We start from the raw sequence: 113,322 nt of genomic DNA on the forward strand, positions 1-113,322 counted from the left end.
AAGCGGGCGAGATGCTTCGCTGCGCTCTGCATGACCGTTCTTTTCCCATTGATTAATTTTTCGCTCCGCTCTGCATGACGTTCAGGGATGACTTCGAACTAATTCCCACTCCGCTCACGCCAGCAGTAAAAACGCCAGCAGCACCAGCGCCGCGCCGGTGATGAGCAGCCACGCCGCCACGCCCACTTTGGGCCACGGCGGGCGCGGCGCGGCCCCGGGCGGCGCGGGCAAACCCACCGGGCCCTGCTGGGCCACGGCCGCGTCGGTGATGGTGCCTTGCTCGCGCATCTTGAAGAAGCAGCGCGCCGTGGCGTAGGCGTCGGCCAGGGCGTCGTGGGCGTCGCGCAGGGGCTCGTGAAACAGCCGCTGGTGCAGCTCACCCAGCCGCAACGCGCGCTGGTGCGGGTGGCGCACCAGCCCGCCGGTGGCCCGCATGGTGCAAAAAGTGGGCAGCTGCTCCAGCGGGTTGGTCAGCCCGGCGCGGTGAAAGCCCACGCCCACCATGTGAAAATCGAGCTGCAGGAAATGGGCCACCACCAGCGGCTGGTAGTGCAGCAGGTCGCGGTGCAGGCGGCGCATCACGGCGTGCCGGGGCTGGCCGTTTTCGCGCAAAAAGCCCACCGTGAGGCCGTGCACGCTGCCCGCGGCCGGGCTCATGTCGTAGTCGCTGGGCTGGATGTAGTAGTTTTCGGCCTTCACCTGCCGGCCGTCGCGGGTGTACACCACCCAGGCCAGCTGCGCGATGTGCGGCCAGTTGGCGCGGCTCGAATACGGCTCACTCCAGTCACGCGGAATGCCCGAGGTTTCGGTGTCAACGAAAAGAAGGTACTCTCTCAATTTTTAGTGCGCAACGAGCAATGCTTTCGAATTAAAACAAACCATAATTTCTGGCTATTCATTGCTTTTTTTCCTGCTAACTGCTCACTGAAAAATCCCCCTGCCGCCCTTGCGACGACTCCCGCGCGAGCAATTCGGGCTGGAGCACGATTTTGCGGGGCGACGGCTGGCGGGTGCGCTCCTGCACCATTTCCAGGAGCAGGCGCATGGCGGCGCGGCCCATTTCCTCGCAGCGCTGGTCCACGGTGGTGAGCCGGGGCTCGGTGAGCGCGGTGAAGGTTTCGTTGCTGAAGCCGGCCAGGGCCACGTCCTGCGGCACGCGCAGCTGGTGCTCCTTGAGCACCTGCAGGGCCCCCACGGCGGCAAAGTCACTGGCCGAGAACACGGCATCGGGCCGTTGCGGCAGCGCCAGCAGCTGTTTCATGGCCGCAATGCCGTCCTCCAGCGCCATGTCGCCGAACACCACCAGCGCGTCGTCAACCGGAACCTGGTGGTCGCGCAGGGCTTGCAGGTAGCCCAGGTAGCGGTTTTTGTAGATGTTGAGGTGCTGGGGGCCGCCGAAGTGGGCAATGCGGCGGCAGCCCTGGGCGAGCAGGTGCTTCACCGACTGGTAGCCGCCCTGGTAGTCGTCGAGCACCACGGCACTCACGTCCACGCCGTCGAGGATGCGGTCGAAAAACACCAGCGGGATGCCGCGCTTGTTCACCTTTTCGAAGTGCTTAAAATCGCGCGTGGTGCGGGCCAGCGACACCAGAATGCCGTCGACCTGCGCGTTTATCAGCGTTTCAATGTTCTTTTTCTCGTGCGCGTGGTCCTCGTTCGACTGGCACAGCATCACGTTGAAGCCCGCCTTGTTGGCCACCGCTTCCACGCCCTTCATTACCAGGGCGAAAAAATGGCCGTCGATGTGGGGCACGATGACGCCCAGCGTATTGCTGCGGCCCTTGCGCAGGGCGGCGGCCAGGTGGTTGGGCTGGTAGTTGAGCTGCTCGGCCAGCTGGCCCACCCGCTGGCGGGTGGCTTCGCTGATGCGGGAATGGCCGCTCAGCGCCCGCGAAACGGTGGAAACGGCGAGGTTCAGCTCCTTGGCAATGTCCGAGATGGAAGCGCGTTTTGGGGCCAAAGCGGTAGGAAAACGTGGGGTAGTCGGTCAAAAGTAAACCGCGAATACTTCAAGTACCTCGCGCCTGGCGCCGCTGCTGGCAACCGCACCAGCCGGCCGCCATGCTGGGCGCAGCGAAGCATCTCGCGGGCCTCGTCGAACGATTGGTTTACTGCTGCACGCGAGATGCTTCGCTGCGCTCTGCATGACCGTCTTCTCCTTCCTCACCCCCTCACCTCTTTGTAGTGCACTTCCGACTGCTCGCGCAGCCGCCCGGCACTGAACTCCGGCGTGATGTCGCGCTGCGGGTCGCCCAGCATTTCGTAGCCCACCATGAACTTGCGCACCGTGGCCGAGCGCAGCAGCGGCGGGTAGAAGTGCAGGTGCAAGTGCCACTCGGGGTGCGCCTGGCCGTCGGTGGGCCGCTGGTGCAGGCCCGACGAGTACGGGAAGGAAATGCTAAACAGGTTGTCGTAGCGAATGGTGAGGCGGCGCAGGGCGTCGGCCAGGCCGTCGCGCTCGGCGGCGGTGAGCTGGGTGAGGTCCTGCACCGGGCGGCGGGCCACCACCAGCGTCTCGAAGGGCCACACCGCCCAGAACGGCACCAGCACCACGAAATGCTCGTTTTCGAGCACCACCCGCTCCTTCTTTTCCAGCTCCAGTTTCAGGTAGTCGGTCAGCAAAGTGCGGCCGTGCTCCTGGAAGTAGGCCAGCTGCTGCGCGGTTTCCTTGGCGGGCTCGCCGGGCACGGTGCGCTGGGCCCAAATCTGGCCGTGCGGGTGCGGGTTCGAGCAGCCCATCACCGGGCCCTTGTTCTCGAAAATCTGCACGTAGTTGATGTCGGGCCGGGCGCCGAGGGCCTCGAACTCCGCCGCCCACAAGTCCACCACCTGCCGGATGGCGGGCACGCTCATCTGGGGCAGGGTCAGGTCGTGGCGCGGCGAGAAGCAGAGGACCCGGCAGATGCCCGACTCGGCCTCGGCCCGCAGCAGCCCGCCTTCGTTGATGCCGCCGGTGGGCACGTCGGGCTGCAAAGCGCCGAAGTCGTTGTCGAACACGAACGTGCTGGCGTAGGCCGGGTTCACCTCGCCGCCCACGCGCGGGTTGCCGGGGCAGAGGTAGCAGGTGGGGTCGTAGGCGGGGCGCTGGTCGGCCTCGGGGGCTTCCTGCTGGCCCTGCCAGGGGCGCTTGGAGCGGTGCGGCGACACCAGCACCCACTCGCCGGCCAGGGCGTTGAAGCGGCGGTGCGGGTGCTCAGTGGAATCAAAAGCAGGCATATTTTCAATTAACAATTAGCAATTAGCAATTAACAGTGAGCAAACAGCCCGTCATGCGGAGTTGGTCGAGGCATCTCACCCGCGTCGTTCACGCGGCAACCTCACCCCCGGCCCCTCTCCCAAAGAGAGGGGAGCCGGACGCCCGCGCCGAACCGGTGCCCCCTCTCCGCGGGAGAGGGGGTCAGGGGGTGAGGTGGACGCATGAACGAAGCGGGCGAAATGCTTCGGCCAGCTCCGCAGGACGCGCTATCGGATTACCGAGCGACTACGCCGCCGTTGTTGCAACCACCGCCTCCCCCACCCCGTCCACGATGGTCGTCTGGTAGGTTTCCGGCACCCGCCCGAACCGTTGCCGGTAGGCCGCGCCCACGCTGGCAATAAAGCTGTCGACCTGGTCCGGCGCCACCAGGTTGATGGTGCAGCCGCCGAACCCGCCGCCCATCATGCGGGCCCCGAACACGCCGGGCGCGGCCCGGGCCGCCTCCACCAGCACGTCCAATTCCACGCAGCTCACTTCGTAGTCGTCGCGCAGGCCGGCGTGGGAGGCGTACATCTCGCGGCCAAAGGCGGCCAAGTCGCCGGCCACCAGGTGCTGGCAGGCGGCTTCGACGCGGGCGTTTTCCCGCACCACGTAGGCGCAGCGGCGGTACACGGCAGGGTCCAGCTCGGCGCGGTGTTTGTCGAGCTGGGCCAGGGTGGCATCGCGCAGGCTTGTTACTTCGGGGTGGTGGCGCTGCAGCACGGCCACGCCGCGCTCGCACTCCTGGCGGCGGGTGTTGTAAGCGGTGCTGGCCAGGCTGTGCTTCACGCCTGAGTTGCAGAGCACGATGCGGCAGGCCCGGGTGTCGAACGGAAAGTAGGCGTAGTCGAGCGAGCGGCAATCGAGCCGCACCACTTGGCCGGCGCGCCCAAACAGGCTGGCAAACTGGTCCATGATGCCGCACAGCACGCCGGCGTAGGTGTGCTCGGCTTTTTGGGCCATGCGGGCCAGCTCCATGGGTGCGAGCCCGGCGCCCAGCAGGTGGTTGAGGGCGAAAGCCAGCCCGCACTCCACGGCGGCCGACGACGACATGCCCGCGCCAATCGGAATGTCGCCGCCAAACACGCAGTCGAACCCCGGCACGGCCAGGCCGCGCGCCTGGAACTGCGCGGCCACGCCCAGCAGGTAGTTGGCCCAGTGGGTGGCGCTGGGGCTGATGTCGGCCGCGCTGGCCAGGTTGAAAATTTCGCCCAGGTCGTGGGCCACCAGGCGAATTTCGGCGCGCCCGTTCAGTCCCACGGCAAACACCATTTCCTTGTCGATGGCCGCCGGCAGCACGAAGCCGCCGTTGTAATCCGTGTGCTCCCCAATCAGGTTGACGCGGCCCGGCGCGCGCACCAGCAGCGGTTCGTAGCCGAAACGCTGGAGAAATTCGGCGTGCAGGTCGGAGGCGAGCGAAGCAGGCATGGCAGGTGGTGGGGTTGAGGTGAGAAAGAAGGAAGAATGGTGAACCGGACGCTACCGTGGTACGCAGTTAGCAGCAGGCGCGGGCAACGGCGCGCGAATATTACCCGAAAACCGGCACCTACAGCCGTTTTCAGGTTCGTGTACATGGCGTGGCCGGGAAACCTCACCCCCGGCCCCTCTCCCGCGGAGAGGGGAGTCGGACGACCAACACACGAACCTGAGAATTGCTCCAGCTTCACCAAGTGCACAAACCTTTGCAGTTGGCCATTACCTCCTCGGCCTCGGCCCGCAACCGCACAGTTCGGCCCGAATGCCAGCAGCCGGGGCCGCTGATTTTTTGCGCAGTGCCGCAGGCAGCGTTTTCAGGTGCCAGCCGCGGCGAGCCCCGTTACCGGGAACATATTCTTTTTCATTCCCCGCGAGCGTGCTGGTACGCGCTACTTTTCCGCCTCTCATCCCCCCGACGGGCCATTCGATTGCGCCGCTAAGGGCCGCGGCGCCAGCCAAGGCCCCCGCGGCAACGTGTTTGTGGACGGCAAAGACGTGCTGCGCCGGGAGCAGGGCAGGCCCGCAACCCGCCGGCACCGACCTTACAAAGCTGCAAACCGGCGACCAGGTAACCAGCCGCCAAGTGGTGGTGAACCGGGTCTTCGCCCCTTTTGGTACGCAAAAGAAGGCGGCTTCCCTGCGGAGCCGCCTTCTTTTGCGTCCGGCCGGCGCGTTGGCTTACTGCGCCAAGGGTGCAATCTCAAACCCGGCCGCTTCCACGGCGCGCACCACCCAGGCCGGGTCGGCGGGGGTGGTAATGGTCAGGATTTTGTCGGCTGAAGCGGTGTCTACCTGCCAGTTGTTGGCGCCTACTTCCTCGTTGAGAACGGGGCTGACGGCCCTGATGCAGTTGCCGCAGTTGATGGTGGTTTTAAAGCGAAGGGTTGACATGGGGAAAAGGTTAGGAGCCCGGGCGGCCGATGCAACCCCCGGGCAGAATGCCCCGCCCGGGCCACGATGAAAGCAGGAGGCAGCACAAAATTAACGGTTCGCGGGAAGCCATTTGGTGCAGAATTGTCCGGTAAACCAGCATAATTCAGGCGCCTGCTCCGCCGCGTGCTGGGTTGCTGCACTCGTTTCGGGGCAAGCCTGCCACCAGCTGGGCCGGGCGCCGCGGGTGGCGGGAGGCCGGGCTTCGCGGGGCCAACCCCGGGCGGCCTACGCGGGCAGGTCGAAGCTGACGATGGTGCCCCGGCCCAGTTGCGAGTTAATCACCAGCTCCCCGCCGAGCAGGGCCACGCGGTTGCGCACGCCGGCTAGGCCGATGCCGGCCAGCGGCTGCACGGCCAGCGCGGCCGGCTCGAACCCGCGCCCGTCGTCCTCCACGCTCACCTCCACGCGGCCGCGCTCGTGGGCCACGTGCACCACCGCCTCCGTGGCCTGGGCGTGCTTCATCACGTTGTTCAACAGCTCCTGCACCATGCGGTACACCGCGATTTCGACCCGCGGGGGCAGGCGCCGCTCCAGGTCACCCAAGTGCAGGCGCACGGGCAGGCGCGCCGGCGCAATGCGCTTCACCAGCTCTTCCAAGGCCGTGCGCAGGCCAAAGTCTTCCAGGATGCCGGGCGTGAGCTCAAAGGAAATGGTGCGGGTGGCCTTGATGGCTTCCTCCAGCAGCCGGAGCGACTCGCGGGGCTGGGCGGGCACGCCGCCGCGGCCCTCCAGGCTGAGCTTGGTGGCGTACAGCAGCTGGCCCAGGCCGTTGTGCAGGGCTTCGGCAATGCGCTTGCGCTCCGTTTCCTGGGTGATGAGGATGGCGGCCAGCACCTCCTGCTGCTGGCGCAGGCGCAGCTGGGTGGCTTCCTCGGTCAACCGGTCGCGCTCGGTCACGTCGCGCACGATGATGAGCGCGCCGCTGGGCTGCTCGCCGCCGTTGGGCTGCAGGGGCACCAAAAACACGTCGCAGCGCCCGGGGCGGGGCGGAAACGACTGGCCAAAGCGCGTCCCCCGCTCGCCGGCCAGGACCCGGGCCAACGCCTGGTGGGCCTCGGCGTCGAGAAACGGCAGCACCTCGAACACCGACCGGCCCAGCACAGCGGCGGCATCCGGCCCGAAGTAGCGGGCGGCCTCGGCGTTCCAGGCCGTGATGCGCCCGCCGCGGTCGAGGGCGATGATGCCGTCCACGGTGTTTTCGAGCAAGCTTTCGGTAAATTCCTTTTCCTGGCGCAGCGCGTTCTCGGCCTCGCGGCGGGGCGTCACGTCGCGCACGATGCCGATGAGGCGCCGGGGCTGGCTCTGCTCGTCGGAAATGACCTTGCCCAGCGCCGCCACGTAGCGCACCCGGCCGTCGGGCCACCGGATGCGGTGCTCCAGGTCGAAGGCGGTGGGCTCCGCGAAGGCCCGGCGCAGGCCGGCGGCCAGAGCGGGCAGGTCGTCGGGGTGCACGGCGGCGCGCAGCACCTCCACCGACACCGGGCCCGGGCCGGAGTTCAGGCCGAAAACGGCCTGGGCGGCGGCGTCCCAGTAGAGCTGATTGGCGGCCATTTCCCACTCCCACACGCCGCTGGCCGAGGCTGCCAGGGCCATTTGCAGGCGCTCCTGGCTCAGGCGCAGCTCCTCTTGGGCGGCGCGGGCGGCCGTCACGTCGCGCCACACGATGTGCACCAGCGGCGTGGGGCCGCCCAGCTCAATGGGCGTGAGCACGGCTTCGACCACTATTGCTTCGCCCGATTCCCGGCGCATCCACGCGTCGTAGCGCCGCGAGCCGGTGCGGATGGCTTCGGCCACGTTCTCCCGGAAGTGGTCGAGGCTGCGGCGGCCGTCCGGCTGGTAGTCGGGCGCAAAGGCCCCGGCTTCCCGGCCCACCACCTGGTCCTTACGTTCGGCCCCGAGCAGGCGCAGGGCGGCCTCGTTGCAGTCCACGTACTGGTGGCCCTGCAGCAGCGCCACGGCGTCGTTGCTGTCGGCGAAGAGCCGGCGGAAGCGGGCCTCGCTGGCCGCCAGCGCCTCGGTGGCCTCCTGGCGCCGGGCCGTGACGTCGAGCACGGCCAGGCGGCAGTGCGGGCCACTGGGCGCGTCGGCCCGCAGGCCCTCCAGCTGGGCGTAGAACGACGGGCCGGCTTCGCGCTGCAGCAGCAACTCGCAGCTCTGGGTGGTGTCGGCGGCGAAAACCCGGGCCAGGAACTGCCCAAACTCCAGGCGGTGCGCCGGGGCCACCAGCAGGGCAAAGTGCCGCCCCACCAGCCGCTGCCGCACGGTGCCCAGCTGCTGGCTGGCGCAGAGGTTGAGCTGCACCACCGTGCCGGCGGGGGTGAGGGTGAAATAGCCCACCGGGGCAAAATCGTACAGGTCCACGTACTGGGCGCGGGCGGTTTGGGCCTCGGCCTGGGCCAGCAGCAGCTCCTCGTACTGCATTTCGAGCTCTATCTGGTGCACCTGCAGCTCCTGCACGAGGCGTTGCGCTTCGGCCGGCGAGTGGTGGTCAGCGGCCTGCGTCATGAGGTGGAGGCGCTCCTCGGCGCGCGCGCGCAGGGCAAGCAGGGCCTCGTGCGGACCGGAACGGGCCGCCGGGGCGAGGTCATCGGTTCCCATAGCAAGGAGAAAAGCTCAAGTAGTTCGGGAAGATACTCGTTCCGCACGACAGCCCAAACGGTTGCCCCCGGCAGGGAGTCCGCCCCGGGGCCGCGCCGCTGCCTCTCGTCACGAGCTCGGTTTTTTTACGGGGGATAAATACGGATGAGACGACCAAACAAACGCTTTACCCGGCAGTAAAATAGGTATTTCGCTCCTTGAATTTCCGCTTGCCGCCGCCGAAATTTGTACGGCAACTTCCCGGGTAAGCTTATTTACGAGTCCCATGGCTTACGATTCCCGATTCGGCCCCAACGCCCAAACTCCGCAGCAGCGGGCCTTCGTGCTGGCCCAGCTGCAAGCCACCGTGCCCCGCCTCAAAACCAAGGCGACGGCCTACGCCCGCCAGCTCTACGACCGCTACGTGGCCGGCGAACTGACCTGGGTCGACGTGCGCCAGGCCCTGGATTCGGCCGGCCGCCAACAACCGGCACTTTGAGGTAAAAATCCCGGCGGGCCGGCTCCGGCCGGGCCAGCCCGGCCGGGCGCCCCGCCCCGCTACGCTTCCTCCGGGCTCACTTCCTGCACGCCCAGCAGCAGGCGGCCGGTTTGGGCGCCCCGGCTGGTGATGCAGCGGCCGGAAAGCAGCAGTTGCCGGGGGCCCGCCCCGGGGAAATTCGCCGTGAGGGCAAAGTTTTCAAACGGCTCGCCGGGGTGGTGCAGGGCCTCGTCGAGGCGCGCGCGCAGGGCGGGCAGCTGCCAGGCCCCGCCATCGAGCTCGCGCAGGAGCTGGCCCTTGGCGCGGGCGGGGTCGAGGCCGAAGAGCGCGGCAAAGGCCCGGCTGATGGCCAGCACCCGCTGCTCGGCGTCGAGCACCAGCAGGGGTTCGCGCAGGGTTTCCACGATGCTCTCGGCGAAGCGGCTGCTTTCCTGCAGCTGGGCTTCGAGGCGCTTGAGCCCCGTGATGTCGGTGAAGGTGATGACGGCGCCGCTGATGTAGTTGTCGAGGGTGCGGTAGGGCAGGATGCGCATGGCGAACCACTCGCCCTGGGTGGTCTGGATGTTGGCTTCCACGGTCACGAGCCGGTCGAGCACCGAGCGCACGTCCGCGGCCAGGGTTTCGTGGCGCAGGGTGTGGGCGAAGTGCGTCACGGGCCGGCCCACGTCGGCCGGCAGCAGGCTGATGATGCGGCGCATGGCCGGCGTGAAGCGCTTTATCACCATCTCGTTGTCCAGGAAAACCGTGGCAATCTCGGTGGCGTCGAGCAGGTTCTTCATGTCGTTGGCGGCCTCGCTCAGCTCCTCGGTTTTGCTCAGGTACTGCACGTTGAGGGTCATGAGCTCCTCGTTCAGGCTCTGCATTTCCTCCTTGTTGGTCATGGCCTCCTCGTTGGTGCTTTGCAGCTCCTCGTTGGCGCTCTGCAGCTCCTCGTTGGCGCTCTTGAGCTCTTCCACGCTGCTTTCCATCTCTTCAATGGTGGTCTGGAGGCGGATTTTGGTGTGGCGCAGCTCTTTCTCCAGGGCCTGCAGCTGGGCGTCGGGGCCGGGGTCGGCGGCGAGCAGGGCCCGGCCCAGGCGCACTTTGCGGGGCGTGGGCTGGTCCTCGAACACCACCAGCAGCAGGCCGGCCAGGGCGGCGCCCTCGTCCAGCACCTTCACCGTGAGGCGCACCAACTGCACGCCGCTGTCGGTGCGCAGCTTCACGTCGTTGGCCACCACGTCCAGGCGCGTGCTGGCGGCCTGGTGCACGGCCGCGCTCAGCTCGTAGTTCAGCTCTTCGCGGGCCATGTCGAAGAGGTTGAGGCCGCTCAGGCCGGGCGCGGGCTCCAGGTAGCGGCCGGTGCGGCCGTTCACGTACAGGATTTCGCCCTTGGCCGTAATCACCACGGCGGGCGGGGAGTATTGGCTCAGCAGCACGCGCTGCACCAGCGCGGCGAAGGGGCCTTCTTTGCGGGAGAGTTGGGGCGTCATAGGACCAGCGTCGGAAGCGGGCGGCGGAACGGGCGCCCGGGCCTGAAAAAAAGGAAAAGCGGCGAACCGGGCAATGGAAGAAGCCACTTCGGTGCGCCGCGAAATCTTCCACTTCGGGTCCAGGGCCTGAAAAAGGTCCTGGAAGCCGCTAAGGTTTTCGCTGGGCCCCAAAAACAGCAGCCCCCCGGGGTTGAGGGCGTAGTGAAACACGGGAATGAGGGCTTTCTGCAGGTCCGCGCTCAGGTAGATGAGCAGGTTGCGGCACACCAACAGGTTGAGCTTGGTGAAGGGCGCGTCCTTGTTGAGGTCGTGCACGGCAAACATCACCAGGTCGCGCACCTCTTTCTTGATGCGGTAGCCGCCGTCGGTCTTGACAAAAAACCGGTTCAGGCGCTCCGGGCTCACGTCGGCCACCAGGTTGTCGGCGTAGTGGCCGGCCCGGCCCACCTCGATGCCGGCCGGGTTGAGGTCGGTGGCAAAAATCTGAACGGCCAGCCGCTGGGCGGGGTCCACGCCGTCGAGGGCTTCGCGCAGCAGCACGGCCAGGCTGTAGGCTTCCTCGCCAGTGGAGCAGCCCGGGGCCCACACCCGGAACGTGCTACCCGCCGGCTGCTGCCGCAGCACGGGCAGCAGCCGCAGCGCCAGCTGCGCAAACGCGTCGCGGTCCCGGAAAAACTTGGTCACCCCAATCAGCAACTCCTTGAACAGGGCCTCCACTTCCATTGGGTTTTCCTGCAGCAGCCGCACGTAGTGGGTGAATTCCCCAATCTGATGCGCGCTCATGCGCCGCTCGATGCGCCGGAACACGGTGTTGCGCTTATAGAAAGAAAAGTCGTGGCCGGTTTTGGCGCGAATGAGGCTGAATATTTTTTGCAGGGCGTGGGCCGGCTTGGTGCCGCCCTCGGGGGGGTCGTCGCGGCGCGGGCGGGGGCCGGGGTGGCGCACGTACTCCAGCAGCTTGGCCGGCAGCTGGGCGGCGGGCAGCACGTAGTCCACAAACTCGGTGGCCAGGGCCGAGCGCGGCATGGCGTCGAACTCGGCCGTTTCGGGGGCCTGCACCATCACCATGCCGAAGTTCTCGACCACCATTTTCAGCCCCAGCGTGCCGTCGGTTCCCAGCCCCGAGCAGATGACGCACACCGCGCGCTCGCGGGCGTCCTTGGCCAGGCTCTGAAAGAAGAAGTCGATGGGCAGGCGGCGGCCCTTGGGCTGGGTGGGCACGAACAGCAGCAGCATGCCGTGCAGGATGCTCATGTCGTGGTTGGGCGGGATGACGTAGACGTGGTTGGGCCGCACGCGCAGGCCGTCGGCGGCTTCCCGCACCGGCATTTTGGTGTAGTGTTGCAGCACCTGGGCCAGCTCCGAGGGCTGGTCGGGCGAGAGGTGCATCACCACCACGAAGGCCACCCCGCTGTCGGCGGGCATGGCCCGAAAAAACTGCTCAAACGCCGCCAGCGAGCCCGCCGAGCCGCCCAGCCCCACCAGCGGAAAGGCGGCCCCCCCGGCGTCGATGCGCGCCGCCTCGCGCAGCAGCAGGGGCGTGGCGGGTTCGTCGCCGTCCCGGGGCAAGTCGGTGGACGGGGTCAGGGCAATGCCGGGCTCGGGAACGGGCGGAAAGTCGTGGGGATTCATGGCTGCAAGGCTGGGGGCCACCCGCCGCCGGCAAGGGGGCGTCGGCTGGGGACCAGGTTTACGCAGACGGACCCGCGGGGGGCCCGCTCAAAACAAATTTACCGGAAAAGCCCCCGCCGCTCCACCCTCCCCGCACCACAGCCGTAGAAAACGGCCAGCCTTACCCTTCCCAATGCCCGCCCCTACTCACCTCATCGTTGTTGGCACTTCCGCCGGGGGGATGCCGGCGCTGGTGCAGCTGGTTGCCCAGCTGCCCGCCACGCTCCCCGCCGCGGTGTTGGTGGTGCAGCACTTTGCCTCCGATACCGACGGCCAGCAGCTCGTAAGCCGCCTGGCCCGCCACACTGCGCTGGACTGCCGCCTGCCCGTCGACGGCGAACCCCTGCGGCCCGGCGCGCTGTACCTAGCCCCGCCCGACCGCCACCTGCTGGCCAAGGACGGCTCCGTGGCCCACGTGCTGGTGACCAAGGGCCCGCGCGAAAACCGCTACCGCCCCTCCGCCGACGCCCTGTTCCGCTCGGCGGCGGTGGCTTACGGGCCGCGCACGGTGGGCATCGTCCTCACCGGCATGTTGCACGACGGCACCGCCGGGCTGGAGTTCATCAAGCGCTGCGGCGGCGTGGCCATCGTGCAGGACCCCGCAGAGGCCGAGTTTCCGAGCATGCCCGAAAGCGCCCTGCGCCACGTGGACGTGGACTACGTGGTGCCGCTGGCCCTGATGGGGGACTTACTGGACGAGATAACGCGGGGCGTAGTGCCCGAGCGCAAAGTGGAAGTGCCCGCGGACCTCAAGCAGGAGGCCGCCATCGCGGAAAGGGTCGTCGGAACCGTGGCGGCCGTCGCGGCCCTCGGCCACCACGTGCCCCTCACCTGCCCCGACTGCGGCGGCACTCTGTGGGAGATGAACCAGGGCAAAGTGCTGCGCTACCGCTGCCACACCGGCCACGCCTTCACCGCCGACGCGCTGCTGCGCAAATCCCAGCAGAGCCTGGAAGAAAGCCTCTGGGTGGCCCTGCGCATGATGGAGGAACGCAAGCACCTGCTCAGCAGCATGGCCCTGCGCGGCGACGTGCTTCACCCCGGGCACCAGGAAGAGCGGATTGGCGAAATCAAAAAGCACACCGAGCGCCTGCGCGAATTTCTGCTCAACGGCGCCGGCGGCAGCCCCGATTCCACCGCGGCCACACCGGCCGACTAGCGCAGCTGTTGCGGCGGGCGGGCCGCCCGCCGCACTTACCTAGGCTTCGATATGAGGGTCGTGCCAGTGCGACTGCCGGGCCGCGTCGAGCAGCGTGGGCACGATGCACGGCGCCGGTTCCAGCCCTCGTTTGAGCAGCTCCTGTTTCACCCGGTCGGGCACGTGCACCAGCACCAGCTGGGCGTGGTTCTGCTGCAGGTGGTAGTGCGAGGCCCAAATCAGGCCGATGGCTTCGTCCGATAAAGAGCTCAGCATCCCGCAATCGACCCACACCGCGGGTTTGCCGCTGTGCTCGGCGCAGCTCAGCCAATGGGCCAGCGCCACCTCCGGCTCGTCCGTCCGCCCGGGCGCCAGTATGAGCAGGTAGCTGTCCGGCAATAATTCGTGGTATACAACATTCATATATTTTGCCAACAATGAAGCCAGGCTCGTGAAATGCCAAAGAGACGCTTTGTTGGTAGATGAAACAGAGATGGGGCTGACGCAACCCGTTCAAATTTTAGCCCCGGCGGGGCGGCATACCGGTAGTAATTACCGGATTGATGACCACCAAGCCCCGGCGGGGCGGCCCTGGCCAGCACGACTGCCGGGGCTTGGTCGCGGTTGAACCGCCTATTGCCACCGGTGTGCCGCCCCACCGGGGCTCAGGGTTTGATAAAGTACGTAAGTTCCGAGATAATAACTAACTGCCACAAATTTCGAACCCATAACGGGGAAAAGCTACGCAATAAGTACGGGTTGTGTCGGTAACAAATACTGAAATAATAACTGCTATTAGTTCTATTAATTATTCGACTTCGTAGTCAAACTACCCCACCCCGTTCAACGTCAGCCGCGGTTTCCCCCTCCGAGTGCGGGGCGTGAAGGCGCGAAGAGCCGCGCCTTGGCGTCCGCGCCGTTGGCCCGCACCCGTTCAACAACCGTTCACCGCCGAGACGCGCAGGGTCGCGCCGCGACAACCCGAACTTTGCCCGGGAAGCCGTTCCAGAGCAGGCGTTTCGAATGAAAAAGCCTGGCTGCTTTAAGTTTTCACGTGTCCAGGACTTGCGTTGCGGGCAGCAACGCCGCTTTCGCGCCCAGTTCTGCGGCCAGCAGGCTGCGCTGGTGGTGCGTCGTATTTGCGGCGCTGGTCTGGTAGAATAGCGCGGACGCAAAAGCCCCCTCGGGAAATTCCCGAGGGGGCTTTTGCGTCCGCGTTGCAAGCCGAATTGCTTCCTTGCGTGGCTCCGTCAGCAGTTCTGCCTATTTGTTGAAACGATACACGCTGACCGGCCCACCGTTGCTGACCTGCACGAAGTAGAGCCCGGTGGCGGGCAGCTGCGCGATGGGCACCTGCAAGTCGAGTTGGGGCTCGGCCAGCACCCGGCGCTCCTGCCACAGGACCCGGCCGGTGGCGTCGAGCACCCGGAGGTTGACCGGCCCAACCAGCGCAGTGGCAAAGCGAATACTGACCGTGGTAGTGGCCGGGTTGGGAGACAGCGTGGCCGCGGCGCGGCCCGCGTTCACCACGGTTGCCACCGGGCTGAAATGCGGGGTGCCGTCGTTGTCCACCTGCCGGAGGCGGTAGTACGACACGCCGGGCAGCGGCGCGGCGTCCAGCGCGGCATACGTGCGCTTCTGGGTGCTGGTGCCGCTGCCCGGCACCTGGGTCACGGCTTCGAAAGCACGGCCATTGGCGCTACGCTCCACGGCAAAATAGTCGCAGTTTTTTTCCGAAGCCGTTTCCCAGCTCAGGCGCACGCCCTCGTTTTGCAGCACCGCCCCGAAACGGGTCAGCTCCACGGGCAGGGGCGGCGTCAGGATGATGGGGTTCAGCACCAAACAGCCGCTGCCGTCGTAGGCCACGTTGAAGGCCCGGCCCTGAGCCAGCAGGCCCACGGCGTAGGTGTTGACGGTTAGACCATCGCCTGAAACCGTGGCGCCCCATTTGTGGGCTCCCGACGCGCTGTTGTTGCCAATGGGGTTGCGAATGGGCGTGGAAAAGTTTGCGGCAAAGTTAGTGTCGTCGTAGAACAGGAAGTCAGTGAACCCGTTGTTGTTGCCCGGCCGCACCGACCGCACCGTGATGCCAGCGGCATCAGCAGCTTCACAGTCGAACATGGGGAAGTTTACCGGGCCCACGCCGCTGGAAAACACCAGGTTGATGGTAGCTGCTGGCATTTTAACTCCAGTGTCCGTTCTGCCGTCCCAAACGAAGGTATTGGCCGTATTCGACACTACCGTTTGGCGTTCGATTACCCGGTCATTGGCAGCTTCGTAGGTCTGGTTATTGTTGCCGTCGATGAAGACGATGCCGAATCCGGCCTGGTCGATGGCCAGCGAGAACGTCGTGCTCTGGTTCGGGGCCGTGCCCGAGCAGGTGGTCGTAATCGTCGGCGAGTTGGGGGGAGTCGTGGACGGGTAAACGGCGATGTCCGGGTTGTTCACAAACAGCTTGTATTGCGCGTAGCCTACGTTACCATTTTGGCTTTTACGCTTGGTAATGTAATCGCCGGCCACGCTGGTTCCTAACTCGTTGGCCGTAAGTAGGGTGCCAAAAGGCCGGATGCGCGAGTAGCTGACCTGCTTCACGAAGAAGTTGGCGTTGGCGAAGTTGGGGTTGGGAATGAGTGGGTACAGCGCGAACGTGGTGGCGAACTGGTTGGCGAAATCGGCCCCGGTAAACGACCAGGCCGAGGAATACAGCCGCCCCGGCTTTTCCCCGCGCCGGCTCAGGTTTGCGTTGGCGTCATCGCGCACCGTGAAGTCCCAGCAGTCGTACCAGGACTTGCTGGGGGCCACCACGAGGCCCAGGAGGGCAACCTGCTCAAACTCTATCCAAACTTCCTGCGCCGCTCCCGTAGTGTTTTCGAACACCAACGGATTGTAGCCAGTGGCAGGCAGCCCCGCGTTGAACCGCGGGCCCACCGCGGCTTCCTCGGGCGTGGCAATAACGCCCGGGGCAGGCGCAAGGGTGGCGTTGCGCGGGTTGGTGCCCGTAGCTATTTCCAGGATAGTGGAGCTGGCCGTCGTAGTACCGTACTTCACTTCCAGTCGCAACCGGGTGTTGTCATTGGTTTCGGTGGGCACGCGGCGCAAACCATAGTACAGCTTTTCGCCCGGCTCCATGTGAATGTAGAGGCGTTCGAGCGCGTTGGAATTCGGCTTGAGAAAACCAGGAGAACCAGAAAAAGCTCGGGAGTTAGCGCCATCATCGTGCTGCAGGTAGCCGATGAAGTTATTGACTGCCGTGGCCGTGCCGCGGGGGGCGGTGCCCGGCGTGATGTTTTTGGAGCCTTCAGCGCGCACCAGCGGCGAAAACACGCTGACCGCCAGCAGCACCGCGGGTAAGAGTTTAGTAAAAATTCGGTTTTTCATAAAGTTGAGAATAAATTAAAAAATGAACGAAAGATGCTGGCGGAGCCGGCGGTAGAGAATATAATTCGCTCGCTCCGCAACAAAAGTAGGTAGTCCACACTAAATTGCAAGACTGTCCTTATAGCCACTCATTTAAATCCGCGAACAGCTTATAATTTTAATACTGTAATCTGTAATTTTCTTGACATAGCTGAACGGTGGCAGACGCCCCGGGCTGGCAGCACAGCGGCGCGTTCTTGCCCCTGCCGCTGCGTAGTCCGAATCAGAACGACCACGGGGCGGTTGCCCCCGGCCTGCACCTGCGGTGCCCTGCCCGGCGGCCCGCTCTTGCCCGCAGCCCGATGGCCACAGGTGCAACCGCACGCGGCGGGCCGGGTAGCGGTGGCCGCGCTGACGAAATAATAACATAACCGTTACGCGTTGCGGGAAAGCACGAGGACGAGGCGCCACAACCGGGTTCCGGCGGGCCATTTGCCCGGCGGGGCGGTTGTGGAAAGCGTACCTTGCGCGCCGCCGCCGATTGGCCGCCAACGCTGCTCCTATACGCTGCGGCGGCCCGGCCCGGATTCGGCCTTTCCGTTACTTATGAAAATCCTTTATAGCTACCTGCGCAACTACTGGGGCCTGCTGGCCCTGGCCCTGGGGCTGGCCGCCATCAACCAGGTGTTCTCGCTGCTCGACCCCTACATCTTCCGGCAGATTATCGACCGCTACGTGGTGAAGCCCACCGGCGGGCTGCACCGCATGGAATTCTGGCCCTTCCTTGCTGGCGGGGCGGGCGTACTCATCCTCAAGGCCATGGGCGTGGCCATGGTCAGCCGCATTGCCAAGAACTTTCAGGACTACTACGTCAACGTCATCACCCAGCGGCTGGGCGCGCGCATGTACTCCGACGGCCTGCGCCACTCGCTGGAACTGCCCTATCAGGTGTTCGAGGACCAGCGCTCGGGCGAAACCCTGGGCAAGCTCCAGAAGGTGCGCGCCGACGTGGAGAAGCTCATCCAGATGTTCGTGAACGTGCTGTTCACCTCCGTGGTGGGCATCGTGTTCGTGATGTGGTACGCCAGCACCGTGTACTGGCCCATCGCGCCGGCCTACTTCCTCACCATTCCGCTGCTGGGCTTCATCAGCTCCTTGCTCAGCCGCAAAATCAAGGTGGTGCAGAAGACCATCGTGGCCGAAACCACCGCCCTGGCCGGCTCCACCACCGAGAGCCTGCGCAACATCGAGCTGGTGAAAAGCCTGGGCCTGGCCCAGCAGGAAACCGAGCGCCTGAACGCCACCACCGAGAAAATCCTCAAGCTGGAGCTCAAGAAAGTGCGCTACATCCGCTCGCTGAGCTTCGTGCAGGGCACCTTCGTGAACCTGCTGCGTAACGGCATCATGCTCATGATGCTGTTTCTGGTGGTGCAGGGCAAGATTACGGTGGGCGAGTTCTTCTCGCTGTTCATCTACTCGTTCGCCATCTTCGGGCCGCTGCAGGAGCTGGGCAACATCATCAACGTGTACCGCGAAACCGAGGCCTCGCTGGCCAACTTCCAGCAGATTCTCGACACGCCCAAGGACGTGAAGCCGGCCCACCCCCGGTCAGTCGAGCACATCGAAACCCTGGAGTTTGACAACGTGCGCTTCAAGCACCTCACGGCCGAGGTGCCAGCCCTGGCCGGCATCAGCTTCCGCACCGAGCTCGGCCAGACCATTGCCTTCGTGGGCCCCTCGGGCTCGGGCAAAACCACGCTGGTGAAGCTGCTGGTGGGCCTCTACCCGCCCCTGTCGGGCCAGATTCTCTACAACGGCATCCCCGGCGCCGAAATTGACCTCGACGAGCTGCGCGAGCAAATCGGCTTCGTGACCCAGGACACCCAGCTGTTCTCGGGCACCATCCGCGAAAACCTGCGCTTCGTGGCGCCCCAGGCCACCGACGCCGAGTGCCTGCACGCCCTGCGCCAGGCCGCGGCCGACCCCCTGCTCGCCCGCGCGCCCCAGGGCCTCGACACGGTGATTGGCGAGGGCGGGGTGAAAGTATCGGGCGGCGAGAAGCAGCGCCTCAGCATTGCCCGCGCCCTGCTCCGCAAGCCCACCCTCATGGTGTTCGACGAAGCCACCTCGGCCCTGGACTCGCTCACGGAAGAGGAAATCGGCAAGACGGTGCGGGAGCTGTCGGGCTCGCGCCAGCACATGACCATCCTCATTGCCCACCGCCTCAGCACCATTCTGCACGCCGACCGCATCTTCGTGCTCGAACGCGGCCACGTGGCCGAGCAGGGCCGCCACGAGGAGCTGTTGCAGCAAAAAGGCCTCTACTACGCCATGTGGCGCCAGCAGATTGGCGAGCGCAAGGAAGCGGCGGTGCTGGCGTAACCTTAGCCTCGGGGACGAGAAGCAGCCGCAGCATTCTGACCCTCAAGCAGGTGGGTTGATAACCAACTCAGTACGCACAATTTTGTCTATCTTCCTACTGAAGCGGGAGGCGGCAATGCTGCCGTTATGAGCAACCAAGTTGGCGCCATAGTTTGGCCCGGCATTGGGAGCAGACCAACCAACTCCTTTCGCCAAGCCACCAAGAATATGGAAACCGTAGATAAACAACTTCAAAAAAAGATTAGCGAGGAGTTCGCCAAGGGAAACCTTGACTTTACCGCAGAATATTTGGCCGACAACGTCAAGTGGAACATCTTGGGCGACAGCCCGATTATTGGTAGGGCGGAGGTGCTGGAAGTATCCAAAATGCTGCAGCTTCAAAGCTTTCCTATCATCACAATAAAAAACATTGTAGCAGAAGGAAATTACGTAGTGGTAGAAAGTACCGGCGAAGCCAAAACCACAAACGGCAAGCAGTACAACCAGACTTATTGCGATGTTTTCCGATTTGGTGATGATAAACTCCAGGAAATAACCACCTATCTGGACACTGCATTAAGCAAGGAGGCCTCGTAAAGATTGATGAGGCAAAAGCTGCTGTTCCATCATTGGTTGCTTCAGCGGTACGCGCTACATAATCACCATCTTTTTGGGGTCGAAGGTGGCCTCGGGCGGCTGCGGGTTCATTTCCTCCAGGGCGGCCACCACAATCTCGGCAATGGCCAGGTCGCGGGCCCACTTGTGGTTGGCGGGCACCACGTACCACGGCGCGGCGGCCGGCGAGCAGTGCCGCAGGGCGTCTTCGTAAGCTTGCTGGTAAATTCCCCACTTGCTGCGTTCCTTGAGGTCGTTGGGGTCGAATTTCCAGTTTTTAGCGGGGTCGTCGAGGCGGGCCTGCAGGCGCTCGGCTTGCTCTTCTTTCGAGATGTGGAGGAAAAATTTGAGGATGCGCGTGTCGTTGCGGGTCAGCAGGGCCTCGAAGTTGTTGATGTCGGCGTAGCGCTGCTGGCAGGTCTTGGCGTCAATCAGGCCGTGCACGCGGGTGATGAGCACGTCCTCGTAGTGCGAGCGGTTGAACACGCCAATGTGGCCGCACTTGGGCGCCTGGGCGTGGACGCGCCACAGGAAATCGTGGTTTAGTTCCTCATACGAAGGCGCTTTGAACGTGGCGACCTGAATGCCGGCCGGATTGACGCCCGTGAGCAGGTTCTCGATGGCGCCATCCTTGCCGCCCGTGTCCATGGCCTGAAACACGAGAAGCAGGCTGCGGGTGTGCTCAGCGTAGAGCAGCTCCTGCAGCTCGCACAGGCGCTGGCGCAGGGTCAGCAGACGCGGTCGGGCCGAGTCTTTGTCGTGGCACTTATGGGCGAAAGGCACGGTGGCGTCCGGGTCCACGGCCGCGAGGCGGAAGGTTTTGCCGGTGGCCCGCACGGCCGGAGTCCTGGGCAGCTTGAACTTCATGAACGCTAAGTTTGGCGCGGTTGAAGAATTAAGTCTCCTACTTTCTTAATTCCCAATTCTTAATTCCTAATTCTTAATTAATTTCAGCCGGTTACCAGCCGCGCCACGCCGAAGGCCGCGCCCTCCGCCAGCGCGCCCACCACGGCCATTTTGAGGGCGCCCGCCACGGGCGGCTGCCCGGTCATGCGGCTCTTGAAGTAGCCGAACACCAGCAGGCACAGCAGCGTGATGGCTGCCGACCACGCCAGCCCCTCGGTGGGCGTGCTGGTGAAGAAGTAGGCGCTGAGCGGAATGAGCCCGCCCACGGCGTAGGCCGAGCTGATGGTGGCGGCGCTTTTGGGCGCTTGCCGGGGGTCGGGCTCCTCCAGGCCCAGCTCGTACTTCATCATGAAGCGCACCCACTGCTCGGGGTCGGCGGTGAGCTCGGCCACGGCCTGGCGGCGGGTTTCGGCCGAGAGTCCCATTTCGGCCAACAGCTCGTCTACTTCGGCGCGCTCCACGTCGGGCACCTCGCGCACTTCGCGCCGCTCGCGGGCCTGCTCGGCATCGTAGTGCTCCACTTCGGTGCGGCCGGCCAGGTAGCCGCCCAACCCCATGGCGATGCTGCCGGCCACGATTTCGGCCAAGCCCGCCGTGATGACCAGACCCGACGAAGCCACGGCCCCGCTCAGGCCCGCCGCCAGCGCAAAGGGCACGGTAAGGCCGTCGGAGAGGCCAATGACCACGTCCTGCAGCGTGGCCGAGCTGCTGAGGTGGTGCTCGGGGTGCAGCACGAAGGCGGGTTCGGTGACGGCGGGGTCGTTCATGGCGTAAAATCAGGGAAGAAAAATTAACTCGGCGGGGCGCTTGTACGTACGCAAGAATAGACTTTGGGCGCCCGAATTGTTTCGGCCGTTTTTTTCACTTCACTCGTCGTTCACAATTATGGCCTCTCCCGCCAAAACCGCGGCCCCCCAAGCCCCGGCCTCGAAAAAAGCCGCGGCCCCCGCCGCCAAAAAAGCCCCCGCCGCCAGCCGCAACGGCGCCGGCAACACCGGCAACGGCGCGGGCAGCAACCCCACCGTGGATATTCAGCCGGTGCTCAACCAGCAGAACCACGCCCCCGCCCCCACCCAGCGCTTTGGCACCGTGAGCCAGCGCCTGCCCATCGGCCTCAACGAAAACACCCGCCAGGTGAGCGTAACCGACCTCAACCAGCTGCTGGCCGACTCCATCACGCTGCGCGACATGTACAAAAAGCACCACTGGCAGGTGGTGGGCCCCACCTTCTACCAACTGCACCTGCTCTACGACAAGCACTACGAAGAGCAAACCGAGCTGGTCGACGCCATTGCCGAGCGCATCCAGATTCTGGGGGGCGTGGCCGTGGCCATGGCCCACGACGTGGCCGAGCTGACCAGCATTCCGCGCGTGCCGCGCGACCGCGAAGAAGCCCCTGTGCAGGTATCGCGCCTGCTCGACGCCCACCAGCGCCTGCTCAAGAACTGCCACGACTACGCCGAAAAAGCCGCTGACGCCGGCGACGACGGCACCAACGACCTCATCGTGAGCCAGCTCATCCGCACCAACGAACTGCAGGTGTGGTTCGTATCGGAGCACGTGGTCGACTCGCCGCTCATCCAGGCCCGCTAGCGGGGTTTTCGTTGCCTGAATACCCGAGAAAAGAGCGGCTGCAACGTTTGCAGCCGCTCTTTTTTGTGGCCCGCAATGCCGCCGCACGTCGGCGCCAAGCCGCCGCGGCCGCGCTGCGGACCAGCACCTCCTACTTGGCCTGCGCGGCAAGCTTTTCGTTGTGGTTGCCTTCGGCTTCTTCCACCGAATGGGTTTGGCCCAGGTCGGAGTCTTTCTTAGCCAATTCGGTCAGGGCGCAGTAAAAATCGTGCAATACCCGGATTTCATCCTCCGTAAAGTCCTGGGCGTTGATGAGGCGGTTGCTGGCGCCTTTGGTGGCCGCAATCAGCTCGTTGAGTTTGAGGTGCAGCACCAGCGAATCTTTGTTTTGGGCCCGCTGAATGAGAAAAACCATCAGAAACGTGACGATGGTAGTGCCCGTGTTGATAACCAACTGCCAGGTTTCGGAGTAGTGAAACAGCGGCCCCGTGAGGGCCCACACCGCTACTACGCCCGCCGCGAGCATGAACGCCGCCGTGGAGCCGGAAAATTTGGTGATGCTTCCCGCCAAACGGCCGAAGAAGGAATCAGAAGCCGAGGTTGAGGAAGGATTCATGGCCAAGCGTTGAAGATGGACGTAAGACATCCCGGGTGTGCCCCCGGTCGCGCAAGGTAACCATTTGAATGGCGGGCGTTTGATAAAAAAGGCGCCGCCGAAGGTTGTGCGACCGATGCGCGGCGGCTATCTTTGCACCCGCTTCGCCGCCTCAGCGGAGCCGGTTTCGGCCGAACTGCCCGGTTCAGTTGCTCAATTTGCGCACGTGGTGAAACTGGTAGACACGCCATCTTGAGGGGGTGGTGCCTTCGGGTGTGGGAGTTCGAATCTCCCCGCGCGCACGCAAAAGCAAGAAGCCCGCTGCAAGTATTTGCAGCGGGCTTCTTTTTTGAAAAACCCGGGCGACCCGGAATGATTTTGATTCGATACTTGTCGAATTGTATTAGCTTTGCATCCCCGCTTTGTTTATGATTGCTCCCAATAAGCGCCTGACCCGCATCCTGAAAGCCCTGGCCAACGAGCATCGCCTGAGTTTGTACCTGCAAATCTGGCAGCAGCAGCGCATGGCCGTGCCCCGCAGCGAGTGCTTCGTGAGCGACTTGGCCGCTAAAATGAAAATCGGCGCCCCCACCATCTCCCACCACATCAAAGAGCTGGAATCGGCGGGCCTCATTACTACGCAGAAAGTAGGCAAGCAGATTACGGCCGCCGCCGACCCCGAAACCCACTCGTTCGTGCTAACCCAGCTGGGCGGCTGACCTTTTTTTACCCATACATTTCGAAGTTTTTCAAATCGTCAAATTAATAACCTAAAACCTCCCTTATGAACAGTGAAAAGAAAGTAGCGCTGGTGACGGGCGCCTCGTCGGGCATTGGCGAAGCGACGGCGCGGCTGCTGCTGCAAACCGGCTACGTGGTGTACGGCGGCGCCCGTCGCCTCGACCGCATGGCCGCGCTGGGCCAGGCCGGGGCCCAACTGCTGGCCCTCGACATGACCAAAGATGAGTCGTTGGTCGCGGCCATTGAGGCCATCAGGCAGGCCGAAGGACGCCTCGACGTGCTGGTAAACAACGCCGGCTATGGCTCGTACGGCGCGCTGGAGGACGTGCCGCTGGCCGAGGCGCGGTATCAGTTTGAGGTAAACGTGTTTGGGCTGGCGCGGCTGGTGCAGCTGGCGCTGCCCCTGCTGCGGACGCAGCGCAGCGGGCGCATCATCAACGTGTCGTCGATTGGGGGCCGCATTGGCGAACCGCACGGCGGCTGGTACCACGCCACCAAGTTTGCGGTGGAGGGCCTCAGCGACTCGCTGCGGATGGAGCTCCGGCAGTTTGGCATCGACGTGGTGGTGATTCAGCCGGGCGCCATCAAAACGGAGTGGAACCAGATAGCCCGCGAAAACCTGCTCCAGGTATCGGGCAGCACGGCTTACGCCGACCTGGCGCAGCGCCACGCCCGCATGCTGGCCAAGGCCGACGCGGGCGGTTCGGAGCCGGCAGTCGTGGCCCGGACCATTGTGCACGCGGCCACCACCGCCCGGCCCAACACCCGCTACGCAACCGGCGGCGGGGCCAAGGCCGTGCTCCTGCTGCGCCGGCTGCTCTCCGACCGCCTGTTCGACAAGCTGATGCTCAGCCAAATGAAATAGGCCCGGACGCGGCTACTCGGCCCGCTCAAACGGGTTGCCGGGCTTCACCAGCACCACCCGCTCGCGCTCGACCACCACCTGGCCGGGCAGGGCGCCCTTGGGCTTGCGCACGAATTTTTTGGGCGTCACCGTCACGGGGCACAGCGAGTCGTGTTGGCGGCGCGAGTACCAGCCGGCCAGCTGCGCGGCGTGCTCCACCACGGGCTCGGGCACGGGCTGCCCGGCCCGGTGCCGGATGACAACGTGCGAGCCGGTCACGTCCTTGGCGTGCAGCCACAGGTCGTCCTTGTGGGCGTATTTCTGGGTGAGCAGGTCGTTGTTCGCCGCGTTACGCCCCACCAGGATGGTGAATCCGCGGTCCTCAAATACCTTGAACGGCAGCTCCGTGGCGGCTTTGGCGGCGGCCGGCGTGGGGTCGAGGCCGTGCTGCTTGCGCCAGACGCGCAGGCCGCGCAGTTCGGCCAGGGCCGGTTGGGTATCCATTTCTTCGAGGCGCTCCAGGGCCGTGAGAGCTTCGGCTTCGCGGCGGGCAATGCGCTCGGTGAGCTGGCGCTCTTCGATTTGCTGGTTCTTGCCCTTGCGGTAGAGGTTTTCGGCGGTGCGCTGCGGTTTTTCGGTGGCTTTCAGCTTGATGAGCCGGGGCTGGTTGGTGTAGAAGTCCAGCACCTCAATTTGCGCCGCGCCGGCCGGAATGGCGTGCAGGTGGGCCATGATGAGGTCGGCGGTGTGGCGGTAGCCGGCCTCGTGGGCCAGGGCGTGCAGGCGCTGGCGGGCGTGGGCGGCGGCCGTGCTGGCTTCGTCGGCGCGGCGCTCCAGCAGCTGGCGCAGTTGCTTGGTTTCCAGCTCCAGGGCGCGGCGGCCCAGCGCCAGGGGCACGAAGCGGCGCAGCGCGCCCACGGGGTCGTCGCCGGAAAAGGTTTCCAGGGTTTCGCCCAGCGGCAGCAGGCTCAGGCGGGTGCGGCCGTCGAGCTGCACGAGGTAGTAATGGGCCGGCTTTTCCAGCTGGGCCAGCACTTGGTTCACCAGCCGGGCTTTGGTTTCGGGCGGGGCCGGGTCGTAGCCCTGGGCGCGCAGGTAGCGCAGGGGCAAGTCGGCCAGGGGCGGCGGCAGCTTTGTCTGAACCACGGATTCGGCGGATTTTTCGGATTCCACCGATTTTGTCGGCGAAACGGGCGCATTCAGCGTGGCCGGCGCGGGCTGGGGGCGCAGGTCGGCGTCGGCCAGCAGCTTTTGCTGGAAAAGCTGCGCGGGCGCGTCCGGCGCGGGGCGAAAAATGGCGTTGGGCCGCGGGCCGTAGAGCTTGAACACCAGCCGGGCCCCGCTGCGGAAATTCACTTGCAGCACCCGGTCCTGCGGCCAGGCGGCCACGGTTTCTGCCTGCTGGCCCAGCAAGTCGGGAAACAAGTCCACCGAATTGGCGCGGGCCCGCTGGAAGGTTTCGGGCAGCGCCAGGGCCGGAAACGTGGCGCCCAGCTGCGCCTTCAGCCAGAATTCTTTGCTGCCCTCGGTGAGGCCCACCACCAACTCATCTTTTTCCTGCGAGAAGCACACGGCCACGCGGTAGCCCCGCAGCTGCTCGGTGAGCGCGGGGGCCAGCTGGCGCAGGAAATAGTAGTTGGTGTGCATGCAAAAAAGTGGCCTTCTCGGATTGGGGTTTGGTTCCCATCCTGCTGTGCGGTTCGAACGTGGGCGTAACCGGTTTGCAGCAAAGTTGTGCACTTCCCGCGCAACTGTTCCCCTTGGCTCGCGGTCATGCCCCCAACACAGCACATTGCTGCGCACTACTTCTCAGCCTTAAGGTGTCGGCGTCATGACCAAATTTCTCTCCCTGTTCGCTTTGGTGCTGAGCCTGACAGCCTGCGAAAAAGCAAGCCCCGAACCCAACGCAGGCCCGGTCATCTCGGATTTCGACCAAGAGTTTAGCCTGAACTACCAGCAGCAGGCCCGGCTTCGGACCGCTAACGCCCCCGAGCTGGCCGTCACGCTCGCGGAGTTGGAGTACACCTACTGCCCCGAAAACGTCTTTTGCTTCGTCGGCACGTTCGTAGCTCCCTCGCTGAACATCACCGACGCCCAGGGCCAGACCCAGCAACTAACCCTGCCGCTGGCTGGCAACCTAACCAACAGTGCGGCCTTTATCGACTCGGCCAGCGTGCTCGCCAACAGCCGGCGTTACGTGGTCTATTACACTAAGTGGAATATCAGGAATGTGAAAAACTACCCCGAAAAGCAGGATATCAGTGTGCAGTTGCGCATCGTCAAGCCCTGACACTGACACTGACACTGACCAGAACAGCGTTTTCTACACTTCCACCACCAGCCCGTCGTACGCCAGCCGAATCCACTCGGGCAGCTCGGCTTCCACGTCGTGGTGGCGGCCCAGCTGGTGGCTGATGTGCGTAAGGTAAGCGCGCTTGGGGCCGGCTTCTTCCAGCACGGCCACGGCCTGGGCCAGCGTGAAGTGCGAAATGTGCTCCTCCCGGCGCAAAGCATTGAGCACGATGACGTCGGCGTCGCGCAGCTGGGCGCGGGTTTCGGGGCCGAGGTGGTTGGCGTCGGTGAGGTAGCAGAAGCCGCCGATGCGGAAGCCGAGCACGGGCAGCTTGTGGTGCAGGGCCCGCAGGGGCTGCACCGGCACGCCCTGCACGTCGAAGGGCGCGTCGTCGCGCTCGATGGGGTGCAGGCGCACGCGGGGCACGCCGGGGTACTTGTGCTCGGCAAAGATGTAGGAGAATTCCTGCTGCAATTGGCGCAGCACCCGCGGCTCGCCAAATACGGGCATGTCGGTCTGCTGCCGGAAGTTGAACGCGCGGATGTCGTCGAGGCCGGCGGTGTGGTCCTTATGCTCGTGGGTGAAGAGCAGCGCGTCGAGGTGCGTGACGCGCGCGCGCAGCATTTGCTGGCGGAAGTCGGGGCCCGAGTCAATCACGAAGCTGCGCCCGGCCACGGCCACGTGCACCGACACCCGCAGGCGGTGGTCGCGGTGGTCGAGCGAGCGGCACACGGCGCAGGTGCAGCCTATCATCGGCACCCCGGAAGAAGTACCCGTGCCTAAGAACGTTACTTGCACTGCGTTTGAATTAACAATTAAGAATTAACAATGAAGAATTGTCCGCAGCACAAGCGCACCTGTGCATTTTTAATTCTTAATTGTTAATTCTTAATTCCAGACTACCCCACGTACTGCTTCACCACGCGCACCAAGGCGTCGAAGTCGAGGGGCTTGGGCAGGTAGTCGGTCACGCCGGCTTCGCGGAACTGGTCCATGGAGTAGTTATTGGCGTTGCCGGTGATGGCGATGATGGGCAGCTTGTTGATGTGCGGGTCGGCGTGGGCGCGGATTTCGCGGGTGCACTGCATGCCGTCCTTCACGGGGATGTTGATGTCCATCAGCACGCAGTCGACGGCGTTGCTCTCCAACTGCTTCAGCACTTCCCCCCCGTTCTTGGCCAATACAATCTTGTACTTCTGCAGTTCCAAAATTTTGCGCGTAAGGTTGAGGATTACCGAGCTGTCCTCAGCAATGAGAATGGTTTTGGCGGGGGTATCGACGGACATGAGCGTGGGGTTTGGGGGTGAGTTCGTGGGGTAGAGAACCAGAAATGCGGCCGCAATCAAGCAGCCGGGGCGTCGGTAGCGCGCTCCACGGCGCGGGGGTATTCGGCTACGAACTGTGCAAAGTAATGTTCCAGCAGTTGAAAACCCGCCGCGCCCTCTTCCAGGCGGCCTTCCCGGAGCTGGTGCTCAAGGTGGCGGGCCTGGGCCGCCAGCGCCACGCCGCCCAGCGTGGCCGCCGTGCCCTTGAGCTGGTGCAGCATGGGCAGCAATTCGTGAAAATTGGCCCGGGCGGCCACCGGGGCGGCGTCGCGCAGCAGGTCGCCGGCTTCCTGCTCAAATTCCTGGTAGAGGTCGGCCGTGAACTCAGAGCCGCCCAGCTCCACCAGCTGGCGCAGCACGGCGTCGTCGAGCGTGGGCTCGCTGGCCGCGTGGTCGGCGGGCGCCCGCAGCGCGGCGGCGGCAGCTTCTCCGGGCGTGGTGGCCGCGGCCCAGTCCGCGCGCGGGCGCAGCCAGCGGTGCAGCACCTCGTAGAGGTGGCGGCTTTTCACGGGCTTGCCCACGTAGTCGTCGAGGCCCTGGCGCATGAAGCGGCCGGCGTCCTCCTGCATCGAGTAGGCGGTCATGGCCACCACGGGCGGGCAGTGCTCGCCCAGCAGCCGGCGAATTTCAGCCGTGGCTGCCACGCCGTCCATATCCGGCATCTGAATGTCCATGAAGATGATGTGGTAGCCGGCGCCGGGGGCGGCGGCCAGGGCAATGGCTTCGGGCCCGCCGCTGGCCACGGTCACCAGGCAGCCCAGCTTGGTGAGCAGGCGCAGGCCCACCTTCTGGTTGATGGCGTTGTCGTCGACGAGCAGCACCCGGGGCGGGGCCTCGAAGGGCCGGAAGGCCGCCTCGCGCACGGGCGCCGCCGGGGGCAGGTCTTCGGGCTGGGCCTCGCGGGCGCTGATGGTGAACCAGAACACGCTGCCCTCGCCCTCGTCGGAGAGCACCCCGATTTCGCCCCCCAGCAGCTCGGCCAGCTGCCGGCTGATGCTCAGGCCCAGGCCCGTACCGCCGTAGGCCTTGCTGGGCGTGGTGTCGAGCTGGGTGAAGTTGGTGAAGAGCAGGCTGGCGTTGTCGGTCGAGATTCCGATGCCCGAGTCCTGCACGGCGAAGCGCAGGGTGTGGTGCTCGCCGTCGGTGCTCACGCTGCTCACCACGATGCCCACCGTGCCCTCGTTGGTGAACTTGATGGCGTTGGCCACCAGGTTGGACAGGATTTGCAGCAGGCGAATCTCGTCCGTCATCACGTAGCGCGGGGTGTGCGGGGTGATGTGGTAGGTGAAGCGGATGTGCTTCTGCTCGGCCCGGTAAATGAACAGGGCCCGGATGCGCTCCATCACGGCCTGCAGCTCCAGCGGGGCCTCGCGCACCTGCAGCTTGCCGGCCTGGATTTTCGACAGGTCCAGGATGTCGTTGAGGATGGTGAGCAGCGCGTCGCTGCTCTTGCGCAGCGTGTCCACGTAGTCGAGCTGCTCGTCGGTGTCCACGGTCTGGTCGAGCAGGTCAATCATGCCGATGATGCCGTTCATGGGCGTGCGCAGCTCGTGGCTCATGTTGGCCAGAAACTGGGTTTTGGCCTCCAGGGCGGTTTCGGCCGCGTCCTTGGCCTGGCGCAGGTCGTCCTGCATCTGCTTGATTTCGGTCACGTCGCGGGCAATGCCCTCGGAGCCGTACCGGCCGCCGGGCGTGAAGCGGGCGTTCACGAGCACGTTCACCGGGTGGCCGTCCTTGTGCCACATCTGGGTTTCGAAGTTGCGCAGGCCGCTGCTGCGCCCCACTTCGGTCCGGGCCCGGAGGTGGTCCTCCGGGTCGACGTAGTAGCTCACCACCGGCTGGCCGACGACCTCCTCGGGTTCGTAGCCCAGCACGTCGCGCACCGAGGGGCTGACGATGGTGACGAGCCCCGCCTCGTCGGTGCGGTAGTAGATGTCCTGAAACGACTCGAAGATGGAGCGAAACTTCTCTTCCTGGGCCTCCAGGGCCAGCTGGGCCCGCTTCTGCTCGGTGATGTCGTGGGCAATGGCCGAGATTTCCTCAAACGAGCCGTCGCCGAGGTAAATCGGGTTCAGGTGCACGTCGGTCCACACGTCGTAGCCGCGGGCGTCGCGCAGGCGCGTCTCGAAGCGCTGGGCCTGGCCCTTGGCCGCCGCCTCGTAGTGGTGCACGAAGGTGTCGCGCTCGCCCTCGGGCATGTGGGCCAGGTCGGCTTCCCAGAGGTTGAGGCCCCGCACAGGGTAGGTGCCGTTGCGCCGCAGGAACAGGGCCGCGTAGTTGCGGTTGAAGTTCATGAGCTGGGCGCGGGTGTCCACGGTCCACATCACGTGCGAGCCGCTCTCGAAGATGGCGTTGAGGCGGGCGGTTTGCTTGCCGATTTGCTCCTCGTTGCGCTTGCGCTCAATGGCCAGGGCCACCTGGTTCGAAATGAAGTGCAGCACGTCGAGGTCGCCGGGCGTGTAGGCGTCGGCGCGGCCGTAGTCCTGCACGGCCAGCACGCCGATGATGCGGTCGCCGATGCTCAGCGGCGAGGCCAGCATCACCTCGGGCACCAGCCCGTAGGCCGTGATGGTGCCGCTGCGGATGAGCTGCTGGAAGTCGGTGTGGGTGAGGTAGCGGGGCTGCCCGCCGGCGATGATGTACTCCGACACACCCGACGAAAACGGCCGCGACGGCTGGGGTCGGTGCTGGGGGTGCTGGTCGACGTGGTAGGCAAACTGGAGCTCGGTGCGGGCGTCGTCGCAGAGGGCAATGAACAGGTTGCTGGTTTCGATAATCTTGCTCAGCTCGCGGTGAATGGCCCCGTAGAGGCTGGGCAAGTCCTTGGCGCTGATGGCCAGGTTGGCGATGCTGTAGTAGACCTTCTGGAGCCGCTCGGCCTTGATGCGGTCCGTGATGTCGTGCAGGATGGCGCGGCTGCTCACCGGCTGGCCCGCCTCGCGCACCACGCTCATGCTCCCGATGAGGTGCACGGGCTTGCCCATGCTGGTCAGGAACACGGTTTCGACCTTGTTCACCGGCTCGCCGTCGTAGAGGTTGCGCAGCTGGTAGAGCAGCTTGGCTTTGTAGTAAGGGTGCACCACGTCGGCCAGGGTGCGGGTGGCCAGCTCGGAATCGGTGTAGCCGAGCTTTTCCTTCCAGGCTTTGTTCACGAACAGAAAGCCGTTGTCGGCGCTCAGGTGCTGCACCAGGTCCTGGGCGTTGTCGAGAAAGTCCTGCAGGTGGGTGCTGTCGCCGGCCAGGGCCGGGCTGGCCACGCTGCGGTTGGGCTGCTCGTGGCCGGTCATCCACACCCCGGTCACGCCGCCGGCCGCGTCGCGCGTGAACCCCGCCCGCCACATCAGGGAGCGGAGCTGGCCGCTGCGCGTGAGCACAAAATGCTCGGAGCCGGACCCGGTGGTCTGGTGCTCGATGCAGTCCAGGTAGGCCTGCCGCCGCGAGTCGCGCTCGGCCGGGGCCGAAAACATTTGGTGGCACAGCTGGCCCAGCACCTGCTCGCGGGAGTAGCCGGTCAGGGCCAGAAACGCTTCGTTCACGTCCACGATGGCGCCTTTGCGGTCGGCCAGCACGTACAGTTGGCCCAGCTGGTCGAGCAAGGCGGCCAGCGGCGGCGCCACGGGGCGGGTGGAAAAAGCAGCCGGAAAGGAAGCCATAAAACGACGCGTACTGCTGGTGGGTATTTTTCCGCTAAGATAAACACCACCCTGTCTACCCCCGGTGTAAATTTGACCAAAATAAAATAACGCGGGCCCGCCCCGGGGCGGCCCAGTCTCTCGCCCCTTGCCGCCCCCAACCGCGCCGCTGCTGCTCTTTGCCGTCACCACCGACCTGTGCTTCGACCAGCGGATGCAGCGCATTTGCGGCAGCCTGGTCGCCGCCGGCTACCGGGTGCAGCTGGTGGGCTGGCAGCGGCCGGCCTCCCCCCCGCTCACGCCGCAGCCCTACGCCCAGCACCGCCTGCGCGGCTGGTTCCAGCGCGGCAAGCTGTTTTACGTGGAGTACCACCTGCGGCTGTTTTGCTACCTGCTGGGCCAGCACGCCGCCGCGTGGTGCGCCTGCGACCTCGACACCGCCCTGCCGGTGTGGCTGCGGGCCCGGCTCGGCGGCCAGCCCTTCGTGTACGACGCCCACGAGCTATTCACGGAGGTGCCCGAGGTGGTGGCCCGGCCGGCCGTGCAGCGGGTGTGGCGCCGGGTGGAAGGCTTCATCGTGCCGCGCGCCCGGCTGGCCTACACCGTGGGCCCGGCCCTGGCGCGGGTGTTCGAGCAGCGCTACGGCCGGCCCTTCGCGGTGGTGCGCAACGTGAGCCGCCTGCGAACCGACGAAGTGCCGCCCGCGCTGCCGGGCCCGGACGCCGCCGCGGCCCCGCCCAGCGGCTACATCCTCTACCAGGGCGCCCTGAACGTGGGCCGCGGCCTGGAAAACCTGCTCGACGCCATGCCGCAGGTGGCGGGCCGGCTGGTCATCTGCGGCGAAGGCGACCTGTCGGCGGCCCTGCGCGAACGGGCCGGGGGGCTGGGCCTGCTGGCCTCGGGCCGGGTAGAATTCCGGGGCTTCGTGCTGCCCGCGGCGCTGCGCGAAGTCACGCGCCACGCCGCGGTGGGCATCATGCTCCTGGAAAATACCGGCCTGAGCTACTACTACTCGCTGGCCAATAAATTCTTCGACTACCTGCACGCCGGCATCCCGCAGGTGCTCATCGATTTCCCCGAGTACCGCGCCCTCAACGAGCAGTTCGACGTGGCCGAGCTGGTGGCCGACCTGCGCCCCGCCACCCTGGCCACGGCCCTCAACCGCCTGCTGCGCGACGAGCCCGCCCGCTACCAGCACCTGGCCGCCAACTGCCGCGGTGCCGCCCCCCAGCTCAGCTGGCAGCACGAAGAAAGGGAGTTGCAGCGGCTGTGGGCGGGGCTGGTGCCGGCTGAGCTGCCACCCCGGTAAATCGAGATGAAGATTCCGTCAAATATTTCAAAGCAAAAACCGGTCAAACTTCCTTTTCCCGCTTTTTTAAATCACCCCAAAATCTCTTTACATAATTCGTCTTCTCGGGCACTTCCCGGAATGTAGGCGGTTTTAGTTACCATCGCCTCGCTGGTAAAACATAGTGTTTTTCTGGGATGAGCTTTGCATATTGGGCTTTGTTTTAATATGCCACGCAAACATGAGGGTCAAGCTCTGCATTTTATTCTTAGTCTTTGCCTCTTGTATTGCAGAACGTAAGCCCCCCTCACCTGCGGTGCGGAAATATTTGGAGGAGGTAGTCAGTATTATGCAAGCCAATTTCATTAATCGGGCGGCCATCAACTGGGTAGTTTTCAAGCAGAATCTGCTAGCGGAAGCAAGTGGCGCTAACACCATTGAGCAGGCCTATCCAGCGGTTGTATTTGCCATCGTTGCCCTAGGCGATAAGCACAGTCTTTTTGTGCCCGCCCGCCCGGTGAAGGGCCTCGAAATGCCCACTGCCAAGCAGCCCCCGATATACCCCGATGAGCCGGTTCCTGGGGACATCGGCTACATCAGAATTCCTTGGGTGGTCGGCAGTCAGGAAAAGCTGGACGCGTATATAACCAGCGTGCAAGCCCACATCAAGGAGCGAGATAAGCCAGCATTAAAAGGCTGGCTCGTGGATTTGAGAGGGAATATGGGAGGGAATATGTGGCCGATGCTCGTGGGGGCAGGGCCGGTTTTGGGAAAAGATACGCTCGGTTATTTTTTTGACTCGAATAATACCAAAACCGCGTGGCGATACGAAAAGGGCAAGGCCTTGCTGGACGGCGACATAGAGGCAGAAACAGCCAATTATTATACGCTTAAGTCTGCCAACCCGGTAGTGGCCGTGCTGACCGATACTCTAACGGCCAGTTCGGGCGAGGCCGTTGCGGTCGCCTTCAAAGCCAGAAAGCACACCAGAAGCTTTGGGGCGGGCACTTGCGGGGTATCTACCAGCAGAAGCCGCTTTTACTTGTCCGATGGGTCCGTTATCTTGCTGACAACCGCCGTGTTCGCGGACCGCCGCCTGGTACCATATGGCCACTCACTAGCCCCCGACGAGTCACTCAGGCCAGCAGAAGTAGTGCCGCGAGCCATTCGCTGGATTAGAGAAGAATACAAAGCGAAGAAATAAGTGGCCTGACCATAGAAACTGTAGCGTCTTTACTGACTTGATGCTAGACAAAATTCTTGACAAATAGTCTTTTATATGCTATAAACGTCGTTTACAAGATGTAAAAGAGGCTACCACACCTTGAAATAGCGACGGTTTTCGGCCTCAGTTTGGGGCCTCGTTTTCCGTACAGTTTCTGACCCTCCAACCAGCTGCGCGACTCGCGCTCGGCCTGGTGGTGACGGTCGGCCACTGCGCCCGGCGTGGTACTTTGGCGGGAGACCGGGTGCCGGTTTGGGCGTTTACGAAACTCATCCCCTCGGCGCGTTTCGTAAACTCTCATTCGTAGATGGGTTTCTTAAACTCGCCCGGCCCGGTAGCGGCCTGTTGGCACCCAGTGCCGGCCAGCTGCGAGAGGTTTACCGAAAGGAGGCTATTGTGGCTTTTAGTATTGAGTAAGAGGCAGTATTTTGTGGATGATGATGTTCTGCATCAAGCCCGGTTCCGTCTCCGGCAGACCGTGGGCCGATTGCTCAAACCAAAATAACTGCTTCCGGGGGGCGTGGACCCGGTGGAAGTACGCCTCCGTGAGCCGGGCATTGGTGACGATGTCTTTGCGGCCCACGAAAAAATACACCGGGCATTTGAACGCCGGAAACTGCCGAAAGAAATTCAATTCGAAGACTTCGTTGGACAACGCGGCCGCCGGGGTTCCCATCCACTCGCGCAGCGCCGGTTTCAACGCGGCCCGGGCCGTGTCGCTCAGGGGCTGGCCGTCGTAGGCCGTTTGCCACACGTATTTGGTGAACAGCGACTCAAAATCCCGGGCCGGTAATTTAACCGTGGCCAGTTCCGCGACGGCGCGTTGGTTGCCGAGCTGCTTGAAATGGTCTTGCAAGAGCGCCAAGCCCATTTTTTGACTGGCGATGCCGTCGACCGGGGGACTCATTTCAATCAACGCGTACAGCAGTTCCGGGTGGCGTTGCGCCACGTAACTACCCAGCACGCTGCCCAGGGAATGGCCCGCCAGGTAGAGTTTGGGTTGCCCAAACGCTTTGAGGCAATACGCCACCACTTCTTGGGTGTCCTCGGCGAGGAGCGGGAGGCTGCTCGGCTGGGGGGAGGCGTTGAGTGCCGCCGTTTGGCCGTACCCGCGCTGGTCCCACAACACGACCACGAAATACTCCTGCAACTGGGACGTGAGCTTTTCGCCGGCGGCACTCAACGAATAGGCACTGCCCGCGGCCCCGTGCACGTACAACAAGAGCGGATTGGCGCGGTCGTGGCCCTTGACGGTGAGCACCTGCCGCATCCCGCCGATGGTCGCGACGACGGTGGTGTCGACGCGAACGGGAGCGGTTTGCCCATAGGCCAGGTAGTGCAGGAGCAACAGCGCGATAAAGAGAAGAAGGGTCTTGTTCATTTCATTCGGGAATTGGGAAGGGGACGCTGGCCCCGCATGCGCGGTAACGCGCGGCAAGCGGGGCCGCCCAGCGCGGCGGCTACCACTCTCCGGGGCGTTTCGTTACACGGCCTGGACACGAGCACCCGCATCCATCCGAAAACGACCGTTTTTTAAGAGGTAGTTTGCCAGCTTGGCCCATTCGCGGCAGTTGCACAACCTGGAAGCGAAGCACCGGTGGGCCTCGAACGGCCCGCTTCGACGGCAGCTGCCGGGCCAGAGCCAGCAAGAGCCCGGGGCGTTATCCGCACGACGGTCAACTCTCATCTATGCCTAAATTTTAAAGGCTCATCTGTTCAAGCAAACGGTGATTTAAATAAGGCAAACCCCCTTTTACATGCTACAAACGACTGTTTCCAAGATGGGAACGCAGGAGTTATTTGCGGCGTGTTCAAATGCCGCAGGCGCGGCTCCATGAATTTCTTACCGGATGGCACTGCCGCTGTTGGTCGTTGGAGTGGGCTTTGGCAAGGGCTGGTCTGCCAATTCCCCGAAAGGGTCCGTTCTTGTGCTGCCTAGCTTGGCTTGCGAATTTCCGCCAACCCCAGCACCCCGGTCCCTTTTGCATGAAAAAACTCTTACCCGCGCTGCTCCTCGCCGCTGCCTGCTTCGCCGCCGGCGCCTTCGTGGCCCGGCCCGCGGCGCCCGACGAAATCACGGTGCCCGTGCTGCGCGCGGCCCAGCAACTACTGGGCCTCAGCTTCCCCGACGCCCAGCTCGACTCAACCCGCCGCAACCTCACCAACTACCGCGAGAGCTACGAGGCGCTGCGCAAAATTCCGCTGCCCAACAGCGTGGCGCCGGCCGTGGGCTTCGACCCGCGGCCGCTGCGCCTGCGGCAGCCCGCGGGTGCAGCGGCGGTGAATCCAGGCAAGCTGCCTGAGACGGCCAAAATCCGGCTGCCGGCCAACCGCCAGGACCTGGCCTTCTACACCGTGCGGCAACTGGGCGAATTGCTGCGCACCAAACAGGTTTCGTCCGAGGAGCTGACCTTATTTTTTCTGGCGCGGCTGAAGAAACACGACCCGCAGTTGCACTGCGTCATCACCCTCACCGAGGAGCTGGCTTTGCAGCAGGCCCGGCTGGCCGACCGGGAAATAAAGGCCGGCAAGTACCGCGGGCCGCTGCACGGCGTGCCATTTGGCGTGAAGGATTTGTTCAGCGCCAAGGGCTACAAAACCACCTGGGGCGCGGTGCCCTACCGGGACCAGACCCTGGACGAGGACGCCGCCGTGGTGGAGCGCCTGCGCGCCGCCGGGGCCGTGCTGCTGGCCAAGCTCACGCTGGGCGAGCTGGCCCAGGGCGACGTGTGGTTTGGCGCCAAAACCCGCACGCCCTGGGACGTGACCAAGGGCTCCAGCGGCTCGTCGGCGGGGTCGGCTTCGGCCGTGGCGGCCGGGCTGCTGCCGTTTGCCATCGGCACCGAAACGCTGGGCTCCATCGTGAGCCCGAGCACGGCCTGCGGCGTGACGGGCCTGCGCCCCACCTACGGCCGCGTGAGCCGCGCCGGCGCCATGGCCCTGAGCTGGAGCATGGACAAGGCCGGCCCGCTGGCCCGCACCGCCGAGGACTGCGCCCTGGTGCTGGCCGCCCTCACCGCCACCGGGCCCGACGCCCGCGACGCGGCCACGCTGCTGGCGCCCAATAGCTTCCGCTACGCCTTCGACACCAACCTCAAAAAGCTGCGGGTAGGCTACCTGAAAGCCGCTTTTGACCAGCCCTACCCCACCCAGGCCAACGACCAGGCCACGCTCGACGTGCTGCGCCGGCTGGGCGTGGAGCTGGTGCCGCTGGAGCTGCCGGCCATTGCGCCCGGCGCGCTGCGCTTCGTGCTCACGGCCGAAGGCGCGGCGGCGTTTGACGAGCTCACCCGCGCGGGCCGCGACGGGCAGATGGTGCTGCAAAACCGCTCGGCCTGGCCCAACACCTTCCGCTCCTCGCGCTTTATTCCGGCCGTGGAGTACCTGCAGGCCCAGCGCGTGCGCAGCCTGCTCATCGAGCAGATGGATGAAAAGCTCAGGGGCCTCGACGCCTACCTGGCCCCGTCGTTCAGCGCCAACCTGGTGCTCACCAACCTCACCGGGCACCCGGCCGTGGCCGTGCCCAACGGCTTCACCGCCGCCGGCCTGCCCACCACCATCACCTTCATGGGCCAGCTCTACGAAGAAGGCACTTTACTAGCCCTGGCCAAGGCCTACCAGGACGCCACCGATTTCGACGAAAAGCACCCGCCGCTGCCGTAGCGCGGGCCCCGCGCCGCGCGGCTTCCCGACCCTTCGACTGCGCAAAACGCCGCTGCTGAACGCCGCGCACGGTAATTTGCGTTGGAATGGTTGACCCTACTCCCCCGCCGTCACGGCTTATGAAGGTTTGTCTGACGCTGGTTTTCCTGTTGTGCCACGCGGCACTGTTCGCGCAGTCGGCTTCGGCCGTGTACACCGGTGCGCAGGGCCGCTACCAACTCCGCTACCCCCGCACCTGGCAGGTGCGCCAGCGCCCGGCGGGCGCGGAAGCCGCCTTCGCGCCCGCCGCCGCGCCCCTGGCCCAGGCCACGCTCACCGCGCAGCCGCTGCCCGACGAGCGCCTCGACCTGCGGCTGCTGGCCGACGGCCGGCCCGATTCGGTGCTGCGCCGCATCCGGGAGCTGCCCCAGGCCCAGGTGCTCAGCTTTGAGCAGCGCAACGCCGGCAGCTACGAAGAACTAAGCTACGACTACACCTACCGGCCCGTTGCTTCCGCCCCCGCGCGCCTGCACGTGGTGGGGCGGCAGGTGTGGCGCGGCGGCTACGAGCTGCGGCTGGAATACCGCGCCGACGCGGCCCTGGACGGCCGCTTGCTGGCCGAAGCCCGCGAGCTGGTTGCCTCCTTTGCTTTCACCAAAGCTCCCTGGCCCGGCCGGCGCTACGCCGACCAGCGGTGCGACAACAAAATGTACGGCATCGCCGCCCTGCGCAACGTCGACGGGCAGTGGGAAGACGACTGCCGCACGATTCACGAGTTTTCGGTCAGCGACCCCACGGGCCGGCCGGTGGTGCACCGCCAGGCCTTGCCTTTCCAGTCGTACGCGCTGGCCAAGGGCTTCGACAACTGCCTGTACACCGTCACCAAAGCCCCCACCGATGCCCCCGAGCGGGTGTACCGCTACGACCCCGCCACGCGCCGGGGCCGCTACACCAGTTGGCAGCTCCCGGCCCAGGGCCCCGAAAACGTCTGGATTTCGGCCGCCACCGACGACCACGGCGACCTGTACTTCCTGACTTCCGACGCCAACCAGCTGGTCAAAGTCAGCCCCTTCGACGGCACGGTAACCGTGCTCTGGACCACCGACCCGTTGCGCAAGGCGCCTTTTTATCCCTACATCGGCTTTGCAAACGCGGGCACCCACGGCAATTTCTGCCTCGACGACGCCAACACCATGTACCTCGTGTACAGCACCGACGGCTCCTTGTTCAAGGTGGACCTGAAGACCCGGCAGCCCTCCCCCACCCCCGTCCCCCTTACCGGCCTGCCCGCCCGCGGCGGCTACAGCGACTTGCTGATGCAGAACGACGCGGCCGGCCGCCGCCGCCTCTACCTGGCCGGCCCCCACGCGCTGTACCAGGTCGATTTGGCGCGGCAGCAGGCCACCCGAGTCCGCAGCGGCACCTACACCGATTTGGCCGGCTGCAACTTGTTCCGGGTGGTGCCCCCGCCGCGGCGCGGCCCGGCCCCGCCGGCCACGGCTGCCTGGCAGGGCCGGGTGCTGGACGCCCGCACCGGCCGCCCCCTGCCCGAGGCCCTGCTGCGGCTCGACCGGCCCGAGGGGGGGACGGCGGTGCTGCTCAGCACCCAGGGCACTTTTGCCTACTCCACCACGCCGGGCCGCACCTACGAGTACCACGCCCAGCACCCCGGCTATTTTTCCGTCGACAGCACCTGGCTGGCCACGCCCGGCGCGCTGGCGCGCGACATTTTATTGCAGCCCCTCGCCGTGGGCACCACCCTCAAGCTGGCCAACGTGCAGTTTGAGCAGAGCCGGGCCGCCCTGCTTCCGGCCTCGTACGCCGCCCTCAACAAGTTGGTGGCGCTGCTGATTGACAACCCGCGCGTCACCATCGAGCTGCGCGGCCACACCGACAACGTGGGCCCACCCGAGAAAAACGTGGTGCTCAGCCAGCAGCGCATTGCCGCCGTCAAGGCCTACCTCGCCGACCACGGCGTGGCGCCCGCCCGCATCACCGGCCTCGGCCTGGGCGGAGCCGAACCCGTGGCCAGCAACCTGCAGGAGGCCACCCGCCAGCTCAACCGGCGCGTCGAGTTTCGGATAGTTAGCGTGCAATAGCTTGGCCCCCGGGCACCGGAACCCGGCCGCGGCCACGCCTACTTTTGCCGTTTACACCCCTGGCTGCGCGCGTTTGGCCGCAGCCGTGCTTTCCCATTTATAGCCTTGCTTCCCCCGTCCATCCTCGCCCAACTGGCCCCCACCCCGGCCGACCCGCGCCCGGTACTGCTCACCATCGCCGGGCCCACGGCGGTGGGCAAAACGGCCCTCTGCGTGCGGCTGGCCCAGCAGTTCGGCACCGAAATCGTGTCGGCTGATTCCCGCCAGTTTTTCCGGGAGCTGAGCATTGGCACGGCCAAGCCCACGCCGGCCGAAATGCAGGGCGTGCCGCACCATTTCATCGACAGCCACTGCATCGCCGGGGATTACAGCGCCGGCCGCTTCGCCACCGATTGCCGGGCGGTGCTCACGGCCTTGTTTCGGCAACACCCGCTGGTCATCCTCACCGGCGGCTCGGGCCTCTACGTGCAGGCCGTGACCGACGGGCTGGACGAGCTGCCCGCGGTGCCGCCCGAGGTTCGGGCCCGGCTCCACGCCGAGCTGGCCGCCCGCGGCCTGCCCCATCTGGTGGCCGAGCTAGCCGAAACCGACCCCGTGGCCCACGCCCGCATCGACCAGCAAAACCCGCAACGCGTGGTGCGCGCCCTGGAAATCACCCGTGCCACCGGCCGGCCGTTTTCCAGCTTTCACACGGCCAGTGTGCCCGCCGAAAACCCGCTCTTTCGCAACGTGAAAGTGGCCCTCACCCGCGAGCGGGAAGCGCTGTACCAGCGTATTAACCTGCGGGTGGAGCACATGCTGGCCGCCGGCCTGCTCGATGAAGTGCGCGGCCTGCTGCCCTACCGCCACCACCACGCCCTGCAAACGGTGGGCTACCAGGAAATCTTCGGCTTCCTCGACGGGAATTACGACTGGGCCGAAGCCGTGCGCCTGCTCCAGCGCAACACGCGCCGCTACGCCAAGCGCCAGCTCACCTGGCTGCGCCGCGACGCGGCGTATCAGTGGGTGGAGTTGTAGGAGGTGCGCGCGTTAGAAGGTGGGCGGAAATACGAGAGCAAGCGGGTAGATGAGGACTGTCGTTCTACCCTCCGCACCTCTACCCCTCCAGCATTCTGGCCTTTTTCACACGCAGCCGCAGTGTTAAAACGCGCGGCTGAGCTGAAATTGGCCGCCGGGCAGGATGTTGGCGCGGGTATCGTTTTGCAGGGCCAGCCGCCCCCCACCCGCCAGGTGCGGGCCTCATTCAGGGCGCACTCCACGCTAAGGGAGGCGATGTAGCCCACGCCGAAGCCCCTTTCGTTAGCGGGGGTGTAGTTGAATACCAGGTTTCCATTCGGCTCGGGCATGTTAAAGCCGCCCTGAGACCAGCCTTTCTGCTCAGCATAGCCAACAAAAGCCCCGGCTCCCAGGCTGAACTCCACGGTTTTGTTGAGGCCAAACGGCAGCCAGTACACTTCCTGCTCCAGGTTCAGGGCCCGGTACGATTGCGGCACCACGTTGCCTTCGCCGAAATCATACGGCTGAGCGCCGCCGATGTACGCCAGCCGCGAGCCCAGCCGCCAGTGCCGGCCGAACTGCGGCGCGTACTCAACGGACGTCTTCAGCACCGGGTAGTCGCCCGCGCCGTTCAGGCTGGAGCCGGCCGCCAGCCGAAACAGCGCCGGCCGGCGCGGCGCGGGAGCGGCCGCAACCACGTGTTCGGGCCGGGGCTGGGCCGCGCGGGTGCACGAACTCGTCGACCGCGTGCACTTGCTTTGGACCGACCGCGGGCACTGCCCCTGGGCCGAACGCGAGCCGATAGCCGCCCAGACCGCAAAAACCAACAGAAAACGTAGCGAATGTTTCATAACGGAAAGAGAAAATAAAGTTGGAAATTCAAGCCGGCGCACCACTCGCCCGCAACGCCGGTCTGGCCCGGTAACGCCTGACTAATATCCGCATTAATTCTTTCTCTCCGCGCTCCCGTGGCAAATAATCACGAAATGGTAAAGCGCTACACGCTCAGGATTTCCACCATCCGCATGAAGCTTTGGTTAATCAGCTTCTTTTTGTTGATGGTGTCCGTGAATGGAGTGTAGACCAGCTTTTTATCCACGATGCCGGCCATGACGTTCTTCATGCCGTTCATGAGGCCCTCGACGGCAGCGATGCCGATTTGGGAGCCCAGCAGGCGGTCGGCGGCCGTGGGCGAGCCGCCGCGCTGGATGTGGCCGATGACCGTAACGCGGGTGTCGAGCTGCGGAATGGCTTCTTTCACGCGGGCGGCCACGTTGGTGGCGTTGCCCTCCTCGTCGCCCTCGGCTACGATAACGATAAACGAAGTTTTCGAGCGTTTCCACCCCGATTGCAGGGTTTCAATGACCACGTCCACGCTCATCTGGGTTTCGGGAATCATCACGATTTCGGCCCCGCCCCCGATGGCGCACGGGATGGCGATGTAGCCCGAGTCGCGGCCCATGACTTCCACAAAAAAGCACCGGTCGTGCGAGTCGGCCGTGTCCCGGATTTTGTCGATGCACTCCAGCGCCGTGTTCACGGCCGTGTCGTAGCCGATGGTGTAGTCCGTGCCGTAGAGGTCGTTGTCGATGGTGCCGGGCGCCCCCACCGTGGGAATGCCGAACTCCTCCTCAAAAATCATGGCCCCGGTGAAGGTGCCGTTGCCGCCGATGGCCACCAGGCCCTCGATGCCGTTGTTCACCAGCTGGTCGAAAGCCTGCTGGCGGCCTTCCTTGGTCATGAATTTCTGGCTGCGGGCCGACTTGAGGATGGTGCCGCCTTTCTGCACCGTGTTCGACACCGAGGCCGAGTCGAGCCGCACAAATTCGCCCTTTATCATGCCGCTGTAGCCCCGCATGATGCCGTAGACCTCAATGCCGTGGTAGGTAGCGGTGCGCACCACCGCCCGGATGGCCGCGTTCATGCCCGGCGAGTCGCCCCCACTGGTAAAAACTCCTATTCTCTTCATCTGGCCTTTCTTAAAACAAGCGGGCGTGCAAATGGCGCCCAAACCTCGCAAAGTTGGCGAAACGATTGCAAACGCCCGCTTTTGTCGCCCGCATACCCGTGAAGCGGGGGTTATCTTTTTTTTGCTTTTTGCGTAGGCAACAGCTAGCAAGTAGGAATTTTTCCGTGTACCTTACTTCACGTATCGGCTCGCCGGCCCTTAACCCAGTCTTCACCATTTAATTCCCACGTTTTATGTTCGGTTTCTTTGAGAATGAGCAGGCCAAAAAAATCAAGAGTCACTTGCTAAACCTCGCGGCCCTGGCCAAAGCCGATGGCCACATCGACGCCCGGGAAATGGCGTTTATCACCGCCGTGGGCAAGAAGAACGGCATGAGTGCCTCCGACGTGCAGGCGCTGGTGTCGGGCGCCAAGGGCGCCAGCAACGACCTGCCCACCAACGACTCCGAACGGTTTGACCAGATTTTTGATTTGGTGGACATGATGCTGGCCGACGGCGTGGTGGACGACACGGAAATGGATTTTTGCATCATGATGGCCGAAAAGCTGGGGTTCCGCAAGGCCATTGTGGGCGTGCTGGTCCGCAAAATATCGCAGGGCGTGAAGGACGGCCTCTCCCGCGAGCGCATCAAGGAAGAGAGCAATTCGTTTCTCAACTACAACGAGCTGCCGCGTCCCAACGTCGTCGCCCAGTAAGCAGTAAGCACTGAGGGATTAGCGTACCAAGCACGCGGGCCCGGCGGGGCAGTCCCACCCGGGGCTGTCCCGCCGGGCCCGCGTGCTGGCCCCCGACCAGCTACTCGCCGGCAACGTGCCCGATGGCCCGCAGCAGCGCCGCGCAGGCCTCGTCGATTTCGGCATCGGTGATGATGAGCGGCGGGGCCAGCCGCAGGGAATTGTCGCAGAACAGGAACCAGTCGGTCAGGATGCCTTCGTGCGCCAGGGCGTGGTCGATGATGGGCTTGAGCACGGCGAAGGAGTCAAACTCCACCGCCATGAGCAGCCCGCAGCCGCGCACGGCCCGGATGGCGGGGTGCCGCAGCTGCGCCCGGAACCGCGCGGCTTTGGCGGCCACGCCCTGCACCAGTTGCTCGTCCTGAATGACTTGCAGCGTAGCCAGGGCCGCCGCGCAGCTCACCGGGTGGCCGCCAAAGGTGGTGCAGTGCCCCAGAATTGGGTTGGTCTTGAAGCCGCTCATGATTTCCGTGGAGGAAATAAACGCCCCGATGGGCATGCCGCCGCCCATGCCTTTGGCGCAGACCAGGATGTCGGGCTCGATGCCGAACTGCTCGAACGCCCACATGGTGCCGGTGCGCCCGTAGCCGCACTGAATTTCGTCGAGGATGAGCAGGGCGCCCACCTCCCGGCAGCGGCGGCGCAGGGCCGGCAGGTAGTAAGGCGTGGGGATGCGCACACCGGCTTCGCCCTGCACGGTTTCGACGACGACGGCCGCCGTGCGCTCGGTAATCAGGAACAAGTCGGCGAAATCATTGTGGCGGAGGTGACGCACGTCGGGCAGCAGCGGGCGGTAGCTGTTCTTGAAATCCTCGGAGCCGGTGATGGACAGCGCGCCGTGCGTGGAGCCGTGGTAGGCGTTGAGGCAGGAAATGAGCTCGGTGCGACCGGTGTGGCGCTTGGCCAGCTTGAGGGCGCCCTCGATGGCTTCGGTGCCGGAGTTGGTGAAATACACCGATTCCAGGTGCGCGGGCAAGGTGTGGCAGATGGCCTCGGCGAGCTGGGCGGGCACGGCCTGCACCAGCTCGCCGTACACCATCAGGTGCAGGTACTTGTCGAGCTGGGCCTGAATGCCGGCCAGCACGCGGGGGTGGCGGTGGCCCACGTTGCTCACGCCGATACCCGAAATCAGGTCCAGGTAGCGGCGGCCGTCGGGGGCGTACATGTACACGCCTTCGGCCCGCTCAATTTCCAGCAGCAGCGGGAAATCGGAGGTTTGGGCCTGGTGGCGCAGAAAGAGTTGGCGGGGAGTCAGGACCACGGGTTGCACGGATTTTAACGGAGAGCAACGGATTTTGGCGGTTCGTTGCCCGGGAGGGTAGGCGGCGGGCGGGTGAGCAAGCGGGGGTGCCCTGTCCTAACCACTGTCCGCCGGTTTAGATTATCCCGCAAAAATAACGAGGCCGCTGCGGGGGCAGCGGCCTCGAAAGCTTTGAAGAAATGCCGGGGTTGAATTTCCGGGGTGGGGAGTTAGTCGTCGCTCGGTGGCAGCTGCCCGCCCGGGCCCTGCCGCCCCGCCACGCGCTTGATGACTTCCTTGGTGAAGTCGCGCTCGGCCAGAAACAGCTGCGACACCTGACGCAGCGAAATGACTTTTTGGAACTTGTCAAAATACTCCTTCTCCAGATTCAGCTCCTGCTGGCGCAGCGTGAACGACTGGGTGAAGTTGTCGCGGATTTGTTGGTCGGTCATGCCCTCGGCCACGTCGCGGCGCAGCAGGCGGCCGTTGCGGTTGAGGTCGCGGCGGCGGGCCGAAAACTCGTTGTAGAGCGGCCAGAACCGCTGGGCCTGGTCCTGGGTGAGGGCCACGCGGTTGGTGATGAAGGCAATTTTAGCGTTTTCGATTTGGGCCAGGCGCTGGCCCTTGCGGGCTCCGCCCTGGGCGTGGGCGCCCGGCGCCAAAGCCAGCAGCAGGGCTGCCAGGCCAAGCAAACGGAACGTTGTTGAAATAAAGGACATGAGTAAAAAAGAAGATTATAAGTAGGTGAGGTCTTCGGAAGGTTGCCCGTCCAGCGCCTCGGTCAGCTCTTCGTCCGACGCCTGCAGGAAGCCGTTGGCAATGCCGGGGTCGGCGGCGGTGAGCGCGGCCAAGTCGGCGTTTTCCACGCGCGCGCCGCTCGTGAGCAGGTAGCCCACCAGCTCGGTGTGGGGCACGGCGTCGAGCGCAGCCGCGGTGGCCGCCCCCTGGCCAGCCGGCGGCGGGCCGCTCAGGTAAAACGAGGCCGCGAAGCCGCCCAGCACGGCCACGGAAGCCAGGCCCGTGCGCAGCGCCGGCGACAGCAGCCCCAGCCAGCCCCAGTCGGCACTCGTTTCGCGGGCGTCGGCCTGGGGCAAGCGGGCCATTATCCGCGTGGGGAGTTGGTCAAAATAGCCAGCGGGCGGCTCGCTCAGCAGCGGGCGGGGCCGCCGAGGGTGCGCGTCTAGCTTAAAGGAGGGTTTCATGGCGGTTGGATGAGGAGCCGGGGACGGCGTTTAATTACGCGAATAAATAATTGTGTCGCAGGGTCAGTCATCGGTGTTGCGGGTCACGTAGTCCTCCACTTTTTTCACCGCGTGGTGGTAGCTGGCCTTCAACGCGCCCACGCTGGTGCCCGTTACCTCGGCCATCTGCTCGTAGGGCATTTCGTCGTAGTAGCGCAGGTTGAACACGAGGCGCTGCTTGTCGGGCAGCCGCAGGATGGCCTGTTGCAGCTTCAGTTCAATCTCGTCGCCGGCCAGGGCCGGGTCGGCTTCGATTTTAGCGGCCAGCCCGGCCCCCACGTCGGTGAGCGGCAGCAGGAACTTACGCCGCTTGCTGCCCAAAAAGTTCAGGCACTCGTTGGTGGCAATGCGGTAAATCCAGGTGAAGAGGGCCGCGTCCTGCCGGAAATTTTCCAGGTGCTTCCACACCTTGATGAACACGTCCTGGGTGAGGTCGTCGGCGTCGTCGTGGTCCACCACCATCTTGCGCACGTGCCAGTACACCTTGCTCTGGTACTTGCGCACGAGCTGGTTGAACGCGAGGTTGCGCGATGCCGGGTCTTGAAACTTGAGGAGAATTTCGTGGTCTTCCAAACGCGGGGCCCTTACCAAAACGACATCTTGGAAGCACCAAGGTCCGTAATGTTTAATCGGGCCAACAATAATAGTCTTTATTAAGAACCAGCCCCGCCCAAACGGCCTAGCACCCGCCCCGCCCAATGCCAACTAAAACGCACTATCTCAACGATTCGCAAACTGAAATCGTGACCATTACGTGGGGCTTGTTCTATCGCAAATTTGAGTTGTTGTACAACGGGCAGTCCCTGGGCCAGGTACCCAACCTGAACAAGGAGCCCAACGGCACCCGCTACCCCCTGCCCGACGGCCGCGTGCTCACGGCCCGGCTCATCCGCAGCCAGGGCCTCCAGGAACTGGAGCTGCTGCTCGACGGCCAGCCCCTGCCCGGCAGCGCCACCCACCCCCGGGAAAGACTCAAACAGGCCTGGTACACCTTGCTATTTGTGGGCGGCTTAAACATTGTGCTGGGCGCCGCGGCCGGGTGGTACAAGCTGCCCGCCCTGGAACGGCTCGGCCTGGGCTGGGAATCCATTATTGTCGGCGTCATTTTTCTGGTGCTGGGATGGCTGGGCTACACCCGCCGTTCCATTCTGGCGCTTACCACTGCCCTCGCGCTATTCGTACTGGACAGCCTGCTGACCCTGGGCGGCTTCTTCATCGAAGGACGTGGCCCGGGGCTGGGCGGCCTGTTCATCCGGTTTTTCTTTGGCGTGATGATTTTTCGCGGAATCAAGGGGGCTAAGCAGTTGCGCGATGAGCAAAAGGCTGCGGCAACGGAATGACTACATTGACGCCCCGCCAGCAAACCCACAGGGGCAGCGCCGGCTACTGCTAACCCGTCACGTCCCAGCTCTACCCGCTCAAGCCCGAATTTCCGACGGCCCGGCGGTAACGAGCGGAACGTGGCCCCCCTGGGCAACCACAAGGGCCACGGCGCGTTTAAAAAGTAACCAACCGGACCAAATAGCCACGGCAGACGCCACGAACAGCCAGGTTATCGCAGGACCCATGATTACTCAAAAGAAGCCCTAACGCAGTATCTGGCCAGCCCAATTCATCAAAAGCAACAGCAGTATGAACAGCTACGATTATGCCCACCTCGCCCAAATCATCGTTGCAGTATCCGTGGGGTACGTTTGGGTATTTCGATTTGACAACATTGTCGAAGAATTCAAGCAGTATGGCTTGGGGAGTTTGACGCGCACCATGGTTGGCGCGTCTAAAATAATCTTGGCTACTTTGTTGGTAGCGGGCATTTGGTACCCGGCTTTGGTGCTGATTCCCGCGCTGCTGATGGGTTTTCTGATGGCCGCCGCGCAGTATTATCATTTCAAAGTGCACAACCCCTGGAGCAAACGAGTGCCCTCTTTGGTTCTTCTGGTGCTATGCGTTTTTGTCGCGGCCGTATCCTCAAACTTACTCTCCTAATGAGTTTATTTCTCGCCCTTGTTTTACTCTCCAGCCTGTCTTTTTTAGCCTACGGAATTGCTTATTTCAAATCGCCCAACATGAAAAGTGAATTCAAGCGCTTCGGCTTGGAAAAACAGGGGAAGCTGGTGGCTATTTTAGAAGTACTGGGGGCAATAGGACTGCTGGTGGGCCTGGCCGTGAATTCCATCATGCTGATTTCGGCGGGCGGCCTGGCCCTGCTCATGCTGCTGGGGGTGGCCGTCCGGCTCAAGATTGGGGACAGCGTATTAGTTTGCCTGCCGGCTTTTGCCTTTATGGTGTTGAATGCTTACATTTTCTACCGGGCCCTGCCGCTTTAGGCAACTGCGAGGGCCGGGTTAGCCGGATGCTTGCGCATTAACCGCAGGGAATGTATTCCCGCTACATAGCCGCAACAAATGGCCCTTGTCAGTGCCTCAGAAGTCGGCAACAACGCGCGCATCATCCAGGATTTGCGGGGCCACAGCAGCAAAACCGCCGAAATCTACCCCCACGTCGTTCAACGCACTCGCGTTGCTCCCTTCGACGGCCACAGCATTCGGATTGCCGCTACTTGCAGGGCCGTTAAGTAGGGGCAATCCGAATGCTGTATGCAAGTTATCGAAACAAACTTTCTAACGATGGATAAAAGTTTTAAAATATGAAAAAGCTCATTTTGCAGGAATACATTTCCGTTGACGGTTTTTGCGCAGACAGGGATAAAACAACAGGTTTTTTTGATGGTACTTACCATACGTTGGGCAAAGACGTGGATGCACATCAGGGCGCATTCACTGAAAGCATTGACTTGATTCTATTTGGTGCTAATACGTATAAAATATTTGCCGAATACTGGCCCAAGGCAAAAAAGGAAGACAGTCACGTAACGGAAGCCATGAACAGCATTCCCAAAATTGTATTTTCAAAATCCTTAAAGAAGGTGCAATGGGGTGATTATGGAAACATTTCATTAACAGCAGACGATGCTGTTACTCATATCAAATCCTTGAGAAAAAAAGAAGACAAGAATATAATCGTGTGGGGCAGTTTATCTTTAGCACAATCGTTATTAAAAGCAAATTTATTTGATGAGATACAACTGATAACGGTACCGGTTGCGATAGGAAGAGGCTACAAACTATTTCCTGAAGAATATAAACTCTTTTCTTTAAAACTCACCAGTTACAAAACCTTTTATAAAGGCGAAATACTGCATATTTATCAACCCGATCAACAGGCTGAGTAGATTAAGAAACATAGCCTGCGTACAACGGGCGGTTTGGCAATATGGCGGGGCAACGAGTATATTTTCAACTTTTTGTTCGCTATTCGGCCTCAGCTTCGGCAGACGAATAATACCGAGTTACGGTTCTCAACATCGGTTTTTGTATTTTTTATCAGCAGCGGCTTCCGGCTGGACGGTTTTCAAATGCCGCCACATCGCCAAGCCGTTGCTCATTGCCCTCTTAGCAACGAAAAGCCCCCGCAGCTTCTGAAGTTGCGGGGGCTTTTTGCAAATGAGGTGGAAATTATTTCCGCCGCTTCAGCACGGCTTCCACCGCCCGCACAATGTCTGCCTCCATGAGGCCATATTTCTCCATCAGTTGGTCGGGGGTACCGCTTTCGCCGAAGCTGTCGTTGACGGCCACCATTTCCAGGGGCAGGGGCTCTTCGCGGGCCAGTAGCTGGGCGATGCTGTCGCCGAGGCCGCCATTCATCTGGTGCTCTTCGGCCGTCACCACGCAGCGCGTTTTACGCACCGAGGCGAGGATGGCGGCGGCATCAAGCGGCTTGATGGTGTGAATATTGATGATTTCGGCGTTGATGCCTTTTTCGGCCAGGAGCTTGCCGGCCAACACGGCTTTCCACACGAGGTGGCCGGTGGCGAAGATGCTCACGTCGGTGCCTTCGTTCAGGAGCCAGGCTTTGCCGATTTCAAATTTCTGGTCGGCGGGCGTAAAGTTGGGCACCACGGGGCGGCCGAAGCGCAGGTACACCGGGCCGTGATGCTCGGCAATGGCCAGGGTGGCGGCCTTGGTCTGGTTGTAGTCGCAGGGGTTGATGACGGTCATGCCGGGCAGCATTTTCATCATGCCCAGGTCTTCCAGAATCTGGTGGGTGGCGCCGTCTTCGCCCAGCGTGAGGCCGGCGTGCGAGGCGCAGATTTTCACGTTCTTATCGGAGTAGGCAATGCTCTGGCGAATCTGGTCGTAGACGCGCCCGGTGCTGAAGTTGGCGAAGGTGCCCGTGAAGGGAATTTTGCCGCCGATGGTTAGGCCCGCGGCCACGCCCATCATGTTGGCCTCGGCGATGCCGACCTGGAAAAACCGCTCGGGAAAGTCCTTTTTAAAGGCGTCCATCTTGAGCGAGCCGGTGAGGTCGGCGCAGAGGGCCACCACGTGCGGATTGGTTTGGCCCAACTCGTGCAGGCCGGCGCCGAAGCCGCTGCGGGTGTCTTTGGATTCGGTGTAGGGGAAATCTTTCATGGGGTGCACGGGAGATTATGTCTTAGTTTAATGCGGCAGACGCAACGAAATCAAATGGTTAACCAGCGTCGAACCAGCTATTTCAGCTTCAGCGAGGCCATAATTTCTTTAGCCGCAGGTTGCCATTGCCCAATGTTTTTCTCTGTGCAATTAAAGGTGCAGAGCAAAAGCTGGCCGTTCAGGTCAGTGAAGAAAATCAAGTTGTACACCTTGGTGTCGATGGCCGGCGTGATAAGTTCAATGTAGCCCACCTTACGGCCGTTTACTTCCTTTACTCCCGTCTGCTTCCACTCTGCTGAAGGATACACACTCCTAAAAGTCTTGACAAAATTGTCTTTGTACGCAGTCATTTGAGCCTGATTTGCTTTGTCACTAGTCAGGTTCAGCGCGACGTTGATTGTGCCTGATTCATTGGTGTAAATTAGGGTTGGCCGTCGCTCGGTGGGGTATTTGAGCTTCGCCATTTCCTCCGACATGATATCGAAGCCTCTGGGAATCTTCAACTCGATTTTATTGCCCAAAAGCGCTTTCGTATCAAAATCAATTCCGGCTACACAGAAGGCAAATAGCCCACCGAGCAGCAAAACGACCGAACTTAATTTTAGAAATTTCATAATTTACTAATTGCGGCATTATTTACTTCCCAAAAATGGCCACCGAAGTCGTTTGCCCGCTTCGAATGGTGAAGTTGCGCACGTCGGTGAATTTGCTGGCCGTGCTGGTTTTGGTGCGAAACACCAGCCGGTAGGCGCCGGGCTGCATCGCCAGATTCACTTTGCTGCTGCCGCCTTCCGGCAGCGTGTAAATCCAGGTTTGGGATTCGTCGTTGTTGAGCTGGTAGATGCTGCCGTACCCCTTTAGGTCGGTGGTAATGTTGAGGGTGCCGGGTGCGGCGTAGGTCACGGTCAGCTCTTGCCCTTGCCCGAGGCTGACGCGGCGGGTGAGGCGCGGCAGCGTGAGGACCTCAACCTCATAGCTGCCGGCCAGCAGCTTCTGCCTGGTGCCGAATGGGGCCGACAGCACAGTGGCGCCTTTCGGGTTGCGCACTACGGCTTGCATGGCGCCGTAGGGGTTGGGCGTGAGCGGCGGGTTTTGCAGCCAGAGGGTGCCCTGGGGCGTTTTAAACGTAAGAATGTTGGCCTTGCCGGGCTTGATGGCCAGGTTTTTTTGGCGCACGGGCGGCACGGTATTTATCACCAAATCGTAGCTCTGCAGGGCGTCGATGTCAAGCACGTCGGCCCGGCCCTGGGCGTCGCGGTAGTGCACGTAGTTGTACTCGGGCTGCTCGGTCACGTTGTTCACGAAGGTCATGTTCACGTTGCTTTCCACGGGCCGTCCGGCGGCATCGGTCAGGTTCACGGCCACGGTGGTTTTGCTCAGCGTCTGGGCGATGACGTCGTTCATCACCGTGCGGAAAGTTTTCACCTCGGCGGCGTTGTAGTACTGGCCCAGGCACTCGAGCTGCTTGCCAAAATCTTTCTCGGCCCCGATGCCGATGACGAAGGGTTTCAGGAACACGTGCTTGCGCTGCAAGGCCACCGAAGCGGCACAGGGGTCGGCATTGCACGATTCCAGGCCGTCGGTAATGAGCAGCAGCACGTTGCGCGCGGTTTTATCGGCGGGAAAGTCGTTGGCCGATTGCAGCAGCGAGTACGTGATGGGCGTGTTGCCGCGGGCGTCCAAAGTCAGCAGCCGGGCCTTAATGGCCCGGGCATTTTTGGGCGCAAAGGGTACTTCCAGCTTCGAGTCTTCGCAGTTTTTCTCGCTGTTGTCGTGCTGGTGACCGTACACGCGCAGGCCCAATTCCAGGTTGGGGTAGGCGTTGAGCGAGTCCACCATCTTGGCCAGCATGCGCTTGGCCACGTTCCAGCGGGGCTGGCCCTCCCAGGCGGCCAACATCGAGCCCGAAGCATCAAGCAGGAAGAGAATACGGGTGACTTTGGGCTTTTCGATTGGGGCGTTTTGGGCGTGGGCCTGGTGGGCAAGCAGCATCGCCAGCCCGGCCAGCACCACCCGGAGGCTTTCTCGCAGAGGTCCGCAGAGGTAGGCGCGGAGGTTCGCAGAGGGCGGGCGGCGCATGCGCGGGGGCGTTAGTAGTCGGCCACAGTGCCCACCACCAGCTGCCCGAGGGCGGTGGCCAGTTGGGCGTCGTTGGGGGCCACGCCGTGCCACTTGTGGCCTTCCATCATGAAGTCGACGCCGTAGCCCATGCGGGTGTCCATGATGAACACGACGGGCCGGCCCTGGCCTGTGGCGGCCTGGGCTTCGTCCAGGGCCGGCAGCAGCGTGGCGAAGTCATTGCCGTTGGCTTGCAGCACGTGCCAGCCGAAGGCTTCGAACTTGGCGCGCAGGTCGCCGAGGCCGCCGATGTCGGCCGTGGCGCCGTCAATCTGCTGGCCGTTGTGGTCGACGACGGCAATGAGGTTGTCGATTTTGTGGTGGGCGGCGTACATGATGGCCTCCCAGTTCTGGCCCTCTTCCAGCTCGCCGTCGCCCATGAGCACGAACACGCGGCGGTCGTCGCCGTTGAGTTTTTTGGCCTGGGCGGCACCGCAGGCCACGCTCAGGCCCTGGCCCAGCGAGCCCGAGGCGATGCGGATGCCCGGCAGGCCCTCGTGGGTGGTGGGGTGGCCCTGCAGCCGCGAGTTGAGCTTGCGGAACGTGGCCAGCTCGCTCACCGGGAAGTAGCCGGAGCGGGCCAGCACCGAATAGATAGTGGCCGAAATGTGCCCGTTGGACAGAAAAAACAGGTCCTCCCCCACCCCGTCCATGCTGAAGCTGGGGTTGTGCTTCATCACCTTGAAATACAGGGCCACCAGCAAATCGGTGCAGCCGAGCGAGCCGCCGGGATGGCCCGAGTTCACGGCGTGCACCATGCGCACGATGTCGCGCCGCACTTGAGCGGCAATTTGTTGGAGTTCAGCGGTGGCAATCTCGGCGGTTTGGGGCATGGTGGTCGGGGTGAACATTGACGAAGCAAAGGTAGAGGGACGCTGCGCTTAATGAGGAATGAAGAATGAGGAATGAGGAATTTCGGACCCAACGGCCAATTCCTCATTCTTCATTCTTCATTCCTCATTAAGCACAGCGTTACAGCAGCTGCGCGGCGTGCTCCTTGGTGTCGACCTTCTTGATGACCTTTTCAATTACCCCGTTCTCGTCAATCAAAAACGTGGTGCGCACGGTGCCCATGTAGGTTTTGCCGTAGTTTTTCTTTTCCTGCCACACGCCGTAGGCTTGCACGATTTGCTTCTCGGCATCGACCAGCAGCGGAAAGGGCAGGTCATATTTGAGGGCAAATTTCTGGTGGGCCGCCGCGCCGTCGGTGCTCACACCGATGACCTTGATGTTGCGGGCAGTCAGTTCCTCTTGGTGGTCGCGCAGGTTGCAGGCCTGGGCGGTGCAGCCGGGGGTGTCGTCTTTGGGGTAGAAGTAGAGGGCGACTTTCTGGCCCCGCAGGTCCTTCAAAGCAATGATGTTACCGTCCTGGTCGGGAGCGGAGAAATCGGGAGCGGGTTGGCCGGGTTCGGGGAGCATTTTATGGTGATGAGGTGATGGAGGAATGAGGCAATGAGGTGATGAGGCAATGAGGCAGTGGTGAGGCAAAGAAACGGCAAACCCTTTTCCTCATCACCGCCTCGCTTCATCACCACCTCACCGCCTCACCTCATCACTCAGCTACAGGCTCAGCGGTATTACCCGTTCGTTGCCGACCTGGTCGGTGAGGCGCAGCTCGGCGGGGCCGCGCAGCTTGGGGCCCAGGGTGTCGCCGGCCACGGTGAAGAGCGTGGCGTTCTTGTGCTCGAAGCGCAGCAGCCGGAACCGGCCGCCGATGAGCAGCCGGTAGCTGGCCAGGCCCGATAGGTCGTCGCCGACGCGGAACAGCAGCTGCCCGCCGGGCCGCCCGAGCAGGCTGCCCTTGGGCGCGATGGTGTCGGTGAGGAGGCGGTAGGAGGCAAACTGCCGGATGGGCGCCGTAATCTGCCCCTTCTCGTCCCACTTGCCGCCCACGTAGGCCTTGCCGCCTTTCGGCGTGGCCGCGTAGATGGCGGTGCGCGCCGGGTCGGCGGGCGGGGCAGCGGGCTTGAGGGTGAGCAGGGCCGATTTGTATAGGGGCTGGAGGGGACTGCCCACCGTCCAGAAGCCACTACCGGTGGGCTCGGGCTTGTGAGACGTACTCAGGTAAATGTTGTCGAACAGCGTTTCGACCCCGAACACCAGGTTGAGGTGGGCCGTGGAGTAGCTGGTTTCTTTGCCCGCCGGGATGAGCACCTGGCGGTCAAACTTCTTGGCAATGGCCCCGAACCGCAGCGAATCGGGCAGGCCAGCGCGCAGGTCGTAGAGGTACACGTTTTCCCCGTTCTGGGTGTAGCTGGGGCGGATTTCCAGCCGGCGGCGGCCACGCAGCAGCACCAGGTTGGCGGCCACCGAGTCGAGGCCGGGGTCCGTGGCCACGGCCTTGAGCAGGTTGCGCGTCACGTCGAAGCGCAGGGCCGGCTTTTTGGCCGTGGCCGAGCGGGTGTTGAAGTACCCCGGCTGTTCGCCGCGGATGACCAAGCGCACCGGCGTCTGGTTGCCGTAGGAATCGGCCAGGGTGATGTCGACGCCGTAGATTTTGCCGGGCTCCACCACCAGGCGGCCTTTGCTGGGGCCCGTGGTGTACAACTGCAGGTCGTTGCCCTCGTCCACCCACAGCTTCTGCAGGGTGCGGCCCTGGGTGTGCTGGTAGAAGAAGTCCAGAAAGTTGGCCACCTGCCGCGAGCCCGTCGGAAAAGGCACCGCGTCGATGACGTGCTGGTAGAAGGGCTGCCCGTTCACGGCCACCGTCACGCGCTGGATGCCGTTGCGGTTCCAGGCGTTGTCGAACCGGTCGAAGCCCTGCACCAACAGCCCCACCGGCCCGAAGGCGCTGATGGTGTCGGCCCAGGTGGTGGCCACGCCGGGCCCGGGCGGCACCTTGGGCGCAAACACGGCCTTGGCAAACACGTGGTTCACCCGCGACTCGATACTGAGTGGTTCCAGCGCGAACGCCTGCAGCGTAGGCGCCACGTGGTCCCGCACTTCGGCAAAGCCGCCCCACTGCAGCGGGTTGTACTGCCGGTCCTGGGCGTCGCGCACTTCCCAGTGCAGGTGCGGGCCCGCCGAGCCGCCGGTGTTGCCCGACAGCGCCACCACTTCGCCGCGCTTCACCGGAAACCGGTCCTTCTCGAAGTGAGCCTCCAGCTCGTAGCTCTCCTGCGCATACTGGCGGCGGCGCAGCTCCGCCGCCACGGGCCCCCGAAAGTCGTTGAGGTGGCCGTACACGGTGGTCAGGCCGTTGGGGTGGGTGATGTAGAGCACGTTGCCGTAGCCGAACGACGACTGCTTGAGGCGCGAGATGTAGCCATCGGCGGCGGCGTACACGGGCTTGTTCACCCCGCCCCCGGTCTTGATGTCGAGCCCGCCGTGGAAGTGGTTCGGCCGCAGCTCCCCCATGCTCCCGGCTAAGAAGCCCGGCTGGCCCGGCGCGACGGGAAACAGGAAATACCCGTTGGGCACCACCGGCCTGCCACCGCTCAGCACCTCGCTCATCGAGCGGCCCCGCTCCGCAGTATCGGCCTCCTGCCCGCCCACCCGCCATGCCAGCAACACGAATAAAACACCCGACAGCCCCCGTATACTCAACTTATTCTTTCGCACAATTACCTTTTTTTACTCAGCCCGTCGTGCTTCGCCGCGCGCCGGGCTGTTTGCAAGCATTCGTTGTTTCAGCCTACCGCACGCCCAAGTCGAGCAGCTTCTCCCCTTCCAAAAAGCCCGCCAGCTGGTCGCCTGCCCGCACCGGGCCCACGCCAGCGGGCGTACCGGTGAATATCAGGTCCCCCATTTTGAGGGAAATGTACTGCGACACGAAGCTGATGATGCCGGCGAACGAGTGCAGCATCAGGCCCGAGTTGCCGGTCTGGCGGGTTTCGCCGTTCACTTCCAGGTGAAAGCTGATGTTGGCAAGGTCGGCGAAGTCGGCCACCGGCTTGAACGTGGGCGAAACGGGGGCCGAGCCGTCGAAGGCTTTGGCCAGCTCCCAGGGCAGGCCTTGCTTTTTCAGCTCACTCTGCAGGTCGCGGGCCGTGAAGTCGATGCCCAGGCCGATGGCGTCGAAGTAGCCGGGGGCAAACTGCTCGTCGATGTGGCGGCCGTTCTTGCTCACGCGCAGCACCAGCTCCAGCTCGTGGTGAATGTCCTGCGAAAATTCGGGGATGAAAAACGGCTGGCCGCGCTGCAGCAGCGCGGTTTCGGGTTTCATAAAAATGACGGGCGCCGCGGGCACCTCGTTGTGCAGCTCGGCAATGTGGGCGGCGTAGTTGCGGCCGATGCAGATGATTTTCATAAAGGAACGGAAAGGCTCAAAATTACGCCCCGGCGAGGGCTTGCGGCAACCGCCAACCGGTTTTTCTGCCCCGCCGAGCCCGTCGGGCCAACACTTACCCGGCCGGCCGCCGTATAGGCGGCAATGGCGGCCGCAGGCTTGGCCTGCCACGAGCCGCCCCGCCCGCGGCTGCGCCCGTTCAACTTCTTCTTTTCTCCATTCCATGCTCAAAAAATTCGCCCTCCTTGCCGGCCTGGCCCTCGCGGCCGCCTGCTCCACGGTGCCCATCACGGGCCGCCGCCAGCTCAGCCTCGTGAGCGACACCGAAATCAACTCCCTGGCCGCCACCCAGTACCGCGAAGTCATTGCCAAAGGCCCGCTTTCGAGCAACTTGCAGTCCGTGAACCAGGTGCGCGCCGTTGGCCGCCGCATTCAGAACGCCGTCGAAACGTACTTCCGCCAGCAAAACGCCTCCGACCAGCTGGCCGGCTACCAGTGGGAGTTCAACGTCATCCAGGACGACAAGCAGGTGAATGCCTGGTGCATGCCCGGCGGCAAGGTGGCCGTGTACACCGGCATCCTGCCCGTGACGCAGGACGAAACCGGCCTGGCCGTGGTGATGGCCCACGAAATAGCCCACGCCGTGGCCAAGCACGGCTCCGAGCGGATGAGCCAGGGCCTCGTGCAGCAATACGGCGGCCAGGCCCTGTCGCAGGTTTTGGCCAGCAACAGCGCCGCTACCCAGCAACTCGCTTTGCAGGCCTTCGGCGTGGGCTCCAGCGTGGGCTTGCTCAAGTACGGCCGTAGCCAGGAAACCGAGGCCGACCACCTGGGCCTGATTTTTATGGCCCTGGCCGGGTACAATCCCGACGGCGCCATTTCGTTCTGGCAACGCATGGACGCCCGCGCCGGGGCCGCCTCGCCCCCCGAATTCCTCTCCACGCACCCTTCCAACGGCACGCGCATCGCCGACATCCAGCGCGAGCTGCCCGAAGCCCGCAAATATTACAAGCCGCGCTAAAGCCGGAGTGGAGCAGCAAAAGCAGAATCATCGGGCTTACGCAGTTGCCCGAGCCACCGCGCGGCGCAGGTTGGCAGCAAAGGCAGCTGTTCAGGTTTTCTGAGCCGCGGCGCGGCGGTGCTGGCAGGCCCCGACGAGTGCTGCCGCGCGACGGCTTATTCGACTTAGCCACTGACAGGGCCTGTCTGTGCTTACAATAAAGCTAGTTTTTATTCGTTACTTTATATACAAAAGGTCTCTGTCTGTCTATCCCGGTATTCCGTATGAAAATCCTCCCCCGTCTTCTGGGCCTGGGCCTGTTGGGCCTGTTGGTGATGCTGCTGGCCATGGCGTGCGAGACGTCCAAGCCGACGACCAACGAGTTCGGCAGTCCCAATCGCATCAAGGGCGAGGTGATTCCCGCGCCCGAAAGCCGCAAGATTGTGCACTTCACCGACACGACCACGGAGTACACCACCCCGCGCAACGAGCTGGCGCGGGCCTTTATCCGGCAGTTCAACGACGGCACGGTCATCGACAAGGTGCAGGTGCGCAAAGCCCCCGGCAACCCCAACGAGCCCGTCAATTACTACCTCATCGGCATGGGCCTGCGCAGCGGCTCCTTCCGGGCCATGGCCCTGCCGCTCACCGGCGGCGGCGACAATACTTTTTACCTGCGCCCCAACGCCACGCGCTACACCCTCACCAGCGTGGGCTGCGCCATGTGCTTCTTCAACTTCGAGAACGGCCGCATCGTGGGCACCACCTGCGACGCCAACGCCGGCGGCAGCAGCTGCGACCTCAAAGTGGACGCCAACAATACCCTGTTTTCCGTCGCCCGATGACCACCCGCAATAAGTGGCTACTCCGCCTCGGCCTCACCGCCCTGGCCCTGCTCATCACCACCGACCGGCGCCGGCCCCCGGCACCCCCAACGCCAAAAAAACCCGCCGAGTAGCGGGCTTTTCCGTTCACAACGAAGAGACGCACCCTCAGCTATTGGTCCACGATTTCGGCCGCCAGCGCCGTCAAATCCAGTCCGTCGAACGTGCCCGACGACATGAGTAGCAGGTTGGCGTCGGCCCACGGCTGGGCCCGCAGGAAGGCTGCCAATTCCGCGCTATCGGTTATCACGCGGAGGTCGGGGCGCTGAAAGGCTTCGGCCACGGCGGCGGCGGCCAGCGGCGGCAGGCGCTTGTGGGCCAGCACGTGGGGGTTGAAGTACACCACGGCCACGTCGGGCGCGTCGAAGCAGTGCGCGTACTGCGGCAGAAACGCCGGGTTGAGGCTGCTGAAGGTATGCAGCTCCAGGCAGGCCACTAAGCGGCGCTTGGGAAATTGCTTTTTCAGGGCCGTGGCCGTGGCTTTGAGCTTGCTGGGGGCGTGGGCGAAATCCTTGTACACCACCGAGGTGGCGCTTTCCCGCACCAGCTCCAGGCGCCGCGCCGCGCCGGGAAACGAGGCCACGGCCCGGAAGAAGTCCTTGCCCTTGATGCCGAGCTGCTTGCAGACTTCCTTGGCCGCCGAAATATTGCGCAGGTTGTGCTCGCCAAACACCTGCACGGGCACTTCCTCGTCCTTCTTGTTGAGCAGAAATGTGCGGCCGTCGCGAATGACGTGCTCGTGCGGGCCGTAGCCCACGTAGGTCACGTCGGGGTTGGTGGGCACGGCCACGAGCTGGGTCTGCTCGTCGTCGCGGTCGTAGATGAGCACGCCGGCCTTGGGCGTCAGGTCGGCGAAGATGCGGAACTGCTCGCGGTAGTTTTCCTCGGTCGGAAACACGTTGATGTGGTCCCAGCTGATGCCCGAAATCACGCCGATGTGGTGCTGGTAGAGGTGGAATTTGGGCCGCCGGTCCACCGGCGAGGCCAGGTACTCGTCGCCCTCGATGATGATGATGGGGGCATCGTCGGTGAGCTGCACCATTAAATCGAACCCCGCCAGCTGGGCGCCCACGGCGTAGTCGAACTTGCGGCCGTGGTAGCGCAGCACGTGCAGAATGCAGGCCGTGATGCTGGTTTTGCCGTGCGAGCCGCCGATGACGATGCGCTGCTTGTCGCGGCTGGCCTCGTAGATGTACTCGGGGAAGGAGTAGATTTTCAGGCCCAGCGCCTGGGCCCGGAGCAGCTCGGGGTTGTCGGGGCGGGCGTGCATGCCCACAATCACGGCGTCGAGGGCGGGCGTGATGCGCTCGGCGTTCCAGCCTTCCTGGGCGGGCAGCAGGCCGGCGGCGGCCAGGCGGCCCTTGGCGGGCTCAAATATTTTGTCGTCGGAACCCGTGACGCGGGCGCCGCGCCGGTGCAGGGCCAGCGCGAGGTTGTGCATGATGCTGCCCCCCACGGCAATGAGGTGAATGGCTTCTCCCTGGGTTGCTGGTTGCTCGTCGCTGGTTGCTCGTTCCAAAGTTGCTGGTTGTCAGTTATCAGTTGTCGGTTGTCAGGGGCCCGTTATCCGTTGCTGGCTTTTATCGAGCTCCAGCGCCAATGACTAACAACTGACAACCAACAACTGACAACAAAAAGCAAGAGCCGCGAAAGTACAAACTCCCGGCCGCCGGGCCCATTCCATAGCCAAAAGAATCGAATTTACCACCCTGTCTTTTCCCCGGCCCAGGGATTAGCTTTGTAATTACCCCGGGCGGCCCGGTTTTGCGCCGTTCATCGCCCGTCCCTCTTTCGTTGCCCCAATACCCCCTGACCCCATGCAAGACCGAATGGACGACCGCCTGAAGCAATCCGCCGCCCGAGCCAAAGCGGCCCTGGCGAGCCGCGGGGCTTCCGGCCTCGCGCCCTTCAACGGCGGCAACGCCGGCAAGCTGCCGCCCCAGGCCCCCGAGCTGGAAATGGCCGTGCTCGGCGCCCTGATGCTGGAAAAAGACGCCCTCACGGCGGTCATCGACCTGCTCAAGCCCGAAAGCTTCTACAAGGCCTCGCACAAGCTCATCTACGAAGCCATCATCCGGCTGTTCGACAAGTCCGAGCCCATCGACCAGCTCACGGTGGTGCACGAGCTGCGCGAGATGGGCGCCCTCGAAGCGGCCGGCGGGCCGTTCTACGTAGCCAACCTCACGCTCAAAGTCAACTCGGCGGCCAACGTGGAGTACCACGCCCGCATCATCACCGAATCGGCCATCAAGCGCGAACTGATTCGTATTTCGAGCGACATCCTGCGCGACGCCTACGAGGACACCACCGATGTGTTCAAGCTGCTCGACGACACCGAGTCGTCGCTGTTCGAGGTGTCGGAATCGAACATCCGCAAGAACTTCGACGACATGCGCAGCCTCATGGGCAAGGCCATCAAGGAGCTCGAAGAAAAGAAAAACCAGAAGGACGGCCTCACCGGCGTGCCCACCGGCTTCACGGCCCTGGACCGCGTCACGAGCGGCTGGCAACCCTCTGACTTAGTTATTATTGCGGCTAGGCCGGGCATGGGCAAAACAGCCTTCGTGGTGTCTGCCATGCGCAACGCGGCGGTGGAGTTCAAGCGGCCGGTGGCCATTTTCTCGCTGGAAATGTCGTCGCTGCAACTCGTCAACCGCCTGATTTCGGCCGAGGCGGAGCTGGACTCGGATAAAATCAAGAAGGGCACGCTGGCCGACCACGAGTGGCAGCAGCTCAACCACAAGATTACCGACCTCTCAGCCGCCCCGATTTACATCGACGACACACCCGCGCTGAGCATTCGGGAGCTGCGCACCAAGTGCCGCCGCCTGCGCTCGCAGAAGGACGTGCAGCTCATCATCGTGGACTACCTGCAGCTGATGAGCGGCAACACCGACGGCCGCGGCGGCAACCGCGAGCAGGAAATTGCCAGCATCTCGCGGGCCCTCAAAGGCATAGCCAAGGAGCTGAACGTGCCCGTGCTGGCCCTGTCGCAGCTCTCGCGCTCGGTGGAAACCCGCGGCGGCGAGAAGCGCCCGCAGCTAAGCGACCTGCGCGAATCGGGCTCCATCGAGCAGGACGCCGACATGGTCATCTTCCTCTACCGCCCCGAGTACTACGGGCTGGACCAGGACGCCGAGGGCAACTCCACGGCCGGCGTGGGCGAGGTCATCATCGCCAAGCACCGCAACGGCTCCCTCGAAACTGTGCAGCTTAAGTTCATCGGCCGCTTCACCAAGTTCGCCGACCTCGACGGTGTGAACGGCTTCGACGCCAGCGGCTACCAGCCCATGGGCCTGCCCGCCAGCAACTTCGACAGCGAGCCGAGCGGCTTCGCGCCCAACACTATCCGGCTGGGCTCCAAAATCAACGAGTCGCCGGTCGCCTTTCCCAAGGGCAACATCAACAAGCACGAAGACCCGCCGTTTTAGCGCAAGGTCCCGCGAAGTGAAAATGAGGTTTCGCAAGGCGCTTGAACGGCAACCTGGCGAAACCTATTTCTACTTCGCGGGACCTTGCGCTGATTTGTCGGCCGCGAAGGAGTTGGGCGCCGAATTAGAGTTGATGGCCAGGCGCTTGAGGCAAAAATACTGGAGGTTGTGCTTGCGGCCGGTGGAGGCCGTGAAGCCCCAGATTACCGAGGGGTTACCGTCGAAAACGGCGTTGATGAGGTCTTTTTTGCCTTCGCAGACCACGCGTCCGTCGAGGTGCACGAGGATGCGCTGGTCGGCGGGGTTCCAGCGGAAGCGGAAGCTGTGCAGGCGGTCGTCTTCCAGGTTCGGGCCGGCCGCTTGCTCCGGCCAGGGGTCGGGGTGGGCGTTGGCTCCGTTCACCAGCAGGGCCACGTGGTCGTGGGCCGGGTCGTTGCGGGTGTAGTTTTGGTAGGTGTCGAATTCGACGGCCACGGAGGGCGCAATGTTGCCGTAGCCCATGCCTTCGCCGAAGAAGCCGGCCGCCGCAAAGCCGCGCGGGTCGTTGTGCAGCACGAAGGTGATGCCGTCGGCCCCCAGGTCGTCCTTATCGCCCAAGTAGATATCAAACTCTACCTCGAAAGGATTGCGCAGGTCGAGGCGGGCGGTGCTGTAGGCAATGCCTTCGCGGTACGGCTCGTCGGGGGTGAGGCGAATGCAGTCGCCCATGGGGGCCGCATCGAGCAGGGTCACGTACTGGGCCCGGCCGGTGAGCCCTGCCAGCAGCAAGCCCAGGGTAAGCAGCGTCCTTGGCATGGCAGTGCGGGTTTACGAAACCGGGTTAGAAGATTGAAAATGTGGCGCTACGAATCAGCAACGCAACTGGGTGGCCGCTGGTTGTTGGAACAAGGTTGTGCGCCAAGAGTTAGCCGGCTGCTTTGCCTACCGCTGCTACCCTTTAAGTAGTAAGTAGTCGCGCTCAAGTGAGCACAGTCAAATAAACAGAACGTCATTCCGAGCTTGCCGAGGAATCTCGCCGGGTTCATCCGCGCCGCCTGCTGGCGCGAGCGAGATTCCTCGGCAAGCTCGGAATGACGTTCTGTTTTAGTCGTTTCTGCGCGACTACTTGGTTGCTGGCGCGCGCGGCGCAACTCGGCGCTTACCCCTGCGACATACCACGAACAAGCTGCTCGCCCGCCGTACCCCGCGCTACCTTCGCCGCATGAGTGTCACGCTGCTATTGCTGTGTTTTTTCGCCTTTCTGGCCGGGTTTATTGATGCGATGGTGGGCGGCGGCGGGCTGATTCAACTGCCGGCCATGCTGCTGCTGCTGCCCGAAGTGCCGGTGCCCACGGTGCTGGGCACGAGCAAGGTATCCGGCCTGGCGGGCACGGCGGTGGCGCTGCACCGCTACCTCGGCGGCCCCAACCCCGTGCCCGTGCGCTGGCGCACGGTGGCCGTCACGGCGCTGGTGGCGGGCGCGTTTGCGCTGCTCGGGGCCCGGGCCGTGAGCGGGCTGCACAAGGAGGCCGTCCGGCCGCTGGTGCTGGGCCTGCTGGTGCTGATGGCCGCGTACACGGCCTGGCGCAAGGATTTTGGCAGCCGGCACGCCCCGCGCCTGCACGGCCGCCGCGAAATTCTGACGGGCGTGGGGCTGGGCGCGGCGCTGGGTTTTTACGACGGCTTCTTTGGGCCAGGCACGGGCAGCTTGCTGCTGTTCGCCTTCGTGGGCCTATTCGGCTACGATTTTCTGGCGGCCTCGGCCTCGGCCAAGGTGGTGAACGTGGCCACCAACGTGGTCAGCCTCGCCTATTTTATCTACTCGGGACAGGTGCTCTACCAAGTGGCCCTGCCGATGGCGGCCTGCAACATGGCGGGCTCCGCGCTGGGCGCGCGCCTGGCCCTGCGGCGCGGCACCGGCTTTGTGCGGGTGCTATTTCTGGTAGTGGTCAGCGGCTTTATCCTAAAGCTGGGTTGGGAAACGTTTGCGTGATGCACGGCCGGCGCAACGACGCCTACACGGCTTGCAATTGGCGCGGCCGCTTGCGGTTTTTACGCCGCCGGTTGAGCCACATAACGGTGCCGGTGATGGGGAACGTGGCGCCCAGCAGGCTGACCACGAAGGCCAGCAGCTTGGTGGGCCAGCCAAAAATGGCGCCCGTGTGCACCGGCTTGAACAGCCCGCGAATGCGCTGGCCCACCGGGCGCTGGGCGTAGGTCTGGCGGCTAAGCACCCGGCCGGAGTACTGGTCAAAGTACACCTCATCGGTGGCGTTTTCGGTGATGGCGCCGGGGCGCAACACCGCCACCCGGATGCTGCCGGTGGGCCCTTTGGGCAGCTGTAGCGCGTAGGATTCGGCATCGGGGGCCTGCCGGCGGGCTTGCACCAGCACGGCATCGGGCGCGAAAGGCACCGCCCCGGCGGCGGGCGCGGCTGATGCCGGCGGCTCGGGCCGCTTCAGAGGAGAATGCGTGAGCTTGTTGATGCCGGCGCCGACCCAGTCGAACGACATGCCCACGCCGGTGAGGGCCAGGACAAATAAGAGCAGGGACGCGTAAAAGCCCAGCACGATGTGGAAATCGTGGTTGAGGCGCTTCCAGCTGCTGCCCCACTTCACTTGCAGGCGGGACGCAAGGGCCTTGCGCGTGGCCGGCCACCACAGCACGAGGCCCGTGGCCAGAATAAACAGGAAAATTGACGAACTCACGCCCATCACCAACTTGCCCACGGGGCCGGCCACCAGGCCCCGGTGCAACTGCTCCACGGTGTGAAAGAAAGTCTCGCGCGGGTTTACCTCGCCCAGAATAGCGCCGGTGTAGGGGTTCAGATAAAGCCGCGGGCCGTTGTCGCCCTTGCCCTTTTCCTTGCCCCGGCCCGGGCCTTCGCCAGGCGGACCGGCGGCTTTTACAGGGCGGGGGGCGCCGCGGCGGGAGGCGCTGGTGCTGCCTTCGCTACGGGTGGGCCGGGCGGCCCCGGGGGCGTTGCCTATTTGCGCGCGGCCTTCGCCTCCGGGCTTTTTACCGCCGCCGGCCAGGCCTACTTCCACGGTGCGCGTGGGGTCGGCGTAAAGTTTAAAGCTGCTGATTTTAGCTCCGGGCTGCTTGGCGCGCACCGCGTCCGTTAGCTGGGCCAGCGACTGGCGCGGCGCGGCACCGGGCGTCACGAAGTAGCGCTCCGAGTGCCAGGACTGCTCAATTTCCTTCTCGAAGGCCAGGATGCAGCCAGTCAGGCTCACGAACACGATGACCAGCCCCGAGGCCAGGCCCAGGTAGAGGTGAATGCCGCGAACCAGGGATTTGGTCAGACTCATGAGTTTAGAGCTGGTAGCCCAGCGTGGCCGAGAACGTGCGGGGCGCGATGGGGTTCACGCTGTTGTCGTCGTGCACGTTGTAGCTCAGCTCGTTCAGCAGGTTGGCCATTTTGAAGCGCACCGAAACCCGCTCGTAGGCGTAGCCCAGCGAGGCATCGAAGAGGAAGTAATTGGGCACGGCGATGTACTTGTTCACGTCGCCGTTTGGAAAAGGCAGCCCGTCGGCGGGGTTCAGCAGGCGCGGGTTGCGGCCGGCCAGCCGGTCGCCCACGTAGTAACCGGTCACGCCGGCGGTCAGACCTTTCAGCAAGCCGCGCTCGGCAAAAACCTGGTTGAAGTTGTAGAACAAGCTCAGGTTGGCGGTGTGGGCGGGGTTGTAGCGCAGGCGGCTGCCTTCGGCAAAGAGCGTGCTGCGGGTGTAGGCGGTGTGGTTGTAGCTGTAGCCGCTGATGAACGACCAGCCCTGGTACGGGCGGCTCTGCACGTCCACTTCCACGCCCTTGCTGGTCACCTCGCCGGCCAGTTCCTGCGGGCTGGTGCTGCTGGCGGTGGCAAAGCGCGGGTCGGTGGGCAAAATACTCTGCGCCTGGTTGCTGTTCACGATGCGGTAGGCCGTCACGTTGGCCGACAACGCCCCCTGAAACAAGTCGTTCTTGACGCCCACTTCGTACTGGTCAATCAGCGAAGGCGCCAGGTTCTGGCCTTCGAGGTCAATGCCCGTGTTCGGCGCGAAAGAATTGGAGTAGGACGCGAACAGGGCCGTCGTTTTGATGGGCTGGTACACTAGGCCGAGGCGCGGCGAAAAGGCGTTGTCGTAACGGCGGGTTTCCCGCACCGTCGTCAGCAGCAGCGGGTTGCCGGCCGCGTCGAGCACGGGTTTTTTGTTGGCATCGCTCACCGGGGTGCGGTAGTTGTACACGTCGCTGGGGGTTTCCTGGTAGCTCCAGCGCACGCCGGCCAGCAGCTTCACTTTGTCGAGCAGGCTGATGAGGTCCTGGGCGTAGAAGCCGGCGCGGCGGGTGTTGCCCAGCGTGCGGGTGTTGTAGGTCAGGGCGTCGTAACCGCTCACGCTGCCCTTGGGCCGGCCCAGGGCACGGGTCGGGTCGAGGACGTTAAGCGAGTCGTAGGCCTGCGCGAAGTAGCTCAGCGCGTTGGTGCTGTACTGGTCGGCGTCGACTCCAACAAGCAGGACGTGGCCCACCCAACCGGTGCGGAACGTACCCGTGAGGTCGAGCTGGGCGAGGTAGTAGTTCTCAGCGGTTTCGGTGCGCTGCAGGTTGCGGAGCCAGTTGCCGTGGTTGCGGCCGGGCTTGATGACGTTGGCCGTGGGCCGGGCGGCGCTGCGCAGCTCGTTGTCGTAGCGCTGGAAGCCGGCCACGGTGCGCACCTGCCACACGCTGCTGAGGCGGCTGGTGAGGGTGGCCGTGGCGCTGGTTTGGGTGGTGGCGTTGCGGGCATCGGCCGTGTTCAGGAACCGGGTGCGCGAGTCCTGAATCTGGTAGTCCACGGCCCCGATGCCGTAGTCCGGGGTGCGGTGGTCGCGCAGGTGGTCGCCTTCAATCAGCAGCTCGGTTTTGGGGCTGAGGCGCAGGAGCACCGAGGGGTTGACGTACACGCGGTTGGCTTGCACGCCGTCGCGGTAGCTGTCGGCGCGCTCGTAGGTGCCATTCAGGCGGTAGGCCACTTTGTCGCTGCCGCCCACGGCGCCGTACACGTCAAACTGCGGCTTCACGAAGCCGAAGCTGCCCACGCGCAGCCCCACCGAGCCGCCCCGCTCAAACTGCGGCTTCTTGGTCACCAGGTTCAGGATGCCGCCGGCGGCCACGTTGCCGTACAGAATGGCCGCGCTGCCCTTGAGCACCTCCATGCGCTCCAAGGAGCTGACCTCCGGCATCACGCCGTTGTTGAAGCGGACGCCATTTTTGAACGTGTTGTTGCTGGTGTAGGCGAAGCCGCGGCTGGCAATTTCCTCCTGGGTGCCGCCGGTGGCGCCCATCACGTACACGCCGGCCACGTTGGCCAGCACGTCGCTCAGGCGCAGGGCCTGCTGCTGCTCCAGCACGGCGCGCTCGATGGTGATGGTGCTCTGCGGGTTGTCCAGCGGCGCAATGGCCATTTTGCCGGCGCTCACGGCGCGCTGGTTCAGGCTCTTGGCGCCGGTCACGGTCACTTCGCTCAGCTGCTGCTCGCCCGCCGCCAGGCGCACCGGCGCGGTCGCTACCGTCTGCCGGGCCACTACTTCCACGGTCACTTCCTGGGGCACACAGCCCAGGCAGGTCACCGTGAGCACCTGCCAGCCGGCCGGGGCATTCAGTTGAAAGCTACCGTCGGCGGCCGTCGCGGTACCGCGGCTCGTGCCTTTCACCGCCACCGAAACTTGCGCGGCCGGCTGGCCATTGGCCAAAGCCACGCGGCCCGTGACCGTACCATACGCCCCGTGGTGCTTCTCGTGCTGCCGGCGGGGCGCATCGGATTGAGCAAACGAAGCAGTTGGCCAAAAGCTGGCGGCGAAGAACAGGGCTGGGAGAACGGAGCGCATGAGCTTATTTAGAATCATTCAAAATACCACACAAAGGTGACGCCTATTTAGAACTGTTCCAAATAAACTTTCCTGTGAATGACATTCCGTTCAAAAACCACCATTCCCTGCCGGTTTATATCTCGCCAAACTCATTCACCGTCAACAGAAAATGCCTGGCTGCTGGGCCAGGCATTTCATCAAATCGTAATTTCTCCGCCCCAAACTGACGCGGCAGTCCTCTTTGTTGGGCCCGGAAATCAGACCGGTTCGGCCTGCCGTTCTGCCGGCACGGGGGCCAGCGCGAAAGCTTCGGCCAGCAGCTCGCAAGAGCGCAGCCGGGCCTGGAAGTTAGCGGTGATGGTGACTGCCGACTTGCCGGCGGCCCACGCCTGGCTGCAAGCGCAGGCGCTGGTGAGGGCCGACAAAATTGGCAGCATCGACTTTTGCCTGGGAGGCCGAGTCGCGTTCCTGGCCAATGCCGTGCTGCCGCTGGCAGCGGCCGTTTCGTACTACGGCGGCGGCACTCACCCGCTCAAGGACCGCGCCGCCAACCCGCACGCGCAGCATCTGCTCTACCGAGGCGGATTGAATGCCCACATCCGCAAAGAGTATGTCATTGAAGTGACCGCCGGGGTGGAAGCTGCCGGCAAGCCCTTCGTAAACACCATCATTTCCTACGCCGGCCACAGTTTCCACCGCGACGAGCGGGCCAGCCACCATCCGCCATCCGCCAGCTGCCGCCGGGGCGTGGGCACTGATGCTGACCTTCTTCAAGGAAAAGCCGGGCGCTTGGGCTGGTTTTTACTCAGAAGCTGTTTAAGTTACTAGAAATGGTCATGCAGAGCGCAGCGAAGCATCTCGCCCGCTTTTCGTTGACACGGCCCCGACGAAGCGAGCGAGATGCTTCGCTGCGCTCTGCATGACGTTCAACAATACATTTTGACTACCTCAAACAGCTTCTTATAACATCCTAATTGCTCCAGACCGTCATGCGGTAGTTACGCTCGACCCCACTGGCTCGGCCGCTGCTTGCCGGCCCAGGTACTGCGCCATGCTGCTGGCCAGCACAATCTGCAGGGCGTGGTAGAGCATGAGCGGCAGCAGAATCAGCCCCGTGGCCGCGCTGGCCGGAAAGAGCAGGCTCGCCATCACGCTGCCGTGCACCAGGGATTTTTTGGAGCCGCAGAATACGGCCACCACCTGGTCGGCCCGCGAAAAGCGCAGGGCGCGGCTCAGGCCCCAAACGATGCCGAATACCAAAAGATACAGCCCCACCATGCCGGCACCCAACTTGGCGATATCAGCCGGGCGGTAGCTGGTGAAAATGCCTTCGGCAAACGACTCGCAGAAGGCCGTGAAGACGATGAGCAGGATGGTGACCTGGTCGAATACGCGCAGCTGGGCTTTGTGGCGCTCGGCGAAGGCATTGAAGCGGGCGTTGAGCAGCACCCCCGCCCCTACCGGCAGCACCACCTGCCACAGCAGTTGCAGCGCGAGGCCCCACAGCTGGCCGCCGTCTGCGTTGGTGGACAGGAACAGGCCGGTGAGCAGCGGCGTGAGCACAATGCCCAGCAGGCTGGAAATGCTGGCGTTGAAGATGGCCGCCGGCAGGTTGCCGCCCGCAATGCTCACCATCACCACCGACGTGGACACAGTGCTGGGCAGCGCACAGAGGAAAAAGATGCTCTGCCAAAGCAAATCGCCGCTTTCAGCCTCAAAAAACGGCCGCACGAGCAGCGCCAGCGCCGGAAACAGCGCAAAGGTGGCCAGCTGCACCAGCGCGTGCAGCCGCCAGTTGCGCATGCCGGCGCGCAGCTTGGCGAAGCTCAGCTTCAGGCCATAAAAGAAAAAGACCAGGGCCACTCCCACGGTCGTAATCAGCGTCCACGGCACGGGACTGGCTTTGCTGCCCAGGCCGGGCTGAAAGTAGGCCAGCGCCACCACGCCCATCAGCGCGAGCAAGAACCAATCGAGCCCGGCACGGGCCAGGAGGGCAGCAAAGCGGTTGGGGGCGGGCGTATCGGGTTGAATCATGGCGCGTGAATCCGTGGCGCGAACGGCGCAGCGCGCCCCGCCGAACGACTCCGATGGCGCGGGTGCGAGCACCACAACCGAAGGTCCGCGCAGCTACCGCGCGCCACGGCATTGGCATTTGCTTCGTTCGTTACTGGTCGCTGCCGCCGCCCAGGCCGGGGGGCGGGGTGCCTTGCACGCCCTGCACGTTGGGCACGCCCATTTTTTCCTCGCGCTTGCGCTGGTACTTGGCAAATTGCGCGGGGGTTAGCACATCTTTGAGGGCGGAGAGGCGCGAACTGCCGATGCTCTCGATGACGCCGGCCAGCTTGCGCGGGTCGGTGCGGTAGCGGGCGCGGGCCGATTCGACGTTTTCGACCCCGCGGCGGTTGATGGCCCGGACTTTCTCGGTTTGCTGAGGCGACAGGCCCAGGTTGGTTTGCATGTTGGCGGTAAGAGCATTGGCCTTGGCGTCAATTACGGCATCGGACGGCGCCTCAGCGGGAGCCCCGGCGTCGGGGGGCGCCTGCGTCGTTTTGGTTTTCACGCCGGGCTGGCCCGCGGGCTTCGCCTTGGTTTTGATGGTGGACGCAGTGGGGGCCTGGGCCAGCGCGGCCGGCGCGGCGGCCAAAGCCAGCACCGACGAGAGCAATAACAATTTCATGGGACGGCGATTCAATAGCACTGAAACAAGAGCCGGGCAAATATCGGATGAAAAACCCGCTGCTGCCTCAAACACGGCGGCATTCACGTTTCGTGCCAGGGGGCTTCGAAAAAACAAACCTCAAAAGCCGACGGCGAAACCTTTCGCCCATTTTTGACATACAACCATTCATGAAACACGACAACCGCCCCAACAACAACTGGCTGCTGGCCGCCGGCCTCGGCGCCACGGCCCTGGCCGCCACCCTCTGGGGCAACCGCCGCGGCGCCTACGACCTGAGCGGCCGCGTGGTGCTCATCACCGGCGGCTCGCGCGGGCTGGGCCTGGTGCTGGCCCGCCAGGCCGTGGCCGAGGGCGCCCGGGTGGCCATCTGCGCCCGCGACGCCGCCGAGCTGGCCCGCGCCCGCCAAGACCTGCTGCTGGCCGGGGCCACCGAGGCCGACGTGCTGGCCCTGGCCCGCGACATTACCAACGAAGCCGACGTGCGCAGCATGGTGACCGAGGTGGAGACCCGCCTCGGGCCGGTCGACGTGCTGGTCAACAACGCCGGCATCATCACGGCCGGCCCGCTCGACAACATGGACCTGCGCGATTTTGAGGACTCCATGGCCACGCATTTCTGGGCGCCGCTGCACGCCATGCAGGCCGTGCTGCCCAGCATGCGCCGCCGCGGGGCCGGCCGCATCGTCAATATTTCCTCGCTCGGCGGCAAGGTGGCCCTGCCCCACATGGCGCCCTACAGCGCCAGTAAGTTTGCGCTGGTCGGTCTGTCCGAGGGTTTTCGGGCCGAGCTGCGCCAGCACGGCATCACCGTGACCACGGTGTGCCCCGGCCTGCTGCGCACCGGCAGCCCCGGCCACGCCCTGGTGAAAGGCCAGCACAAAAAGGAATTCGCCTGGTTCACCATTGCCGACTCGCTGCCGGGCCTCACGATGAGCGCCGAACAAGCCGCCCGCCAAATCTGGAACGCCTGCCGCCGCGGCGACGGCGAAATCATTCTCTCGCTGCCGGCCAAGTTCCTGGCTGCCTTCCACGGCCTGCTGCCCGGCCTCACCACCGACATCCTGAGCTGGATGAACCGCGCCCTGCCTGCCACCGGCGAGAGTGCCGCCGCCAACGCGCGCCGCACCGGCTTCGAGAGCGAATCGACCCTCACCCGCTCGCCGCTCACGGCCCTGACCCGCAAGGCAGCGAAGGAGAATAATGAGGTAAAATAGCCTACAGCCGTTTTCAGGTTCGTGTACATGGCGTGGCCGGACAACCTCATCTCCCGGCCCCTCTCCCGCGGAGAGGGGAGTCGGACAACCAACACCCGAACCTGATAATTGCTTTAGGTTTGAGCACGCGGCAGGGCTTGCCCCGCACCCTGCCGCGTGCTCATCCTCCCCAGTCAGCCTTTACGCAGCCGGCGCGGGCTGGCACCTTGGGCAAGTATAGGTAGCCCGGCCACCCACGTAAAACTTCTCAATCTTCACCTTCGAGTGGCGGGGGCAGAACGTGTGGGCGTCCGCACTGATGGGCGTGGCGGAAGTGTCCCATTCGCGGGCGTGGATGAGGAAACTGGCTGGAAAATTCCGGTAGTTAGCTTCCTGGCTGATGGCCGTGGTGAGCACCAGTTGCACGGCGGCGTGCAGGGCCTTGCCCTCTTTCTCGGTGAGCGAAACTCCCAGCCGCTCGGGGTGAATCTTGGCCTGGAACAGCACCTCGTCCACTATCCAGTTGCCCAGGCCGGCGGTGATGCTCTGGTCGAGCAGCAGGGGCTTGAGCAGGGTTTTGCGGCGGGCCAGCTTCTGGTACAGCTCGGCGGCGCTGATGGCGAGCGCGTCGGGGCCGAGCTTCTTGGCCTGTTGGTGGGCGGCCGCACTGGCGGCGAGGCGGATGCGGCCGAATTTGCGCGGGTCGATGAAGGCCAGGCGCAGGCCGGAATCGGCCAGGTGCAGGGCCACGCGGGTGAAGCGCGGGGCGTCGGCCTCGTCGCGGTAGGTGCCCACGTCGCCGGTCATGCCGAAGTGCAGCACCAGCACCGGGCCGTGGTCCAGCTCCAGAAAACAGTTTTTGCCCAGGCGGCTGGTGCCGGTGATGGTGCGGCCCAGCAAGCCGGCGCGGAGCTGGTCCTCGGGCGTGGCCAGCACGTGGGCGTCGTTCACTTGCACGGCGGCAATGGTCTGGCCCACGGCCAGTTCGTCAATAAAGCGGCGGTAGGTTTCCACCTCGGGTAACTCGGGCACCTTCGGAAATTATGAGTGTTGAATTGTGAACGATGAGTTGGCTAACAGTACAACTCCGGGCCGGGTTGCAAAATCCCCCGCCGCAGGCTATAAATCTCCCCGCAAACCGCCTTCCAGCACCACCACGCCCGTGCCCCCAATCTGCACCGATTCAATAGCTTCGCGCGGGCCGCTAATGCGCACCTGCACCGTGCCGGCGCGGCCCATGTCGTGGCCCTGCTCGGCGTTGAACGTGGGCGAGTCGAGGTAGCCGTGGTGCCAGAGGTAGGCGGCCATGCCACCCGTGGCCGAGCCCGTCACGGGGTCTTCCGACACATCGGGCGGGGTGCCGAAGTGGCGGGCGAAGGTGTTGCCGGCCGCCGTAGCCCCGCCCAGGCAAAACAGGTGCGGGCTGAAAAAGTCGCTCCCGGCGCGGTAGCGGCCCAACGCGGCGGCATCGGCCACGTGGGCGCGGCGCAGGGCGGCGTGGTCGCGCAGCAGCAGCATGAGCTGGGGCGTGCCGGTGCTCACGGTTTGGATGGGCGCCCCCGGCAGCAGGTCGTCGGGCGCAAGGCCGAACAGCGGCAGCACGTCGGCCGGCGCGTGCACGGCCCCGAACACCGGGCGGCGCTGGGTCATCCACACCAGCGGCGGCTCGTTGCCAGCCGCGGGCAGCACATCCACGCGGATGGGCCCGTGCAGCAGGTGCAGCGTGAGAACCACAGGCGCGCCACTGGCGGGGAGCTGCACCCGGCCCGCGTGCAGCAGGGCCGTAACGGTGGCAATGGTGGGATGCCCGGCCAGCGGAATTTCCTCAGCCGGCGTAAAAAAACGCACCGTAAACTCGGTGCTGCCCGGCGCCGCACGGTCCACAAAAGCCGTTTCGGACTGATTAAACTCCCGGGCCAGGCGCTGCCGGATGGCGGGCGTCAGCGCGTCGGCATCGAGCACCACGGCGCAGGGATTGCCCCGTAGCGGCTCGGTCGTGAAGGCGTCAACGAGGAGAAAAGGTAGCTGCGACATTTCAGGCGGTGGTAAGATGCTGGCTCAAATGAATGCTCAAAGAACGGACATGCCGGGCCCGGCCAGAAGCCTGGTTTCTCTCGGGCGCAAGCAAAAAGCCCCGGCTTCCTCCAAGGCCGGGGCTTTTTGCTTTTGAAACTGGTCGCCGAGCGAGGAAGAATTGCTTCGCTTCGCTCGCCATGACTGCTCCGTTGGCTCTGTTGATTCTTCAGGAAGGGTCGTGCAGCTTGGCTACGCGCTGGCCTTCCTTGTCGTACACGTCGCCGCCCGCCGTGATGAACAGGCGCCGCTGCTGGCCATCGGTCAGCACGAATGGAAAGGTGCCGCTACCGGTGCGGCTGATGCGGCCCACCACTTCGGCGCGGTCCTCGTCGTCCACACGCACCACTTTCAAGGCGTTGGTCAGGTAGTAGCGCCGGCTGGGGTCGTTGCGGAAAGTAAGCTGGCCCACTAGCTGGAGGGCGCCTTCGTCCCGGGCGGGGGCATCGTCATCCAGGGGCCCGGCCACGGGGGTGGCGGCGGGGTAGCGGCGCACCGGCGCGGCGCTGTAGGCCGGGCGCGGCGCGGGCGGCGGGCGGCGGGCCACCACGGCCGGCGCGGCCGAGGGCGCCACGGCCCGGGCACTGACGGTAATCTGGTCGTTGGCCCGCTGCCAGCCCTGGCCAATGGCCGTGAGCCGCGGCGCGCGGCCGGGGTGCGTGGCCGAGCCCTGGTCGTCGGCCACGGTGGCCAGGGCGGCTTGGGCCTGCGCCAGATTGGCGCCCAGCTTGCGCAGGACGAAGCCGGAGAACTCGTCGGCTTCCAGCTCGTCGGTGGGCTGCGAGCCGCCGGGGCGCAGGGTGTGGCCGTTGAGGTGGTGGCCCATTTCGTGGGCCAGGATGCTGATGCCGGCCCAGTCGGTGTGCCCGGCCTGGTTCACCGAATTCAAGAAATCAGGATTATAGAGGAGGAAGCGCTTGCCATTGAACACCACCGCGGCGGCGTTGTCAATGTCGCGGGTAGCCCGCAGCTCAAAACGGGCTTTGAGGCCCACGGCATCGGTGATTTCGCGGATGACGTCCGTTGGTGCGGGAGCGGTTTGGGCCTGAGCGGGGGCGGCCGGCACCAAAGGCAGCGCCAGCAGCAGGGCCCAGCGGCGCGAAAAAGCAAAGAAAGCCATGAGCGGAAATGACGAAGGGTGAGGTAACGGATGACGAAAACCAGGGCAAGCGCAGTGCCAGGTGCGGCGCCGCGGCCGGAAATAAAAATCAACGCTCCGGGTTGCGACCGGCGCCAGGTCGGTTCGGGCGCTGCTTCGGGGCCGCCCGTCCTGCCAACGATACCGCCCGGTTTTCATTGTGAAACCCGCGGATAGCGCCGCCGGGAGCAGGTTTTGGAAGCGCGGGAATAACGATTTCGGATTGTTGGCAGTTCACTTGACCAGAGTCGGACCAGGAGGCAAACGGTTGCGTGCCGCGCCCGGCCGGCGGGGACCCGAGTAGCTTTGCCGGCGCTGTTACCGTGGCCCAACCTATTTTCAAATTTCTTTGATGAATCAAGCCCACCTTCACCTCATTGTCAACCACGTGCCCATCCTGGGCAGCTTATTTGCGGTGGCGCTGCTGGGGGCGGGCGTGGTGCAGCGCAACCTGACCCTGACCAAAGCGGGCTTGGTGGCCGTGCTGGCCGCGGGGCTGCTGGGCCTGCCCGCGCACCTCACGGGCGCGGGGGCCGCCGCCATTGTGCAAGACATGCCCCGCGTGAGCCGGGCACTCATCCAGGCCCACGCGGGGGCGGCGGAAATAGGGTTCTGGGCTTTGGAAGGCGCCGCCGCGCTGGCCCTGTTCGGCCTGCTGCTGCTGAAAAACGCCTCGCCCCGGGCCCGGCTGCTGGCCCTGCTCACGCTGGCCGCCGCCGCCCTCAGCTTCGGCCTGCTGGCGCGGGCCGGCAACCTGGGCGGCCAGATTCGGCACACCGAAACCCGCGAAGGATTCGGCACGCCCGACGAACTGTGACTTTGTCGTCGGTTGCCCGTCGTCAGCTATCGGTGGTCAAACACTGAGACCTGACAACTGGAAGTGGTTTTCCAAACCACTGTAACAACTGACAACGAGCAACTATCAACCGACGACTAACCCATGGCCTTCCCCTTTTTTGGCGACGATAAGTCCACCGTGGCCCGCCTGCTGGCCACTTTGCCCCAGGCCGGTCACCTGGAGTGGATTGGCCAGCGGCCGGCGCGGCGCGAACCGCTCGTGGCGGTGCTGGAAGCAGAGCTGAAAACTGATTCGCACCTGCTCGGCGACCACGCCCGGCCCAAGCCCGGCGGCAAGCGGCAGGTCACGCTCATTCAGCACGAGCACCTGGCCGCGGTGGCGGGCTACCTGGGGCTGGACGCCCCCCTGGACCCCGGCCGCCTGCGCCGCAACCTGGTGGTGAGCGGACTAAACCTGCTGGCCCTGAAAAACCGGCAACTCCACATCGGCGACGAGGTCATTCTGGACATCACCGGCGAGTGCCACCCCTGCTCGCGCATGGAGGAGGAGCTGGGCCCCGGCGGCTACAACGCCATGCGCGGGCACGGCGGCCTGACGGCGCACATCGCCCGGGGCGGCCGCATTCGGGTGGGCGACGCGGTGCGGGTGGTGGCGCCGGACGCGGACGCGTGGCCAGGGCCGCGGTTTCACGCCGGGCCGGCGCCCGCCCGTGGGCAACTATCTTGACTGGTAAACTCGACCAAGTGCCCGGCACTTTTTGGCCCGGACGCGGGCGGGAGACGGGGGGTGTTTCGGGATTAAAAGTTTGTTAAAACCACATCCACCCCGCAAACATTGTACGTACTTGCAGTCGAGTTGGCAAGGGCCGACCTGACCACCTTATTCTATTTATTTCACTCTACACCACCGTCGTATGTTCACAACCCTACTTTCGCCGCTGGCAGTGCGCCAGCGGCTCCGTCGTTTGCTGGGCCCCGTGGCGGGCCTGGCGCTGGTGCTGGCCGCGACGCCCCTGGTGGAGGCCCAGACCGTGTACGGCCTCGGCACCGTGTCGGGCGCTACCTCGCCCACCGGCCTGCCCCTGGGCACCCAGCTCATCGGGAGCCTGGACGTGGCCACCGGCACGATAAATATTATCGCGACGCAGGTCATCACCGGCGTCGCGGCGGGCCAGTCACTGGTCGGGATGGACTCGCGGCCCGCCACCGGGCAACTGTTTGCCCTGGGCTACAACGCGGGCGCGGCCAGCGACAACGCGCAGCTCTACATCCTGAACCCGGCCACCGGCGAGGCGACGGCCGTCGGCAACGTTTTCAGCCTGGCGCTGGGCGGCGCGGGCGAGCGCATCGGCTTCGACTTCAACCCCACCGTGGACCGCATCCGGGTGGTGGGCAGCTACAACCCCGCCACGGGCCAGACCAACAACTACCGCCTGAACCCGACGCCGGGCGCGGGCGGGGCCATCGGGGTCACCCCCGACCTGCCCCTGAACTACGCCGGCGGCACGCCGGCCGACCCCGGCGTGGGCGCGGCGGCGTACACCAACTCGACCCTGGGCGCCACCGGCACGGTGCTCTACGACGTGGACGAAATCAACGGCCTGCTGGCCCGGCAAAACCCGCCCAACGACGGCGTGCTGGGCGGCGGCACGCCGGCCGTGGCGCCCGTGCCCATCACCTTCAACGGAGACCCCTTCGGCGTTAAGCCCGCCATCGACATTGACATTTACCTCAACCCGAGCAATTCCCAAAACCAGGCCTACCTTATTGAGGTGACGCCCGGCGGGAGCAGCAACTTTTACACCCTGAACCTGACCACCGGCGCGGCCACCAGCGTGGGCGCCGCCAACGTGGTGCCCGCCTTCGCGCAGGTGCAGGTGCGCGACATTGCCGTCGCCATCGACCGCACCGTGCCGGCCCTCACCGGCCAGCTGGCCTACGCCGTGACCACGAACAACAACATTCTCGGCTTCGACGTGGCCAACCCTTCGGTGGTGCGCACGCTGGCCGCCATCACGGGCATCGCCGCCGGCCAAACGCTGGTGGGCACCGACTACCGCCCCAACACCGGCCAGCTGTTTGGCCTGGGCTACAACCCCGCGGCGGGCCCCAACGACCGGCTTTACACCATTGACCCCGTCACGGGCGTGGCCACGGCCGTTGGCGGCGCGGACATCGACCTGGACCTGGGCGCCGACGTCAACGTCATCGGCCTGGATTTCAACCCGACCGTGGACCGGATTCGGGTGGTGAGCGCCAACGACCGCAACTACCGCCTGAACCCGAATACCGGCGGCATTGCTTTCACCGACCTTGACCTGAAGTATACCGCGGCCGGCCCCGCCGTTCCGAACTCCTCGCAGAGCCCCACCGCGGGCACGGCGGCTTACATCAACTCTTTCGTGGGAGCCACTGCCACCGGCCTGTACGTGCTCGACCACGCGCTGGGCTACGTGTCGCTGCAAAACCCGCCGAACGACGGCGTGCTCACCACCTCGCGCCTGCTGACCGGCGTGAACCCGACGAGCGGTGCCCTCGACGCGCTGAACGACTTCGACGTGTTCTACGACGGGACGGCCAACGTGCCGTACCTGGCGGCCGTGCCCACCGGGCAAGCCGTTAGCCGCTTCTATCGCCTCAATGCCTTCAGCCCCACGCTGACCACCGACCAGGTGGCCACCGACCTCGGCACCATCGGCCTGGCCAGTGCCGTGCGTGACATTTCGGTGACGCTGGCAACTGGCTCGACGGTAGCCGCTACGCCGCCCGCCCTCACCGGTCGCTTGCTGTACGGTCTGGCCGCCGGCAACCTTATTTCCTTCGATTCGGGCAACCCGAACGTCATCCGCACGGCCGTGAACATCACCGGTCTGCCCGCCGATGGCAGCCAGGTGCTGGTGGGCTCCGACTTCCGCCCCGCCACCGGGGTGCTGTACGCCCTGGGCTACAACGCCACCGCCGGCCAGGGCCAGCTCTACACGTTGGACCTGACCAGCGGCGCCCTCACGGCCGTGGGCGGGCTGAATGCCTACGCGCTGGGGGCCGCGGCCGGCATCGGCTTCGACTTCAACCCCGTGCCGGACCGCATCCGCATCATCGGCTCGAATGGCAACAACTACCGCACCAACCCCAACGACGGCACCGTGACAACCGATGGCGTAACCAGCGCCGCACTGGTGGCCGCGGCCTACACCAACAACGACAACAACACGGCCACGGCCACCGTGCTCTACGGCTACGACCAAACCACGAACCAGGTCGTGAGCTTCAGCAACCCCAACGCCGGCACCAACGCCCCGGTGGGCGGCTCCGGCATCACGGTAAACCCCGCCAACGGGGTGGAGTTTGACATTTACGCCGACGTAACCACCCCGGCCACGCCCGTCAACTCGGCCTTCGCCGCCGCCGCCCCCACCGGCACCACGGCCGACTTTCTCTACGACGTGAGCCTGACTTCCGGCGCCTTCAACTCGCTGGGGCGCATCGGTACCAGCAGCAACCTGAGTGGCCTGGCGGCCTTCTTCACGCCGGCGCCGGTGCTGCCCGTGGGCTTCACCTGGACCGGCGCGGTGAGCACCGACTGGGGCACGGCCGGCAACTGGAGCACCAACACCGTGCCCACCGCGGCCGACAACGTGGTGATTCCCGATGTGGCCAATGACCCCGTGGTCAGTAACGCCCAGCAAGCCAATGGCGTGACCCTGAACAGCGGCACCACCCTGACCCTGGCCGACGCCGGCGTGCTCAGCGTGAGCGGCAACTTCACCAACAACAGCGCCACCGTCACCTTCTCGGGCGTGGGCACCGGCCGCGTGGCCCTGACGGGCACCGCCGCCCAAACCATCGGCGGCACGCTCACTACTTTCCCGAACCTGACGGTGGGCACTGCCTCGGCCAGCATCGGGGGGCCCGTGGCCATCCGGCGCGGCCTGGTGCTGACCGGCTCGCTCACCACCACCGGGCAGACGCTGACCTTGCTCTCCGATGCCTCGGGCACGGCCTACGTGGTGAACAGCGGCGGCACGGTGAACGGCAGCGCCACCGTGCAGCGCTACATCGACCCCGCCCTGAACGGCGGCCCGGGCTACCGCCACTACAGCGCGCCCGTCGCCAGCAGCACCGTCGGCGACCTAGCCAACGGCGGCTACACTCCGGTGGTGAACGGGGCCTACAACACCTCGGCCACGCCCGGCGCCGTGACGCCCTTCCCGAACATCTTTGGCTACGACGAGGCCCGCGTGAACACCAGCGGCAGCCCCGCCGCGCAGGACTTCGACAAGGGCTTCTTCTCCCCCGGCGCCCTGACCGACGCCCTGGAGGTAACGCGCGGCTACACCGTGAACATCGCGGGCTCGGCGCTGGTCGATTTCGTGGGCCCGCTCAACAGCGGCACCCTGCGCGCCACCGGCCTCACCCGCGGCGCGCAGACCGAGAGCGGCTACCACCTGCGCGGCAACCCCTTCCCTTCGCCCCTGGACTGGAACCTGATGGTGAGCAACGGCCGCCTGACGGGCGTCGACAACGCCCTGTACGTATTCAAGAGCAGCGGCCAGTACACGGGTTCGTACGCCAGCTACGTCAACGGCGTGGGCACCAACGGCGGCACCAACGTGGTGCCGCTGGCCCAGGGCTTCTTCGTCCGGACCAGCACGCCCGGCACCGCGGGCGCCCTGGCTTTCACCGACGCGGAGCGGGTCACGACCTTCGACGCCACGCCCTTCCAGCGCGGCACCGCCGACACCCGGCCCCAGCTCACGCTGACCCTGGCCAGCGCCACGGCCCGGGCCCAGGCCGCGGTTTACTTTGAGCAGGGTGCCACCGCCGGCTTCGACCGCGCCTTTGATGCCCGCCAACTGCTGGGCTCCAACGGCCTGACCCTGGCCAGCGAAGCCGGCGCCGAGGTCCTGGCCGTGAACGGCCAGCCGGTGCTGACCGGGGCCGACGTGCTGGTGCCGCTGCGCGTAGCCGCCCTCGCGGCCGGCTCCTACACGCTGGCAGTGGCCAACCTCGCCAACCTGCCGGCCAACTACTACGCCTACCTGCGCGACGCCTTGACCGGTACCTACACCGACTTGGCGGCCACCCCGAGCACGACGCTCACCCTGGCCGCCAATGGTGCCACCGGCGGGCGCTACGCCGTGTTGTTCACGACCCAGGCCCGCGTGCTGGCCACCGCTCCCGCCGCACTCGCCCGCTTGGCCAGCGTGTACCCCAACCCGGCCCGCGGGGCGGCCACCCTCCTGCTACCGGCCGCCTTGCGCAGCAACCAGCCCACTGGCGTCACCGTCGTGGACAACCTGGGCCGCGTGGTGCTCACCCGCACGCTGGCGGCCGGCGCCACCGAAACCCTGGAGCTGCCGCTGGGCACGCTGGCGCCCGGCGTCTATTCGGTGCAGGCCCGCACCGCCGCCGGCCTCGTGGTCAAGCGCCTCGTGGTGGAATAACCGACGACAAAAATCAGAAGCGCTTTCTGATTAACCTAAAAAGCCCTGGCTGCTATAGCCAGGGCTTTTTTTGGGTGGCGCAGCGAAGGAATTTCGCAATAAAAAACCCCTCACCAAAGGCGAGAGGCTTTCCGAGCTATGAAAACAACTGTCCCCAATGGAGACTTGCCCACACCTACGCCAAGGCTTGGGTACTTGGATTGCGCGGCGACGGGTTTTCAGGCGCCGTCCATCCGCACAATCTTCGGTGTGAAGGAGCCGAGCACGTCCACCAGCTCGTGCTGGCTGGCCATCACCCGGCGGATGTCCTTGTAGGCCATCGGGGCTTCGTCGAGCCCACCGCCGATGAGCTCGATGCCGTGCTCGGCCAGGTGCCGGCGGACCTGCGCCTCGCCCAGTTCGGCCTTGGCCCGGGTGCGCGACATGAGCCGGCCGGCCCCGTGCGAGGCCGACGCCAGCGCCGCCGCCACCCCCCGTCCCCGCACGATGAAGCCCGGGGCCGTCATCGAGCCGGGAATGATGCCGAGCACGCCCCGGCCGGCCGGGGTGGCGCCCTTGCGGTGCACAATCACCTCCCGGCCATCGGCCAGCCGCTCCTGCCAGGCAAAGTTGTGGTGGTTCTCGACCTTGGCCAGGGGCTTTTCGCCCAGGGCCTTGGCCAGCCGGCGGTGAATCTGCTCGTGGCAGGCCGAGGCGTAGGCACCGGCCAGCGTCATGGCGGCCCAGTACTCCTGGCCCGCTTCGGTGTCGAGGCCCAGCCAGGCCAGGTGTTGGGCTTCGCCGGGCAGCTGGCACACGTCCTTGGCCAGCTTGGTGTAGTGCTCGGCAATGCCCGCGCCCAGGCCCCGCGAGCCGGAGTGCGAGAGCACGCCCAGGTACTGGCCCGGGGGCAGGCCCATTTCGTTGCCTTCGGCCGTGATTTCCACCAGGCCAAATTCCACGAAATGGTTGCCCGAGCCCGAGGTTCCGACTTGCTCCGCCGCCCGGTCCAGCTTGTTTTTCAGGAACGGAATGGTCCGAAACTGCTCGCTCTCCAGCACGGCGTGGCCAAGCCGCTGGCCCCGCTCGAAGCCCCGGCCGCTGCCAAATCGGGTGTTTTCGAGCAGCAGGCTGCGCAGTTCCTGCACGCGCTGGCTGAGGTACTTGGGCGGCAGGTCAAACACCGACAGGGCCATGCGGCAGCCGATGTCCACGCCCACGGCGTAGGGAATCACGGCGTTGTCGGTGGCCAGCACCCCGCCGATGGGCAGGCCGTAGCCGTGGTGAGCGTCGGGCATAAGGGCGCCGGCCACGGTCACGGGCAGCTTCATGGCCGTTTCCATCTGGTGGATGGCGCCCGGCTCGATGTGCTCGGCGCTGAAGATGGCGTAGTCCTTGCGCTCGACCAGGGCAATGTGCCGCGACACGGGCGGCAGCAAGGCCGCCGCCGTGTGGCTCCAGGCCAGGTCGGTTAAGTAATCCGAGGGGTTGGCAACTAGGCGCCCGAGCAGCTCCAATTGCTCGGTTTGGGTGAGGCGCTTGTGTTCCTTGCGTTGCAGCTGCGCCAGGGCCAGGCCAATGGCCCGGCCTTCGGGAAACCCGAGGGTGCGGAGGTCGTTGCCGCGTAATTGAGAGGCCATGTTTGAATGAAGAATGAGGAAGGAAGAATGAGGAATAGAAGAGAAGCAAAAAAGAACGTCATGCTGAGCTTGCCGAAGCATCTCGCCCGCGTAGCTAACCAATGCTGTTCAACTGCCCGCGCGAGATGTCTCGGCAAGCTCGACATGACGTTTTCTGCGGAGTTTTATTGAAGAATAAACCACGGCTTTCACACGTGCTTGGAGAGCACCAGCCGGGCCTCGCCCAGCCAGCGGTTCACCCAAAACCGCTCGTCGGCGGCCATGGCGCGGTTGTGGCGGCCCCGGGCCTGTACCACGACGCGCTCCGGGCTTACCTCAAGGGTGACAACCGGGCGGCCGTCGAACGCGAGCGAAAAAATGCCGCAGCGCCCCCGGCGGCACGAGTCCATGTAGGAGGCCACGCAGTGTTGCAGGGTGCGCCCCTCCTCCACCAATTGGCCGAATGTGGTGAGCTGCGCGATGCGGACCCGGCCCTCGTCGCCGCCCGTGAAACCGGGCACCGGCAAGCCTTCCCAGGCGGTATCGAGCGGCCAGGAGCTGCCCGCGTGCCGGCGCAACTGGGCCAGGCTGCGGTGCCAGGCGTCGGTTTGGGCTACCACGCTGGCCATGCTCCGGCCCCGGAGCGAGAAGCCCGGCTGCGGCGGCTCGGGACCGATGCCCACGCTGCGCTTCTGGTGAATCCAGTCGCACACCGGGCCAAACTGCCGCGGGTCCACCATGGGCGCGGCGCGGAAAAAATCTACAACGCCCAACCAAAACCCGTCGTCCGGGCCCACGGCCTCCCGCCCCAAGCGCGACTCCAGCACCACCCCGAACCAGTCGAGCGCGTCGCGCACGGCCAGTTGGGCGTACCGGTAGGCTTCCAGGAACGTGCAGGCGGCTGGCGCCTGGCGCATTTCGTGCTCCAGGCGCTTGGTCAGCGGCACGGGCAGGCCCGCGAAGCTGCGCAGCGACTGCCCGCGTCCCAAGTGCACGGTCAGCGCCCCCAGGTCCAGGCCGAGGTTGGCGGTGCGGGTGGCCGTCCAGGCGCCCACCACCCAGGCCGGTACGTCGCCGTACCGGTCGAAAAGATGGCGCACGAGGCTTTCGAGCTGAAAATGCACATTTTTTCGCTGGGGTACCCACCCGGCCAGCTCGCGCAGGCGGTTGGGGTAGCGGGTGCCCAGCACCCCCAGCCACGCGGCCAGGTCGGGCCGCGTCAGCAAGGCGCTGCGCTGGCCGGCCAGCGCCACCAGGAAAGCCCGGCAGTGCTGGCGCTCGACCACGGAACGGCCCTCCACGCAGTGTGCGTACAGCTCGCCCAGTTGGGAAGTACGCGCAAACCGCGCGTAAAAATCCGGGGCCGATTCCACGGAAAACAAGTATTCAATCTGCCGGACCGGCGACCATTTGCGCCAGTTGACGTGCTCGGCCAGCACGGCTACGGCCCGTTGCGTGCTCGCAGCGTGGGCCGATATGGTTTTGTTGCGGTTGGACATATAAGAACGGCGCGCGGGCCCGGCCCGGCAGCCAGCAAAAAATGACGGATGGATTCAGCAAAGCGGAAACAGCGGGGATTTCTAGGCATGAGAAAAAGAGTATTGCGCCACCGAGATGGCCGTGAAAAAATACCTGACCGGACAACAAGCGCACCGCCAGTCCTGCTCTACCCGTTGAGCTATCGGGGGCCGCAGCCTCCGGGCGGGACTCGAACCCGCAACCCGGCGAATGGAAATCGAAGTAAGGCGGCGCTACGGCACCGGTCAGGGCAACTTTTGAAAAAAATACCGGAGCAACAGCCGGTCTGCGATGGGGCACGAAGCCCGACGTGACAGGTCGGAGTAGCGCGGGCCTACGGCATCCGGCAGTAAAATTTAGAACTGAAAAGGGTAAAAATGCAGCGCAGTCATGCGGATGCTGAATCGAAGTAAGACTGCGCAACGATACCTTCCCAACTCTTATTCCCGTCCGGGGCAACCAGCGCCCAGCCTCCAATATCCTGCTCTACCCCTGAGCTACGGCCGCTGCCGAAGCAACGGTCGGCGGGATTCGAACCCGCGACCTGGGCATTCAAAGTGCGAAGTATGGCCGGGCTACGACACCCGGACGGGAAAGAAAAACAGCACCAGGTATTGGGGCAAAAAAGCGGCGAGAGTCTGCACGGTATTGCGCTTTTGACCACTCAGCCACTCCCACTGTCGCCAGCGGAGGAGGGATTCGAACCCCCGGTACCCGTTCGGTACAATTTAACGAAGGAACCCTCGCCTACGGCACCCAATACTCATTCTTGTTTCCGATTGGGGCAACGGACGCCCGGCCAGCTGGCGCGGCCCTACCAATTGCGCAGTTCGCCCTGCCTCGCGGCAGCACTTCGGGAGTCGAACCCGCGACCGCACCATGGTTGGAGCGAAGGAAGGCCCGGCTACGGCACCCATCCGGAAACGTGTTTTAATCGGCTAATTCCGCAAATTCAGGGCAAAAAACGGCCGGCGTATCAACCGTGGCCGAAGCCGCGGAGAGGGAGTCGAACCCGGGGAAAGCTTTCGAAAAAGCTCTCCGTTCACCAGCGAAGTAACGCCCACCTACGGCACCTGAATTGGGCAGATTCAGCCGGGTTGGAACGGGCCACGGGCGTGGCGCCGTCCCGGCCGGCGACTGCCCCGTCTGGGTAGACGTCGTCCTAATTGTTGAAGCGTGTTTTTAGTAATGAGCATGGCGGGTTTAACATTAAAGCATCTAGCAGCAACCCGGGAATGACGGCCGCTTTCAAGTCAAAATTGTCATTCCCGGGGCCGCATTATTTACCTCGCCTTAAATTTCGGCGCACAAGCAAGGGCGACAAGCGGCGGGCCACGATGAGCGAAGGGACTCGAACCCTCACCGCCGAAACGGCCACCCAGCACCCGCGAAGTAGGCCCGGCCTACGGCACCTTGCACCGCGGCGGCCGGGGTTCCGCTTGATTGTCCGGCCGCTTTTCACCTTGTTTTACAACTCGATTTTCTCGATTTCGCTCAGCGCCGTGCCGCCGTTATCCAGCGCCGCCAGCACGTCGAACACCTTATCGGACCAGCCGGCGATGAGGGCCACGCCGCTTTCGGGGCGCACCTCCAGCGGGGCGGTGCCGTGCCCGGCCAGGTCGAAGAGGTAGAGGCGGGCCTGGGGGGCCACGGTGCGGCGGTACGCGGCCCATTCCTGGGCCTGGGTGCCGCCGTCGCCGGTGCTGTTCCAGAGCTGCACGTCGGTGAACAGCATGACCTTGTCGACCACCTCGCGGCGCTCGCGCAAGTCCCGGACGACCAAGTGGCCGTTGGTGCTGTAGCCTACCTCGCCCTCGCGGCGGTAGAACTCCTCCACGTTGCGCAGCACCGGCCCGCGGGGCAGGCCGATGCGCTTCCACGTGTCGCCGAACATGCCGGCGACCACGTTTTGGCAACGGCTCTGGAGCAGCATCCCCAGCACCAGGCTCACGTCGTAGAGCAGCACTTTGCTGCGCGGCGAAATGGGCTGCTGCATGGAGCGGGATACGTCGCAGGCCACCACCACGCGGGTGGCGGGGCCGAAGCCGCGCAGGTTGGCCGCGCTGTGGGCAATGGCCGTTTCGAGCGCTGCGAGCACCGCCGCCACGTGACCGCCGGGTAAGGCTTTCACCTCGCGGTAGGCGGCCAGGAAGCGGAAGGGCAGCTGCTTGCTGCGCGCCACGGCGTCCCGATTGGACAAGGTGGCGCAGACCCGCGTCATGGTTTCGGCCGATACGTCGGCTTCGAGGATGTTGCGCAGGTTGCGCAATAGGGCCATGTAGCCAAGCTTGCCGCTGGCGACGAGCGTTTCCCAGGTGCGGGCCACGGCGGCGGCCCGGTCGGCGGGCGTGGCGAAAGCTTGCTGGCCCACGGCCGTCAGCTCGGTTTCCCAGGTGTAAGGCGTGGGCAGCTCGCCGCGCACCAGTTGGTCGAACAGGGCTTGCTGGGCCGCATCCTTGGCGGTAGGGTGCACCAGGAACAGCGCGTCGCGCAGGCGCACGGCCCCGGCCCGGTCGTACTTCGCCAGCTGGTAGCCGTCGAAACGGTTGAAGCTGAGCGCCAGCCCTTTTTGCACCTGCTTGGAGAGGCGGTTGAGGATTTTGGTACCGCTCCGGGCGTTGGCCTGGGCGTAGAAGGCCAGCAATTCCGTGATTTCGTCGGGGCGCTGCACCACCCGGGCCACCAGGCGGCTCACGAGGCCGTCGCCGTGGTGCAGCCGGGCCAACTCTACGGCCAGCACCAGCGGCACCGAGCGCAAGTTGAGGCTTTCCCGGGCATACACGGCCAGTTGCGCCACGAAGAGCGGCTCGTTCTGGCCCACCAATTCGCGCAAGCGCTGCAAGCGGGCGTCGGCTTTTTCGTAGAACTGGTCGCTGAGCGCGGCTGTGGCTACGGCGGCGTACAATTCCACTTGGGGCGTGAGCGCGAAGGCCGCCGCACCCTCGTGGTTCACGGTGTCGGCGGCACTGTTTCGGGCGAAGAAGTTGAAGCGCATGGCAGTGGGAATTTTGAGTGATGAATGTTAAATTCTGAATTACCTGTTCTAATTGTTGCCCGGTCAAATTGAAAACCAGAAGTTGAGCAGCTGATTAATTATTTAATCGAACACACCTCTCCCAGGCAAATAAAAACGTGTTTTTATTTGGGCATTACGGACATGAAAAAGCCCGGCAAATACGGGCCGGGCTTTTCTAATTCGCGTGGTTTACGCCGGAATTATCGACGCATCCAATCAAGAAGAAAAGCACGGCCGCACCGGTCCCGCCAGCCGCAATTGGGCCGACGCTTGGGCTGCTTGGGCAGGAAACTGGGACGGATACCGTGCATGGGGAAAGTGGGGTTACCGGGTACTAAACCGATTAACAACAAAAAACCCGAGCGTTATGGGCTCGGGCGGTGTCGGATTTCAGCGGAGCTAAAATCAGGCAAACGTACCGAGCAGAAACAGCCGACCTGGCTGCATCTTATCCGAATTGCTGGTGAGTGTTAGGTGGCGGTACATGGTTGTTTGCTTTTGGTGCGACAAAGGTTAGCAATTAATTTCTACCGCGCAAATTAATTTTAAAATTATTGGTAATTAATTTATTTAATATGCTCATTCTGCTCAATTATTCGCTTTTGCGTTGTTGAACTAAAGCGGCGAATACATCAGTAAAGCTTGGGGAGCAAAACCGCATTCACACGGAAACTCCTATTTCGCCCCACTCAACCTTTTGCGTGATTAGCGCTTTGCGTATTCATGCCCTGCCTCGCTACTTCCGACCATTACACGCTGGACTTGCCCGCCGGGCACCGTTTTCCCATTGCCAAGTATGCCCTGATTCGGGAGCAGCTGCTGTGGCAGGGCATCGCGGCGGCGGCAGATTTCTACGAGCCGGGGCTGTGCGCGGAGGAAGACATTCTGCGGGTTCACACCGCCGAGTATTGGCGCAAAGTGCGGGACTTGCGGCTTTCGGCAGACGAAGTGCGGCGGCTGGGCCTGCCGCAAAGCGCGCAGTTGGTGCGGCGCTCGCTCAGCAGCAGCGCCGGCACCGTGCAGTCGGCCCGGCGGGCCCTGCGCGATGGCATTGGCCTGAACCTGGCGGGCGGCACGCACCACGCGTTTGCCGACCGGGGCGAAGGATTTTGCGTGCTCAACGACCAGGCCATTGCCGCGGCGCAGCTGCTGGCGCACGGCTTGGCAAAGCAAGTGTTGATTGTGGACCTCGACGTGCACCAGGGCGACGGCACGGCGGCTATTTTTCGAAACGAGCCGCGGGCCTTCACCTTTTCCATGCACGCCGGCGCCAATTATCCGCTGCGCAAGGAGCGGTCGGACCTGGACGTGCCGCTGGCCCTGGGCACCGGCGACGCCGACTACCTGGCTCAGCTCGCGGCCACGCTGGCGCCGCTGGTGGACCAGGTGCAGCCCGACTTTATCTTCTACCAGGCCGGCGTGGACGTGCTGGCCACCGACAAGCTCGGCAAGCTGGCCCTGACGCCCGCCGGCTGCCGGCGGCGCGACGAGCTGGTGCTGGGCCTCTGCCGCACCCGGGGCCTGCCGGTGGCCGTGGGCATGGGCGGCGGCTATTCCGAGCGGCTGGCCGACATCGTGGATGCGCACTGCAACACGTTTCGAGTAGCATTTGAGCTGTGGCCGTAGGCGCGCCCCCGCTGACTGCCCTTGCCGCTTTGCTACCTTTGCAGTTGATGAAAAAAGCTGATTCAGCGCATCCTGCGCCCATTACCGTGCCCGTTCGGCTCGATGAGCAACCCGTGGGCTCCCCCGCCCAGCAGGCCTTTCGGCAGGCCATTGTGGACGTGGAGAACCTGCGGGAGCAGTTGCGCGACCTGCGCGCAGCGCAGGCCGAAGCGCGGCGGCGCTACTGGCAGCAGGTAGGCCCGGCAGCCACGGCCGTGGTCACGGCCCGGCGTAGCTTGTTTCCGGCCCTGGAAGAGGCCCTGCTGCTGAGCTGCTTCAGCCGCTTGGAGGAAGCCCAGATTACGGCGTTAATCCTCGGGAATGCGCGGGCGTTGGAGGAGCGGTTTGGCGAAGACGAAGCGGCAATAATCCGCAAATACGCCCCCGCGGAGCATCGCCAGGCGCCCGGTTCAGCGGCGGAGAACACCAGCCAGGCCGACTCTGCGCCCAACCCGGCACCTGCCCCCGACCCCACCCTGCCCCCGCACGAGCAGGCCGCGGCCCAGGCCCGCGCCCGCCGCAAAACCAAAGCCCAGCGCGCCCAGGAGGCTGCCGCGCAAGCGGCGCGGGCCGACCAGCAGCAGTTCGAATCCAACGCCAAAACCATCTACCGTCAGCTGGCCCGGACCCACCACCCCGACCTGGAGCGCGACCCCGAGAAACAAGCGGACAAAACCGCCCAGATGCAGCGCATCACCGCCGCCTACGAGGCCGACGACCTCTACACGCTGCTGCGGCTGCTGGCCGAAACCGGCCCCGCCGATGCGGCCGCCGACGACGTGCTGGCGCGCTACACCCGCGCCCTGCGCCAACAGCAAATCACCCTGAAGCAGGCCATGAACGAGGTGAAGTACGGGCCCCACGGTTTTGTGGGCAGCACCGGCAAGAAGCAGGAGCTGGAGCTGCGCCAGCTCAAGCGCGACCTGCGCGCCGAGGCCGACTACTTGCAGCACGTGGGCCAGCTGCTCCGCGAGCCCGACGGCCTGCGCGACGTGCTCCGGCAACTCGCCGCCGAAGGACTCGAAAGCATTTAACCGCGCCGCGCCGGTTCTGACAACGGCAAAAAGGCCACCCTGCAAATATTAGCAGAGTGGCCTTTTCAATAGTAGCGGCTGTGGCGAAACGCTAGGCGCCTTTCGAGGCCAGGATGTCCACCATTTCGATGTGCGGCGGGCTGGCCCACAGGTCGGCGTGGGTGCCCAGGGCCGCGGCTACCTGGCCGGCGAGGTGGGCTTTGCGGCCGGCTTCGTCGGGAAAAGTATCGAAAATGCCGAAAGTGGACGGGCCCAGCCGCAGGGCGTACCAGGTGGTGGTGGCGGGCTCGGCGTCCACAATGGGCAGGGCGCCGGCCAGGAAATCGGCGACGGTTTGTTCGTGGCCGGGCTTCACTTCGAGGCGAACCAGGAGGGCAACTTTTACCATGAGAAAGAGGGGGTTAAGAGTGGAGGTCCGTACGCAACAAACGCCAGGCTTTTTCGGCTGGTGCGACTGGTGAGCTACGAAATGAAGGCCACCGCAGATTGCACCACGCCGGCATCGCGCAGAATGCGGTTGTGCCCCAGGCCGCGCGTGGCCAGCAGGACCGCGTCGGGCCAGGCCGCGGCAATTTGCCGGCCCTCGGCGAAGGGCACGATTTCGTCGTGCTCGTCGTGCAGCAGCAATACCTTTTCGGCCCCCAGCGTGGGCCCGGCGGCGGCCACGGCAAACGAATCGGCCGGCCGGCCGGTATATTCCAGAATGTGCCGGGCGAAGCGCTCCACCGTGTCCGCGGGTAGGTAGAGTAGGTCGGCAAAGCGCCCGGCCACCGCGCGCGGGCTCACCGGGGCGCTGAGCAGTACGAGTCGCGGCAGGGGGCCGTGCCCGGCGGGCAGCCGCGCCGGCAAGCCCGCCACGGCCGCGGCCCCGAAGGAGTGCGCCACCACGGCGCGCACCGCCCCGGCCGTGGCCAGCACGGCCCCTACGGCCCCGCCAAAGCCGGTGAGCGTGGCCTGGCGGCCGGCCGAAGCGCCGTGCGCGGGCCCGTCCAGGGCCACCACCCGGTAGCCGGCCGCGAGCAGCGCCGGCACCCAGGCCCGCCAGAAGCTGGCCCGGTGCTCCCAGCCGTGCACGAGCACTACGGCCGGCGCCGCGGCCGGGCCCCACTCATACACGGCCACGGCGCCCGTTTCGGGGTTGTCGATGGTGCGGCGGCGGGCGTCGGCCAGCGCAGCGGGCTCCCAGGGCTTGAGGGGCAGGCGGCGCGGCGTGCAAAACAGCTTCCAGGCCAGCCGGAACGCCAGGCCGGGGGCCACCGCAGCGAGAATGCGAAACTGCACCCGCAACCAGCGCAACGCGGGCGGGGGCGAAGGATACCGCACGCGCGGGGCCGCCGCGGCAGGCGCCGCCGCCGCCGGGTAATAATCGTGGGCGGGAGAATAGGTGTTGGTCATGGCAAGTCAGCGGATGATTACGATTGTCGATTCCGAGGCTTCTGCCCGGAGCGGCCAATTGCCGGGCACGGGCAGCATCACACTTTGAAAAGCCGGGGCGGCCCGGGCCTTTTCGCAGGCATTCTTCACTGGGCAAACAGCTCCAGCCGCAGCTGGCCGACGATGACCTGGAACGGGGTTTCGTCGTGCACCCGGGCCACTTGCAGCGCCCCCGCCAGCGTGGTGAGCACCTGCGCCGCTTTGGCCGCCGGGCTGCCCACAAAGCGCAGGGTGCCCGTGGCCCGGCCCACGGCCAGCACCTGAGCCAGCCACTCGGTCAGCTCGCGGTTGAAGGTGCGCAGCTCGGCTTGCATGGGGGCGGGCAGGGTGCGAAAATCGGCCGCCAGCGCCCCGAATAGGCACACGCGGCGGTCGTGCCCGAGGTGGGTATCGTACACGGCAAACAGGGCTTCGAGCTGCTGGTTGGGCCGCAGCTCGGCTACCCGGGGCAGGTCGCGCCACTTGCGCAGGCGCCGCAACTGCCGGGCCACGATGGCGGTGCCCAAGTCGTCTTTGCTGGGGTAGTGGTAGTGAATGGCCGCCGGCTTCATGCCCAGTTCGCGGGCAATGTGCTGGTAGCTGAAGGCATTGAAGCCGCGCTCCAGCAGCAGGTTTTCGGCCAGGTCCAGGATGCGGGCCCGGGTGTCGGCGGGCGTTACGGGGGGCGTTGCTTGCTGGGTCATGATGAAGCAAATATAAGCGAATTATATTTTACTTACTAGTAAGTAAGCAAAGAAGTCAAAAGCCCAAAAAGCCCTGCTCGCGGGGAGCAGGGCCTTGAGCGGATTGAGCGGAGCTTCGGGGAGCCAAGGGCTACTCTTCGGGATGCCGGCCCAGGGCGTCGACGGCGGCCTGCACCGCCTCGGCGCGGTAGGCGGGCGCGGTGGCGGGCGCTTTGAGCAGGCGCAGCAGGCGCTGGTACTTGGCGCGGCCCTCGGCCAGCATGTGCTCGCTCACTTCGATGGTGAACACACTAAAGGGCTCCACCTTTTGCACCCCCACCAGCAAAAACCGCTCGGCGCGCAGGGCGTCGGTGTAAAAAGCCGCTTGGCGGTCGTAGTCGTAGGCCGAGCATTGCCAGAGGAAGTGGTCGGCGTCGCGGGCCATGGTGGTTTTGAAGTCGATGATGGTGAACGGCTGGTCGGGCTGGTCCACCACGAGGTCGGCGCGCAGCTTGCAGAGCGTGTCGGTGTCGGGCTCCGTAAACAGCACGCTGGTTTCCGGGGTGCCCAGCGCAAGCAGCGCGGCCAGCTGGGTGTTAAGCTTGACGCCGTCGACCAGCCACCACACCAGGGTGTCGTTGAGGCCGGGCTGGCCGGGCACGTATTCGCCCGGTTCGAGCAGGGCGGTGTGAAACGCGGTGCCAAAGCTCAGGGCGCCTTCGTTGGAATTGGTTTGGGGGCGGGGTGGGCGGCCGTCGAGGGCGTCGCGCAGGCGCGAGAGGTCGGAGTTGGCGATGGCGGGCAGGGCGCGGTACGTGTCGTAGTCGAGGCGCAGCAGGTCGGGTCGGCGGAAGGGCGTAATGAATTCGGGCATAATGGGCGTGGCTGAAAAGGTAACAGACAAAAATGCGTAATGGCTCCCAGGCCGCCCTTTTTGTAGGTAGCGACGGCCATTCCGCGGCGGCGTGCGTACTTCGGCCGGGCGGGGCGACGGGCCTTGATGTTCCTCCATTTCTTTTTGCTGCCATGGCTTCCTGGATTCCTTACGCCCTGCTTTCGGCCCTGTTCGCGGCGCTCACCGCGGTTTTTGCCAAAATCGGCATCAGGGGCGTCGACTCCGATTTGGCCACGGCCATTCGCACTGTCGTCATCCTGCTGCTGGCCTGGGGCATCGTGCTGGCGCGCGGGGCCACGGCAGCACTGCCCCTACTGACGGCGCGCACGTGGTTGTTCTTGGCTCTGTCGGGGTTGGCCACGGGGGCTTCGTGGCTGTGCTATTTCCGCGCCCTCAAGCTCGGCCCGGTGAGCAAAGTAGCCCCCGTCGACAAGCTGAGCGTTGCCCTGGCGCTGCTACTGGCGGTGGTGTTCCTGGGCGAAACCATTTCCGTGCGCGGCGCCTTGGGCGCGGGACTCATCCTGGCCGGGACCGTGGTGCTGGTATGGGCCTGATTGGCGGTCCAAACGCGTCCTTTACTCGTATCACCCCTGTGCCTAATTATTTTCAGACGACCCTGTAAGGTTCGTTTTCGGAGCACGTCTGGCCGGAGAGAACCCCTTATCACCCCTCGCCATTCCTCGCCTTATGAAAAAGCCACGCCTCTTCTCATCTCTTCTGCCGGGCCTGGCCGCTGCGCTGCTGCTGCTGAACGCCTGCAATAAGGAAACCGCCGTGCCCGCCGCCCCGGCGCCCCCCGCCAGCACCGTGTTCACCACCCTGCGCATGGGTACCGTGGTGGCGCAGGGCGGCGTGATGAGCGGCGGCACCATTGCCATCGTGAAAGCCGCCGATGGCAGCGAGCACGTGCAATTCAACGCCGATTTCTACACCGATTTTCACACCGGCTCCCTCGGGATTTACCTGGCCAAGTCGAACGCGCTGGTGCGCAACCAGCGGGCCGCCGACCCGGCCAGCGTGGTGCGCGTGGGCACCATCACCCAGTCGGGGGCCCAGCTGCTGCCCATCACGGGCACGTCCGCCGGCTTTTCGCACGTCATTCTGCACTGCGACCCGGCCCAATACAACTTCGGGGCGGCGCCCATGCAGTAAGCCATGCGGCCCCACCGCTTTCGGGTGAGCGCACTGCTGGCTTTCGGCGCCGCGCTGCTCACGTATTCGTCGGCGCAGGCCGGCGGCGGCTGGACCCGCAAAAAAGGCCACGGCTACGGGAAAGTTGGCCTCACGCTGGCCAACACCACCAAGTACCACCCGCTGCGGGGCGGCACCGTTGCCACGGCGCAGTTCAGGCAGCAGGTATACAGCGTGTACGGCGAGTACGGCCTTACCGACCGCCTCGAAGCCACCCTGAATTTTCCGTTTTTCCGCCGGGCCACCTTCCCCGACACCAGCCCCGGCCAGGGCGTGGGCGACCCGGAGTTCGGCCTGCGCTACGGCGTGCTCACCGGCAAATGGCTACTGGCCGTGGCCGTGGCGGCGCAGGCCCCGCTGGGCAACCCCAACGAGCGGGGCTTTTTTCAAAACGACCCCGACAGCTTCGTGTTTCTGCCCACCGGCAACGGGCAGTGGAACATCTGGACCCGGGCCGCCCTTTCCCACAGCCTGGGCACCGTCCCCGCCTTTTTTACCCTGGACGCGGGCTACAACGCGCGCACCGCCGGCTTCACCGACCAGTACACCTTCGGCGCGCAAGTGGGCTACCATTTCTTCGACCAGCTCTGGCTCACGGCCAACCTGCGCACCCTCGACAACGTGGGGGCTCCCAACCCGGGCAAGCTCGGCAACATCGGCCTGGGCGAAGGCGTGGCCTACTCCACGGCCGGCATCGGGGCCAGCTGGAGCTTCACCAAGCACCTCGCGGCCACGGCCGACGTAGCCGGCGGCTTTGGCAAGCTGCGCAACGTGTACTCGGGGGCTCAGTTCACGTTCGGCGTCGCGGTGGAATGGTGACTGATTGCCACTGCGCGTGCAGCGCGGCAACTACCGGTCCTCATTCCCGGTCCCGTGCAAACAAGGAGCTGCGCGCCTTCCACCGCTGGAACTTGGCGTCAATTTCCGCCAGTCCGGGGTTGTGAATGCTGCCCAGGTGCGTGGTGTGAAACTCCCGGTGCGGCACGTAGCTGCCGTCTTCCACGGCCCGGCCCACCTGCTGGTACGCATCCCGAAACGGCACGCCGGCCAGAATCAATTGGTTGATGTTTTCAACCGAAAAGATGGGGTCGTATTTGGCCTGCTCGATTACGCCGGCCTTGATTTCGATTTCGGGCAGGGCGAACAACAGGATGTCGAGCAAATTCGTGAACTGCATCATTGGTCCGAACAGCAATTCTTTGAGCAGTTGAAAGTCGCGGTGGTAGCCGCTGGGCAGGTTGCTGGTGGCCAGCATAATGTCGTTGGGCAGCGCCTGCAGGCGGTTGGCCTGGGCCCGCACTAGCTCAAACACGTCGGGGTTTTTCTTGTGGGGCATGATGCTGGAGCCGGTGGTGAATTCCTGCGGCAGCGTCACGAAGCCCAAATCCTGGCTGTTGTAGAGCACCAGGTCGTAGGCCAATTTGCCCAGCGTGCCCGCCGCGCCCGCAATGGCAAACGCGAGGGTTTTTTCGGTCTTGCCGCGCAGCATCTGGGCGCCCACCGCACTCACCGCCAGCTGGCCAAACCCCAACTCCCGGGTCGTCATTGCCCGGTCAATCGGGAAGCTGCTGCCGAAGCCCGCGCCCGACCCCAGCGGGTTCTGGTCCGCCACGGCGTGCGCGGCCTCAAACAGCGCTAAATCCAGCAGCAAATGCTCGGCATAAGCCGAAAACCACAGTCCGAAGCTGCTGGGCATGGCCGCCTGAAAGTGCGTGTAGCCCGGCAACAAGTCGTTCTTGTGCGCTTCGGCTTTTTGCAGCAGCACCGCCGCCAAGGCCAGCATTTTGCCCGCCGTCCGCTCCGTGTAGTCTTTGATGAACAGCTGAATAGCCGTCAGCACCTGGTCGTTGCGGGAGCGGGCGGTGTGAATTTTCTTGCCCGCATCGCCGAATTTTTCGGTCAGGTAATGCTCAATCTTGGAATGCACGTCCTCGAAATCAGCCTCAATCTGAAACGTACCGGCCGCCACCTGCGCCAGTAATTCATCCAACCCCGTAATTAATTGCTGCCGTTCGAACTCCGTAATCAAGCCCACCTGGGCCAGCATATTGGCCTGGGCTTTGGAAGCCAGCATGTCGAACGGCGCCAAGTACATATCTAGCACCCGGTCCTGGCCCACAGTGAATTTTTCAATGGTTTCGTTCACCGAAAACCCTTTTTCCCAAATCTTCATCGCGCGCTGATAATTAAAAACTGAAATCCGTCAGCAAGGTGATGTAGTCTTGAATGCCGGCCCGTATTTCACTCACCAGAATAAACTCGTCCGGCGTGTGCGAGCGGGCACTTTCCCCCGGTCCCATTTTCAGGGTTTCAAACGGCATCATGGCCTGGTCGGAAAGCGTGGGAGAACCATAAATTCGCTTGCCCATGGCCACGCCCTTGCGCACCAATGGGTGGTTTTCGTTGATACTGGACGAGTTGAGATGCGTGGAGCGCGGCACAATTTCCGACTGCACGTTGGCCCGGAGCAAATCGATGATTTCCTGATTTTGGTACAGCTCGTTGGTGCGCACGTCCACCACAAACTGGCAGCGGTCGGGTACCACGTTGTGCTGGGCGCCGGCAGTTATTTGCGTCACCGTCATTTTCACCGGGCCCAGCAGCGGCGATACCTTCGGAAACTGGTGCTGCCGCAGCCATTGAATGTCGTCCAGGGCTTTGTAAAGGGCGTTTTCGCCTTCCTCGCGGGCAGCGTGGCCGGTTTTGCCGTGGGCCGTGCCATCCAGCACCATCAGGCCTTTTTCGGCAATGGCCAAGTTCATTCCGGTGGGCTCGCCCACAATACCTAAATCGATTTTTCCCAGCAGCGGCAACACACTGCGGATGCCATTTGCCCCCGATATTTCCTCTTCCGCCGTAATTGCACAAACTACATTAAACGCGGTGTGCTTTTCGTAAAAATACAGGAACGTCGCCAGCATGCTTACCGCTGCTCCGCCCGCGTCATTACTGCCCAAGCCGTACAGTTTATCGCCTGCCAGCTCGGCACCAAAAGGGTCGTGTTGCCAACCGTCCCCGGGCTTCACGGTGTCGTGATGGGAGTTGAGCAGCACGGTGGGCTTGCCCGCATCAAAATGCCGGGAACAAGCCCAGACGTTGTTCTGCTGACGGTTTGTGGCCACGCCGCGCGCCACCAGAAACTCCTGAATCAGGGTGGCGGCACTGCTTTCTTCCCGCGAAAACGACGGCGTTCGGATGAGCTGCCCCAGCAGCTTCACCGCGTCCGCGCCGAGCCGTTCGATTACGTCAGGCATAGCTCGGTTTTTACGTCGCCCGCCATGTGCAGCGCGTGTTCAATAAATACTTTCTCGACGCCGTAGCCCAGGGCCTCAAAAGCGTTATCTAATTTAGGCAGCATACCATCGGCGATAATTCCCTGCGCTTGTAATTCGGCGTAGTCAGCCACTGTTATTTTTGAAATGACCGACTGGCTATTATTCGCGTCCGCCAGCACCCCTTTTTTTTCAAAGCAAAAATGCAGCTCCACTGCGTGACAATGGCTCAGGGCCTTGGCCAGCGAAGCCGCCACGGTGTCGGCGTTGGTGTTGAGCAGTTGTCCCTGCCCGTCGTGCACGATGGGGCAAAACACGGGCGTCAACCCAAGCTCCAGGAATTGGCCAACCAGCGCGGCGTCGACGCTGGTTTCGTCCAGGTCGCCCACAAAGCCGTAGTCCACCTCAGCCACCGGGCGCCGCCTGGCGCGGATTACGTTGCCGTCGGCCCCGCTGACTCCCAGCGCGTTGACGCCTTGCCGTTGGAGCGCGGCCACGATGTGCTTGTTGGTCTTGCCCGCGTAAAACATCGTCACAATGTCCAGCGTCGCGGCGTCGGTGATGCGGCGGCCTTGCAGCAGGCGCGGCGCCATGCCCAGCCTCTTCATCATTTCACTGGCGCCCTTTCCCCCGCCGTGCACGAGTACTTTCGGCCCGCCGATTGCCGCGAACCGTCGTAAGAATTCCAGCAAATCCGGCTCGTGGTCGATAATGCCGCCGCCAATCTTGAATACGTTGAGCACAGGTTTCATGCGTGTTTTATTTCACCGTTGCCCGAGGGAGAGAATGTTACTATTTCAAAAAATGTGTGGGAAATGTTGCAGGCAAAAATAGGAGCTTTTAGCTTTGCGGCAGAATTGAACCTCCTGGTTCGGGCGTTCGTTGAAGCGCCAATCACTAGTTAGCACCCATGTCCTTCTCGGTTTCCACGCCTGCTTTGCTCGCTCCTGCCGCCTGGCCGGGAATGAATGGCGTGTGCGCAACCGCTTGCGCCCTGGTGCGACGACCCTAGCGGCTTCAGCAGCCGCATGTTGGCCTTGGGGCCAGCCCTTTTGAGCCGGGCTAGTATCCGCTCAGCTTACCGACAGGTTTGGGCTTTGGTAGGAATCGCGCGCCGCAAGCGTGCGTCCGAACAGCCGCGCATCTATCCTAAGTTTTTCTATAGCAATGACAATTCGGGTTGCAACGGCAGCGGACGCACGGTACGCTGACCAATTATGTCAATGGTACGTTGATTCGGCCAAAACGCGCGGCACCGGCATCGCCAAGCGCGAGCCCGCCTACGTGGCCCAGAAAATGGCCAGCGGCGACAGCATCATTGCTTTCGTAGAAGGCGCATTGGCCGGGTTCTGCTACATCGAAACGTTTGACGACAAGACGTTTGTGGTCAACTCGGGCCTGGTGGTGAATGCGGCCATCCGCAAGCACGGGGTGGGCCGGGCCATCAAGCAGGGCGTCTTCAACCTGTCGCGCTCGAAGTACCCGAACGCCAAAATCTTCGGCATCACCACCAGCTTGGCCGTGATGCGAATCAACTCCGATTTGGGCTACCGGCCGGTGACGTTTTCGGAGCTTACAAGCAGCGAAGATTTCTGGAAAGGCTGCAAGAGCTGCAAAAACTACGGCATCTTGGTGGACAATGAGCGCAAAATGTGCCTCTGCACGGGCATGCTGTTCGACGCGGCCGACGCCCTGGTCCAGTTGCAGGTTCCTGAGTTTGCCGCCGCGTCCCAACCCGTTTCGCCCGCCTCCGCAACCGACTCCGCATCATGAAGAAAAAGGTAATATTGGCCTACAGCGGCGGCCTGGACACGTCGTTTTGCGCCGTGTACTTGTCCCGCGACCTCGACCTGGAAGTGCACACCGTCATCGTCAATTCCGGCGGCTTTTCGGCCGGGGAATTGGCCGCCATCGAAAAGCGGGCCTTCGAGCTGGGCTCGGCGAAGCACGAGGTCATCGACGTCACGGACCGGTTTTATCGCGACTGCCTGCGCTTCCTGCTGTTCGGCAACGTGCTGAAAAACGACACGTACCCGCTGAGTGTAAGCGCCGAGCGCATGTTCCAGTCGCTGGCCATTGCCGAATACGCCCGCGCCAACGAGGCCGACTACATCGCGCACGGCAGCACCGGCGCCGGCAACGACCAGGTGCGTTTCGACGTGGCGTTCTCGGTTATCGCGCCCAACACGGAGATTCTGACGCCCATTCGCGACCTAAAACTCTCGCGCCAGGCCGAGATTGAATACCTGCAAGCTCAGGGCTTTAAAATGAGCTGGGAAAAGGCCCGCTATTCCATCAACAAAGGCATTTGGGGCACCAGCGTGGGCGGCGTGGAAACCCTGACTTCGCACGAAGCCCTGCCCGAAAGCGCCTACCCGTCGCAGCTGCTGCGCCAGGATTCGGAGCGCGTGGAAATCACCTTCGAACGCGGTGAGCCCGTGGCCCTCAACGGCGAAACGCTGAATCCGGTAGCCCTGATTCAGAAGCTGAACGAGTTGGGCGCGGCCTTTGCCATCGGCCGCGACACGCACGTGGGCGACACCATTCTGGGCATCAAGGGCCGGGTGGGCTTCGAAGCGCCCGCGCCGCTCATCCTCATCAAGGCGCACCACTTGCTGGAAAAGCACACCAGCACCCGCTGGCAGCTGCTGCACAAGGACTACCTCGCCAATTGGTACGGCACGCTGCTGCACGAGGCCCAGTACCTCGACCCGGTGATGCGCGACATGGAAGCCTTCCTGGAATCGTCGCAAAAACACGTTTCGGGCAAGGTGTTCGTGCAGCTCAACCCGTACCGGTTCGACCTGCTCGGCATCGCGTCGAAATACGACATGATGCAGTCGAAAGTGGCCACCTACGGCGAGGAGAACAACGCCTGGGACGCCCGCGACGCGCGTGGTTTCATCAAGATTTTTGGCAACCAGCTGAAGATTAGCGCCAGCCTGAACGATGAAAATTAAGGTCGGCATCGTGGGCGGGGCCGGCTACACGGCCGGCGAACTCATCCGCATTCTGCTACACCACGAGTTTGTGGAAATAAGCGGCATCGTTAGCTCGTCCAACGCCGGCAACCCCGTGCACCAAGTGCACGACGATTTGGTGGGAGAAACCGATTTGACTTTCGCCTCCGAGCTGGTCGGCGACGAGGATGTGGTGTTTCTGTGCCTGGGCCACGGCAATTCCAAAGCGTGGCTCCAGAAAAACGCCCTGCCCAAAACCACGCACGTCATCGACCTGAGCAACGACTTCCGCCTGAACGCGGATGCTGAGTTTGAAGGCCGCGAGTTTGTGTACGGCCTGCCGGAACTGAACAAAAGCCGCATTCAGCAAGCCCAGAGCATTGCCAACCCTGGCTGTTTCGCCACCGCCATTCAGTTGGCGCTGCTGCCGCTGGCGAAGGCCGGCAAGCTCACCGACGACATCCACGTCTCGGCCATCACCGGCTCAACCGGCGCGGGCCAGGGCCTGTCCGAAACGGTGCATTTTTCGTGGCGCACCAACAACGTGTCCATCTACAAACCCTTCACGCACCAGCACCTCGGCGAAATCGGCGAGAGCCTGGCGCAGCTGCAACCACAGTCGGAAGCCGAGATTCACTTTATTCCCTACCGCGGCAATTTCTCGCGGGGCATTTTCGCCAGCGTCTACACGCCGTCAGATTTGACGCAGAACGAGGCGCGGGATCTGTACAAGCAGTTTTATGCTGACGCGCCGTTCACCACGGTTTCAGACCAGGAAATTCACTTGAAGCAAGTAGTGAATACCAACAAATGCCTGCTGCACGTGCAGAAGCAGGGCAAGCAGCTGTTGATTACCTCGGTTATTGATAATCTGGTGAAAGGCGCTTCGGGCCAAGCGGTGCAGAATATGAACTTGTTGTTTAGACTGCCGGAAACGACGGGGTTGAATTTGAAGGCCGGGCTTTTATAAGTTGAATGAAATACCCGAACGTCACGCAGCGCGCAGCGAAGCATCTCGCGTGAGGTAGTAGCCAAAACCGTTGTAACGATTGATTCAGCAATGCACGCGAGATGCTTCGCCGCGCTCTGCATGACGTTCCTTTCTGAGTTCTAAGCGCTAACATCTAACCTCTATTTTACATGGAGCTTTTCAACGTTTATCCCCTCGTCAACATCACGCCCGTAAAGGCCCTCGGCGCCAAGCTGTGGGACGACCAGGGCCAGGAATACCTGGATTTCTACGGCGGCCACGCCGTTATTTCCATTGGCCACAGCCACCCGCACTACGTGCAGCGCCTCACCGAGCAGCTGCAAAACATCGGCTTCTACTCCAACTCGGTGCAGATTCCGATTCAGACGCAGTTGGCGCACAAGCTGGGCCAGGTGTCGGGCTACGAGGACTACGCGCTGTTTCTGTGCAACTCGGGGGCCGAGGCCAACGAGAATGCCCTGAAGCTGGCGTCCTTCCACACCGGCAAAACCCGCGTGGTGGCGTTTCGGGGCGCGTTTCACGGGCGCACCTCGGGTGCGGTAGCGGCTACGGACAACCCGAAAATCGTGGCGCCCTTCAACGCCGGTCACGCCATTTCCTTCGTCGATTACAACCTGAAGGCGGTTGCCAAAATCCTGCATGGCGGCGACGTCTGCGCCGTCATCGTGGAGCCCATTCAGGGCGTGGGTGGCATCATCATGCCCTCGGATGATTTCCTGCTGGGTCTTTCGCTGCTCTGCGGGGCGCACAACGTCGTCCTGATTGCCGACGAGGTGCAGAGTGGCTACGGCCGCAGCGGCAAGTTTTTTGCGCACCAGCACGCCGGCATCCGGCCCGATATCATTGCCGTGGCCAAGGGCATGGGCAACGGCTTCCCCATCGGCGGCATCCTGATTGCGCCCGCGCTGCAAGCCTACTACGGCTTGCTGGGCACCACGTTCGGCGGCAACCACCTGGCCTGCGCCGCCGCGCTGGCCGTGCTCGAAGTCATCGAAGACGAAAACCTCCTGGCCCACGCCACCGAGCTGGGCCACTACCTCCGCACGGAGCTGTTGGCCCACGCCGGCGCCGAAGAAATTCGCGGCCGCGGCCTGATGGTGGGCATCAAGTACGACTTCCCCATCAAGGACCTGCGCGACCAGCTGCTGACCGAACACCACATTTTCGTGGGCAACGCCTCGGACCCCACAGTGCTCCGACTGCTGCCGCCGCTGAACATCACGAAGGCCGAGGTTGACCGGTTCTTGGAGGCGCTGGTTGCCGCCTCACCCCCTAGCCCCCTCTCCTTCAGAGAGGGGGAACTAGCTCTAGAAAAGTAGTTCCTAGCTCACCTTCCCAACTCATCACCTCCAAACGAAATTTCCAGCCTAAAAAACTAGGGATTAGTCCCCCCCTCTCTGAAGGAGAGGGGGCTAGGGGGTGAGGCCAATCGTATGAACCAAGTAACCTTAACCCTCGAAGACGGCACCGAAATCCAAGGTGAATCCTTCGGTGCGTTCACCTCCGCCGCGGGCGAAGTAGTGTTCAGCACGGCCATGACCGGCTACCCCGAAAACCTCACCGACCCGTCCTTCGCCGGCCAGATTCTGGTGCTCACCACCCCCATGGTGGGTAATTACGGCGTGCCCGGCGAAGAGCTGTACGAGTCGATTTCCACCATTTTCGAATCCGACAGAATTCACGTTGCCGGGCTGGTGGTGAACTACTACTCCGAGGAGCACAGCCACTGGAACGCCGCCAAAAGCCTCGGCGACTGGCTCAAGGAATACAACATCCCCGGCATCTGCGGCGTCGATACCCGCATGCTCACCAAGAAGCTGCGCGAGAAAGGCGCCCTGCTGGGCAAAATCGTGGCCGAAACCGACGTGCCCCTGCACGACCCCAACCTCGACAACCTGGTGGCGCAGGTGAGCCCGGCCGGCGTGCAGCACTACGGAAGCGGCCAGCACAAAATCGTGCTCGTGGACTGCGGCACCAAAACCAACATCATCCGCTGTTTCCTAGAACGCGACGTGGAGCTGATTCGGGTGCCCTGGGACTACGATTTCACGACTCTGGATTACGACGGCCTGTTCCTGAGCAACGGCCCCGGCGACCCCAAAATGTGCGAAGCCACCATCCAGCACCTCCACAAAGCCCTGCAACAGGACAAGCCGATTTTCGGCATCTGCCTGGGCAGTCAGCTCATGGGCCTGGCGGCGGGCGGCGACACCTTCAAGTTGAAATACGGCCACCGCAGCCACAACCAGCCCGTGAAGCTCACCGGCACCCAGCACTGCTACATCACCAGCCAAAACCACGGCTTTGCGGTAGACCCCGCCACCCTGCCCGCCGAGTGGACGATGCTATTCGAGAACCTAAACGACGGCACTTGCGAAGGCATCAAGCACAAAACCAAGCCGTTCTTCTCCACCCAGTTTCACCCCGAAGCCGCCGGCGGCCCGCAGGATACAGAGTTTCTGTTTGATGATTTTTTGAAAGCGGTGGTGGAGTGTAAGCGTAATTTTTAAACTCATTCTGTAACCATATTAATTACATGTATTCCAAAGGATGAAAACTGACAATATTCGTAAAAGGCACAAAGCTCACAGCATATATCTGAGCAAGGCTATTGACATTCTACAACAACGCGGCGAGATTGAATTTCCCATATCGCTAGAAGTCTTTACAAGTCTGTCCAGTAGTCTTGAATCCATTTTTACTGGTATTCTTAACTGTGTTGATGAATTAAATTTGTATGCTTGCTCTATTTTATATCGAAGTCTAATTGAGCACTTTTACAAAGGATTTATTTTAATGAATGAACTGGTTAAGAATAAATCTGACGAGGCTTCAGAACATTATCAGCAGCACTTATTTGTGGCAGAATTTATCGCTGAACAAATGGGAGCTCTAGAGTCTGAAGATATCATATCTGGCAATAACATTAAACCAGATGTTTTAAAATATATTTTAGAAAAATATCCATCAATTGAAATTGAAAAGGAAAATCAGAGGGAGATATCAGCTGCGACTAAAAAGTTTAGTTTCAGGGAGATAATAAAGAAGCTTCATCTAGACTTTTCCAATGAATTTGCTAACAAACCAGTGGCTGATTTCTTCACCAAGATGCTTCCGGAATATTCGAGATTCTCTACTTTCGTACATGGGGGTCCATATGCCCAAAAAATAAGTAAAAATCTAACTAACAACGGATTAGATGACGAATTATACCGCCTGTCCGAAATCAGTCTAACGATGCTTTGTACTATCAAAGAGCAGTTGATTATGTGCTTTAGGCTGTCAAGAGAGGAAGCAACTCCTATATTGACAACTTTGTGCAATCTCAGAGCCGAAAATGATAATTAAATATTAGACCTCATTTTCCACTTAATGGACAAACCCAACAAAGTTCTCATCCTCGGTTCCGGCGCGCTCAAAATCGGCGAGGCCGGGGAGTTCGATTATTCCGGCTCGCAGGCCCTGAAGGCGCTGAATGAGGAAGGCATCCGCACCATCCTCATCAACCCCAACATTGCCACCGTGCAGACGTCGGACAACATGGCCGATGACGTGTACTTCCTGCCCGTGACGCCCTACTTCGTGGAGGAAGTCATCAAAAAGGAGCAGCCCGATGGCATTCTGGTGGCCTTTGGCGGCCAAACGGCGCTGAACTGCGCCGTGGCCCTGTACCGCGCCGGCGTGTTCGAGCAGTATAACGTGCAGGTGCTGGGCACGCCCGTGCAGAGCATCATCGACACCGAGGACCGGGATATTTTCAAGGAGAAGCTGGAGCAGATTGGCGTGCTCTCGGCCCGTAGCGTGGCCGTGACGACAATGGATGACGCGCTGGCGGCGGCCGAGAAAATCGGCTTTCCCATCATCGTGCGGGCGGCGTTTGCGCTGGGCGGGCTGGGCAGCGGCTTCGCCAACAACCTGGACGAGCTGCGGACGCTGGCCCAGAAATCCTTCACCACTTCCGACCAGATTCTGGTGGAAGAATCGCTGAAGGGCTGGAAGGAAGTGGAGTACGAAGTGGTGCGCGATGCCTATGATAACTGCATCACGGTCTGCAACATGGAGAACTTCGACCCCATCGGTATTCACACCGGCGAGAGCATCGTGGTGGCCCCGTCGCAGACGCTGAGCAACCGCGAGTACCACAAGCTGCGCACCATTGGCATCAAGACCATTCGGCACCTGGGCATCGTGGGCGAGTGCAACATTCAGTACGCGCTGGACCCCGTTTCGGAAGATTACCGCGTGATTGAGGTGAACGCGCGCCTGTCGCGCTCCTCGGCGCTGGCCTCCAAGGCTACGGGATACCCGCTGGCCTTTGTGGCCGCCAAGCTGAGCCTGGGCTATTCGCTGGCCGAGCTGAAAAACAGCGTCACGCAGACGACTTCGGCCTTCTTCGAGCCGGCGCTCGATTACGTGGTGGTGAAGCTGCCGCGCTGGGATTTGGGCAAATTCGCGGGCGTTAACCGCCAGATTGGCAGCGCCATGAAGAGCGTGGGCGAGGTCATGGCGATAGGCCGGTCATTCGAGGAAGCCATCCAGAAAGGCCTGCGAATGCTGGACACCGGCAAGCGCGGCTTCGTAGCCAACCGGCCCGAGGAGGACCTGGATAATGCCGCCATCGATCAGCTCCTGAGCGAGCCGAACGAGGAGCGCATCTTCGCCATCAACAGCGCCTTCGAGGCCGGCTACACGCTGGAGCAGGTGCATAATTTGACGCGCATCGACCACTGGTTTTTGCAGCGTCTCTACGGCATTTTTGAGCTTGGCAATCAGCTCGCCGCCGGCCGCTCCACTGGTCTTGATGGACTGGAAACCAAGCTGCTGCGCGACGTAAAGAAAGCCGGTTTCTCGGACCAGCAGATTGCCGTGAAGCTGCTGGGCGAGGGCGACGCCAGGAGCGACATCAAAGCCGACGAGCTGCTGGTGCGCGCCCGCCGCAAGGCCCTGGGCGTGCTGCCCGTGGTGAAGCAGATTGACACGCTGGCGGCCGAATTCCCCGCCAAAACCAATTACCTCTACACCACCTACCACGGCACCGAAAACGACTTGGCGCGCGAAACCGCGCAGTCGGTGGTGGTGCTGGGCTCGGGCGTGTACCGCATCGGTTCGTCGGTGGAGTTTGACTGGTGCGGCGTGCAGGCCGTGCAAACGGCGGCGGCCGAGGGCTACAAAACCATCATTATCAACTACAACCCCGAAACCGTTTCGACTGACTACGATGTATCGGACCGGCTGTATTTCGAGGAGCTGAGCTTTGAGCGGGTGATGGACATCCTGGATTTTGAGCAGCCCGGCGGCGTGATTCTGAGCACCGGCGGCCAGATTCCCAACAACCTCGCCACCCGCCTCGCCGAAGCCCAGGCGCCCATCCTGGGCACTTCGGCCGCCCGCATCGACGAGGCCGAGAACCGCCACAAGTTCAGCCGCATCATGGACGAGCTGGGCATTGCCCAGCCGCGCTGGAAGGAGCTGACCTCGCTCGGAGCCATGCAGGAATTCGTGCAGGAAGTCGGTTTTCCGGTGCTCATCCGGCCGAGCTACGTGCTATCGGGCGCGGCCATGAACGTGGTTTCCAACAACTTCGAGCTGGAAGAATTCCTGAAAGCCGCTAAGGAAGTAAGCGCCGAATACCCGGTGGTTGTGTCCGAATTCATCCAGGAAGCCAAGGAAATTGAGCTGGACGCGGTGGCCGACCACGGCGAAATCGTTAGCTACGCCATTTCCGAGCACGTGGAATTTGCCGGCGTACACTCCGGCGACGCCACCATGTACTACCCGCCGCAGCAGGTGTACGTGGGCACCATCCGCAAGCTCAAAATCATTGCCGAGAAGATTGCCCGGCGCTACGAAATCAGCGGCCCGTTCAACATTCAGTTCCTGGAAAAAGACGGCGCCATCCGCGTGATTGAGTGTAACTTGCGCGCCTCGCGCAGCTACCCTTTTGTATCGAAAATCTCGGGCAACAACCTAATTCGAAAGGCCACGCAAATCCTGCTGGGCCGCCCCGTAGAGCGCGACGAAAGCGAGCGGGTCTACGACCTGCCCTTCGTGGGCGTGAAGGCTCCGCAGTTCTCCTTCACCCGCCTGCCCGGCGCCGACCCGGTACTGCGCGTGGACATGGTGAGCACCGGCGAAGTAGGCTGCCTGGGCGATACCGCCGAGGAAGCCCTGCTGAAAGCTATGCTGAGCGTAGGCTACAAAATCCCACAAAAATCGGTGCTCATTTCCGGCGGCCCCATCAAGTCGAAAGTGGCCCTGCTCTCGGCCTCCGAGCTGCTCGTGAAAAAAGGCTACCAGATTTACGCCACCCAAGGCACGCACCGCTTCTTCGCCGAAAACAGCATCCCCAGCAGCCTCCTCTTCTGGCCCGACGATGTGATGGAGCCGAACGTGCTGACTTATTTAAAAGAGAAGAAAATTGACCTCGTAATTAATATCCCCAAAAACCTGTCGAAAGGTGAACTGGACAACGACTATAAAATCCGCCGTACCGCCGTGGATTTTGGGGTTGGTTTGCTGACGAACGCGCGGCTGGCAAAGGCGTTTATTCAGGCGTTTTGCACGCTGGAGATAAAGGATTTGAAGATTAAGAGTTGGAACGAATATAAGGCGATGTAAATCAAAAGCGCGGACTCACTGAGCCCGCGCTTTCAAGATAATTGTCAACTAACTGTACCAGTGACACATTATTCAGCAAAGCAAAATGAGCATTTTCTGAAGCCAAGTTGTTCCAAAAGCTTACCTTCAAATTCTAATTCGGGATTAAACTTAATACGATAATAAGTCTTCAAGTTGTTAGCGACAGGAAGCTTAAACCTCACTTCAAAATCCTTCAAAAAAGCACGTAATTCTTCTTCACTCATTCCAATATTTTTATCAAAAATAGGAATATCTTTCGTAAAAGGCGAATTCACAGTTGGGAAAGGCAAATCCTTGTTAGCAAAATAAGTGTGTTTATCGTACTTAACAATTATTTTACGAACTATCTCATCACTATTCGAGATAAATTGAGAAACGGCATCGAGAATACTATCAATTCGAAGCTTTAATTCGTCTAAATCTACATTCTCCATATACTCTTGACCACTATTTTTATAACTTATCTGCTCAGGATTACTTGGAAGCAAGCCTTTGAACTTTAAATTCATTCGCTCTACAAAAGCCTCATGGTTTCCGTAGTATAGCTTATTTTCATCCGGTCTTTTAAACCATTTTCTAAATTCAGCTACTGCATCCGGCCCTCCCTCCTGTATTTCTTCTGGAATTTTTATGTTTTGAAAAGAAGAGCTAATCTTCTCACAAGAACTATCCTTGTGATATGCTGGCGTTCCACCTTCATATACAAATTGATAAGTATCTTTTGGCTCTATTTTTTGATACTTTTCCAGAAAAATATCAGGGTTTTTGTAGAAGTTATAAAAGGCGAGCAATCTATTTGTTTCAGTTTGATTAAAAAAGTTTCAGTTTGATTAAAAAAATAGATTGGTCTATCATATAACATACCTGAAAATCTTGCAGTTTTCAAATCAACACTACCGATTATCTTATTAGCGTTGGATTTTGTTAAATATGCCATATCAATTCAGGTATTAAGGTTTCCACAAGAGTGATGCACACCAAACTACAAGTACATCTTATTCATTCATGTACTTTTCTTTTACATATTGACAGGTTGGGCATACTCCTTCATCAGCAATTTCAATGTAATCAGTCAGACTTGACACATTATCGTTTGAGCACACTTCGCATTCATGCTTTGATTTGTATGATTCTAGATAACCTTCAACAACGCTACGCTGGGTATCTGTCATAGATTCAGCACCTTTTGTGACGACCTGCTTTGCAATTCCATTCAAAGCTCCTGATAATTCTTCCCTATCTAAAAGCAATTTAAGGAAATCGATAAGCTCGTCATTTGCTGCTTTATCCATCAGTTGTTGTTTTGCTTGTCCCATGTTATTGTGAAAAAACTTGATGTTTAGTGGTTTGAGTTATTACTGCAACTTAACTGATAGTTGCGCACTGTTGCTTTTTATTCGTTCTATTGAGCGAGATAAGTGCGACCAAGGTATGGCAAAAATATGTTCTTCGTAAAACAACCCACATGAAAAACTTCACCTCCTTCGCCGATGCGGGCGACTACAAAGCCCTGTTGCAGCAAGCCCTGGAAATTAAGGCCAACCCCTACGGCTACCAGCACATCGGGCGCAACAAAACCATCGGCCTCATCTTCTTCAACCCCAGCCTGCGCACCCGGCTCAGCTCGGTGAAGGCGGCCTACAACCTGGGCGCGCAAGCCTGGGTGCTCAACGCCGGCGCCGACTCCCAGGTAAGCTAACGGGTTGGCAAGGGCCGGGCCTCAGGGTTCAGTTCCTTATTTTTTAGTTTTTAACCGGCGCGAGCTCAGCGTACTTGTAGCGGATGCTGTTCGGTCTTCACGCCAGTCACCGCCAACTCGCCCGCTTCCAACTGCTCGGCCATAAGCGGTATCATCAGCTTCATGTTGTTGGCATACACTCCCTCGGATTTCCAGAGCAACTGTAGTTGCTCGCGGGCCAGCTCGTTTATGAATGCCTCGTCTTTGTTGGTCATCAGCAGCATGGCCACAGCCCCACCATTTTCAGTTACCACGAATAAAAACTCGTCCCCATCCCGGCGCATCCCGGCCCTCCAATAGTCGATGTGCTCTTCCAATTCGTGTTTGTAGAGTGCGTAACTCATGTCTGCATTTGCAACCAGCGCTTTACGAAGTCTATTTTCAATAGTCTTTTTCATTGTTTGCGAATCCGCTTGACAAAGCTATTGATTACCCCCGCCGCAGCGGCCGCAAGTCCAATTCAAAACCAGGCAACGCCGGCGCCGCGCTCAGCGTCGCGTCGAAGCTGCTGATTTCTTCGGGTTCCTGGCCGCGCCGGTAGACGGTGGCGGTTTCGTTGGTGGGGTCGAGCAGGAAGCCGACTTCGACGCCGTTGGCCAGGTAGGTTTCCATTTTACGGCGTAGTGGGGCCAGTCCATCCGAAGGCAAGCGGACTTCAACTACAAACGTGGGGCACACTGGCGCGAAGCGAGTACGCTGCTCCTCGGTCAGGGCATCGTAAGTAGCCTTGGGCACCCACGAAGCATCGGGTGAGCGCACAGAGTCGTCGGGCAGCGTGAAACCGGCCGATGACTCGAACACGTAGCCGGTTTGGTGCTGACGGTTCCAGAGTGTCAGTTGGAAAAGAACTTCGCCGCATTTGCGGCTGGATTCGGCTCCGGCGGGGGGCATGAAGATGATTTCGTGGTCAGCGTTGCGTTCTAGGCGGAGGGTGGGGTTATGCTGGCACAGGTCAAAAAACTCCTCATCCGTGAGCCGGGCCAGAATGGGGCCGTGCAACACTATCATATTATCAATGTCGGCGAAAGTCATAGCTGCGAAATAATGAAGGGGCTTGTTCAAATATACATTGTTGCCACTTCGAACGCCCCAAACAGGTCGGGAAATTCGACTTTCTTTCCCCGCTATGGCGTTCTTGTGCAATAATTCCAACCCATGAAAAACTTCACCTCCTTCGCTGACTCGGGCGACTACAAAGCTCTGTTGCAGCAAGCCCTGGAAATCAAGGCCAAACCCTACGGTTACCAGCACATCGGGCGCAACAAAACCGTCGGACTCATCTTTTTCAACCCCAGCCTGCGCACGCGGCTTAGTTCGCTGAAGGCAGCGTACAACCTGGGGACTCAGGCGTGGGTGCTCAACGCTGGGGCCGACTCCTGGACCCTGGAAATGGCCGACGGCGCGGTGATGAACGGCGGCCCCCAGGAGCACATCAAGGACGCCATTGCGGTAATGAGCCAGTACTGCGACGTGCTGGGCGTGCGCACCTTCCCTACGCTCAAGGAACGGGACGAGGACTACGGCGAAGTCGTGTTCACCAAGATTCTGCAATACGCCACCGTACCCGTCATCAGCCTGGAAAGCGCCACCTTGCACCCCTTGCAGTCGTTCGCCGACCTCATCACGGTGGCCGAAACCAAGCCGAAGGCGCGCGTGAAAGTGGTGCTCACCTGGGCCCCGCACGTGCGCGCCCTGCCCCAGTGCGTGCCCAACTCGTTCTGCGACTGGTTTTCGGAAATTGACTGGGTCGACTTCGTCATCACCCACCCCGAGGGCTACGAGCTGGACCCCAAATTCACCAAAGGCGCCCGCATTGAATACGACCAACACAAGGCCCTGCTCGGCGCCGACTACGTGCAGGCCAAAAACTGGAGCAGCTACCTGAACTACGGCCAGGTCCTCCAGAACGACCCTGCCTGGATGCTCACCCCCGAGCACATGGCCCGCACCCACAACGCCCGGTTCCTGCACTGCCTGCCGGTGCGCCGCAACGTGGAGGTGTCCGACGCCGTGCTGGACGCGCCTGGCTCACTGATTGTGCAGCAAGCTGGCAACCGGGTATTTGCGATGCAAGCCGTGCTGCACGAGCTGCTGCGGGGGCAGTAATTTTTCTTAAAAAGCTGTTTGCGTGAGTTCTTACAGCCGTTTTCAGGTTCGTGTACATGGCGTGGCCGGGAAACCTCACCCCCCGGCCCCTCTCCCGCGGAGAGGGGAGTCGGATAACCAACACACGAACCTGAGAATTGCTTTAGGTCCCCAGAACGGGGTTGCGACGCCTCCGGGCGTCTCCCAGTAAGCTGAAATAGTTCAACGAAGAGACGCCTAGAGGCGTCGCTACCCTGTTCCATTGGCTCGGCAGGCTAACTCCAACGGCCTTCGTCCGCGCGTAACCAATGGTCGCGGTCGAAATCCTAATGAATTTGTTCACAGGTTTGGCCGGTGTGCTTAGCTTGGCATCCACCGATTCCAGAAACAGCATCTGCGCCGTCAGCACGTTGGCTATCTCGTCGTCAACGGCCGCGCCGAGGAAGACGATTCGGGCCATGATAAGACGCGAAAACACGTCGATTTCGGCGCAGCCGCGTCGGCAGCTAATTCTGGGTCAAGTAGCATTTGCACCAGCTACTTGGGGACGTCGGCGGGCTGGGGCTGCCCGCCGTTCATTCCGCTACGGCGGTGGCCCGGGCACCGTTTGGGCAGGCACCCGCCTGGGTTAGTGGCCTGCTGTGGCTGCGCAACGCCGTGGGGCGGCTGCGCGTCTGGTCGTGGAACGAAACCCGGGGCTGCAGCGCGGACAAGAAGACGCGCGGACGCGTCGCTACCCCGTTCAGACCGCGCAGCAGCTAATGCAAATGGCTTCGCAATCTACCCCAGCTACGTGGGAGCCTGTTAGCCACCATAGCCTGTGCTGATACAGGTGCCCCGAACCTACCTCCAAGTCACCACACGCCGTGCCCCGGAAGCCGCATCTATTAGCCTTGGGCAGCTGAGGCGCTCAGCGCAGGCGGCAAGCTGTTTGCTGGCTGTGGCATTCGGCTTTCGGGTTGCGGCGGGGCAACCAGCCGCCGGTTGGCGGGCCGCAGGTACCAGGACAGCACGGTCAGCAGCGCGAAAAGGAGCGGAAAGACGTAGGCACTTACTCCATCGCCGGAAACGATATGCGACGTGACGGCTCCCGTGAGCAGAAAGAAGAAACCCGCATAGGTCCATTCTTTTACCAGCAAGTAACCAGGCACGAGCAGGGCAATCACCCCAATGATTTTCCAGGTGCCCAAGATGTACAACAGGTAAAGCGGATACCCCAGGTGCGTCACGCCATCGGCGTTAAATTTCAACTGCAAGAGCTGGCCAACGCCCCCGGCCAGCATGCCAAACGCGAGCAGGCCCGTGGTCAGCCAATACCAAAAAGGGCGGCGGTTTTCAGGAGAGTGGCGGATGGTTGTCATGGGTAGCTTTGTCTCGGTGTGCTACGATAATGCTTGACTTCCGCCGAATTGGACACGTCGGGTCAGCTTTTTTTACGGGGCTTCAACCAACGTCCAGCAAGCAAGCAACTGGCCATTGCGCGCGAAGCCGTTGCTTGGGAGTAACTCCTGGGCGCTCCCCTACGCTGGCGCAGGCAGTCAGTAAGCAAGCTCCACCGTGGCCCGGTAGGTGTGGGCATCATCCAGGTGCTGCACCATGTAATCAGCCAGGTCGGCGCGGGAAATCTTGTTTGGCTGGCGCAGGGGCTGGTTGACGGCAACACGGTAGCGGCCGGTGC

The 113,322-nt window shown here is 63.2% G+C and carries 97 protein-coding genes, 1 tRNA gene and 1 pseudogene (1 of these 99 only partly in view); 42 read left to right on the plus strand and 57 right to left on the minus strand.

All coding sequences use genetic code 11. From position 1 onward, the window contains the following. Positions 1-114: 114 nt before the first annotated feature. The 6 genes from RMO51_RS13410 to RMO51_RS13435 form a co-directional block, all read right to left on the minus strand. Positions 115-837, minus strand: a complete 723-nt coding sequence (locus RMO51_RS13410) for a 3'-5' exonuclease (RefSeq protein WP_310395404.1) — start codon at positions 835-837, stop codon at positions 115-117. 76 nt (positions 838-913) lie between these two features. Next, positions 914-1,960, minus strand: coding sequence for a LacI family DNA-binding transcriptional regulator (locus tag RMO51_RS13415; protein ID WP_310395406.1), 1,047 nt, complete (start codon positions 1,958-1,960; stop codon positions 914-916). Between the two features lie 203 nt (positions 1,961-2,163). Beyond that, positions 2,164-3,216 (minus strand): UDP-glucose--hexose-1-phosphate uridylyltransferase, encoded by a 1,053-nt coding sequence (locus tag RMO51_RS13420; protein WP_310395408.1) that lies wholly within the window; start codon positions 3,214-3,216, stop codon positions 2,164-2,166. 265 nt (positions 3,217-3,481) lie between these two features. Beyond that, a complete protein-coding gene (gene galK, locus RMO51_RS13425; protein ID WP_310395409.1) occupies positions 3,482-4,663 on the minus strand; it encodes a galactokinase in 1,182 nt (393 codons plus the stop codon). Between the two features lie 726 nt (positions 4,664-5,389). After that, positions 5,390-5,602 (minus strand): hypothetical protein, encoded by a 213-nt coding sequence (locus tag RMO51_RS13430; RefSeq protein ID WP_310395411.1) that lies wholly within the window; start codon positions 5,600-5,602, stop codon positions 5,390-5,392. A gap of 267 nt (positions 5,603-5,869) precedes the next feature. Beyond that, a complete protein-coding gene (locus tag RMO51_RS13435; protein WP_310395414.1) occupies positions 5,870-8,242 on the minus strand; it encodes a PAS domain S-box protein in 2,373 nt (790 codons plus the stop codon). 265 nt (positions 8,243-8,507) lie between these two features. On the opposite strand from RMO51_RS13435, the gene RMO51_RS13440 reads away from it, so the two are divergent. Then, positions 8,508-8,720, plus strand: coding sequence for a hypothetical protein (locus tag RMO51_RS13440; protein WP_310395415.1), 213 nt, complete (start codon positions 8,508-8,510; stop codon positions 8,718-8,720). Between the two features lie 59 nt (positions 8,721-8,779). On the opposite strand, the gene RMO51_RS13445 is transcribed toward RMO51_RS13440, so the two are convergent. After that, the gene (locus RMO51_RS13445; RefSeq protein ID WP_310395417.1) at positions 8,780-11,824 is read right to left on the minus strand and encodes a chemotaxis protein CheB; all 3,045 of its coding nucleotides are present in this window, start codon (positions 11,822-11,824) and stop codon (positions 8,780-8,782) included. A 172-nt stretch (positions 11,825-11,996) separates the two neighbouring features. On the opposite strand from RMO51_RS13445, the gene RMO51_RS13450 reads away from it, so the two are divergent. Continuing rightward, a complete protein-coding gene (locus tag RMO51_RS13450) occupies positions 11,997-13,022 on the plus strand; it encodes a chemotaxis protein CheB (RefSeq protein WP_310395419.1) in 1,026 nt (341 codons plus the stop codon). A gap of 39 nt (positions 13,023-13,061) precedes the next feature. Here RMO51_RS13450 and RMO51_RS13455 read toward each other — a convergent pair whose 3' ends face one another. Together RMO51_RS13455 and RMO51_RS13460 are read right to left on the minus strand one after the other, a co-directional pair. Then, positions 13,062-13,424 (minus strand): hypothetical protein, encoded by a 363-nt coding sequence (locus tag RMO51_RS13455; RefSeq protein ID WP_310395421.1) that lies wholly within the window; start codon positions 13,422-13,424, stop codon positions 13,062-13,064. Positions 13,425-14,264: 840 nt separating this feature from the next. Continuing rightward, a complete protein-coding gene (locus RMO51_RS13460) occupies positions 14,265-16,379 on the minus strand; it encodes a T9SS type A sorting domain-containing protein (protein WP_310395423.1) in 2,115 nt (704 codons plus the stop codon). Between the two features lie 585 nt (positions 16,380-16,964). On the opposite strand from RMO51_RS13460, the gene RMO51_RS13465 reads away from it, so the two are divergent. Both RMO51_RS13465 and RMO51_RS13470 read left to right on the plus strand, forming a co-directional pair. After that, complete coding sequence (locus tag RMO51_RS13465) at positions 16,965-18,740, plus strand: ABC transporter ATP-binding protein (protein WP_310395425.1); 1,776 nt, start codon at positions 16,965-16,967, stop codon at positions 18,738-18,740. 126 nt (positions 18,741-18,866) lie between these two features. Next, complete coding sequence (locus RMO51_RS13470; protein WP_310395426.1) at positions 18,867-19,316, plus strand: nuclear transport factor 2 family protein; 450 nt, start codon at positions 18,867-18,869, stop codon at positions 19,314-19,316. A gap of 54 nt (positions 19,317-19,370) precedes the next feature. On the opposite strand, the gene RMO51_RS13475 is transcribed toward RMO51_RS13470, so the two are convergent. Next, positions 19,371-20,201 carry a polyphosphate kinase 2 family protein gene (locus tag RMO51_RS13475; RefSeq protein WP_310395428.1) on the minus strand — a complete coding sequence of 277 codons (831 nt, stop codon included), beginning with the start codon at positions 20,199-20,201 and terminating at the stop codon, positions 19,371-19,373. A gap of 83 nt (positions 20,202-20,284) precedes the next feature. Then, the gene (locus RMO51_RS13480) at positions 20,285-21,007 is read right to left on the minus strand and encodes a VIT1/CCC1 transporter family protein (RefSeq protein WP_310395430.1); all 723 of its coding nucleotides are present in this window, start codon (positions 21,005-21,007) and stop codon (positions 20,285-20,287) included. 118 nt (positions 21,008-21,125) lie between these two features. On the opposite strand from RMO51_RS13480, the gene RMO51_RS13485 reads away from it, so the two are divergent. Further along, complete coding sequence (locus tag RMO51_RS13485) at positions 21,126-21,833, plus strand: DNA starvation/stationary phase protection protein (protein WP_310395431.1); 708 nt, start codon at positions 21,126-21,128, stop codon at positions 21,831-21,833. A 130-nt stretch (positions 21,834-21,963) separates the two neighbouring features. Here the strand turns inward: RMO51_RS13485 and RMO51_RS13490 are convergent, their stop codons facing one another. Beyond that, entirely contained in the window at positions 21,964-22,428 is a 465-nt protein-coding gene (locus tag RMO51_RS13490; protein WP_310395432.1) for a low affinity iron permease family protein, read from the minus strand. Positions 22,429-22,627: 199 nt separating this feature from the next. Between RMO51_RS13490 and RMO51_RS13495 the strand changes: the two genes are divergently transcribed. From RMO51_RS13495 to RMO51_RS13505, 3 genes are all read left to right on the plus strand, one after another. Then, positions 22,628-22,709: transfer RNA gene (locus tag RMO51_RS13495), tRNA-Leu, on the plus strand. 126 nt (positions 22,710-22,835) lie between these two features. Next, positions 22,836-23,126: a metalloregulator ArsR/SmtB family transcription factor gene (locus RMO51_RS13500; RefSeq protein WP_310395434.1), complete on the plus strand. Its 291-nt coding sequence runs from the start codon at positions 22,836-22,838 to the stop codon at positions 23,124-23,126. A 65-nt stretch (positions 23,127-23,191) separates the two neighbouring features. Further along, entirely contained in the window at positions 23,192-24,013 is an 822-nt protein-coding gene (locus RMO51_RS13505) for an oxidoreductase (protein WP_310395435.1), read from the plus strand. Positions 24,014-24,025: 12 nt separating this feature from the next. On the opposite strand, the gene RMO51_RS13510 is transcribed toward RMO51_RS13505, so the two are convergent. Then, on the minus strand, positions 24,026-25,639 hold the full coding sequence (locus tag RMO51_RS13510; protein ID WP_310395436.1) for an NFACT RNA binding domain-containing protein: 1,614 nt from the start codon (positions 25,637-25,639) through the stop codon (positions 24,026-24,028). A gap of 184 nt (positions 25,640-25,823) precedes the next feature. Between RMO51_RS13510 and RMO51_RS13515 the strand changes: the two genes are divergently transcribed. Continuing rightward, positions 25,824-26,282, plus strand: a complete 459-nt coding sequence (locus RMO51_RS13515) for a hypothetical protein (RefSeq protein WP_310395438.1) — start codon at positions 25,824-25,826, stop codon at positions 26,280-26,282. 33 nt (positions 26,283-26,315) lie between these two features. On the opposite strand, the gene RMO51_RS13520 is transcribed toward RMO51_RS13515, so the two are convergent. From RMO51_RS13520 to RMO51_RS13530, 3 genes are all read right to left on the minus strand, one after another. Beyond that, entirely contained in the window at positions 26,316-27,083 is a 768-nt protein-coding gene (locus tag RMO51_RS13520) for an MBL fold metallo-hydrolase (RefSeq protein WP_310395439.1), read from the minus strand. Positions 27,084-27,184: 101 nt separating this feature from the next. Continuing rightward, on the minus strand, positions 27,185-27,571 hold the full coding sequence (locus RMO51_RS13525) for a response regulator (protein WP_310395441.1): 387 nt from the start codon (positions 27,569-27,571) through the stop codon (positions 27,185-27,187). 56 nt (positions 27,572-27,627) lie between these two features. Then, on the minus strand, positions 27,628-31,263 hold the full coding sequence (locus RMO51_RS13530) for a PAS domain S-box protein (protein ID WP_310395442.1): 3,636 nt from the start codon (positions 31,261-31,263) through the stop codon (positions 27,628-27,630). A gap of 127 nt (positions 31,264-31,390) precedes the next feature. Between RMO51_RS13530 and RMO51_RS13535 the strand changes: the two genes are divergently transcribed. Together RMO51_RS13535 and RMO51_RS13540 are read left to right on the plus strand one after the other, a co-directional pair. Further along, complete coding sequence (locus RMO51_RS13535) at positions 31,391-32,551, plus strand: glycosyltransferase (protein WP_310395443.1); 1,161 nt, start codon at positions 31,391-31,393, stop codon at positions 32,549-32,551. Between the two features lie 328 nt (positions 32,552-32,879). Beyond that, positions 32,880-33,734, plus strand: coding sequence for a S41 family peptidase (locus tag RMO51_RS13540; protein ID WP_310395444.1), 855 nt, complete (start codon positions 32,880-32,882; stop codon positions 33,732-33,734). 424 nt (positions 33,735-34,158) lie between these two features. On the opposite strand, the gene RMO51_RS13545 is transcribed toward RMO51_RS13540, so the two are convergent. Further along, a complete protein-coding gene (locus tag RMO51_RS13545) occupies positions 34,159-35,136 on the minus strand; it encodes an alpha/beta hydrolase (RefSeq protein WP_310395445.1) in 978 nt (325 codons plus the stop codon). 605 nt (positions 35,137-35,741) lie between these two features. Here RMO51_RS13545 and RMO51_RS13550 point away from each other — a divergent pair. The 3 genes from RMO51_RS13550 (at position 35,742) to miaA (ending at position 40,513) form a co-directional block, all read left to right on the plus strand. Next, positions 35,742-37,418 (plus strand): amidase, encoded by a 1,677-nt coding sequence (locus RMO51_RS13550; protein WP_310395447.1) that lies wholly within the window; start codon positions 35,742-35,744, stop codon positions 37,416-37,418. A 119-nt stretch (positions 37,419-37,537) separates the two neighbouring features. Then, complete coding sequence (locus tag RMO51_RS13555) at positions 37,538-39,496, plus strand: OmpA family protein (RefSeq protein ID WP_310395449.1); 1,959 nt, start codon at positions 37,538-37,540, stop codon at positions 39,494-39,496. Between the two features lie 105 nt (positions 39,497-39,601). Next, positions 39,602-40,513, plus strand: a complete 912-nt coding sequence (gene miaA, locus RMO51_RS13560) for a tRNA (adenosine(37)-N6)-dimethylallyltransferase MiaA (protein WP_310395451.1) — start codon at positions 39,602-39,604, stop codon at positions 40,511-40,513. Here the strand turns inward: miaA and RMO51_RS13565 are convergent. Continuing rightward, on the minus strand, positions 40,495-41,343 hold the full coding sequence (locus tag RMO51_RS13565) for a hypothetical protein (protein ID WP_310395452.1): 849 nt from the start codon (positions 41,341-41,343) through the stop codon (positions 40,495-40,497). The two genes, miaA and RMO51_RS13565, sit on opposite strands and share 19 nt — an antisense overlap. 146 nt (positions 41,344-41,489) lie before the next feature. Then, positions 41,490-42,461 (minus strand): 6-phosphofructokinase, encoded by a 972-nt coding sequence (gene pfkA, locus RMO51_RS13570; protein WP_310395453.1) that lies wholly within the window; start codon positions 42,459-42,461, stop codon positions 41,490-41,492. Between the two features lie 233 nt (positions 42,462-42,694). On the opposite strand from pfkA, the gene RMO51_RS13575 reads away from it, so the two are divergent. After that, positions 42,695-43,156 (plus strand): TerB family tellurite resistance protein, encoded by a 462-nt coding sequence (locus RMO51_RS13575; RefSeq protein WP_310395455.1) that lies wholly within the window; start codon positions 42,695-42,697, stop codon positions 43,154-43,156. Positions 43,157-43,256: 100 nt separating this feature from the next. On the opposite strand, the gene RMO51_RS13580 is transcribed toward RMO51_RS13575, so the two are convergent. The 4 genes from RMO51_RS13580 to RMO51_RS13595 form a co-directional block, all read right to left on the minus strand. Next, positions 43,257-44,450, minus strand: a complete 1,194-nt coding sequence (locus RMO51_RS13580; RefSeq protein WP_310395682.1) for an aspartate aminotransferase family protein — start codon at positions 44,448-44,450, stop codon at positions 43,257-43,259. A 215-nt stretch (positions 44,451-44,665) separates the two neighbouring features. Then, positions 44,666-45,154 (minus strand): hypothetical protein, encoded by a 489-nt coding sequence (locus tag RMO51_RS13585; protein WP_310395457.1) that lies wholly within the window; start codon positions 45,152-45,154, stop codon positions 44,666-44,668. 15 nt (positions 45,155-45,169) lie between these two features. Then, the gene (locus RMO51_RS13590; protein WP_310395459.1) at positions 45,170-45,637 is read right to left on the minus strand and encodes a hypothetical protein; all 468 of its coding nucleotides are present in this window, start codon (positions 45,635-45,637) and stop codon (positions 45,170-45,172) included. A gap of 63 nt (positions 45,638-45,700) precedes the next feature. Then, entirely contained in the window at positions 45,701-46,249 is a 549-nt protein-coding gene (locus RMO51_RS13595) for a sigma-70 family RNA polymerase sigma factor (RefSeq protein ID WP_310395461.1), read from the minus strand. A 125-nt stretch (positions 46,250-46,374) separates the two neighbouring features. Here RMO51_RS13595 and RMO51_RS13600 point away from each other — a divergent pair, with 125 nt between their 5' ends. From RMO51_RS13600 to RMO51_RS13615, 4 genes are all read left to right on the plus strand, one after another. After that, on the plus strand, positions 46,375-47,016 hold the full coding sequence (locus tag RMO51_RS13600) for a hypothetical protein (protein ID WP_310395463.1): 642 nt from the start codon (positions 46,375-46,377) through the stop codon (positions 47,014-47,016). 292 nt (positions 47,017-47,308) lie between these two features. Beyond that, entirely contained in the window at positions 47,309-47,662 is a 354-nt protein-coding gene (locus tag RMO51_RS13605) for a DoxX family protein (protein ID WP_310395465.1), read from the plus strand. Then, the gene (locus tag RMO51_RS13610) at positions 47,620-48,003 is read left to right on the plus strand and encodes a DoxX family protein (protein WP_310395466.1); all 384 of its coding nucleotides are present in this window, start codon (positions 47,620-47,622) and stop codon (positions 48,001-48,003) included. The genes RMO51_RS13605 and RMO51_RS13610 overlap by 43 nt, the downstream gene beginning before the upstream one ends. Positions 48,004-48,323: 320 nt before the next feature. After that, positions 48,324-48,908, plus strand: a complete 585-nt coding sequence (locus tag RMO51_RS13615; protein WP_310395467.1) for a dihydrofolate reductase family protein — start codon at positions 48,324-48,326, stop codon at positions 48,906-48,908. A gap of 283 nt (positions 48,909-49,191) precedes the next feature. Here the strand turns inward: RMO51_RS13615 and RMO51_RS13620 are convergent, their stop codons facing one another. The 7 genes from RMO51_RS13620 to RMO51_RS13650 all read right to left on the minus strand — a co-directional run bounded on the left by RMO51_RS13620 (position 49,192) and on the right by RMO51_RS13650 (position 56,515). Then, positions 49,192-50,148, minus strand: a complete 957-nt coding sequence (locus RMO51_RS13620) for a transketolase C-terminal domain-containing protein (RefSeq protein ID WP_310395469.1) — start codon at positions 50,146-50,148, stop codon at positions 49,192-49,194. 77 nt (positions 50,149-50,225) lie between these two features. Further along, positions 50,226-50,762, minus strand: coding sequence for a hypothetical protein (locus RMO51_RS13625; RefSeq protein ID WP_310395470.1), 537 nt, complete (start codon positions 50,760-50,762; stop codon positions 50,226-50,228). Positions 50,763-50,784: 22 nt separating this feature from the next. Further along, entirely contained in the window at positions 50,785-52,227 is a 1,443-nt protein-coding gene (locus RMO51_RS13630) for a VWA domain-containing protein (RefSeq protein ID WP_310395471.1), read from the minus strand. A gap of 11 nt (positions 52,228-52,238) precedes the next feature. Further along, complete coding sequence (locus RMO51_RS13635; RefSeq protein ID WP_310395473.1) at positions 52,239-53,117, minus strand: transketolase; 879 nt, start codon at positions 53,115-53,117, stop codon at positions 52,239-52,241. A 121-nt stretch (positions 53,118-53,238) separates the two neighbouring features. Continuing rightward, positions 53,239-53,685: a thioredoxin-dependent thiol peroxidase gene (bcp, locus tag RMO51_RS13640; protein ID WP_310395475.1), complete on the minus strand. Its 447-nt coding sequence runs from the start codon at positions 53,683-53,685 to the stop codon at positions 53,239-53,241. 141 nt (positions 53,686-53,826) lie between these two features. After that, the gene (locus RMO51_RS13645; protein ID WP_310395476.1) at positions 53,827-55,779 is read right to left on the minus strand and encodes a M23 family metallopeptidase; all 1,953 of its coding nucleotides are present in this window, start codon (positions 55,777-55,779) and stop codon (positions 53,827-53,829) included. Between the two features lie 121 nt (positions 55,780-55,900). Next, the gene (locus RMO51_RS13650) at positions 55,901-56,515 is read right to left on the minus strand and encodes a fumarylacetoacetate hydrolase family protein (RefSeq protein ID WP_310395478.1); all 615 of its coding nucleotides are present in this window, start codon (positions 56,513-56,515) and stop codon (positions 55,901-55,903) included. 202 nt (positions 56,516-56,717) lie between these two features. Between RMO51_RS13650 and RMO51_RS13655 the strand changes: the two genes are divergently transcribed. Then, entirely contained in the window at positions 56,718-57,515 is a 798-nt protein-coding gene (locus tag RMO51_RS13655) for a M48 family metallopeptidase (RefSeq protein WP_310395480.1), read from the plus strand. Positions 57,516-57,778: 263 nt separating this feature from the next. Further along, the gene (locus RMO51_RS13660) at positions 57,779-58,339 is read left to right on the plus strand and encodes a hypothetical protein (protein ID WP_310395482.1); all 561 of its coding nucleotides are present in this window, start codon (positions 57,779-57,781) and stop codon (positions 58,337-58,339) included. Between the two features lie 151 nt (positions 58,340-58,490). Here RMO51_RS13660 and murC read toward each other — a convergent pair whose 3' ends face one another. Then, on the minus strand, positions 58,491-59,897 hold the full coding sequence (murC, locus tag RMO51_RS13665) for a Mur ligase family protein (RefSeq protein ID WP_310395484.1): 1,407 nt from the start codon (positions 59,895-59,897) through the stop codon (positions 58,491-58,493). Between the two features lie 298 nt (positions 59,898-60,195). Between murC and dnaB the strand changes: the two genes are divergently transcribed. After that, positions 60,196-61,809 (plus strand): replicative DNA helicase, encoded by a 1,614-nt coding sequence (gene dnaB, locus RMO51_RS13670; protein WP_310395485.1) that lies wholly within the window; start codon positions 60,196-60,198, stop codon positions 61,807-61,809. A 69-nt stretch (positions 61,810-61,878) separates the two neighbouring features. Here the strand turns inward: dnaB and RMO51_RS13675 are convergent, their stop codons facing one another. Further along, positions 61,879-62,604 (minus strand): L-type lectin-domain containing protein, encoded by a 726-nt coding sequence (locus RMO51_RS13675; RefSeq protein ID WP_310395486.1) that lies wholly within the window; start codon positions 62,602-62,604, stop codon positions 61,879-61,881. 406 nt (positions 62,605-63,010) lie between these two features. On the opposite strand from RMO51_RS13675, the gene RMO51_RS13680 reads away from it, so the two are divergent. After that, positions 63,011-63,781: a TSUP family transporter gene (locus RMO51_RS13680; RefSeq protein ID WP_310395488.1), complete on the plus strand. Its 771-nt coding sequence runs from the start codon at positions 63,011-63,013 to the stop codon at positions 63,779-63,781. A 22-nt stretch (positions 63,782-63,803) separates the two neighbouring features. Here the strand turns inward: RMO51_RS13680 and RMO51_RS13685 are convergent, their stop codons facing one another. From RMO51_RS13685 to RMO51_RS13695, 3 genes are all read right to left on the minus strand, one after another. Continuing rightward, positions 63,804-65,099, minus strand: a complete 1,296-nt coding sequence (locus RMO51_RS13685) for a PepSY-associated TM helix domain-containing protein (protein ID WP_310395489.1) — start codon at positions 65,097-65,099, stop codon at positions 63,804-63,806. 4 nt (positions 65,100-65,103) lie between these two features. Continuing rightward, entirely contained in the window at positions 65,104-67,638 is a 2,535-nt protein-coding gene (locus RMO51_RS13690; protein ID WP_310395491.1) for a TonB-dependent receptor, read from the minus strand. 239 nt (positions 67,639-67,877) lie between these two features. Continuing rightward, positions 67,878-68,057 (minus strand): hypothetical protein, encoded by a 180-nt coding sequence (locus RMO51_RS13695; RefSeq protein WP_310395684.1) that lies wholly within the window; start codon positions 68,055-68,057, stop codon positions 67,878-67,880. Here RMO51_RS13695 and RMO51_RS13700 point away from each other — a divergent pair. Continuing rightward, a complete protein-coding gene (locus RMO51_RS13700) occupies positions 67,978-68,448 on the plus strand; it encodes a dienelactone hydrolase family protein (RefSeq protein ID WP_310395493.1) in 471 nt (156 codons plus the stop codon). The two genes, RMO51_RS13695 and RMO51_RS13700, sit on opposite strands and share 80 nt — an antisense overlap. 159 nt (positions 68,449-68,607) lie before the next feature. On the opposite strand, the gene RMO51_RS13705 is transcribed toward RMO51_RS13700, so the two are convergent. Further along, positions 68,608-69,654, minus strand: a complete 1,047-nt coding sequence (locus tag RMO51_RS13705) for a bile acid:sodium symporter family protein (protein WP_310395494.1) — start codon at positions 69,652-69,654, stop codon at positions 68,608-68,610. Positions 69,655-69,784: 130 nt separating this feature from the next. Next, entirely contained in the window at positions 69,785-70,297 is a 513-nt protein-coding gene (locus RMO51_RS13710) for a hypothetical protein (protein WP_310395496.1), read from the minus strand. 170 nt (positions 70,298-70,467) lie between these two features. On the opposite strand from RMO51_RS13710, the gene RMO51_RS13715 reads away from it, so the two are divergent. After that, positions 70,468-71,514, plus strand: a complete 1,047-nt coding sequence (locus RMO51_RS13715) for an SDR family oxidoreductase (RefSeq protein ID WP_310395497.1) — start codon at positions 70,468-70,470, stop codon at positions 71,512-71,514. Positions 71,515-71,694: 180 nt separating this feature from the next. Here the strand turns inward: RMO51_RS13715 and mutM are convergent, their stop codons facing one another. The 3 genes from mutM to RMO51_RS13730 form a co-directional block, all read right to left on the minus strand. Beyond that, complete coding sequence (mutM, locus tag RMO51_RS13720; RefSeq protein ID WP_310395499.1) at positions 71,695-72,525, minus strand: DNA-formamidopyrimidine glycosylase; 831 nt, start codon at positions 72,523-72,525, stop codon at positions 71,695-71,697. An 87-nt stretch (positions 72,526-72,612) separates the two neighbouring features. Continuing rightward, entirely contained in the window at positions 72,613-73,527 is a 915-nt protein-coding gene (locus tag RMO51_RS13725; RefSeq protein ID WP_310395500.1) for a PhzF family phenazine biosynthesis protein, read from the minus strand. Between the two features lie 208 nt (positions 73,528-73,735). Then, complete coding sequence (locus tag RMO51_RS13730; RefSeq protein ID WP_310395501.1) at positions 73,736-74,686, minus strand: membrane-binding protein; 951 nt, start codon at positions 74,684-74,686, stop codon at positions 73,736-73,738. Between the two features lie 370 nt (positions 74,687-75,056). Here RMO51_RS13730 and RMO51_RS13735 point away from each other — a divergent pair, with 370 nt between their 5' ends. The 3 genes from RMO51_RS13735 (at position 75,057) to RMO51_RS13745 (ending at position 80,946) form a co-directional block, all read left to right on the plus strand. Continuing rightward, positions 75,057-75,521, plus strand: coding sequence for a hypothetical protein (locus tag RMO51_RS13735; RefSeq protein ID WP_310395503.1), 465 nt, complete (start codon positions 75,057-75,059; stop codon positions 75,519-75,521). Positions 75,522-75,644: 123 nt separating this feature from the next. Next, a complete protein-coding gene (locus RMO51_RS13740; RefSeq protein WP_310395505.1) occupies positions 75,645-76,229 on the plus strand; it encodes an MOSC domain-containing protein in 585 nt (194 codons plus the stop codon). A 187-nt stretch (positions 76,230-76,416) separates the two neighbouring features. After that, positions 76,417-80,946, plus strand: a complete 4,530-nt coding sequence (locus tag RMO51_RS13745; protein ID WP_310395507.1) for a DUF4394 domain-containing protein — start codon at positions 76,417-76,419, stop codon at positions 80,944-80,946. 218 nt (positions 80,947-81,164) lie between these two features. On the opposite strand, the gene RMO51_RS13750 is transcribed toward RMO51_RS13745, so the two are convergent. The 3 genes from RMO51_RS13750 to RMO51_RS13760 form a co-directional block, all read right to left on the minus strand. Next, positions 81,165-82,565 (minus strand): RtcB family protein, encoded by a 1,401-nt coding sequence (locus tag RMO51_RS13750; RefSeq protein WP_310395508.1) that lies wholly within the window; start codon positions 82,563-82,565, stop codon positions 81,165-81,167. Between the two features lie 188 nt (positions 82,566-82,753). Next, positions 82,754-84,043, minus strand: a complete 1,290-nt coding sequence (locus RMO51_RS13755; protein ID WP_310395509.1) for a PcfJ domain-containing protein — start codon at positions 84,041-84,043, stop codon at positions 82,754-82,756. Positions 84,044-85,530: 1,487 nt separating this feature from the next. Continuing rightward, a complete protein-coding gene (locus RMO51_RS13760; RefSeq protein WP_310395510.1) occupies positions 85,531-87,057 on the minus strand; it encodes a TROVE domain-containing protein in 1,527 nt (508 codons plus the stop codon). A 744-nt stretch (positions 87,058-87,801) separates the two neighbouring features. Between RMO51_RS13760 and RMO51_RS13765 the strand changes: the two genes are divergently transcribed. Beyond that, entirely contained in the window at positions 87,802-88,704 is a 903-nt protein-coding gene (locus tag RMO51_RS13765; protein WP_310395511.1) for a histone deacetylase, read from the plus strand. Positions 88,705-88,751: 47 nt separating this feature from the next. After that, a complete protein-coding gene (locus tag RMO51_RS13770) occupies positions 88,752-89,777 on the plus strand; it encodes a J domain-containing protein (protein WP_310395512.1) in 1,026 nt (341 codons plus the stop codon). Between the two features lie 91 nt (positions 89,778-89,868). Here RMO51_RS13770 and RMO51_RS13775 read toward each other — a convergent pair whose 3' ends face one another. The 4 genes from RMO51_RS13775 to RMO51_RS13790 form a co-directional block, all read right to left on the minus strand. Next, on the minus strand, positions 89,869-90,165 hold the full coding sequence (locus RMO51_RS13775; protein WP_310395514.1) for an antibiotic biosynthesis monooxygenase: 297 nt from the start codon (positions 90,163-90,165) through the stop codon (positions 89,869-89,871). Between the two features lie 74 nt (positions 90,166-90,239). After that, the gene (locus RMO51_RS13780) at positions 90,240-91,172 is read right to left on the minus strand and encodes an alpha/beta fold hydrolase (RefSeq protein ID WP_310395516.1); all 933 of its coding nucleotides are present in this window, start codon (positions 91,170-91,172) and stop codon (positions 90,240-90,242) included. A 125-nt stretch (positions 91,173-91,297) separates the two neighbouring features. Beyond that, positions 91,298-91,894, minus strand: a complete 597-nt coding sequence (locus RMO51_RS13785) for a TetR/AcrR family transcriptional regulator (protein WP_310395517.1) — start codon at positions 91,892-91,894, stop codon at positions 91,298-91,300. 130 nt (positions 91,895-92,024) lie between these two features. After that, complete coding sequence (locus RMO51_RS13790; RefSeq protein ID WP_310395521.1) at positions 92,025-92,747, minus strand: PD-(D/E)XK nuclease-like domain-containing protein; 723 nt, start codon at positions 92,745-92,747, stop codon at positions 92,025-92,027. A gap of 152 nt (positions 92,748-92,899) precedes the next feature. On the opposite strand from RMO51_RS13790, the gene RMO51_RS13795 reads away from it, so the two are divergent. From RMO51_RS13795 to RMO51_RS13805, 3 genes are all read left to right on the plus strand, one after another. After that, positions 92,900-93,322, plus strand: coding sequence for an EamA family transporter (locus tag RMO51_RS13795; protein WP_310395523.1), 423 nt, complete (start codon positions 92,900-92,902; stop codon positions 93,320-93,322). Positions 93,323-93,455: 133 nt separating this feature from the next. Continuing rightward, positions 93,456-93,920: a hypothetical protein gene (locus RMO51_RS13800; protein WP_310395524.1), complete on the plus strand. Its 465-nt coding sequence runs from the start codon at positions 93,456-93,458 to the stop codon at positions 93,918-93,920. Positions 93,921-93,923: 3 nt separating this feature from the next. Beyond that, positions 93,924-94,778, plus strand: coding sequence for a hypothetical protein (locus RMO51_RS13805; protein WP_310395526.1), 855 nt, complete (start codon positions 93,924-93,926; stop codon positions 94,776-94,778). A 40-nt stretch (positions 94,779-94,818) separates the two neighbouring features. Here the strand turns inward: RMO51_RS13805 and argH are convergent, their stop codons facing one another. Genes argH through argB form a run of 3 tightly spaced genes read right to left on the minus strand, consistent with a single transcriptional unit; the run spans position 94,819 to position 97,983 of the window. Further along, positions 94,819-96,132 (minus strand): argininosuccinate lyase, encoded by a 1,314-nt coding sequence (gene argH, locus RMO51_RS13810; protein ID WP_310395527.1) that lies wholly within the window; start codon positions 96,130-96,132, stop codon positions 94,819-94,821. Between the two features lie 13 nt (positions 96,133-96,145). After that, positions 96,146-97,213, minus strand: coding sequence for a M20 family metallo-hydrolase (locus RMO51_RS13815; RefSeq protein ID WP_310395529.1), 1,068 nt, complete (start codon positions 97,211-97,213; stop codon positions 96,146-96,148). Next, on the minus strand, positions 97,201-97,983 hold the full coding sequence (gene argB / locus RMO51_RS13820) for an acetylglutamate kinase (RefSeq protein ID WP_310395531.1): 783 nt from the start codon (positions 97,981-97,983) through the stop codon (positions 97,201-97,203). Before argB ends, RMO51_RS13815 begins: the two co-directional genes overlap by 13 nt. Before the next feature lie 415 nt (positions 97,984-98,398). Between argB and RMO51_RS13825 the strand changes: the two genes are divergently transcribed. The 7 genes from RMO51_RS13825 to carB all read left to right on the plus strand — a co-directional run bounded on the left by RMO51_RS13825 (position 98,399) and on the right by carB (position 107,800). Continuing rightward, positions 98,399-99,004, plus strand: coding sequence for a GNAT family N-acetyltransferase (locus RMO51_RS13825; protein WP_310395532.1), 606 nt, complete (start codon positions 98,399-98,401; stop codon positions 99,002-99,004). After that, positions 99,001-100,191, plus strand: a complete 1,191-nt coding sequence (gene argG, locus RMO51_RS13830) for an argininosuccinate synthase (RefSeq protein ID WP_310395534.1) — start codon at positions 99,001-99,003, stop codon at positions 100,189-100,191. The genes RMO51_RS13825 and argG overlap by 4 nt, the downstream gene beginning before the upstream one ends. Then, complete coding sequence (gene argC / locus RMO51_RS13835) at positions 100,181-101,161, plus strand: N-acetyl-gamma-glutamyl-phosphate reductase (protein WP_310395536.1); 981 nt, start codon at positions 100,181-100,183, stop codon at positions 101,159-101,161. Before argG ends, argC begins: the two co-directional genes overlap by 11 nt. A 170-nt stretch (positions 101,162-101,331) precedes the next feature. Next, positions 101,332-102,501, plus strand: a complete 1,170-nt coding sequence (locus RMO51_RS13840; protein WP_310395537.1) for an aminotransferase class III-fold pyridoxal phosphate-dependent enzyme — start codon at positions 101,332-101,334, stop codon at positions 102,499-102,501. A gap of 114 nt (positions 102,502-102,615) precedes the next feature. Then, positions 102,616-103,692: a glutamine-hydrolyzing carbamoyl-phosphate synthase small subunit gene (carA, locus tag RMO51_RS13845; protein WP_310395539.1), complete on the plus strand. Its 1,077-nt coding sequence runs from the start codon at positions 102,616-102,618 to the stop codon at positions 103,690-103,692. A gap of 40 nt (positions 103,693-103,732) precedes the next feature. Continuing rightward, positions 103,733-104,530 carry a hypothetical protein gene (locus tag RMO51_RS13850; RefSeq protein WP_310395541.1) on the plus strand — a complete coding sequence of 266 codons (798 nt, stop codon included), beginning with the start codon at positions 103,733-103,735 and terminating at the stop codon, positions 104,528-104,530. A gap of 24 nt (positions 104,531-104,554) precedes the next feature. After that, a complete protein-coding gene (gene carB, locus RMO51_RS13855; protein ID WP_310395543.1) occupies positions 104,555-107,800 on the plus strand; it encodes a carbamoyl-phosphate synthase (glutamine-hydrolyzing) large subunit in 3,246 nt (1,081 codons plus the stop codon). Positions 107,801-107,868: 68 nt separating this feature from the next. Here the strand turns inward: carB and RMO51_RS13860 are convergent, their stop codons facing one another. Next, the gene (locus tag RMO51_RS13860; protein WP_310395544.1) at positions 107,869-108,612 is read right to left on the minus strand and encodes a hypothetical protein; all 744 of its coding nucleotides are present in this window, start codon (positions 108,610-108,612) and stop codon (positions 107,869-107,871) included. Between the two features lie 204 nt (positions 108,613-108,816). Beyond that, positions 108,817-109,137 carry a hypothetical protein gene (locus tag RMO51_RS13865; RefSeq protein WP_310395547.1) on the minus strand — a complete coding sequence of 107 codons (321 nt, stop codon included), beginning with the start codon at positions 109,135-109,137 and terminating at the stop codon, positions 108,817-108,819. A 149-nt stretch (positions 109,138-109,286) separates the two neighbouring features. Between RMO51_RS13865 and RMO51_RS13870 the strand changes: the two genes are divergently transcribed. After that, complete coding sequence (locus tag RMO51_RS13870) at positions 109,287-109,520, plus strand: hypothetical protein (RefSeq protein ID WP_310395549.1); 234 nt, start codon at positions 109,287-109,289, stop codon at positions 109,518-109,520. A 65-nt stretch (positions 109,521-109,585) separates the two neighbouring features. Here the strand turns inward: RMO51_RS13870 and RMO51_RS13875 are convergent, their stop codons facing one another. Both RMO51_RS13875 and RMO51_RS13880 read right to left on the minus strand, forming a co-directional pair. Beyond that, positions 109,586-109,957 (minus strand): hypothetical protein, encoded by a 372-nt coding sequence (locus RMO51_RS13875; RefSeq protein WP_310395551.1) that lies wholly within the window; start codon positions 109,955-109,957, stop codon positions 109,586-109,588. A gap of 31 nt (positions 109,958-109,988) precedes the next feature. Continuing rightward, positions 109,989-110,591, minus strand: a complete 603-nt coding sequence (locus tag RMO51_RS13880) for a Uma2 family endonuclease (protein ID WP_310395553.1) — start codon at positions 110,589-110,591, stop codon at positions 109,989-109,991. Between the two features lie 123 nt (positions 110,592-110,714). Between RMO51_RS13880 and RMO51_RS13885 the strand changes: the two genes are divergently transcribed. Further along, complete coding sequence (locus RMO51_RS13885) at positions 110,715-111,665, plus strand: acetylornithine carbamoyltransferase (protein ID WP_310395555.1); 951 nt, start codon at positions 110,715-110,717, stop codon at positions 111,663-111,665. Positions 111,666-112,008: 343 nt separating this feature from the next. On the opposite strand, the pseudogene RMO51_RS13890 reads toward RMO51_RS13885, so the two are convergent. The 3 genes and pseudogenes from RMO51_RS13890 to RMO51_RS13900 all read right to left on the minus strand — a co-directional run. Beyond that, a pseudogene (locus RMO51_RS13890) lies at positions 112,009-112,155 on the minus strand (ATP-dependent Clp protease proteolytic subunit); the annotation flags it as partial. Between the two features lie 376 nt (positions 112,156-112,531). Next, entirely contained in the window at positions 112,532-113,005 is a 474-nt protein-coding gene (locus RMO51_RS13895) for a DoxX family protein (RefSeq protein ID WP_310395557.1), read from the minus strand. Between the two features lie 177 nt (positions 113,006-113,182). Then, positions 113,183-113,322: the 3' end of an NAD(P)H-binding protein gene (locus RMO51_RS13900; RefSeq protein ID WP_310395558.1), read on the minus strand. The gene runs 511 nt beyond the window's last position; 140 of the gene's 651 nt are visible here — the last part of the coding sequence; its start codon lies beyond the right edge, outside the window — the gene reads right to left on this strand; it ends in the stop codon at positions 113,183-113,185.

It is taken from the genome of Hymenobacter sp., assembly GCF_031398885.1.
Classification (GTDB): Bacteria; Bacteroidota; Bacteroidia; order Cytophagales; family Hymenobacteraceae; genus Hymenobacter.

What these genes read in the sequence shown, in the direction of transcription:
- RMO51_RS13420 (WP_310395408.1), bottom strand. Translation starts at nt 3,216, where the DNA reads ATGCCTGCTTTTGATTCCACTGAGCACCCGCACCGCCGCTTCAACGCC.
- galK (WP_310395409.1), bottom strand. Translation starts at nt 4,663, where the DNA reads ATGCCTGCTTCGCTCGCCTCCGACCTGCACGCCGAATTTCTCCAGCGT.
- RMO51_RS13430 (WP_310395411.1), bottom strand. Translation starts at nt 5,602, where the DNA reads ATGTCAACCCTTCGCTTTAAAACCACCATCAACTGCGGCAACTGCATC.
- RMO51_RS13435 (WP_310395414.1), bottom strand. Translation starts at nt 8,242, where the DNA reads ATGGGAACCGATGACCTCGCCCCGGCGGCCCGTTCCGGTCCGCACGAG.
- RMO51_RS13440 (WP_310395415.1), top strand. Translation starts at nt 8,508, where the DNA reads ATGGCTTACGATTCCCGATTCGGCCCCAACGCCCAAACTCCGCAGCAG.
- RMO51_RS13445 (WP_310395417.1), bottom strand. Translation starts at nt 11,824, where the DNA reads ATGAATCCCCACGACTTTCCGCCCGTTCCCGAGCCCGGCATTGCCCTG.
- RMO51_RS13450 (WP_310395419.1), top strand. Translation starts at nt 11,997, where the DNA reads ATGCCCGCCCCTACTCACCTCATCGTTGTTGGCACTTCCGCCGGGGGG.
- RMO51_RS13455 (WP_310395421.1), bottom strand. Translation starts at nt 13,424, where the DNA reads ATGAATGTTGTATACCACGAATTATTGCCGGACAGCTACCTGCTCATA.
- RMO51_RS13460 (WP_310395423.1), bottom strand. Translation starts at nt 16,379, where the DNA reads ATGAAAAACCGAATTTTTACTAAACTCTTACCCGCGGTGCTGCTGGCG.
- RMO51_RS13465 (WP_310395425.1), top strand. Translation starts at nt 16,965, where the DNA reads ATGAAAATCCTTTATAGCTACCTGCGCAACTACTGGGGCCTGCTGGCC.
- RMO51_RS13470 (WP_310395426.1), top strand. Translation starts at nt 18,867, where the DNA reads ATGAGCAACCAAGTTGGCGCCATAGTTTGGCCCGGCATTGGGAGCAGA.
- RMO51_RS13475 (WP_310395428.1), bottom strand. Translation starts at nt 20,201, where the DNA reads ATGAAGTTCAAGCTGCCCAGGACTCCGGCCGTGCGGGCCACCGGCAAA.
- RMO51_RS13480 (WP_310395430.1), bottom strand. Translation starts at nt 21,007, where the DNA reads ATGAACGACCCCGCCGTCACCGAACCCGCCTTCGTGCTGCACCCCGAG.
- RMO51_RS13485 (WP_310395431.1), top strand. Translation starts at nt 21,126, where the DNA reads ATGGCCTCTCCCGCCAAAACCGCGGCCCCCCAAGCCCCGGCCTCGAAA.
- RMO51_RS13490 (WP_310395432.1), bottom strand. Translation starts at nt 22,428, where the DNA reads ATGAATCCTTCCTCAACCTCGGCTTCTGATTCCTTCTTCGGCCGTTTG.
- RMO51_RS13500 (WP_310395434.1), top strand. Translation starts at nt 22,836, where the DNA reads ATGATTGCTCCCAATAAGCGCCTGACCCGCATCCTGAAAGCCCTGGCC.
- RMO51_RS13505 (WP_310395435.1), top strand. Translation starts at nt 23,192, where the DNA reads ATGAACAGTGAAAAGAAAGTAGCGCTGGTGACGGGCGCCTCGTCGGGC.
- RMO51_RS13510 (WP_310395436.1), bottom strand. Translation starts at nt 25,639, where the DNA reads ATGCACACCAACTACTATTTCCTGCGCCAGCTGGCCCCCGCGCTCACC.
- RMO51_RS13515 (WP_310395438.1), top strand. Translation starts at nt 25,824, where the DNA reads ATGACCAAATTTCTCTCCCTGTTCGCTTTGGTGCTGAGCCTGACAGCC.
- RMO51_RS13525 (WP_310395441.1), bottom strand. Translation starts at nt 27,571, where the DNA reads ATGTCCGTCGATACCCCCGCCAAAACCATTCTCATTGCTGAGGACAGC.
- RMO51_RS13530 (WP_310395442.1), bottom strand. Translation starts at nt 31,263, where the DNA reads ATGGCTTCCTTTCCGGCTGCTTTTTCCACCCGCCCCGTGGCGCCGCCG.
- RMO51_RS13540 (WP_310395444.1), top strand. Translation starts at nt 32,880, where the DNA reads ATGCAAGCCAATTTCATTAATCGGGCGGCCATCAACTGGGTAGTTTTC.
- RMO51_RS13545 (WP_310395445.1), bottom strand. Translation starts at nt 35,136, where the DNA reads ATGAACAAGACCCTTCTTCTCTTTATCGCGCTGTTGCTCCTGCACTAC.
- RMO51_RS13550 (WP_310395447.1), top strand. Translation starts at nt 35,742, where the DNA reads ATGAAAAAACTCTTACCCGCGCTGCTCCTCGCCGCTGCCTGCTTCGCC.
- RMO51_RS13555 (WP_310395449.1), top strand. Translation starts at nt 37,538, where the DNA reads ATGAAGGTTTGTCTGACGCTGGTTTTCCTGTTGTGCCACGCGGCACTG.
- RMO51_RS13565 (WP_310395452.1), bottom strand. Translation starts at nt 41,343, where the DNA reads ATGAAACATTCGCTACGTTTTCTGTTGGTTTTTGCGGTCTGGGCGGCT.
- pfkA (WP_310395453.1), bottom strand. Translation starts at nt 42,461, where the DNA reads ATGAAGAGAATAGGAGTTTTTACCAGTGGGGGCGACTCGCCGGGCATG.
- RMO51_RS13575 (WP_310395455.1), top strand. Translation starts at nt 42,695, where the DNA reads ATGTTCGGTTTCTTTGAGAATGAGCAGGCCAAAAAAATCAAGAGTCAC.
- RMO51_RS13585 (WP_310395457.1), bottom strand. Translation starts at nt 45,154, where the DNA reads ATGTCCTTTATTTCAACAACGTTCCGTTTGCTTGGCCTGGCAGCCCTG.
- RMO51_RS13590 (WP_310395459.1), bottom strand. Translation starts at nt 45,637, where the DNA reads ATGAAACCCTCCTTTAAGCTAGACGCGCACCCTCGGCGGCCCCGCCCG.
- RMO51_RS13600 (WP_310395463.1), top strand. Translation starts at nt 46,375, where the DNA reads ATGCCAACTAAAACGCACTATCTCAACGATTCGCAAACTGAAATCGTG.
- RMO51_RS13605 (WP_310395465.1), top strand. Translation starts at nt 47,309, where the DNA reads ATGAACAGCTACGATTATGCCCACCTCGCCCAAATCATCGTTGCAGTA.
- RMO51_RS13610 (WP_310395466.1), top strand. Translation starts at nt 47,620, where the DNA reads ATGCGTTTTTGTCGCGGCCGTATCCTCAAACTTACTCTCCTAATGAGT.
- RMO51_RS13615 (WP_310395467.1), top strand. Translation starts at nt 48,324, where the DNA reads ATGAAAAAGCTCATTTTGCAGGAATACATTTCCGTTGACGGTTTTTGC.
- RMO51_RS13620 (WP_310395469.1), bottom strand. Translation starts at nt 50,148, where the DNA reads ATGAAAGATTTCCCCTACACCGAATCCAAAGACACCCGCAGCGGCTTC.
- RMO51_RS13625 (WP_310395470.1), bottom strand. Translation starts at nt 50,762, where the DNA reads ATGAAATTTCTAAAATTAAGTTCGGTCGTTTTGCTGCTCGGTGGGCTA.
- RMO51_RS13630 (WP_310395471.1), bottom strand. Translation starts at nt 52,227, where the DNA reads ATGCGCCGCCCGCCCTCTGCGAACCTCCGCGCCTACCTCTGCGGACCT.
- RMO51_RS13635 (WP_310395473.1), bottom strand. Translation starts at nt 53,117, where the DNA reads ATGTTCACCCCGACCACCATGCCCCAAACCGCCGAGATTGCCACCGCT.
- bcp (WP_310395475.1), bottom strand. Translation starts at nt 53,685, where the DNA reads ATGCTCCCCGAACCCGGCCAACCCGCTCCCGATTTCTCCGCTCCCGAC.
- RMO51_RS13650 (WP_310395478.1), bottom strand. Translation starts at nt 56,515, where the DNA reads ATGAAAATCATCTGCATCGGCCGCAACTACGCCGCCCACATTGCCGAG.
- RMO51_RS13655 (WP_310395480.1), top strand. Translation starts at nt 56,718, where the DNA reads ATGCTCAAAAAATTCGCCCTCCTTGCCGGCCTGGCCCTCGCGGCCGCC.
- RMO51_RS13660 (WP_310395482.1), top strand. Translation starts at nt 57,779, where the DNA reads ATGAAAATCCTCCCCCGTCTTCTGGGCCTGGGCCTGTTGGGCCTGTTG.
- dnaB (WP_310395485.1), top strand. Translation starts at nt 60,196, where the DNA reads ATGCAAGACCGAATGGACGACCGCCTGAAGCAATCCGCCGCCCGAGCC.
- RMO51_RS13675 (WP_310395486.1), bottom strand. Translation starts at nt 62,604, where the DNA reads ATGCCAAGGACGCTGCTTACCCTGGGCTTGCTGCTGGCAGGGCTCACC.
- RMO51_RS13680 (WP_310395488.1), top strand. Translation starts at nt 63,011, where the DNA reads ATGAGTGTCACGCTGCTATTGCTGTGTTTTTTCGCCTTTCTGGCCGGG.
- RMO51_RS13685 (WP_310395489.1), bottom strand. Translation starts at nt 65,099, where the DNA reads ATGAGTCTGACCAAATCCCTGGTTCGCGGCATTCACCTCTACCTGGGC.
- RMO51_RS13690 (WP_310395491.1), bottom strand. Translation starts at nt 67,638, where the DNA reads ATGCGCTCCGTTCTCCCAGCCCTGTTCTTCGCCGCCAGCTTTTGGCCA.
- RMO51_RS13700 (WP_310395493.1), top strand. Translation starts at nt 67,978, where the DNA reads ATGGTGACTGCCGACTTGCCGGCGGCCCACGCCTGGCTGCAAGCGCAG.
- RMO51_RS13695 (WP_310395684.1), bottom strand. Translation starts at nt 68,057, where the DNA reads ATGCTGCCAATTTTGTCGGCCCTCACCAGCGCCTGCGCTTGCAGCCAG.
- RMO51_RS13705 (WP_310395494.1), bottom strand. Translation starts at nt 69,654, where the DNA reads ATGATTCAACCCGATACGCCCGCCCCCAACCGCTTTGCTGCCCTCCTG.
- RMO51_RS13710 (WP_310395496.1), bottom strand. Translation starts at nt 70,297, where the DNA reads ATGAAATTGTTATTGCTCTCGTCGGTGCTGGCTTTGGCCGCCGCGCCG.
- RMO51_RS13715 (WP_310395497.1), top strand. Translation starts at nt 70,468, where the DNA reads ATGAAACACGACAACCGCCCCAACAACAACTGGCTGCTGGCCGCCGGC.
- RMO51_RS13725 (WP_310395500.1), bottom strand. Translation starts at nt 73,527, where the DNA reads ATGTCGCAGCTACCTTTTCTCCTCGTTGACGCCTTCACGACCGAGCCG.
- RMO51_RS13730 (WP_310395501.1), bottom strand. Translation starts at nt 74,686, where the DNA reads ATGGCTTTCTTTGCTTTTTCGCGCCGCTGGGCCCTGCTGCTGGCGCTG.
- RMO51_RS13735 (WP_310395503.1), top strand. Translation starts at nt 75,057, where the DNA reads ATGAATCAAGCCCACCTTCACCTCATTGTCAACCACGTGCCCATCCTG.
- RMO51_RS13740 (WP_310395505.1), top strand. Translation starts at nt 75,645, where the DNA reads ATGGCCTTCCCCTTTTTTGGCGACGATAAGTCCACCGTGGCCCGCCTG.
- RMO51_RS13745 (WP_310395507.1), top strand. Translation starts at nt 76,417, where the DNA reads ATGTTCACAACCCTACTTTCGCCGCTGGCAGTGCGCCAGCGGCTCCGT.
- RMO51_RS13750 (WP_310395508.1), bottom strand. Translation starts at nt 82,565, where the DNA reads ATGGCCTCTCAATTACGCGGCAACGACCTCCGCACCCTCGGGTTTCCC.
- RMO51_RS13755 (WP_310395509.1), bottom strand. Translation starts at nt 84,043, where the DNA reads ATGTCCAACCGCAACAAAACCATATCGGCCCACGCTGCGAGCACGCAA.
- RMO51_RS13760 (WP_310395510.1), bottom strand. Translation starts at nt 87,057, where the DNA reads ATGCGCTTCAACTTCTTCGCCCGAAACAGTGCCGCCGACACCGTGAAC.
- RMO51_RS13765 (WP_310395511.1), top strand. Translation starts at nt 87,802, where the DNA reads ATGCCCTGCCTCGCTACTTCCGACCATTACACGCTGGACTTGCCCGCC.
- RMO51_RS13770 (WP_310395512.1), top strand. Translation starts at nt 88,752, where the DNA reads ATGAAAAAAGCTGATTCAGCGCATCCTGCGCCCATTACCGTGCCCGTT.
- RMO51_RS13775 (WP_310395514.1), bottom strand. Translation starts at nt 90,165, where the DNA reads ATGGTAAAAGTTGCCCTCCTGGTTCGCCTCGAAGTGAAGCCCGGCCAC.
- RMO51_RS13780 (WP_310395516.1), bottom strand. Translation starts at nt 91,172, where the DNA reads ATGACCAACACCTATTCTCCCGCCCACGATTATTACCCGGCGGCGGCG.
- RMO51_RS13785 (WP_310395517.1), bottom strand. Translation starts at nt 91,894, where the DNA reads ATGACCCAGCAAGCAACGCCCCCCGTAACGCCCGCCGACACCCGGGCC.
- RMO51_RS13790 (WP_310395521.1), bottom strand. Translation starts at nt 92,747, where the DNA reads ATGCCCGAATTCATTACGCCCTTCCGCCGACCCGACCTGCTGCGCCTC.
- RMO51_RS13795 (WP_310395523.1), top strand. Translation starts at nt 92,900, where the DNA reads ATGGCTTCCTGGATTCCTTACGCCCTGCTTTCGGCCCTGTTCGCGGCG.
- RMO51_RS13800 (WP_310395524.1), top strand. Translation starts at nt 93,456, where the DNA reads ATGAAAAAGCCACGCCTCTTCTCATCTCTTCTGCCGGGCCTGGCCGCT.
- RMO51_RS13805 (WP_310395526.1), top strand. Translation starts at nt 93,924, where the DNA reads ATGCGGCCCCACCGCTTTCGGGTGAGCGCACTGCTGGCTTTCGGCGCC.
- argH (WP_310395527.1), bottom strand. Translation starts at nt 96,132, where the DNA reads ATGAAGATTTGGGAAAAAGGGTTTTCGGTGAACGAAACCATTGAAAAA.
- RMO51_RS13815 (WP_310395529.1), bottom strand. Translation starts at nt 97,213, where the DNA reads ATGCCTGACGTAATCGAACGGCTCGGCGCGGACGCGGTGAAGCTGCTG.
- argB (WP_310395531.1), bottom strand. Translation starts at nt 97,983, where the DNA reads ATGAAACCTGTGCTCAACGTATTCAAGATTGGCGGCGGCATTATCGAC.
- RMO51_RS13825 (WP_310395532.1), top strand. Translation starts at nt 98,399, where the DNA reads ATGACAATTCGGGTTGCAACGGCAGCGGACGCACGGTACGCTGACCAA.
- argG (WP_310395534.1), top strand. Translation starts at nt 99,001, where the DNA reads ATGAAGAAAAAGGTAATATTGGCCTACAGCGGCGGCCTGGACACGTCG.
- argC (WP_310395536.1), top strand. Translation starts at nt 100,181, where the DNA reads ATGAAAATTAAGGTCGGCATCGTGGGCGGGGCCGGCTACACGGCCGGC.
- RMO51_RS13840 (WP_310395537.1), top strand. Translation starts at nt 101,332, where the DNA reads ATGGAGCTTTTCAACGTTTATCCCCTCGTCAACATCACGCCCGTAAAG.
- carA (WP_310395539.1), top strand. Translation starts at nt 102,616, where the DNA reads ATGAACCAAGTAACCTTAACCCTCGAAGACGGCACCGAAATCCAAGGT.
- RMO51_RS13850 (WP_310395541.1), top strand. Translation starts at nt 103,733, where the DNA reads ATGAAAACTGACAATATTCGTAAAAGGCACAAAGCTCACAGCATATAT.
- carB (WP_310395543.1), top strand. Translation starts at nt 104,555, where the DNA reads ATGGACAAACCCAACAAAGTTCTCATCCTCGGTTCCGGCGCGCTCAAA.
- RMO51_RS13865 (WP_310395547.1), bottom strand. Translation starts at nt 109,137, where the DNA reads ATGGGACAAGCAAAACAACAACTGATGGATAAAGCAGCAAATGACGAG.
- RMO51_RS13870 (WP_310395549.1), top strand. Translation starts at nt 109,287, where the DNA reads ATGAAAAACTTCACCTCCTTCGCCGATGCGGGCGACTACAAAGCCCTG.
- RMO51_RS13875 (WP_310395551.1), bottom strand. Translation starts at nt 109,957, where the DNA reads ATGAAAAAGACTATTGAAAATAGACTTCGTAAAGCGCTGGTTGCAAAT.
- RMO51_RS13880 (WP_310395553.1), bottom strand. Translation starts at nt 110,591, where the DNA reads ATGACTTTCGCCGACATTGATAATATGATAGTGTTGCACGGCCCCATT.
- RMO51_RS13885 (WP_310395555.1), top strand. Translation starts at nt 110,715, where the DNA reads ATGAAAAACTTCACCTCCTTCGCTGACTCGGGCGACTACAAAGCTCTG.
- RMO51_RS13895 (WP_310395557.1), bottom strand. Translation starts at nt 113,005, where the DNA reads ATGACAACCATCCGCCACTCTCCTGAAAACCGCCGCCCTTTTTGGTAT.